This window comes from Streptomyces sp. NBC_00457 (assembly GCF_036014015.1).
Taxonomy (GTDB): domain Bacteria; phylum Actinomycetota; class Actinomycetes; order Streptomycetales; family Streptomycetaceae; genus Streptomyces.
In genome coordinates this window covers 6,866,372-6,981,714 of the sequence record NZ_CP107905.1, presented here as the reverse complement: position 1 = coordinate 6,981,714, position 115,343 = coordinate 6,866,372, and the positions used below count along the sequence as shown (strand labels likewise).

General features: G+C 70.5%; 98 protein-coding genes and 1 pseudogene (2 of these 99 running past the window's edge). 49 read left to right on the top strand and 50 right to left on the bottom strand.

The genetic code is table 11. The features are described from left to right. The 6 genes from OG828_RS31850 to OG828_RS31825 all read right to left on the bottom strand — a co-directional run. On the bottom strand, positions 1-147 hold the start of the coding sequence (locus OG828_RS31850) for an ABC transporter ATP-binding protein (protein WP_328503083.1). The gene continues 843 nt to the left of window position 1, outside the view; the window shows 147 of its 990 coding nt (coding positions 1-147); it begins with the start codon at positions 145-147; the stop codon falls past the left edge of the window. Next, complete coding sequence (locus tag OG828_RS31845) at positions 140-1,144, bottom strand: ABC transporter ATP-binding protein (protein ID WP_328503082.1); 1,005 nt, start codon at positions 1,142-1,144, stop codon at positions 140-142. Before OG828_RS31845 ends, OG828_RS31850 begins: the two co-directional genes overlap by 8 nt. 5 nt (positions 1,145-1,149) lie before the next feature. Further along, the gene (locus tag OG828_RS31840) at positions 1,150-2,049 is read right to left on the bottom strand and encodes an ABC transporter permease (protein ID WP_328364277.1); all 900 of its coding nucleotides are present in this window, start codon (positions 2,047-2,049) and stop codon (positions 1,150-1,152) included. Beyond that, a complete protein-coding gene (locus OG828_RS31835; protein WP_328440528.1) occupies positions 2,042-2,965 on the bottom strand; it encodes an ABC transporter permease in 924 nt (307 codons plus the stop codon). The genes OG828_RS31840 and OG828_RS31835 overlap by 8 nt, the downstream gene beginning before the upstream one ends. Further along, positions 2,962-4,410 carry a M14 family zinc carboxypeptidase gene (locus OG828_RS31830; RefSeq protein WP_328503081.1) on the bottom strand — a complete coding sequence of 483 codons (1,449 nt, stop codon included), beginning with the start codon at positions 4,408-4,410 and terminating at the stop codon, positions 2,962-2,964. Before OG828_RS31830 ends, OG828_RS31835 begins: the two co-directional genes overlap by 4 nt. Positions 4,411-4,476: 66 nt before the next feature. Continuing rightward, positions 4,477-6,078 (bottom strand): peptide ABC transporter substrate-binding protein, encoded by a 1,602-nt coding sequence (locus OG828_RS31825; RefSeq protein WP_328503080.1) that lies wholly within the window; start codon positions 6,076-6,078, stop codon positions 4,477-4,479. 174 nt (positions 6,079-6,252) lie between these two features. Here OG828_RS31825 and OG828_RS31820 point away from each other — a divergent pair, with 174 nt between their 5' ends. Further along, entirely contained in the window at positions 6,253-7,236 is a 984-nt protein-coding gene (locus OG828_RS31820; RefSeq protein WP_328503079.1) for a transposase, read from the top strand. A 30-nt stretch (positions 7,237-7,266) separates the two neighbouring features. Here OG828_RS31820 and OG828_RS31815 read toward each other — a convergent pair whose 3' ends face one another. Beyond that, entirely contained in the window at positions 7,267-8,694 is a 1,428-nt protein-coding gene (locus OG828_RS31815) for a cellulose binding domain-containing protein (RefSeq protein ID WP_328503078.1), read from the bottom strand. A 56-nt stretch (positions 8,695-8,750) separates the two neighbouring features. After that, the gene (locus OG828_RS31810) at positions 8,751-10,265 is read right to left on the bottom strand and encodes a beta-N-acetylhexosaminidase (protein WP_328503077.1); all 1,515 of its coding nucleotides are present in this window, start codon (positions 10,263-10,265) and stop codon (positions 8,751-8,753) included. A 261-nt stretch (positions 10,266-10,526) separates the two neighbouring features. Between OG828_RS31810 and OG828_RS31805 the strand changes: the two genes are divergently transcribed. After that, positions 10,527-11,369: a GntR family transcriptional regulator gene (locus OG828_RS31805; RefSeq protein WP_328503076.1), complete on the top strand. Its 843-nt coding sequence runs from the start codon at positions 10,527-10,529 to the stop codon at positions 11,367-11,369. 238 nt (positions 11,370-11,607) lie between these two features. Continuing rightward, a pseudogene (gene grpE / locus OG828_RS31800) lies at positions 11,608-12,030 on the top strand (nucleotide exchange factor GrpE); the annotation flags it as partial. Between the two features lie 153 nt (positions 12,031-12,183). Here grpE and OG828_RS31795 read toward each other — a convergent pair. The 4 genes from OG828_RS31795 to OG828_RS31780 form a co-directional block, all read right to left on the bottom strand. Further along, on the bottom strand, positions 12,184-12,603 hold the full coding sequence (locus tag OG828_RS31795) for a CBS domain-containing protein (protein ID WP_328364261.1): 420 nt from the start codon (positions 12,601-12,603) through the stop codon (positions 12,184-12,186). A gap of 134 nt (positions 12,604-12,737) precedes the next feature. Continuing rightward, on the bottom strand, positions 12,738-13,169 hold the full coding sequence (locus OG828_RS31790) for a DUF2267 domain-containing protein (RefSeq protein ID WP_328364259.1): 432 nt from the start codon (positions 13,167-13,169) through the stop codon (positions 12,738-12,740). Between the two features lie 82 nt (positions 13,170-13,251). After that, positions 13,252-15,009 carry a DNA polymerase/3'-5' exonuclease PolX gene (gene polX / locus OG828_RS31785; RefSeq protein WP_328503075.1) on the bottom strand — a complete coding sequence of 586 codons (1,758 nt, stop codon included), beginning with the start codon at positions 15,007-15,009 and terminating at the stop codon, positions 13,252-13,254. A gap of 29 nt (positions 15,010-15,038) precedes the next feature. Beyond that, entirely contained in the window at positions 15,039-15,827 is a 789-nt protein-coding gene (locus OG828_RS31780) for a VOC family protein (protein ID WP_328442478.1), read from the bottom strand. Positions 15,828-16,134: 307 nt separating this feature from the next. On the opposite strand from OG828_RS31780, the gene OG828_RS31775 reads away from it, so the two are divergent. From OG828_RS31775 to OG828_RS31765, 3 genes are all read left to right on the top strand, one after another. After that, a complete protein-coding gene (locus tag OG828_RS31775; RefSeq protein WP_328503074.1) occupies positions 16,135-16,431 on the top strand; it encodes a DUF5133 domain-containing protein in 297 nt (98 codons plus the stop codon). A 51-nt stretch (positions 16,432-16,482) separates the two neighbouring features. Further along, positions 16,483-16,695 (top strand): hypothetical protein, encoded by a 213-nt coding sequence (locus OG828_RS31770; protein ID WP_328364255.1) that lies wholly within the window; start codon positions 16,483-16,485, stop codon positions 16,693-16,695. Between the two features lie 147 nt (positions 16,696-16,842). Continuing rightward, the gene (locus OG828_RS31765) at positions 16,843-17,802 is read left to right on the top strand and encodes a D-2-hydroxyacid dehydrogenase family protein (protein WP_328503073.1); all 960 of its coding nucleotides are present in this window, start codon (positions 16,843-16,845) and stop codon (positions 17,800-17,802) included. A gap of 27 nt (positions 17,803-17,829) precedes the next feature. On the opposite strand, the gene OG828_RS31760 is transcribed toward OG828_RS31765, so the two are convergent. The 3 genes from OG828_RS31760 to OG828_RS31750 are packed head-to-tail and all read right to left on the bottom strand — an operon-like array spanning position 17,830 to position 19,715. Continuing rightward, positions 17,830-18,426, bottom strand: coding sequence for a DUF2087 domain-containing protein (locus tag OG828_RS31760; protein WP_328503072.1), 597 nt, complete (start codon positions 18,424-18,426; stop codon positions 17,830-17,832). Between the two features lie 55 nt (positions 18,427-18,481). Beyond that, the gene (locus OG828_RS31755; protein ID WP_328503071.1) at positions 18,482-19,342 is read right to left on the bottom strand and encodes a tyrosinase family protein; all 861 of its coding nucleotides are present in this window, start codon (positions 19,340-19,342) and stop codon (positions 18,482-18,484) included. Continuing rightward, positions 19,326-19,715: a tyrosinase family oxidase copper chaperone gene (locus OG828_RS31750; RefSeq protein WP_328503070.1), complete on the bottom strand. Its 390-nt coding sequence runs from the start codon at positions 19,713-19,715 to the stop codon at positions 19,326-19,328. Before OG828_RS31750 ends, OG828_RS31755 begins: the two co-directional genes overlap by 17 nt. 289 nt (positions 19,716-20,004) lie before the next feature. Here OG828_RS31750 and OG828_RS31745 point away from each other — a divergent pair, with 289 nt between their 5' ends. The 4 genes from OG828_RS31745 (at position 20,005) to OG828_RS31730 (ending at position 21,797) form a co-directional block, all read left to right on the top strand. After that, on the top strand, positions 20,005-20,391 hold the full coding sequence (locus OG828_RS31745) for a hypothetical protein (RefSeq protein WP_246885747.1): 387 nt from the start codon (positions 20,005-20,007) through the stop codon (positions 20,389-20,391). A 324-nt stretch (positions 20,392-20,715) separates the two neighbouring features. Next, positions 20,716-21,042, top strand: coding sequence for a hypothetical protein (locus OG828_RS31740; RefSeq protein WP_210576652.1), 327 nt, complete (start codon positions 20,716-20,718; stop codon positions 21,040-21,042). 58 nt (positions 21,043-21,100) lie between these two features. Continuing rightward, complete coding sequence (locus tag OG828_RS31735; RefSeq protein ID WP_328364242.1) at positions 21,101-21,418, top strand: hypothetical protein; 318 nt, start codon at positions 21,101-21,103, stop codon at positions 21,416-21,418. Between the two features lie 58 nt (positions 21,419-21,476). Further along, on the top strand, positions 21,477-21,797 hold the full coding sequence (locus OG828_RS31730; protein WP_328364240.1) for a hypothetical protein: 321 nt from the start codon (positions 21,477-21,479) through the stop codon (positions 21,795-21,797). A 333-nt stretch (positions 21,798-22,130) separates the two neighbouring features. Here the strand turns inward: OG828_RS31730 and OG828_RS31725 are convergent, their stop codons facing one another. After that, the gene (locus OG828_RS31725) at positions 22,131-22,463 is read right to left on the bottom strand and encodes a hypothetical protein (RefSeq protein WP_443060206.1); all 333 of its coding nucleotides are present in this window, start codon (positions 22,461-22,463) and stop codon (positions 22,131-22,133) included. Between the two features lie 218 nt (positions 22,464-22,681). Between OG828_RS31725 and OG828_RS31720 the strand changes: the two genes are divergently transcribed. From OG828_RS31720 to OG828_RS31665, 12 genes are all read left to right on the top strand, one after another. Then, positions 22,682-23,866 carry a glycosyltransferase family 4 protein gene (locus tag OG828_RS31720; RefSeq protein ID WP_328503069.1) on the top strand — a complete coding sequence of 395 codons (1,185 nt, stop codon included), beginning with the start codon at positions 22,682-22,684 and terminating at the stop codon, positions 23,864-23,866. Between the two features lie 35 nt (positions 23,867-23,901). Continuing rightward, positions 23,902-25,017 (top strand): glycoside hydrolase family 16 protein, encoded by a 1,116-nt coding sequence (locus tag OG828_RS31715; protein ID WP_328503068.1) that lies wholly within the window; start codon positions 23,902-23,904, stop codon positions 25,015-25,017. Between the two features lie 112 nt (positions 25,018-25,129). Then, a complete protein-coding gene (locus OG828_RS31710) occupies positions 25,130-26,467 on the top strand; it encodes an O-antigen ligase family protein (protein ID WP_328503067.1) in 1,338 nt (445 codons plus the stop codon). Then, entirely contained in the window at positions 26,464-28,155 is a 1,692-nt protein-coding gene (gene murJ / locus OG828_RS31705; RefSeq protein ID WP_328503066.1) for a murein biosynthesis integral membrane protein MurJ, read from the top strand. Before OG828_RS31710 ends, murJ begins: the two co-directional genes overlap by 4 nt. Continuing rightward, entirely contained in the window at positions 28,145-28,927 is a 783-nt protein-coding gene (locus tag OG828_RS31700) for a polysaccharide deacetylase family protein (RefSeq protein WP_328503065.1), read from the top strand. The genes murJ and OG828_RS31700 overlap by 11 nt, the downstream gene beginning before the upstream one ends. After that, positions 28,924-30,072, top strand: coding sequence for a glycosyltransferase (locus tag OG828_RS31695; protein WP_328503064.1), 1,149 nt, complete (start codon positions 28,924-28,926; stop codon positions 30,070-30,072). The genes OG828_RS31700 and OG828_RS31695 overlap by 4 nt, the downstream gene beginning before the upstream one ends. Beyond that, positions 30,069-30,743 carry a lipopolysaccharide biosynthesis protein gene (locus OG828_RS31690; RefSeq protein ID WP_328503063.1) on the top strand — a complete coding sequence of 225 codons (675 nt, stop codon included), beginning with the start codon at positions 30,069-30,071 and terminating at the stop codon, positions 30,741-30,743. Before OG828_RS31695 ends, OG828_RS31690 begins: the two co-directional genes overlap by 4 nt. After that, positions 30,740-31,882, top strand: coding sequence for a GNAT family N-acetyltransferase (locus tag OG828_RS31685; RefSeq protein WP_328503062.1), 1,143 nt, complete (start codon positions 30,740-30,742; stop codon positions 31,880-31,882). The genes OG828_RS31690 and OG828_RS31685 overlap by 4 nt, the downstream gene beginning before the upstream one ends. 235 nt (positions 31,883-32,117) lie before the next feature. Further along, positions 32,118-33,581, top strand: coding sequence for a UDP-glucose dehydrogenase family protein (locus OG828_RS31680; RefSeq protein WP_328503061.1), 1,464 nt, complete (start codon positions 32,118-32,120; stop codon positions 33,579-33,581). Further along, positions 33,574-34,503: an NAD-dependent epimerase/dehydratase family protein gene (locus OG828_RS31675; RefSeq protein ID WP_328503060.1), complete on the top strand. Its 930-nt coding sequence runs from the start codon at positions 33,574-33,576 to the stop codon at positions 34,501-34,503. Before OG828_RS31680 ends, OG828_RS31675 begins: the two co-directional genes overlap by 8 nt. Positions 34,504-34,572: 69 nt before the next feature. After that, on the top strand, positions 34,573-35,250 hold the full coding sequence (locus OG828_RS31670; RefSeq protein ID WP_328503059.1) for a sugar transferase: 678 nt from the start codon (positions 34,573-34,575) through the stop codon (positions 35,248-35,250). Next, positions 35,240-36,286: a glycosyltransferase family 4 protein gene (locus OG828_RS31665; RefSeq protein WP_328503058.1), complete on the top strand. Its 1,047-nt coding sequence runs from the start codon at positions 35,240-35,242 to the stop codon at positions 36,284-36,286. The genes OG828_RS31670 and OG828_RS31665 overlap by 11 nt, the downstream gene beginning before the upstream one ends. Before the next feature lie 25 nt (positions 36,287-36,311). Here OG828_RS31665 and OG828_RS31660 read toward each other — a convergent pair whose 3' ends face one another. Further along, the gene (locus OG828_RS31660; protein ID WP_328364215.1) at positions 36,312-37,379 is read right to left on the bottom strand and encodes a glycoside hydrolase family 26 protein; all 1,068 of its coding nucleotides are present in this window, start codon (positions 37,377-37,379) and stop codon (positions 36,312-36,314) included. Positions 37,380-37,589: 210 nt separating this feature from the next. Here OG828_RS31660 and galE point away from each other — a divergent pair, with 210 nt between their 5' ends. Next, positions 37,590-38,552, top strand: coding sequence for a UDP-glucose 4-epimerase GalE (galE, locus tag OG828_RS31655; protein ID WP_328440504.1), 963 nt, complete (start codon positions 37,590-37,592; stop codon positions 38,550-38,552). Positions 38,553-38,656: 104 nt separating this feature from the next. Here the strand turns inward: galE and OG828_RS31650 are convergent, their stop codons facing one another. Together OG828_RS31650 and OG828_RS31645 are read right to left on the bottom strand one after the other, a co-directional pair. Next, positions 38,657-39,367, bottom strand: a complete 711-nt coding sequence (locus OG828_RS31650; protein WP_328503057.1) for an LPXTG cell wall anchor domain-containing protein — start codon at positions 39,365-39,367, stop codon at positions 38,657-38,659. A gap of 170 nt (positions 39,368-39,537) precedes the next feature. Next, positions 39,538-41,457 carry an AMP-dependent synthetase/ligase gene (locus OG828_RS31645; protein WP_328503056.1) on the bottom strand — a complete coding sequence of 640 codons (1,920 nt, stop codon included), beginning with the start codon at positions 41,455-41,457 and terminating at the stop codon, positions 39,538-39,540. A 138-nt stretch (positions 41,458-41,595) separates the two neighbouring features. On the opposite strand from OG828_RS31645, the gene OG828_RS31640 reads away from it, so the two are divergent. Further along, positions 41,596-42,213, top strand: a complete 618-nt coding sequence (locus OG828_RS31640) for a chorismate mutase (RefSeq protein ID WP_328440501.1) — start codon at positions 41,596-41,598, stop codon at positions 42,211-42,213. On the opposite strand, the gene OG828_RS31635 is transcribed toward OG828_RS31640, so the two are convergent. The 3 genes from OG828_RS31635 to OG828_RS31625 all read right to left on the bottom strand — a co-directional run bounded on the left by OG828_RS31635 (position 42,204) and on the right by OG828_RS31625 (position 47,416). Next, positions 42,204-43,721 carry a vWA domain-containing protein gene (locus OG828_RS31635; RefSeq protein ID WP_328503055.1) on the bottom strand — a complete coding sequence of 506 codons (1,518 nt, stop codon included), beginning with the start codon at positions 43,719-43,721 and terminating at the stop codon, positions 42,204-42,206. The genes OG828_RS31640 and OG828_RS31635 overlap by 10 nt on opposite strands. A 138-nt stretch (positions 43,722-43,859) precedes the next feature. Then, positions 43,860-44,774, bottom strand: a complete 915-nt coding sequence (locus tag OG828_RS31630) for an ABC transporter permease (protein WP_328364203.1) — start codon at positions 44,772-44,774, stop codon at positions 43,860-43,862. Next, positions 44,771-47,416 carry a CocE/NonD family hydrolase gene (locus OG828_RS31625; protein ID WP_328503054.1) on the bottom strand — a complete coding sequence of 882 codons (2,646 nt, stop codon included), beginning with the start codon at positions 47,414-47,416 and terminating at the stop codon, positions 44,771-44,773. Before OG828_RS31625 ends, OG828_RS31630 begins: the two co-directional genes overlap by 4 nt. A 238-nt stretch (positions 47,417-47,654) precedes the next feature. Here OG828_RS31625 and OG828_RS31620 point away from each other — a divergent pair, with 238 nt between their 5' ends. Both OG828_RS31620 and OG828_RS31615 read left to right on the top strand, forming a co-directional pair. Next, positions 47,655-49,037: a condensation domain-containing protein gene (locus OG828_RS31620; protein ID WP_328503053.1), complete on the top strand. Its 1,383-nt coding sequence runs from the start codon at positions 47,655-47,657 to the stop codon at positions 49,035-49,037. An 84-nt stretch (positions 49,038-49,121) separates the two neighbouring features. After that, positions 49,122-49,967: a hypothetical protein gene (locus OG828_RS31615; protein WP_328503052.1), complete on the top strand. Its 846-nt coding sequence runs from the start codon at positions 49,122-49,124 to the stop codon at positions 49,965-49,967. A 47-nt stretch (positions 49,968-50,014) separates the two neighbouring features. Here the strand turns inward: OG828_RS31615 and mmsA are convergent, their stop codons facing one another. The 5 genes from mmsA to iolC are packed head-to-tail and all read right to left on the bottom strand — an operon-like array spanning position 50,015 to position 56,067. Next, positions 50,015-51,517, bottom strand: coding sequence for a CoA-acylating methylmalonate-semialdehyde dehydrogenase (gene mmsA / locus OG828_RS31610; RefSeq protein ID WP_328364197.1), 1,503 nt, complete (start codon positions 51,515-51,517; stop codon positions 50,015-50,017). Between the two features lie 21 nt (positions 51,518-51,538). Beyond that, positions 51,539-53,422, bottom strand: coding sequence for a 3D-(3,5/4)-trihydroxycyclohexane-1,2-dione acylhydrolase (decyclizing) (gene iolD / locus OG828_RS31605; protein ID WP_328364196.1), 1,884 nt, complete (start codon positions 53,420-53,422; stop codon positions 51,539-51,541). Further along, positions 53,419-54,231 (bottom strand): 5-deoxy-glucuronate isomerase, encoded by an 813-nt coding sequence (gene iolB / locus OG828_RS31600; protein ID WP_328364195.1) that lies wholly within the window; start codon positions 54,229-54,231, stop codon positions 53,419-53,421. Before iolB ends, iolD begins: the two co-directional genes overlap by 4 nt. A gap of 7 nt (positions 54,232-54,238) precedes the next feature. Then, positions 54,239-55,120, bottom strand: a complete 882-nt coding sequence (locus OG828_RS31595) for a Cgl0159 family (beta/alpha)8-fold protein (RefSeq protein ID WP_328503051.1) — start codon at positions 55,118-55,120, stop codon at positions 54,239-54,241. Beyond that, entirely contained in the window at positions 55,117-56,067 is a 951-nt protein-coding gene (iolC, locus tag OG828_RS31590; RefSeq protein ID WP_210576677.1) for a 5-dehydro-2-deoxygluconokinase, read from the bottom strand. The genes OG828_RS31595 and iolC overlap by 4 nt, the downstream gene beginning before the upstream one ends. 125 nt (positions 56,068-56,192) lie before the next feature. On the opposite strand from iolC, the gene OG828_RS31585 reads away from it, so the two are divergent. Continuing rightward, a complete protein-coding gene (locus OG828_RS31585) occupies positions 56,193-57,110 on the top strand; it encodes a sugar phosphate isomerase/epimerase family protein (protein WP_328503050.1) in 918 nt (305 codons plus the stop codon). Between the two features lie 360 nt (positions 57,111-57,470). Further along, complete coding sequence (locus tag OG828_RS31580) at positions 57,471-57,671, top strand: helix-turn-helix transcriptional regulator (protein ID WP_210576679.1); 201 nt, start codon at positions 57,471-57,473, stop codon at positions 57,669-57,671. A gap of 68 nt (positions 57,672-57,739) precedes the next feature. Here OG828_RS31580 and OG828_RS31575 read toward each other — a convergent pair whose 3' ends face one another. After that, positions 57,740-58,786 carry a zinc-dependent alcohol dehydrogenase family protein gene (locus tag OG828_RS31575; protein ID WP_328503049.1) on the bottom strand — a complete coding sequence of 349 codons (1,047 nt, stop codon included), beginning with the start codon at positions 58,784-58,786 and terminating at the stop codon, positions 57,740-57,742. Next, entirely contained in the window at positions 58,734-61,070 is a 2,337-nt protein-coding gene (locus OG828_RS31570) for an MMPL family transporter (protein WP_328503048.1), read from the bottom strand. Before OG828_RS31570 ends, OG828_RS31575 begins: the two co-directional genes overlap by 53 nt. Before the next feature lie 128 nt (positions 61,071-61,198). On the opposite strand from OG828_RS31570, the gene OG828_RS31565 reads away from it, so the two are divergent. The 3 genes from OG828_RS31565 (at position 61,199) to OG828_RS31555 (ending at position 64,423) form a co-directional block, all read left to right on the top strand. Beyond that, entirely contained in the window at positions 61,199-61,870 is a 672-nt protein-coding gene (locus OG828_RS31565) for a TetR/AcrR family transcriptional regulator (protein WP_328440490.1), read from the top strand. A gap of 73 nt (positions 61,871-61,943) precedes the next feature. Then, positions 61,944-62,159: a heavy-metal-associated domain-containing protein gene (locus OG828_RS31560; protein WP_328503047.1), complete on the top strand. Its 216-nt coding sequence runs from the start codon at positions 61,944-61,946 to the stop codon at positions 62,157-62,159. Between the two features lie 20 nt (positions 62,160-62,179). Continuing rightward, complete coding sequence (locus OG828_RS31555; protein WP_328503046.1) at positions 62,180-64,423, top strand: heavy metal translocating P-type ATPase; 2,244 nt, start codon at positions 62,180-62,182, stop codon at positions 64,421-64,423. A gap of 702 nt (positions 64,424-65,125) precedes the next feature. On the opposite strand, the gene OG828_RS31550 is transcribed toward OG828_RS31555, so the two are convergent. Next, the gene (locus OG828_RS31550) at positions 65,126-66,415 is read right to left on the bottom strand and encodes a citrate synthase (RefSeq protein WP_328364177.1); all 1,290 of its coding nucleotides are present in this window, start codon (positions 66,413-66,415) and stop codon (positions 65,126-65,128) included. A 231-nt stretch (positions 66,416-66,646) separates the two neighbouring features. Then, positions 66,647-68,908: an SF1B family DNA helicase RecD2 gene (gene recD2 / locus OG828_RS31545; protein WP_328503045.1), complete on the bottom strand. Its 2,262-nt coding sequence runs from the start codon at positions 68,906-68,908 to the stop codon at positions 66,647-66,649. A gap of 125 nt (positions 68,909-69,033) precedes the next feature. Between recD2 and OG828_RS31540 the strand changes: the two genes are divergently transcribed. Continuing rightward, a complete protein-coding gene (locus tag OG828_RS31540) occupies positions 69,034-69,936 on the top strand; it encodes a ribokinase (RefSeq protein WP_328503044.1) in 903 nt (300 codons plus the stop codon). A 267-nt stretch (positions 69,937-70,203) separates the two neighbouring features. Beyond that, entirely contained in the window at positions 70,204-71,166 is a 963-nt protein-coding gene (locus OG828_RS31535) for a helix-turn-helix domain-containing protein (protein WP_328364171.1), read from the top strand. Positions 71,167-71,377: 211 nt separating this feature from the next. Here the strand turns inward: OG828_RS31535 and OG828_RS31530 are convergent, their stop codons facing one another. From OG828_RS31530 to OG828_RS31520, 3 genes are read right to left on the bottom strand one after another with little or no spacing between them, the layout of a single operon-like run. Continuing rightward, positions 71,378-72,211 (bottom strand): sugar phosphate isomerase/epimerase family protein, encoded by an 834-nt coding sequence (locus OG828_RS31530; protein ID WP_328503043.1) that lies wholly within the window; start codon positions 72,209-72,211, stop codon positions 71,378-71,380. Then, a complete protein-coding gene (locus tag OG828_RS31525) occupies positions 72,208-73,377 on the bottom strand; it encodes a dihydrodipicolinate synthase family protein (protein WP_328503042.1) in 1,170 nt (389 codons plus the stop codon). Before OG828_RS31525 ends, OG828_RS31530 begins: the two co-directional genes overlap by 4 nt. Beyond that, positions 73,374-74,531: a Gfo/Idh/MocA family protein gene (locus OG828_RS31520; protein WP_328503041.1), complete on the bottom strand. Its 1,158-nt coding sequence runs from the start codon at positions 74,529-74,531 to the stop codon at positions 73,374-73,376. Before OG828_RS31520 ends, OG828_RS31525 begins: the two co-directional genes overlap by 4 nt. Positions 74,532-74,837: 306 nt before the next feature. Here OG828_RS31520 and OG828_RS31515 point away from each other — a divergent pair, with 306 nt between their 5' ends. Continuing rightward, positions 74,838-75,884: a LacI family DNA-binding transcriptional regulator gene (locus OG828_RS31515; RefSeq protein ID WP_328504975.1), complete on the top strand. Its 1,047-nt coding sequence runs from the start codon at positions 74,838-74,840 to the stop codon at positions 75,882-75,884. Positions 75,885-76,767: 883 nt separating this feature from the next. Here OG828_RS31515 and OG828_RS31510 read toward each other — a convergent pair. Then, positions 76,768-77,427, bottom strand: a complete 660-nt coding sequence (locus OG828_RS31510; RefSeq protein WP_328503040.1) for a hypothetical protein — start codon at positions 77,425-77,427, stop codon at positions 76,768-76,770. Positions 77,428-77,599: 172 nt separating this feature from the next. Here OG828_RS31510 and OG828_RS31505 point away from each other — a divergent pair, with 172 nt between their 5' ends. Together OG828_RS31505 and OG828_RS31500 are read left to right on the top strand one after the other, a co-directional pair. Next, entirely contained in the window at positions 77,600-78,538 is a 939-nt protein-coding gene (locus tag OG828_RS31505; protein WP_328503039.1) for a bifunctional helix-turn-helix transcriptional regulator/GNAT family N-acetyltransferase, read from the top strand. An 11-nt stretch (positions 78,539-78,549) separates the two neighbouring features. After that, a complete protein-coding gene (locus OG828_RS31500) occupies positions 78,550-79,350 on the top strand; it encodes a sugar phosphate isomerase/epimerase family protein (protein ID WP_328504974.1) in 801 nt (266 codons plus the stop codon). Positions 79,351-79,473: 123 nt separating this feature from the next. Here the strand turns inward: OG828_RS31500 and OG828_RS31495 are convergent, their stop codons facing one another. Continuing rightward, positions 79,474-80,100 (bottom strand): GNAT family N-acetyltransferase, encoded by a 627-nt coding sequence (locus tag OG828_RS31495; RefSeq protein WP_328504973.1) that lies wholly within the window; start codon positions 80,098-80,100, stop codon positions 79,474-79,476. A 246-nt stretch (positions 80,101-80,346) separates the two neighbouring features. Between OG828_RS31495 and OG828_RS31490 the strand changes: the two genes are divergently transcribed. Further along, positions 80,347-83,106: an AAA family ATPase gene (locus OG828_RS31490; protein WP_328503038.1), complete on the top strand. Its 2,760-nt coding sequence runs from the start codon at positions 80,347-80,349 to the stop codon at positions 83,104-83,106. A gap of 4 nt (positions 83,107-83,110) precedes the next feature. Here the strand turns inward: OG828_RS31490 and OG828_RS31485 are convergent, their stop codons facing one another. Together OG828_RS31485 and aroA are read right to left on the bottom strand one after the other, a co-directional pair. Next, on the bottom strand, positions 83,111-83,509 hold the full coding sequence (locus tag OG828_RS31485; RefSeq protein WP_328440481.1) for a hypothetical protein: 399 nt from the start codon (positions 83,507-83,509) through the stop codon (positions 83,111-83,113). Positions 83,510-83,585: 76 nt separating this feature from the next. Then, positions 83,586-84,851, bottom strand: coding sequence for a 3-phosphoshikimate 1-carboxyvinyltransferase (gene aroA, locus OG828_RS31480; RefSeq protein WP_328503037.1), 1,266 nt, complete (start codon positions 84,849-84,851; stop codon positions 83,586-83,588). A gap of 453 nt (positions 84,852-85,304) precedes the next feature. On the opposite strand from aroA, the gene OG828_RS31475 reads away from it, so the two are divergent. Then, positions 85,305-87,095 carry a glycoside hydrolase family 3 protein gene (locus OG828_RS31475; RefSeq protein WP_328503036.1) on the top strand — a complete coding sequence of 597 codons (1,791 nt, stop codon included), beginning with the start codon at positions 85,305-85,307 and terminating at the stop codon, positions 87,093-87,095. 65 nt (positions 87,096-87,160) lie between these two features. On the opposite strand, the gene OG828_RS31470 is transcribed toward OG828_RS31475, so the two are convergent. From OG828_RS31470 to OG828_RS31450, 5 genes are all read right to left on the bottom strand, one after another. Beyond that, entirely contained in the window at positions 87,161-88,594 is a 1,434-nt protein-coding gene (locus tag OG828_RS31470; protein ID WP_328503035.1) for a S28 family serine protease, read from the bottom strand. Between the two features lie 123 nt (positions 88,595-88,717). Next, complete coding sequence (locus OG828_RS31465) at positions 88,718-89,113, bottom strand: hypothetical protein (RefSeq protein WP_443060205.1); 396 nt, start codon at positions 89,111-89,113, stop codon at positions 88,718-88,720. Positions 89,114-89,340: 227 nt separating this feature from the next. Continuing rightward, a complete protein-coding gene (locus tag OG828_RS31460; RefSeq protein WP_328503034.1) occupies positions 89,341-93,063 on the bottom strand; it encodes an ABC transporter ATP-binding protein in 3,723 nt (1,240 codons plus the stop codon). 124 nt (positions 93,064-93,187) lie between these two features. Continuing rightward, on the bottom strand, positions 93,188-94,213 hold the full coding sequence (locus tag OG828_RS31455) for an esterase-like activity of phytase family protein (protein ID WP_328503033.1): 1,026 nt from the start codon (positions 94,211-94,213) through the stop codon (positions 93,188-93,190). A 75-nt stretch (positions 94,214-94,288) separates the two neighbouring features. Further along, the gene (locus OG828_RS31450) at positions 94,289-94,939 is read right to left on the bottom strand and encodes a helix-turn-helix transcriptional regulator (protein WP_328503032.1); all 651 of its coding nucleotides are present in this window, start codon (positions 94,937-94,939) and stop codon (positions 94,289-94,291) included. A gap of 247 nt (positions 94,940-95,186) precedes the next feature. Between OG828_RS31450 and OG828_RS31445 the strand changes: the two genes are divergently transcribed. After that, positions 95,187-96,110 carry a DMT family transporter gene (locus tag OG828_RS31445; RefSeq protein WP_328503031.1) on the top strand — a complete coding sequence of 308 codons (924 nt, stop codon included), beginning with the start codon at positions 95,187-95,189 and terminating at the stop codon, positions 96,108-96,110. Between the two features lie 213 nt (positions 96,111-96,323). Next, positions 96,324-97,127 carry an endonuclease I family protein gene (locus tag OG828_RS31440; protein WP_328503030.1) on the top strand — a complete coding sequence of 268 codons (804 nt, stop codon included), beginning with the start codon at positions 96,324-96,326 and terminating at the stop codon, positions 97,125-97,127. A 30-nt stretch (positions 97,128-97,157) separates the two neighbouring features. On the opposite strand, the gene OG828_RS31435 is transcribed toward OG828_RS31440, so the two are convergent. The 3 genes from OG828_RS31435 to OG828_RS31425 are packed head-to-tail and all read right to left on the bottom strand — an operon-like array spanning position 97,158 to position 101,316. Then, the gene (locus tag OG828_RS31435) at positions 97,158-98,840 is read right to left on the bottom strand and encodes a thiamine pyrophosphate-binding protein (RefSeq protein ID WP_328503029.1); all 1,683 of its coding nucleotides are present in this window, start codon (positions 98,838-98,840) and stop codon (positions 97,158-97,160) included. After that, positions 98,837-99,805, bottom strand: a complete 969-nt coding sequence (gene speB / locus OG828_RS31430) for an agmatinase (protein WP_328364140.1) — start codon at positions 99,803-99,805, stop codon at positions 98,837-98,839. The genes OG828_RS31435 and speB overlap by 4 nt, the downstream gene beginning before the upstream one ends. A 56-nt stretch (positions 99,806-99,861) precedes the next feature. Next, complete coding sequence (locus OG828_RS31425; RefSeq protein ID WP_328503028.1) at positions 99,862-101,316, bottom strand: sodium:solute symporter; 1,455 nt, start codon at positions 101,314-101,316, stop codon at positions 99,862-99,864. Positions 101,317-101,438: 122 nt separating this feature from the next. On the opposite strand from OG828_RS31425, the gene OG828_RS31420 reads away from it, so the two are divergent. Together OG828_RS31420 and OG828_RS31415 are read left to right on the top strand one after the other, a co-directional pair. Further along, positions 101,439-103,097 (top strand): PucR family transcriptional regulator, encoded by a 1,659-nt coding sequence (locus OG828_RS31420; protein ID WP_328503027.1) that lies wholly within the window; start codon positions 101,439-101,441, stop codon positions 103,095-103,097. A gap of 66 nt (positions 103,098-103,163) precedes the next feature. Then, positions 103,164-103,952, top strand: a complete 789-nt coding sequence (locus tag OG828_RS31415) for a phosphatase (protein ID WP_328364134.1) — start codon at positions 103,164-103,166, stop codon at positions 103,950-103,952. Positions 103,953-103,961: 9 nt separating this feature from the next. Here OG828_RS31415 and OG828_RS31410 read toward each other — a convergent pair whose 3' ends face one another. The 3 genes from OG828_RS31410 to OG828_RS31400 all read right to left on the bottom strand — a co-directional run bounded on the left by OG828_RS31410 (position 103,962) and on the right by OG828_RS31400 (position 107,059). Beyond that, complete coding sequence (locus tag OG828_RS31410) at positions 103,962-104,840, bottom strand: acyl-CoA thioesterase (protein WP_328503026.1); 879 nt, start codon at positions 104,838-104,840, stop codon at positions 103,962-103,964. 35 nt (positions 104,841-104,875) lie between these two features. Beyond that, on the bottom strand, positions 104,876-106,033 hold the full coding sequence (locus OG828_RS31405) for an acyl-CoA dehydrogenase family protein (protein WP_210576800.1): 1,158 nt from the start codon (positions 106,031-106,033) through the stop codon (positions 104,876-104,878). A gap of 195 nt (positions 106,034-106,228) precedes the next feature. Then, positions 106,229-107,059 carry a hypothetical protein gene (locus OG828_RS31400; RefSeq protein WP_328503025.1) on the bottom strand — a complete coding sequence of 277 codons (831 nt, stop codon included), beginning with the start codon at positions 107,057-107,059 and terminating at the stop codon, positions 106,229-106,231. Between the two features lie 322 nt (positions 107,060-107,381). On the opposite strand from OG828_RS31400, the gene OG828_RS31395 reads away from it, so the two are divergent. Then, positions 107,382-107,558: a hypothetical protein gene (locus OG828_RS31395; protein WP_328503024.1), complete on the top strand. Its 177-nt coding sequence runs from the start codon at positions 107,382-107,384 to the stop codon at positions 107,556-107,558. A 31-nt stretch (positions 107,559-107,589) separates the two neighbouring features. Here the strand turns inward: OG828_RS31395 and OG828_RS31390 are convergent, their stop codons facing one another. Then, the gene (locus OG828_RS31390) at positions 107,590-108,189 is read right to left on the bottom strand and encodes an SACE_7040 family transcriptional regulator (protein WP_328503023.1); all 600 of its coding nucleotides are present in this window, start codon (positions 108,187-108,189) and stop codon (positions 107,590-107,592) included. Between the two features lie 86 nt (positions 108,190-108,275). On the opposite strand from OG828_RS31390, the gene OG828_RS31385 reads away from it, so the two are divergent. The 6 genes from OG828_RS31385 to OG828_RS31360 all read left to right on the top strand — a co-directional run. Beyond that, positions 108,276-109,892 (top strand): carboxyl transferase domain-containing protein, encoded by a 1,617-nt coding sequence (locus OG828_RS31385; RefSeq protein ID WP_328503022.1) that lies wholly within the window; start codon positions 108,276-108,278, stop codon positions 109,890-109,892. A 29-nt stretch (positions 109,893-109,921) separates the two neighbouring features. Continuing rightward, on the top strand, positions 109,922-111,919 hold the full coding sequence (locus OG828_RS31380) for an acetyl/propionyl/methylcrotonyl-CoA carboxylase subunit alpha (RefSeq protein ID WP_328504972.1): 1,998 nt from the start codon (positions 109,922-109,924) through the stop codon (positions 111,917-111,919). Further along, positions 111,916-112,872 (top strand): hydroxymethylglutaryl-CoA lyase, encoded by a 957-nt coding sequence (locus OG828_RS31375; protein ID WP_328503021.1) that lies wholly within the window; start codon positions 111,916-111,918, stop codon positions 112,870-112,872. Before OG828_RS31380 ends, OG828_RS31375 begins: the two co-directional genes overlap by 4 nt. A gap of 6 nt (positions 112,873-112,878) precedes the next feature. Beyond that, positions 112,879-114,039 (top strand): acyl-CoA dehydrogenase family protein, encoded by a 1,161-nt coding sequence (locus tag OG828_RS31370; protein WP_328503020.1) that lies wholly within the window; start codon positions 112,879-112,881, stop codon positions 114,037-114,039. A gap of 133 nt (positions 114,040-114,172) precedes the next feature. After that, complete coding sequence (locus tag OG828_RS31365; protein ID WP_328503019.1) at positions 114,173-115,219, top strand: ABC transporter substrate-binding protein; 1,047 nt, start codon at positions 114,173-114,175, stop codon at positions 115,217-115,219. 115 nt (positions 115,220-115,334) lie between these two features. Further along, a protein-coding gene (locus OG828_RS31360; RefSeq protein ID WP_328503018.1) for a siderophore-interacting protein crosses the window boundary here: on the top strand, positions 115,335-115,343 show its beginning. Its footprint extends 837 nt past the window's final position; the window shows 9 of its 846 coding nt (coding positions 1-9); the start codon lies at positions 115,335-115,337; the stop codon falls past the right edge of the window.

Sequence of the window (115,343 nt, the reverse complement as noted above, 5' to 3'; positions counted from 1 at the left end):
CACGAGACCGAGGGTCGAGCCCTGTTTCAGGATCAGGTCGACGCCGTCGACGGCCTTGACCGGCGCCCGGCGCCGACCAGCGAAGGCGCCGACCTTGTAATGCTTGACCAGGCTGCGGGCTTCCAGCAGCGGGGGGTCGTCAGGCACCGGAGACCTCCAGCGGATGCGGATAGTGGCAGGCGACGAGCCGTGCCGGTGGGGCCGGGAGCAGGGCGGGTGCTTCCGTCGCGCAGCGGCTTTGGGCGTCGGAGCAGCGGACGTGGAACGGGCAGCCGGAGGGCAGCAGTCCGGGGCCGGGCGGGCTGCCCGGGACGGGGGTGAGGTCGGTGACGTCCCCGTCGAGGCGGGGTACGGCGGCGAGCAGCCCTCGGGTGTAGGGGTGGGCGGGACGGTCGTAGAGCTCCTCGACCGGTGCCTGCTCCAGGATGCGCCCGGCGTACATGATGGCGACCCGGTCGGCGGTGCCCGCGGCGAGTCCCAGGTCGTGGGTGATCAGCAGCAGCGCGGAGCCGGTCTCCTCGCGGAGTTCGGCGAGCAGTTCCATGATCTGCGCCTGCACGGTGACGTCCAGGGCGGTCGTGGGTTCGTCGGCGATGAGGACGTCGGGGCTGAGTGCCACCGCCATCGCGATCATGATCCGCTGACGCATGCCGCCGGAGAACTGGTGCGGATGGTCGCGGCAGCGGCGGGCCGGGTCGGGGATGCGGACCCGGGCCATCAGCTCGACGGCCCGGGCGTGGGCCTGGCGGCGGCTGACCTGCTCGTGGGCCCGTATGGTCTCGGCGATCTGGTAGCCCACGGTGAGGGTGGGATTGAGGGCGGACAGGGCGTCCTGGAAGATCATCGCGATCTTTTTGCCGCGCCGCGCACGGAGCTGGTCGGCGGGCAGTGTCAGCAGGTCGGTGCCCAGGTGGCGGGCGCTGCCGCCGACGCGGGCGGTGGTGGCCGGGAGCAGCCCCATGACAGCCATCGCGGAGATGCTCTTGCCGGAGCCGGACTCGCCGATGAGCGCGAGCGTCTCCTCCTTGTGGAGGGTGAACGAGACGCCGTGGACGACTCGTTGGGCGACGCCGGCGCGGGACAGCACGTCGACGGTGAGGTCCTGGACGTCCAGCAGGGGCGCGTCCCCGGGCGTGTGGACCATGACGGTCACCGACCTCTCGGGTCCAGGGCGTCACGCACGGTGTCGCCGAAGGTGATGAGCAGGAAGACGGTGAGGCACAGGAACAGCCCGGGAAAGATCAGCAGGTGCGGGTGGGTCTGGAAGGAGTTCTGGGCCCCGGCGAGCTGAAGTCCCCAGGAGATGGAGGGCGGTTGCAGCCCGACGCCGAGGAAGGTCAGCGCGGACTCGGCGACGATCACGCCGCCGACGGTGATGGTGGCGAGGACGAGGACCGGCGTGAGGGCGTTGGGCAGGACATGCCTGATGACGATGTGCCACTGGCTCGCGCCGAGGCTGCGGGCCATCACCACGTAGTCGGCCTCGCGCACGGAGCGGACCGACGCCCGGACCACCCGGGTCATGGCCGGCCAGCCGAACAGCGCCAGGACCCCGGCGACCGTCGGTACGTCGCGGGTGGTGACGCTGTTGAGGACGACGATCGCGCCGAGCAGGAACGGGAAGCCGAGGAAGACATCGGTGACCCGGGCGATCACGCTGTCCACGATCCGCCCCGCCATCCCGGCCAGGCACCCGAGGACCAGCGCGACGGCGAGACCGCCCCCGGTGGCGAGCAGACCGACACCGAGCGAGGCACCGGCCCCGTGGATGACGTTGGCGTACAGGTCGCAGCCCTGGACGTCGTATCCGAAGGGGTGGCCGGCGCTCGGCCCCTCGGCGCTGTGGCCGAGCTCGCAGACGGTCGGGTCCCCATGCCCGAACCAGCCCGCGAAGAGCCCCGGCGCCACGGCAAGGAGCAGCAGCAGGAGGACGCCGCCGCCGGTGAGGAGGAAGACCGGCCTGCGGCGGAGCGTGCGCCAGCCCGCGTCGGAGGGGGCGTCGAAGGCCGGGCCTGTGGCGGAGACCGGTGCGGTCGCGGTGTCAGTCATGGCGGATCCTCGGGTCGAGGAGGCTGTTGAGGAGGTCGACCAGGACGCTCGCGGCCAGGAAGATCAGGATGAGGGCGGTGGACACTCCCACCACCGTCGGCCCGGCGTGGGCGCGGATGGACTGGAAGAGCAGCTGGCCGATGCCGGGGAGGTTGAAGACGCCCTCGATGATCACGGTGCCGCCGAGCAGGTAGCCGAGGTCGATGGCGAGGTAGGTGACGGCGGGGATGAGGGAGTTGCGCAGGACGTGGATGCCGACCACCCGGCGCCGGCTGAGTCCCTTGGCGACGGCAGTGCGGGCGTAGTCGGCCCGCAGGTTCTCGATGACTTCGGCTCTGACCAGCCGGGACACCGACGCGAGACCGAAGGCCGCGACGCACAGGGCCGGCAGCAGATAACTGGTCGGCCAGCCGTCGGTGTTCCCGGCGACCGGGAACCATCCCAGCTTCACCCCGAGGACGACCTGCGCGGTGTACGCGAGGACGAACACCGGCACCGAGGTGGCCCCGATGGTGAAGGCGAGAACCGTGCGGTCCGTCCAGGTGCCCCGGCGCAGCCCGGCGAGCACGCCGAGCCCGATGCCGACGACCGCCTCGATCCCCCAGGCGGTGAGGGCCAGTTGCAGGGTGACCGGCCAGCGGTCGGCCATCTGCTCGGCGACGGAACGCCCGCTGAAGTCGGTGCCGAGGTCGCCGTGCAGCAGTCCGGCCAGGTAGTGGCCGTACTGGGACAGCAACGGCTCGTCGAGGTGGTGCTGTTCGCGCAGCGCCCGCTCCACGCTCGGGGCGAGTGGCCGGTCGCCCGCGAGTGCGGCGATGGGGTCGCCGGGCAGGACGTACGTCATCGCGTAGATGACCAGGCTGATGCCGAAGAAGACGACCAGCGCCTCCAGAAGCCGGCGTATCAGGTACTTCATCCGGGGTCCCCCGTGCTGTCACGGGCGGCGCGGGCGTGGTCGGCGGCGGCCAGCAGCGCCCCGTACTGGATCCCGGCCAGCGTCGAGATCGGGATCGGGTCGCCCGTGGCCGGTTCGGCCTCGCGCTCCCAGGTCTCGTACGTCTCCAGCAACTCCCGTTGGCAGCGTCGCACTTCGGGGGTTGCGGTGCCCGCGACCACCTCCGCGTTCAGGGCGCGCAGCAGCATGCCCCCGAAGCGGACCCGGAGGCTGTGTGCACCGGCCTCGCAGTCGAAGCGTTCGGACACCGTCGCGGCCCGGTCCGGCAGTCCGTCGGCACGGGCCGATTCCATCGTGGCGAGTTCGGCCAGCGAGGGGACGAAGTCGCGGACCGCCCGCAGGAAGGGGGACGGGATCGTCAGGTGCGGGTGCGCCGCGTCGAGGATGCCGCACAGGAACGTCCCGGCCTCGCCGAGCGCCCGCGCCCGGCCCCTGACCACATCGGCGTACCGCTCCTCGGTGGGTGTGTCGTCGCCGGCGTCCGGATGGCTCCAGTGCGGGACCTCGGTGACGAAGTAGAAGGTGCCGTAGCGCTCGGCGTACGCGGCGCTCGACGAGCCCGCGATCTTGGCGGCGGCGTCGACGCCGAGCCCTTCGAGGTAGTCGTACGCGTCCTTCATGTCGATGCAGCCGTAGACCGCCGGGGCGTAGACCGGGGCGTGCGCGGCCTCGGGCTCGCCGGTCGCCAGCGGCATGCCGAGGGAGGCCGGGATCTCGGCCAGGACCGCGTACAGCTCGGGAGCCGGGCGGTTCATGTAGTAGTAGACGCCGCCCGCCTCGCAGTTGTGCAGGGTGGTCAGAAAGCGCGGCCGGGTGGCGTCCAACAGGCGCATCAGCGCGAGGGTTTCGGGCAGTACGCGGTCGAACCACGCCTTCTTGTAGGCGAACGGGAAGGTCCACTCGACCTGTTCGTCGCCGGCGGGCCGGTAGAAGTGGCGTCCATAGTTCCGCTTGTCGGCCGGGGTGGCGAACCAGCCCTCGTTGAGCCGGGCCCCGTCCGGGTCGATGCAGGGCACGATGTGCCAGGCGCCGCCGAAGTGCGCACGCAGGTCCGGGTCTTGGCACAGCGCGGTGGCCAGGTGCAGGGCGGCCACCGCGCCGACGGGCTCGTTGGGGTGCACCCCGCCGACGACGACGTATCCACCGCCCTCGTCGCTGCCATCGGTCGCGAGGCTCGCGGGGCCGTCGCCCACCGTGAAGCAGTACAGGGGTTCGCCGAGGGTGGAGGTGCCGATCCGGCTCTCGGCCACCAGACCGGGATGAGCGTCGGCCAACCCCCTGAAGGAGACGAGGAGTTCGTCGACGGCCGGGTAGGCATGGGTCTCGGGGACGGTCGCCGCGTGCCGTACCCAGTCTCCGGGGGACGGTACGGCGGGGGCGGACTGCTCGGATGTCGTGGCTGTCATGCGGGTGCGGGTCTCCGGAGTGTGGGGGCGAGAGGGTGCGGACGTGCGGGTGCGCGTACGCGACGGTCAGCCGACGACGGAGATCGAACTGAGGTCGACGTCGGCCGGGCCCACGGTCACCCCGGTGACCTGGTCGGTGCTGGCGTAGATGTAGCTGCCGTAGAAGAGCGGGATCACCGGGAAGTCCTGGAGGATCCGCTTCTGGGCGTCGTTGTAGAGCCGCTGCGCCGCGGCGGCGTCGGTCGCGCTGTCGGCCTGCTGGAGCAGCTTGTCGACCTCGGCGTCGCTGTAGTGGCTGCACACCTGGCAGCCGCCGGCCTCGGTGAAGATGCCGCGCAGGGTGGCCTGCATGCTGGGGTAGAGGGCGCCCCAGTGCGCGTGGTTGAGCCCGGTGATCTTGTCGGCGAACGCCTTCTCGCTGAACTCCGCCCAGTCCGCGGTGGGCTCGGCCCTGACGTCGGCGATGCCCAGATTCTGCCTGATCTGGTTGGCGACCGCCTTGTAGAGCTCGTCGAGGCCGAGCCCTCCCGGGTAGGTGATCGTCAGCTCGCCGGACCAGCCGCCCGCCTCGGCGAGCAGCTTCTTCGCGGCGGCCGGGTCGTACGCGCAGGCGTCGCAGACGTCGGTCTCGGCGCCGACCTCCGAGGGCGGAGTGAGGGAGGTGGCCGGGGTGTAGAGGCCGCCGTAGATGGCCTTGTTGACCGCGTTCCTGTCGATGGCCATGGACAGCGCCTTGCGCAGCCGGACGTCCTCGAACCGCTTTCCGGACAGGGGCAGGCCCATGAACTCCAGCGACGGGGCCTCGTAGGTGTGCAGCCGGTCCCCGAAGTCGGCCTTGGCCTGGCCGTACTTGCTGACCGGGACACCGATGACATCGGTGTTGCCCGCCAGCGCGTCGGTGTAGGCGGTGTTGAGGTCGGTGTAGCTCTTGAAGGTGATGGCGGAGGACTTCGGCTTGGTGCCCTTGTATGCCGCGTAGGTGCTGACGGTGGTGCCCTGGTCGGCCGTCCAGGCGGTGGACATCTTGAAGGGGCCGTTGCCGATCGGCTTCTTGTCGTAGGCCTCGGGGTCCGTGAACGCCGCCTTCGGCATCGGGTAGAAGCCGGTCTGACTGGGGGTGAGCTGCAGCGGGAACTGGCTGTCCGGCCTGGAGAGGGTGACCTTCAGCGTCGTGGTGTCGACGACCTTCACACCGGAGAGAGTCTTGGTCTTCGGTGTGCCCTTGGCCGGATTGAGCGCCGCGTACCCCTCGATCCCGGCGAGCTGGCCATTGGCCGCCCAGGCGTTCGGGCCGTAGGCGGTCGCGTTCCAGGCGTCGGCGTAGCTCTGGGCGGTCACCGCCTCCCCGTTGTGGAACGTCCAGCCCGAACGGAGCTTGATGGTCCAGTGCCGGGCGTCGGTGGAGGTCACCGACTCCGCCTGGACGTAACTGACCTCGCCCTTCTGGTCGACCTTCACCAGGGGGGCGAACAGGACGCGCAGTTGGTCCCAGCCGACGGTGCTGCGGCCCGGAGTGAGATGGTCGGGCTCCCCGACGGCGACCGAGAATCCGGCCTTCGCCGCATCGCCTCCGCTCTGGGTGGAGCCGGAGCAACCGGCGAGGGCGAGGCTGAGGACAAGGGCCAGAGATAGGCTCGCCGGGGCTGTGGACAGGGGTGATCTGGGCACGACGACTCCAGGGGAGAGCAGGGCGCGCGCCACCGTCCGGCCCGGGGAAGGGGGCTGGGCGGCCAGGTGCTCACCGGGGGCGCGTAACCGGGATACTGGTCGTCACTGAGATGCCATGTCAATGCAAAGCTGCGAAACGTTTAGCATGAGATGAAAGTTTACGTGGAGGAATCAATGTCCGGCGACGCTCCGGCCAGCACCGCACGCGGCCCACACAGCACCACCGCGCCTCATGGCAGTGGCGGCGGCTGGAGCCGGGAGTCGTTCGTCGAGGAGGTCGGGCTGGTATGGGAAGCGGCGGGCAGCAGCCGGATGGACGGCCGCATCATCGCCTACCTGCTCATCACGGATGTCCCGTACGTCTCCTCGGCGGAACTGGCCCGTGCCCTCCAGGTCAGCGCCGGCTCCGTCTCACTGGCGACCCGGCGGCTGGTCGAGGCGGGGTTCATCAGGCGGCACGCCGTGCCGGGCGAGCGCAGCCACTACTTCCGCGTCGACGACGACGTGTGGGGCAGCTTCCTGGCCGGTGAGCGCCGCTATCTGGACCGGCAGGAGCAGCTCGCCGAACAGGCCATCGCGCTGCTCGGCCCGGACGAGGAAGCGCCCCGCCGCCGCCTGGTCAACATGCGCGACTACATGCGCTGGGTCCGCAACAGCCACCACGACCTGCTCGCGCAGTGGCGGAACTACCGGTCCGGGGGCGCCGACGAGGCGACGGACCAGCGGGCCGCGGGGCCCGAGGAAGCGGGCGGTACGGCAGCCGTGGAGCCGACGGCGCCGAAGCCGGCCGACGACGAGGAGATGCGCAACCGCCTCTCCGTCACCGTGAGCCCGGTCCTGGCACGGCATCTCGTGCCGGACGCCCTGTGGGCCGCCGCGGAACCCCTCCTGCCCTCGCGTACCGCGAACGAACGAGCGGCGTTCACCGCCGTCGTCTACGTCCTCACCTCCGGCTGCGGCTGGCAGCAGCTCCCGGCCCAGTTCGGGATCTCGCACTCCACCGCGCACAGGCGCTTCACGGCCTGGAGCAAGGCGGACCTCTGGCAGCGCTGGCTCGACGCCGTGACCGAGGCGCCCGGCGACGCCACGGACATCGCGTGGTGCTCGGCCATCGTCCAGGCCGCCGCGAGCCGTCAGCCCGGCGCCGGGGCCCGCTGATCGACAGGACCCCGGCGCCGGGTACGGGGATCAGCTGCTGGGAACGGTGTCCTGGAACACGGTGCCCGCGCCGCGGTACGCCGTCACCTTCGCGGCGACCTGAGCGGGCGTGAGGACCTGGTCCTTGACGTGAAGGACGTAGTCGACCTGCTGGTCGTACGCCCGCGCGGTGGTGCCCGTCTGGCCCGCGAGGTCGATCAGCCACTGGTTGAAGTTGATCGACATGGGCCGCTCCGGCAGATACGCGGCGTCGTGCGTGCCGAAGAGCTGTCCGTCGACGTAGTACTTGATGGTGCTGTTGTCGATGGTCAGCACCAGGTCGTGCCAGCCGGCGTAGCTCTGGCGGCTCTCGGTGTGCTGGTTGACCGCCACCCACGGGTCGGCCTGGTAGGTCTCCCAGGACGTCGTGTAGAGGATGTTCGCCGGCTCGCCCCAGCCGCCGTTGGGCAGGTACTCGAAGTCGTACTCGGCGTAGTCGTCGGCCAGCGGTGCCTTGAGGTCGTTGATGGTGAAGAACGTCTGGACGAGACGGTCGCCGTCCGGCCCGTACTTGGGCGCGTCGCTGAACTTGACCCGGGCCGCGTAGGTGCCGTTCTTGAACTTCATGGCCCGGGTGAGGATCTCGGTGTGCTCGGTGCTTCCCGCGGTGCCGGCGGTGGAGGTCTCCAGGTTCATGATGGAGTTGCCGCCCGTGGTGGCGAAGGTGACGTTCTCGGGCGCCCAGGTGGCGCCGGGCACGCCGGGGCCGCCGGAGTTGGCGCGCACGCTCCAGCCGTTGGCCGAGATCTTCGGGTCGGTGTGGCTGCTGTAGTTGAAGTCGTCGAACAGCGCGGCACCGTCGGCCGGAGGATCGGTCGGCGGGTCGGTGGGCGGGTCCGTCGGCTCGTTGCCCGCGGGGGCCGTGCCCCACACGGTGGTGCCGGACAGTTGCGCCGTGACTTTGGACCAGTCGCCGTACGACGTCCGGGCGGCGCCGAAGGAGTAGTCGTCGCTCTGGTTCAGCGGCGCCCACGTCGACTGGTGGAAGCGCAGCTGCATGTCACCCGTGTCGGCGCCCGGAGCGAGCGAACCGGCACCGGAGGTGAAGCCGATCTCCAGGTAACGGTCGGCGGTGGCGGTCGGGTTGGCGAGCGTGCCGAAGGTGCCCGTGACGTTGGCGCAGCCCTTGACGGCCCAGGAACAGGCAAAACGGTAACTCGCGCTCGCCGAGTCGGCCTTGAAGTAGTAGCGGATCTTGACGCCGCTCAACTGCACGCTCGCGGTACCGGTGTTCGTCACCTTGAACCAGGGCTCGGCCTGGTCGGCACTGGCTCCGGTGGCGCTCGTACGGTACTGGACGCTCAGCCCGTCGGCGGCCGCGCTCGCGGTGGTGGGGAGTGCGGTGAGCGCGGCGGCACCCATGGCCGCCGCTACGGCGGTGACCGCGGTGGTGCGCAGCCGGTTCTTCGCGAATCTCATCCTTGTTCCTCTCCAGAACGGTGGGGGCTTCCCGGAATTCCCGGAACGGGACGGGGTCAGGGGTGGTACCGGACGCCGAGCGCGTCGAGCCGTGCCGTGTGCTCGTCGAGGCGGGAACGGAAGTCGGCCCAGTCGCTCGCGCCGCTCCAGCCGCGGTCGGCGAGGGCGCACAGCCGCGGATAGGTGAGGTACTCGATGTGGGCGGGCGTCGTGACGAACTCCGTCCACAGCTGGGCCTGGGTGCCGAGCACCCGCCCGGCCGCGTCGGCGTCGGCGGCCTCGGGTACGGGGTCGTGGGCATGAACGGCCCGCAGATCTACGACGGTTCCGGGCTGGGCCGGCGGTTCGAGGGGGTCCTCGGACTGGGCGTAGTCGAGGTAGGTGGCCCGGTGATACGCGCTGACGACGGCGTGGCCGCGACGGGCCGCCGTCAAGGTGTGGGACGAGTCCCGCCACGTCAACACGGTGAAGTCCAGGGGCAGTTCGGCACCGGTCTCGGCCCAGCCGACCGGGCGGCGCCCGCGCCGGAGGAGGAAGTCGCCGATCTGTCCGAGGAACCAGCCGTGCAGGGCCTCGGGGTTGGGCAGCCCCTCCGCCGTCGCTCGTTCGCGGGCGGCGGCGCTGTGCGTCCACTCGGTGGTGGGGCACTCCTCGCCGCCGACGTGGATGTACAGCGAGGGGAAGACGTCCATCACCTCGTCGAGGACGGTGCGGCAGAAGTCGAGGACCTCGTCGTGGACGCCGAGCACGGTGTCGCACACGCCCCAGCGGGTCCAGACGTCGAGGGTGCGCTCGGGGTGGTTGCCCAGGTGGGGATAGGCGGCGAGGGCGGCTCGTACATGTCCGGGCATCTCGATCTCGGGCATGACGGTGACACCGCGAGCGGCCGCGTACCGGACAAGGTCGCTGAGTTCGGCCCGCGTGTACGCCCCGCCGTGCGGGACGCCGTCGTACGTGGCGCTGCCGGCCGGGCCCTGCTGCGACTCGGCGCGGTGGCCGCCGATCTCGGTGAGCTTGGGGTAGGCGGCGACCGGCATGCGCCAGCCCTGGTCGTCGGTGAGATGCAGATGGAAGACGCTGATCTTGTGCAGGGCCAGGACATCTACGTACCGGCGCAGATAGGAGACGGGCTGGAAGTGGCGTGCCACGTCCAGCATCGCGCCGCGCCAGGGGTGCCGCGGGACATCGGTGATGTCGGCGCACGGCAACAGCCACGGCGTCCCGCGCTGCGGGGTCGCCGACAGGGCCCGTGGGGGCAGGAGTTGACGGATCGTCTGGATACCGCGCAGCAGGCCGGTGGGGTGCGCGGCGCGCAGTGACACGGCGTGCGGGTCGATGGTGAGGACGTAGCCCTCTTCTCCCAGGTGGCCGAGGCCGGAGTCGAGCGTCAGGGTGAACTGGCCGTCCGGGGACGGTCGTAGAGGCAGTCCGGTGGCGGGGGCGAGCAGGGTGCGCAGCAGGTCCGCGGCCGGTTCGGCGCCTGGGCCGAGGTGCAGTTCGGTGTCGTCGTCGAGGGCGAAGTGGCCGGGCCGGAGCGTGGCCTCGGTGGGACGAGGTACGAGTGCGGGCATGGCTCGCCTCCGGAACGGGTCGTGTGAGGGTTCACCCCTGGAGGACCTGACCACTTGACCAGTGAGGTCCACTGGACAGCTCATCTGTCGATGTGGGGATGAAGGTGGCATAGACCAATCGCGGCGTCAACCCCTTGCGTCTGCAAGGGATTTGGTCGGCGGCAGTTAGACTTTCCTGACCAAGGAACCGGCCAAGGAACCGACCACGGGCACCAACTGGTCAACTGGTCAACCGGGGATCCGCGCATCAGGGAGGGCGAGATGAAGGCCGACGAACCAGGAGCGGTGCTCAAACGGGAGCGAGTGCGCGACTTCGTCCTCGACCTCGTCGAGTCGCACCGCCCGGGCGACGCGATCCCCTCCGAGCGCTCCCTGTGCGCCCAGCTGGGCGTGTCCCGCCCGACCCTGCGCGCTGCGGTCGACGAACTGGTCGCCGCGGGACTTCTCGTGCGGGAACACGGCCGTGGCATGTTCGTGGCCCCCGAGAAGATCACCCAGGAACTCGTCTCCGCCCAGCAGGCCATGACGGTGCCTCAGGCCTCCGGGACCTGGTCGAGCCGCCTGCTGGAGTTCACCACCATCCCGGCAGGCGCGCGCGTGGGCCGCAAGCTGCGCCTCTCACCCGCCGCCGAGATCGTGTACGTGGCACGGCTGCGCCTGGTCGACGGCGCCCCGATGGCCATCGAGCACCTGCACATCAGGGCCGACCTGGTCCCCACCCTGTCCGCCGGGGAACTGGAAGCCGGCGACCTGTACGAGCACCTGCGCGAACAGCACGGCGTGCACGTCCAGGAGGCCGTACAGGCGATCGAGCCGACCGTCGTCACCCGTGCCGAGGCCGAACTGCTCGACGTGCCCGAGCTGTCCCCCGCGCTGCTCTTCGAGCGGCTCACCTCGGACACCACGGGTCAGGCCGTCGAATACGTCCACTCGGTCTACCGCGGCGACCGCTACCGCATCGTCTCCCGCCTCACCCTCGGCCCCTCGGCAGCGGCAGCGCCCCCGACCGGCCTCGGCCACCACCCCGGCATCCCCCCGGGCGACTTCGCCCACAGCGACACCATCGCCTCCTCCACACGCGGGGACATCCAGTCGGCACCGTGAACCGCGTTCGACGCATCCCCGTGAGAGCTACGGGAGTTGTCCATGCGCGGGTGATTCGCCGACGTCGGCCGATTCCTGGCGTGGCCATCAGGTCGCCGCAGGTGCGACCACTACCGGACCACCATGGGCACGGCCCGGCACGCAGCACGACACAGGACTGGCCCCGGACAACGGCCCAGGCGCCCGCGGAGGGCGCGGCGGGCGTTTCGGCCGGATCGCGCGCTCTCCGCTCGGCTGGATGGCGGCGGGCATCGTCGGCGTCGGCCTGGTCTCGGCCCTGACGCCGACCGGCCCCGGCCCCGACGCTCCACCTCGGTACGGCGCTGTACGAGAAGTCGCGCGCGGAAGGCACCACGACGACGGGAACCGCCTCCGCCTCGGCCGACGGGACCGGCTCCGAGGGACGGACCCCACGCAGCTGCAGCGTCGGCTTCAGGAGCGCACGGCCGACCTGCAGCGAGTGAAGGCCGAGTACGACAACTACCGCAAGCGGGTACGCCGGGACCGTATGGCCGTACGCGAGATCGCCGTGGCCAACGTCCTGCGCTCCCTCTTGCCCGTCCTGGACGCCGTCGACCGCACCTGCGCCCACGAGCCCATGACCCCGGGCCTGAAGGACATCACCGACACCCTCCGGACCCAGCTGGGGGCGCTGGGTCTGGAGGCGTTCGGCCAGGAGGGCGACCCTTTCGACCCCGCCTGCCACGAGGCAGTGGCGATCGCTCCGCTGTGTCGGGTGCCCCACCGCTCACACAGCAGCGCGACCTGGCGACGGATGCTGCCGTCGCCAGGTCGGTCACGCGGCCGAAGGCGTTCAGGCGGTGGCGTACACCCGCTCGGCGAACTCGGCGATCTGATGCTCGCTGAGATGCCGGGCGATGTCCCGCTCGCTGATCATGCCGACCAGCGTCTTGTTCTCGACCACCGGCAGGCGCCTGATCTGGTGCCGCTCCATCGTGGCGAGCACCTCGCTGACGTCGGCGTTGACGTCGATCCACTGCGGGGTGCCCTGGCACAGCTCCGAGCACTCGGTCCCGGCGGGGTCACGCCCCTCGGCGACGCACCTCACCACGATGTCGCGGTCGGTGATGATGCCGCACATCCTGCCGTCGTCCTCACAGACCGGCAGCGCGCCGACCTCCAGTCGTTTCATCAACTCGGCGGCGCGCGCGAGGTTTTCCGTCTTGTTGATGCACTCTGCGCCTCGGTGCATGATCTGCCCGGCAACCGGCATGGAGTCCTCCTGTGTGGAAAGCGTCCGACTCCCCCCTCGTCCTGGTACGGCACTTTCACGCTATGCGCGAGCACTCCACGACCCCGTGCCGTAGTACGCCACTCGGGTGACGGGCCTTGTTGAACGATGCTCGGTCAGGCAGCCGGCTGAAGGAGGAGTTCACGGATGTCGTGCGGAAGCTGGTCCACTGCCGCCTCCAGTTGCCCGGGCGAGACGTGGTCGCGTACGACGCCGGTGACAGCCGAAGCGATCCGGGGCACGTCGTCGGCATCGACCTTCGCTTCCTGGACGAAGCGGTCCACGTACCCTTCGCGGCCGTACTTGACCGGTACGGCGCTGGGGTCCCAGCCGTCGTAATAGGCGCCCCGCAGCAGGTCGGGAAGTTGCGCGGCGAAGTGGGCGGCCACGTCGACGGTGACCCGGTCGCGCAGCGTGTGCAGCCAGGTGCGCAGCACCCGGTGGGCGAAGTGGCGGTCCTCGGTGCCCAGGGCTTCCGCCACCGCTTTCAGCCAGATGTTGGCGGTGTGGATGGCGTGCTCGAAGTCGGGTGGATGTGTGGGAGGCATCGATCTTGCCCTTCCGGTCTCTGGGTCTTCTGGGTCTTCTGTGGCGCCCTGCGAGTTTCCAGGCCAAGGCGGACAAAACTGGTCAGGAACGGGATCTACGACCGGTCCTGCCCTTGCGCAGGAAGCGCCGCAACCGTGCCTCCGGCCAGGTGTTGATCACGTCGTCCTTGGTGAGCCAGCCGCGCTGTGCCGTGCCCACGCCGTAGCGCATGGTGGCCAGGTGGAGGGTGGCGTGGGCGTCGCTGTCGACGGCGAACTTCACGCCGTGCCGCCTGGCCCGCAGGATGTCCTCGTCGTGCAGATCCAGCCGGTCGGGGTGCGCGTTGATCTCCAGCGCCGTACCGGTGCGCGCGCACGCGGCGAAGACCGCGTCGAGGTCGGCATCGATGGGCGGCCGCTTGCCGATGATCCGGGTGGTGGGGTGGCCGATGATGTTGACGTACGGGTGCTCGCAGGCCCGGACCAGCCGCCGGGTCAGGGCCTCGCGCGACTGGTTGAAGTGCGAGTGCACGGAGGCCACGCACAGGTCGAAGCCGGCCAGGAACTCCTCCGGCCAGTCGACGTCCCCGTCCGGGTCGATGTTCAGCTCCACGCCGTGCAGCAGCCGCATGCCCCTGCCGCCCTTGCCGCCATGAGCGCCGTCGAGCTCCCGCACGCGTTCGCGCTGGGCCAGGATGCGTTCGTCGGTCATCCGCTGCATGTACAGGTTGGGCCCGTGGTCGGTGACGGCGTAGTAGGCGTAGCCGCGCTCGGCGGCCGCGGTGACCATCTCCTCCAGCGGGGCGAGACCGTCGGTGAGGTCGGTGTGGGTGTGCAGGTCGCCCCGGATGTCCTGCTCCTGGATCAGGTCGGGCAGTCCGTCGTGCAGCCCGGCCTCGATCTCGCCGCGGTCCTCACGCAGGGTGGGCGGGATCCAGGGCAGGCCGAGGCGGGCGTACACGTCCTCCTCGGTCTCGGAGACGATCTTCTTGCCGCTCTCGGCGTCGAAGAGGCCGTACTCGGAGAGCTTGAGCTTCTGGTGGACGGCGATCTCCCGGGTGCGGATGTTGTGCGCCTTGGACCCGGTGAAGTACTGAAGTGCCGCGCCCCAGGAGTCCGGCGGGACGACGCGCAGGTCGACGGCCAGGCCCTTGGTGGTGCGGATGGACGTCTTCTTCTCGCCGTGCGCGATGACCTCCGAGACGTACGGCAGCTCGGTGAACGCCCGCATGACCGGCTCCGCCTTCCGCGCCGCGACGAGGATGTCGATGTCGCCGATGGTCTCGCGGACGCGGCGCAGTGATCCGGCGTAGGTGCACCGCTCGCAGCCGGTCACCTGCGACAGCTCGGTGACGATGTCGTCGGCGAGGTCCATGGCGACGTCGAGCAGGACCCGCTCTCCGGAGGACCGCAGGAGTTCGATGCCGTGGAGGATGTTCTCCTCCGTCTTCGGCCCGAAGCCCTTCAGGTCGCGCAGCCGCTCCTCGTGGATGGCGTCGGCCAGTTCCTCGACGGAGGCGATGCCCAGCTCCTCGTACAGGACGCAGGCCTTCTTCGGGCCGAGCGTGGGGATGGCGGTCAGCCGCCGGACCCCGGCGGGGATCTTCGCCCGCAGCTCCTCGACCGCGGACACGCTGCCGCCGCGGAAGTACTCGAGGATCTTCTCGGCGATGGACTTGCCGACGTTGGGGATCTCCTGGAGGCCCTTGATGTCGAGGGTGGAGACGTCGGCGTGGTAGCCGCCGATCGAGCGCGCGGCCTTCTCGTAGGTGCGCGTCCGGAACGCGTCTCCTCCGGTGATCGAGATCAGGTCCGCGTATTCGTGGAACAGCGCGGCCACCTCGTCGTTGGACCGAGCCATGACTTACGAGTAGGCAGACAACGCCCGTTTCATGCGTGCCGGCCGCGTCCTGTGACGGTGAACTGGGCGCCGTCGGGGTCACGCAGCACGGCCTCCTGCTCACCCTCCTCCAGAACACGGCCACCATGCCGCTCCGCGGCCCGGGCACACGCACCCGCATCGTCCACGGCGAAGTGCACCTGCCAGTACGCCCGGACGGAAGGGTCAGGCGGCGTCTCCACCGAGCCCGCCTCGATACGGGCCACGATCTCGCCCCGGCTGCGCAGCAACACCTTGTCGCCCGCGTACTCGACCTCGCAGCAACCGGGCAGGCCCGAGGCCCAGCCGAGGATCTCCCCGTAGAAGATGGCCGCGTCGAAGGCGTCCCGGGTGTGCAGGACGATGAACGTGGATGCCGCCTGCCGCCACGCCTCCCACTCGGTGACGAGTTTCCCCTCCCATATCCCGAAGGCGGCCCCGTCACGGTCGGCCACCAGCGCCGCCCGCCCGGGAGGGAAGGAGAGCGGCCCTACGGCCACGGTCCCGCCGCGCTCCCGCACGCGGGCCACGGTCTCGTTCGCGTCCGCCACGGCGAAGTACGGCGTCCACGCCGAGCCCATCTGCCACATGCCGGCCACCCCCGCGATCCCCGCGACGGGCACCCCGTCCGCCAGCGCGGTCCGGAAACGGTCGCCCAGCCTCGCGTCACGCCACCGCCAGCCCAGTACGGCCCCGTAGAAGGCCTGCGTGGCCTCGAGGTCGCGGCTGGCCAGACTCACCCAGCACGGAGCGCCGAACACGGAACGGGTGAAGACGACATCCGCCGCGTCGTGATTCATGGCCATCGCGCCCTGGTCTCGTTACGCCCAGCAATCGCTGCTCTTCACCACAGTGTCCAACCCAGGTTCCGGTCCTGCACATCGCCTGGGCGTCGGTGCTCGCAGTACGCGAAGTTGCGGGTTGCGGCTGCGGCGAGTCCAGGCGCGCATGGGTGTTTTCGCTGATGAGGACGGTGTGAACGGGCGACGATCCACGGCCCGGTCGCCCGGCGCGGCGGAAACGCGCACCATGGAGGTGCCCCCTTTGGCCTACTCGCGCTCACCGAGTCCTGATCCCGACCCGGTGCCGGCGGGTGTGGAGACGAAGATGCTGAAACCCCACGTCAGAACCGTCGCCGCAGCACTTCACGCCTACCGGTCCGCATGGGCCGGTCTGCTGCGCGACCCGGCGAGCCCGCACAGCTACCGTCGGCTCGACGACGCCGCCTACACGCTCTGCGTCCTCATGGGACAACGCAACGCGGCCGACGCCGCGGCAAAGGCAGAGCGCTTCCTCGCCCGGGCCTCGGCGGAGAGGACAGAGCGGAGGGCAAGGGTCGATGCCGAGCCCGCGGCCGACGGCTCGGTTGCCGCGACGCCGTCGCAGACCGAGGTCTCCGCGTGAGGCGGTGGCTTTATGGTGGTCGTGAGGGACCCTCTGGGGGCGGTGAGCGCCATGCGAGTCGAACTGATTCAACGGGCCGCCAGCGTGCTCTTCGACGTGCCGGACGAGACGCACGAGGAGATCATCACGCTCATCGACGCGGTCACCCAGGACGCGGTGATCCAGGACGCGGACCTGGCGGCAGCGTTCGGCGAGTGGTGCTGGCTCGTCTACACGGTCCACGGCGACGTGATCGAAGTACTGGATGTCGGCTGCGCACGCTGAGGCAGACTCGGCCAGCCGGCAGCGAAGTCGCCATGTCCGCCAAGTAGTTGCCGACAGAACCCCGCACCACGCCCTGACACCGCCTCGGCCAGGTCACGTGGGTAGGGTGCGTCAGATACTGGGCCCCGGCCACGGAAAGGAGCCGCCGTGCGGCTGCGCTGTGCTGTGCTCGACGACTTTCAGCGGGTGGCGACGGAGGTCGCCGACTGGTCGCCGCTCGCGGACGATGTAGAGGTCGTCCCCTTCTCCACCCACTTCTCCGACGAGGACGCCCTCGCCGAAGCGCTCGCCGGGTTCGACATCGTGGTCACCCTCAGGGAACGCGTCCCCTTCCCCGCCTCCCTGTTCGCCCGGCTCCCCCGGCTGCGGCTGCTGATCGCCTCCGGCATGCGCAACACGGTCATCGACTACGCCGCCGCCGAGGCACACGGCGTCACCGTCTGCGGCACCGGCAGCTCCTCCACCCCGCCCGTCGAACTGACCTGGGCGCTGCTGCTGGGCCTCGCCCGCGGCATCGTGGAGGAGGCGGGCGCCCTGCGTTCCGGGGGCCCGTGGCAGTCCACCGTCGGCGCCGATCTGCACGGCCGCCGCCTCGGGCTGCTCGGCCTCGGGAAGATCGGCAGCCGCGTGGCGCAGGTCGCTCTCGCCTTCGGCATGCGGGTCGGCGCCTGGAGCCAGAACCTCACCAAGGAACGCGCCGACGAGTGCGGCGCGCAACTGGCCGCCTCCAAGGAGGAGTTGCTCGCCGAGAGCGACTTCGTCTCGATCCACCTCGCCCTGAGCGACCGCACCCGCGGCCTCCTCGGCCCCGCCGAACTCGCCCTGCTCAAACCGACGGCGTACCTGATCAACACCTCGCGCGCGGCGATCGTCGACCAGGACGCCCTGCTCACCGCCCTGCACGAGGGACGGATCGCCGGCGCCGGCATCGACGTCTTCGACATCGAGCCCCTCCCCGCCGACCACCCCATGCGCACCGCCCCACGCCTCCTCGCCACACCTCACCTGGGCTATGTCTCGCAGGCGAACTACGCGACGTACTACGGCCAGGCGGTGGAGGACATCCAGGCCTTCCTGGCGGGTTCTCCGGTACGACAGCTGCCCTGAAGTCGGCGGTCGAGCGATGCCGGCGCGTCAGGCGATGTCGGCGGCCCCGGCCTGCGCGGTGTCGACCGGCCGCCGGTAGATGCCCTCGCTCCGGTGCAGATGGTGCAGGTCCACCAGATGGCGCCGGAGCGTCACATGGTCGATGTCGTCGCTGTCCTGGCACCAAGCGCGCAGCTTGTCGTTGACGGCCCGCTCCGGGTACTCGACGCCCGGCTCGAAGGTCTGCTCGGCGATGTGCCGCAGCACCAGCTTCTTGCGGGTCCACTGCGCGGGAAGCCGGACCAGCCGCCCGTCCCGGACGAAGGTCCGCAGGACGAGGCCGGTCCGATCGCTGCCGGAGGCGGGGCGCTCGGCGGCTTCGGAGTCCTTCGCCCGCTGCGCCGCCGCTCGCGCATGCTCCTTGAACAGGCCGTACGCGACGCCCAGTTCACCGCCGTCCCCCGCCGTGACGACCCCCTGCTCCCGCAGCCGCCGCAGCGCCACGGCCGTCTCCTTCGGTGACAGACCCGCCGCCCGGGCGACCTGCTCGGCGCTCCCGGCGCCCAGCGCCACGGCGGCGAAGGCGCGCACCCGCCTCTCCTCGGCGAACAGTCGGACCAGTTGCTCCGTCGCATCGGTTGCCATGCGCGGAGGCTAGTGGACGTAGGCCGCGGGACCGAGCCATTTTTCTACCGGTACGTCATGCGTACCGGTAGATGTGGGACACGTCCTCCAACTCGTCCGGAGTGACATCCCACGGCGGCAGCCGCTGGTGCCGGGCGACGATACGGCCGTACTGGGGACTGCCCCGGCCGGGCGGCCGGTCCGGCAGATAGCGGTGGTTGCGGTGACGCTGCTGCCAGCGCTGCCACTGCAGGTCCACGAAGGCGTGGACCAGCCAGAAGACCGGGTCGTTGACGGACGCGCCGCCGAGCATGGCGCCCCCGACCCAGCGGTGGACCCGGTTGTGGTTGCGCCATGGGTTGCTGCCGCTCCCCCACCCCTCCAGCTGGTTGCGGAACCCCCTGGTCACCGTCGAGTCCCACGGGGAGACGTCGTAGACGGGATCGTCCAGCGCCCGGTTCAGATCGTCCTCGGTCGGCAGGGCGATCGGCCTCCGTGGGCGGCCCAGGTCCCGGGTGAGGAACTCGTCGTCGGTGACGCCCACCCGGATGGTCCAGTGGCCGGCCGCATAGGCGAACGGCCCGGTCATCACCTGCCGGTCGAACCGCCGCCCGTTGCCGCCGAGCAGATCGTCCGTCCACGGCACCGAGGTGGTCGTACGGTCCCGGGTCCAGTCCCAGTACGGCACCGTCACCTGGGAGTCGACTCGGCGCAGGGCGCTCTCCAGGTCCAGCAGGAACCGGCGGTGCCAGGGCAGGAAGGAGGGCGTCATATGGGCGGCGCGCAGACCGCGGTGGCCGTCCCCGACGAAGTGCGCGACATGGAGCCGTACGAACTCGTCGTACTCGCCACTCCGTTTGAGCTCCAGCAACGCCTCCACGAACCGCCGCCGCTCGATCCGCGTCAGCCTGCTGACGTCCTTACGCACGTACGTCATGCTCTCCCCCCTGATGCGAATGCCCGCCGCCCAACGCTCCGGGCCCGAGTTCGTCGACGGCCGCACGGGTCGCCTCCAACGGCGTCCGGAACCAGCCGTAGTGGTCGAGCATGCTCACCCAGCTGCCGTCGGCCCGCCGCATGAGGTGCAGCGGATGCCCGTCCACGGTGACGTGCCAAGCGACATCAAGGCCGCCGAGGGGCACCAGAACGCCTTGGATACGGCGGCCCCGGTAGACCTCGTCGAAGGCTGCACCGGCCCCCTCCTCCGGCCCGTCCGCGGACCACGGACGCCGGGATGCGGTGACGAACGGGGCGACGGCGGAGGCGAGCAGCCCCCGCGCCACCTCCCGCCGCGGCGTACCCATCGTCATCGCTCACTCCTCGTACGGTTCGGCTGTCCGTACGAGCAACCGCCCAGCTCTCCCCACGGTCACCGAATTCCTCATTCCTTTCAGCAATTCAGCCGGACCGCACCGGACGAACCATACGATCAATCGATTCGCCGATCACATTCCAATCCCTCCGCGGCGCCTTGCGCATTACATTCTTCACTCCCGCGACTTTCATACGTATGGAGCAACGCGTCGCTTTTACAGAGGCCATGGACTGCTATGTTCTCCAACCGTCGGATCAGAGGTAACTTTTCAAGCGAGGTGAATCATGAAGAAGGCAGTTTTCACCACAGCGGCGCTGGCCATCGGTGCGGGTCTTGTGGGCGGCTCCGCCGCCGCGGCATCGGCCGCCGGAGGTTCGGGTACGACCCCGGCTCCGCTCGGTCTCATGTCTCCGACCAAGGTGTCTCCGGCTGTCGTGCCGGCGGCCGACACTGTGACGCAGTTGGTCCGTGAGGGCGGGATCGGAAAGGGCAGCGCGTTCGACAAGAACAACTCGGGCGGAATGTCCGGCATTTATCTGGACGGAATGGACCCGGACGCCGCCAAGAAGCCCACGATTCCAGTGAAGAACCCGGCCGGAAAGGGTTCCGTGCAGGTCCGCCCGCTGCAGGCGCCGACCGCCGCGGGGCTCGGCACCATGCTGAGCAAGTGAAAGCGTGCGAGTTCTGAGACTCTGATCCGGTTCTCGGCAGCCGGAGACCGACAGCAGGCTCACCTCCGCATACGGCGGGCCCCGAGCCCACTGGCACCCGCGAACCATCTGTCCGGCCCACCGGCCCTCACCCTGCCGGTGGGCCGGACGCACGTCGGCATCCATGCATTTCCCGGAACACCGCGCGGATTCCACGCTGCCCGTGGTTGCGCCATCCGATGGAATCTGCCCGCGTTTGAATGTTCCCACCGTGACTTATGCACAGTTATATGGGTTTCCTGGTACGTAAGCGTGCGCAACCGTGAATTCAGGAAGGAAATCGAGTTGTCCAAGAAGTTCGCGGTCATCACGGCCCTCGCCCTCAGCACCGTTGTCGGCAGCGCCGGCATTGCCGCCGCTGACGGTGGCGGCAACAACACCACCGTCAAGGGCGGTGGCGGCTTCTCGACGTCCCCGGTCGTCGTGAACGCGCCTCAGCAAGGCGTTCTCGTCGTCAACGGCACGGTCGTCGACGGCCGCTGCATTGCCCCGTGGTCCAACGGAGCCGTCCTCGGCGGCGTCGTCCCACCGAACTCGCACTACGCCGCCTGCAACACGGCGCCGGTCGACCAGTCGCAGAACGCCCCCTACAAGGGCGGCCTGCTGTTCTGACCCCTGCTCCGAGCAATTCAGAGCAGGTACACCCACGCAGCCCGGAAAGGCGCAACTCATGCGTAACAAGGTTACGGCCATTTCCGCCCTCGCGGCAGGCATCGTCCTCGCGGCCGGCGGCACCGCCGCGGCCTGCAACTGTACGGAGGTCGAAGGTGGTGACGGCTTCTCGACGTCCCCGGTCGTCGTGAACGCCCCTCAGCAAGGCGTTGCCGTCGTCAACGGCACCGTCGTCGACCTCCGCTGCGTCGCCCCGTGGTCGAACGGGGCCGTCCTCGGCGGCGTTGTCGCACCGAACTCGCACTACGCCGCCTGCAACACGGCGCCGGTCGACCAGTCGCAGAACGCCCTCTACAAGGGCGGCCTGCTGTTCTGACCCCTGCTCCGAGCCATTCGGAGCAGGTAAACCCACGCAGCCCGGAAAGGCGCAACTCATGCGTAAGAAGGTTACGGCCATTTCGGCCCTCGCGGCAGGCCTCGTCCTCGCGGCCGGCGGCACCGCCGCTGCCGACGGCGACACCACCACGGTCAAGGGTGGTGACGGCTTCTCGTCGGCCCCGGTCGTCGTGAACGCCCCTCAGCAGGGTCTTGCCGTCGTCAACGGCGCCGTCATCGACGGCCGATGCATCGCCCCGTGGTCCAACGGAGCCGTCCTCGGCGGTGTCGCGGCGCCGAACTCGCACTACGCCGCCTGCAACACGGCCCCGATCAACCAGTCGCAGAACGCCCCCTACTTCGGCGGCTTCCTGTTCTGAGCAGTACTTCACACCCGAGTGCGGTCCGCCGGAAATCCGGTGGACCGCACTCGGCTTTTATGACGATGGTGAGTTACGGCGAGGGGGAGTGCCGCATCAAGCCCAAGCCCGTGGGCCCTGTCTGCGTCAGTACACAGACAGGGCCCACGGTCACGAGAGAACGCCAACAAGGAGGAAAGGGCGCCCATTCACCAGGTGCAACGGAGTTGTGCCGCCCGCGGTCACCCTGAATCGTCCGTTTGGCCCAACGGGCAAAGGGTCATGGCAGCCCCCCATACATGCCGAAGGGCCGGCTCCGGTAAGTGCGGAGCCGGCCCGGCGCGGGATGAATCGCTACTTGGTGGCCGGCTTGGCCGCCGTCTTGCCGACCGGAAGGCCGTTGAGCAGCTTGCCGTCGAGCGGGTTGGGCAGGGTGCCGCCGAAGACGGGGGTCTTCACCATGCCCGACTCCTGCACGCCCTGCTTCACACCCTCTGCCGTGCGCTTCACCTTGCCGCCCACCATGCCCGTCGGCGCCTTGGCGGCATCGGGGAGATTGCGGGCGACCGTCTTCCCGTTGTCGACCAGGCCGTTCCCCGGCTTGTCCGCCGCGACCGCGGGCGCAGTGACGCCGGCGAGGGCGAGGGAGCCGACCACGACGGCAACAGCCTTCAGGTTCTTCATCATGCGCCTTTCTTGGCAAATCTTCTCGGTTCTCCTGGGCTAACGAGAGCGGACCTTCCGGGAAACCCCGCGGCCGACAAGTCCCGCGAACTCATACGAGAAGACCCCCCGCCGATCGGGTGGTCAGAGCGAGGAAACACATGGATAAGCGGCTCATGTCGCTCATCCCATGATCAAAATAAGCCGATTGAAACTCTTTCTTCGGAAGGGCAGCCTCGGTCATGCGTATTTCCCCGGGTCCCGTCCCGTGTCGTGCGACGCCGTCCGTGGTATATGCGCCACACATCCTGCATGTGACTCAGCCCGTCGAGGGCGACATCGCGCGGGCCGTGACGGCCCTGGTGGCGGCGCAGCTCGCCGCGGGGCTGCGGGTGACCGTGGCGTGCCCGGAGGGCGGCACACTGGCGGAGGGGCTGCGCGCGCTGGACTGCACGGTGGTGCGCTGGGACGCGACCCGCTCGCCGGGGCACCGACTCCCGGACGAGGTACGGCGGTTGACGCTGCTGCTGCGCGAGGTACGGCCGGATCTGGTGCACGCGCACAGCGTGAAAGCGGGGGTCGCGGCCCGGCTCGCGGTGCACGGCCGTATGCCGACGGTCTTTCAGCCGCACACCTGGTCGTTCGCGGGGGCGGACGAGGTCGTCGCCCAACTGGCGGTGGGCTGGGAGCGGTTCGGGGCGCGATGGGCCACGCGTGTGCTGTGTGTCAGCGAGGCGGAGCGGCGGGCCGGGGAGCGGTACGGCATCACCGCGCGGTGGCGGGTGATCCCCACCGGTGTCGACACCGACCGGTTCCGGCCGGAGGGAGAGCGGGCGCGGTCAGGGGAGGGTCCGGTCGTCGTGTGCGTGGGGCGGCTGTGCCGGCAGAAGGGGCAGGATGTGCTTCTGCAGGCGTGGCCCGAGGTGGTGCGGCAGGTGCCCGGCGCACGGCTGGTGCTGGTCGGCGACGGTCCGGACGCGCAGCGGCTGCGCGCCGGTGCGCCCGCGTCGGTGGAGTTCGCCGGCGCGCCCGCCGACACCGCCGCCTGGTACCGGGCCGCCGACGTCGTGGTCCTGCCGTCGCGCTTGCCGGGCATCGGGCTCGCCCCGCTGGAGGCCATGGCGTGTGCCCGACCGGTGGTCGTCACGAACGTGGACGGAGCGCGCGAGACCCTTCCGCCCGGCCATCTGCCGTCCTGCCTGGTGCCGCCGGAGGACCCCGGCGCACTGGCCAGGGCCGTGACGGCGCTGCTGCGGGACGAGCCGCTGCGCACCGCGCTGGGCGCACAGGCCCGCGCGCATGTGCTCGTCGCTCACGACCTGCGGCATGCCACGGATGCGGTGATCGATGTGTACCGCGAGCTGCTCGGCACGGTCACCACGTCGTGCGTCGTCCCCAGTCAGAGCAGGGAGTCCGTCACTTCCTGACGGCGTGGCCGTCACCTACGAAGGGGCTCCGGCCGATGAAGAGGGCGAGCCGTGTCGCGGCGCTGATGATGGCCGGGATGGTGTCCTTGGCGTGTCACGTCCATGCGACGGCGCCGCACGGGAGGAGCGTTCCCGAAGGCGTGAGTGTCGTCCAGGACGGTCTCACTCCGTCAGGCGCCCATCCCGGCAAGGCAGTTGCCGCAACGGTGAAGTTGCGCGCGTCCGAATGCGTCACTGTGCGGAGAGTGGGCGTGGCCGTACGGGACGGGCTGGAGAAGCCGCTCGATTATCCCGGTGCGGCCATGAACGCGCGGATCTGCCCCGGCGGTTTCACCTTCACCACCAAGCCCCGCACCTTCCGCGCGGGCACGTACACCCAGTACGCCTATTACGACGACGAGACCGGTCACCATCCGCTCGCGAAGACCAAGTTGCGGGTCGTCTCCAAGGGGCGGAGCGTGGATCCGTCCGCGGGGAGAAAGCTCGTCTGGGCGGAAGACTTCAACTCGCCTTTCGTGTGGGGTCGCCGCTGGACCCGCGACGCCAGTTCGGCCTATGAATACGGGACTCACAATCCGAGGTACTTCAAGCTCGACTGGCTGAATCCCCACAACGTGCGTATCGCCGGCGGAAAGGCTGTTTTCACCGCTCGGCCCGGTCGGCAGACCCTGGAGAACGGCCTGCAGGCCTGGGAGACGGGGCTGATCACGACGGAACGTTCCCGAGAGGGGTTCCGGCTGCGGCCCGGCCACTACCTCGAGGTCCGGGTGAAGCTGCCCACCGCGGTCGGAGCATGGCCATCGGTGTGGACCTGGATCGGTGACGGCCACGAAATCGACGTACTCGAATACCATCCCGATGCTCCGGACCTGCTGGAAATGGTGAACCATGTGCGGGAAGCAGCCAATTATCATGTGATCAATCCCCTGGGCAAAGGGAATTGGGTGCGGGTCGGGGTGCTGCTGGGCACGCGTTCCGCCGACTGGTACGTCGACGGTGCTCTGGTCTACCAGGACGGACGCGGAGTGGACCCGAAGTGGTCCGCCTATCTGAACGTGAATCTCTCGATTTCCTCGGGCACGCACCACCCCGTTCCGCAGACGAAGGACCCCATCACTTTCAGCGCCGACTATGTGCGCGTATTCCGATGAGGAGGGTGCTCCATTCGAGGTGTCGGGTGCGTCCGTTCCGACACTGTTGACGAGTTCTCAGATAAATACAGGTGCTGGTTCAAAATCCCCCATGCAGGGAGACCGACCCCACATGACTACAGCCGCGTCACCGTGGGCGCTGCCCCTGCCCCTGCCGGCGCTGCGCCGGGCCGCTCCCGTTCTGCCTGTCGTGGCGCTGATCGCGCTGATCGGGCTGCCACCCATGTCGTACGGGGTCACTCCGGCCGACGCCGCCTCCGGGCTGGTGGTGCTCTGGGCCGTCGTACACACCGCGCGTCAGGCCCGGCGTCCGCTGACGCGCACGGGCGCCGTGGTCCTCGGGCTCCCGGTGATCGGCTTCTCGGTCGCCGCGACGGTCGCGCCCAGTGCGGGTGAGGGGCTGATGGGGCTGGCTCGCAGCGTCCAGGTGTTCGTGCTCGTCCCGGTCGCGGTGCTGCTGTTGTTGCGCGACCGCCGTGATCTGCGGCTGGTGGCCTGGGCGGTGATCGGTCTCGCGGTGTGGCAGGGCGGGGTCGGGGTGCACCAGTATCTGACCGGTACGGGTGCCTCGTACGACGGGGAATTCGTGCGGGCGGTGGGCACGTTCGGGCCGACCGAAGTGATGGGGATGGCGACGGTCGTCGCGTCCGGGATCGTGGCCGCCACGGGTCTGGCGCTCGAGGCCCCGGCGCGGCGGCAGCGGGTCGTGGCCACGGTGTGTGCGCTGATGCTGCTCGTTCCTCTCGTTCTGTCCTTCAGCCGGGGTGCCTGGATCGCCACGGCCGTGGCCTGCGGGGCACAGCTGCTGCTGGCCGGAGTGCGGCGGGCGGTCAAGGTGTTCGTGGCGGCGGTCGCCGCAGGGGTGGTGCTGGTCGGCGGGTTCGGCGTGGGTACGTCGATGCTGCAGGAGCGGCTGGACAGCATCACGCAGGTCGCCGCCGCTCCGGACCAGTCGGTCCTGGACCGGTACGCGCTGTGGTCGGCCGCGCTGGGCATGTGGAGCGACCAGCCGGTGACCGGTGTGGGGCTGAAGGCCTTCCCGGAGTACCGGGACGGCCATGCGCCGCTCGCGCTGGAGTCGGCGGCCGACACGGACGGCGCCGGCCACGACTTCTACCGCCAGCCCTTCTTCTCGCCGCACAACATGTACCTGACGGTCCTCAGCGAGCAGGGCCTGGTCGGTGTGGTGACGGTGGCGGGCAGCTGGCTGGCCCTGCTGGTGTGCGGGCTGCGCAGACTGCTGCGTACCCGTGCGGGACGGCATGACCGGGACTGCGCGCTCATCTGCTGCGGCCTGCTCCTGTGGCAGCTCGTGGACTTCACCTACGCCGACATTGGCGGAGGCTCCGCCACCCTGGTGGCCCTGGACTTCGGACTCGCGGCCTGGTGGGCGCTGGGCGGCGGCGCGGCGTCGGCCACGACCGCGGTGTCGGAAGAGGGCCCGCGATGAGGCCCACGCCGGCCGGTTCCGTCCCGGCCGGCCCTCCCGACGCCGAGCAGGACGACGCCCCGGGGCGGAGCCGGGCCACCGCCCGTGCCGCGGACACGGCGCCCGCGTCGGCCCCCTCGGGCCGCTTCCTGGCGAAGGCCACCCTGCTCACCACCGTGCTGTCCATGTTCGGGTCGCTGCTCGGGCTGGCCAGGGACCAGTCGCTGGCGCACTTCTTCGGGGCGAGCGGGGAGACCGACGCGCTGCTGGTGGCCTGGACCCTGCCGGAGTTGGCCGGGTCGTTGCTGATCGAGGACGGGATGGTGATCGTGCTGGTCCCGGCGTTCAGCGTGGCACTGGCCCAGCGGGCGCGCGGCGTCACCTCGCCCGACCCGGTGCGGGCGCTGATCGCCGCGTCGTTGCCACGGCTGGGCCTCGCCTTCGCCGGCATGGCGGCGCTGTTCATCGTGGCGGCGCCGCTGCTGGTCTCCGTCCTCGCGCCGGGCCTGCCCGATCCGTCCCTCGCCGTGGACTGCACCCGTCTGACGGCGACGTGCGTGCTGACCTTCGGGCTGGCCGGGTACTGCAGCGCGGCGCTGCGGGCGCACCGCTCGTACCTCGCGCCCGCGACGATCTCCCTCGCGTCCAACTCCGCGATCATCGTCACGATGTTCGCCCTCGGCGGGCACTGGGGCGTACGGTCCGCCGCGTTCGGCGTCGCACTCGGCGGGTGCCTCATGGTCACCGTCCAGGGGATCGCCCTGTGGCGCAGGATCTCCGACGGGCCCCGGCAGCCCTCGTCCGCGGAGGCCGAGGAGGACGGCCGGCCGCTCACGCTCGCCCTCGTCGGCGCGGTCCTCGTCTTCGCGCTGTGCCGCCACTCGCAGGTCCTCGTCGAGCGCTACTTCGGGTCCGAGCTGCCCAGCGGTTCCATCTCCCACCTCAACTACGCCCAGAAGGTCGGGCAGTATCCGATGCTGCTGGCGCTGACGCTGGCGATCGTGACGTATCCCGTGGTGGCGCAGGCCATCGCCCAGGGGGATCTGCGGCGGGCCCGGGAGCGTATCGAGCAGGACCTGGTCCTGGTGGCCTCCATCGCGTTGATGGGCGCCGCCGCGATCGTGGCCTGTGCGCCGCAGATCGTCCAGGTCCTCTTCGAGCGTGGCGCCTTCACCGCCGAGGACACCGCGGCGACCGTCGGCATCCTGCGGGTGTACACGCTCGGGCTGCTCGGCCAGGCGCTGGTGGGGACGCTGCTGCGGTCGTACTTCTCGGCGGGGCGCGCCACTTGGTACCCGGCCGGGGCGATGGCCGTGGGCCTGGTCGCCACCGCCGGTATCGACGCATGGAGCGCGAGCCACTGGGACGCGCGCGGCATCGCCCTCGGCAACGCGGCCGGCATCACTCTCACCGGGCTGATCCTGTTGCACGGGCTGGGCTCGCACAGCGTGCCCGTGCGCGTTCGCGGGCTCGTCGTCGAACTGGCCAAGGCAGTCGGCGCCGCCGCGTGCGCGGCCGGAGCGGGGTTCTTCTGTGCAGGGGCTTTCGCCTCGCCTCCGGCCGCGGTCGTCGCGGGGGGCGTGAGTGTGACCGTCGTCTTCCTGCTGCTGGCGTGGGTCCTCGACGCGGCGGATGCCCGGCACCTGACGCGTGTCGCCGCAGTCGCCGTCCGACGCTTCCTCACCCGAAAGGCACGCCATGGTCGTTGACGGCTCCGCATCCCGCGACGCGATCGCGCCGCCGGCACGAGGACGTGTCCGGCGCGGCCCCAGCGCCTGGGTGGCCATGTACCACTCCGTCTCCGACTGCCCGGAGGACCCGCACCACATCACCGTCTCGCCCGACCGCCTCGACCGCCAGCTCGCCTGGCTGTGCGGGCGCGGTCTGCGCGGGGTGAGCATGCGCGAGCTGCTCGCGGCGCGGGCCCGGGGGAAGGAGCGCGGCCTGGTCGGGCTCACCTTCGACGACGGGTACGCCGACTTCCTCACCACCGCGCTGCCCGTACTGCGCCGCCGGGGGTGCAGTGCCACCGTGTTCCTGGTCGCCGGGCGGCTCGGCGGCGGGAACGACTGGGAGTCGTACGGACCGCGCAAGCCGCTGCTCGACGCCGACGGCGTCCGCCGGATCGCGGCGGCCGGCATGGAGATCGCCTCGCACGGCCTCACCCACACCGACCTCATCGCCCTCCCGGACGACCTGCTGCACGCCGAGCTCCACGAGAGCCGCGCCCTCCTCGCCCGGATCACCGGCGGTGACGTCGAGGGCTTCTGCTACCCCTACGGCACGATCGACGCGCGCGTGAGAGCCGCCGTGCGCGGCGCGGGATACCGGTACGCCTGCGCCATCGCCCCCGGCCGGGAAGCCGCCGGCGATCTCGCGCTGCCCCGCATCAACATCAGGCAGGCCGACACGGCGGTGCATCTGGAACTGAAACGACGGCTGGCCCGTGTCTGGGGCCGCGCATTGGAGACGAGCGCATGAGAGTTCTGCACATCATCACCGCCCTCAGGGCCGGCGGCGCCGAGCAGCAGTTGCGCCAGCTCCTGCGCCATCTGCCGCCGGAGGTGGAGTGCGACGTGGTCACGCTGACCCGGCCCGGCCTGGTGGCCGACGGGCTGCGGGCCGACGGGATCCCCGTCCTGCATCTCGGCATGGGCGGCAACCGCGATCTGCGCGCCCTGCCCCGTCTCGTCAGGCTGATCCGGACCGGCGGCTACGACATCGTCCACACCCATCTGTACCGGGCGTGCCTGTACGGCCGGATCGCCGCGCGCCTCGCGCGAGTACGGGCGGTGGTGGCCAGCGAACACAGCCTGTCCGGCACGGAGTTGGAGGGCCGACGGCTGACCGCCGGGGTGCGCGCGCTGTATCTGCTCGGCGAGCGCCTCGGCCGCGTCACGATCGCCGTGTCGCCGACGGGCGCCGAGGACCTGCGGGCGTGGGGGGTGCCCGCATCACGCATCCGCGTCATCCCGGTCGGCTTCGACCCGTCCCTGTTCCGGTTCGACGACGTGCGCCGCAAGAAGGCCCGGATGCACTACGGGCTGCCGGAGGACGCGTATGTCGTCGGCGGCGTCGGCCGGCTGATTCCCGGCAAGCACTTCGAGGTGCTCGTGGGCGCGCTGCCGCAGCTGCCCGCCGACGTACGGCTGCTGCTGGTCGGCGACGGCCCGGAGAAGGCGGCGCTGTGGCACACCGCCAGGGCACTGGGGGTCGCGGACCGGGTGGTGATGACGGGCGAGCGGCCGTACGTACCGGACCCGGGGGACGACGCGCCCGGCATGCCCGACCTGCTGTCCGCGATGGACGTGCTGGCCGCCCCGTCGACCTCCGAGACGTACGGCATGGCCGTGATGGAGGCACTCGCGACCGGGCTCCCGGTGCTGTACACGTCCGCGCCGGCCGTCTCGGACCTGCCCCCCGACGCGGTACCGACCGCCCGGCAAGTCCCGTGCGGTGTCGAGGAGTACGCGCGGGAGGTGCTGCGGCTGTACGCGGCGCGTCCCGGTGAGCGAACCGTCCCGGATGTCGTCCAGCGCAACAGCATCCAGAACATCGCCCGGCAGACGGTGGATCTGTACTCGGCAGTCCTGTCCGACGCACCCCTGGAAGTGAGGCCCCGATGACGACCGACACCTCCCCTCAGCCCGCACGACGTGCCCTGAGGGCTCTCGCGCGCGCCACGCGGCTGCCGGCGCGGTGGCTGCTGCCGGCCGGCGTACTGCTCGGCGCCGCGGCCGGCGGCCTGTACGGCACGGCGCAGACCCCGCAGTACACGGCCACCAGCTATGTCATGGCCGTACCGGTCAAACAGAGTTACGTCGACTCGCAGGCGGCGCTGGGCTTCGCTCAGGCGTACGGCCGTGTCGCCACGCAGCTCGCGGTGCTCGGGTACGCGCAGATGTGGGCCGACGTTCCGGTCGGGACGTTGCGCAGGAGCGTGCGGGCCCAGACCTCGCCCGACGCGCCGATGGTCTCGATCTCGGCGACCTCCACGCGCCCCACGCAGGCCGCCGACATGGCCAACGCCGTGACCCGCTCGCTGACCGAGCATGCCGGCCACGCCGCCGGTACTACCGGCATCAAGCTGGTGAGCTTCTCCCGCGCCTTGAAGCCCGCCCAGCCGTCGTCCGCGTCCCCCGCTCTGACCACGCTCGTGGGCGCCAGCGCGGGAGGTCTGCTGGGTGGCCTGGCGCTGCTGGTCCGGCCTCGGCCGAGCGCGGAACACGGGGATTCCACCCACGCGCCGGTGCCGGCTCCGGCCCACGCCGGTGATGCGCAGGAGCAGGTCGGATGACCGCGTCCGGCAGCCCCTTGTCGGTGGAGATCTGCACCGACGAGCGCGTGTTCGCCGGGCTGGCCGAGGAGTGGGCGCGCCTGCACAGGGCGTCTCCGGCGGCGACGCCGTTCCAGAGCCACGCCTGGGTGCACTCATGGTGGCTGTCGTACGGCAGGCCGGGCCGCCTGCGGCTCGTGCTGGTGCGCAGACGCGGCACGTTGGTGGCCGCCGCGCCGCTGATGCGCGTGCACTACCCGTTGCCCGCGCTGGTGCCGATCGGCGGCGCCATCACCGACTTCTGCGATGTGCTCCTCGATGAGCAGGCGGTCGTACAGGGCACACTCGCGCTGGCGGACGCCCTGCACGAAGAGGCCCGTACCGCGCTGATCGACTTCCGCGAGGTGCGGCCGGGCGCCGCGGTGGAGCGGATCTACCGCATCTGGGGCGGCCCGCGCCGGCGGCTGCGCGACTCCGAGTGCCTGGAACTGCCCGCCGCTCCCATGAACGATCTGCTCGGGCGGCTGCCGAAGACACGGTCCCAGCGGATCCGCAACAAGCTGAACAAGCTCACCAGGCTCGGCGTCGAGTCGCGTGTCGTGGGCCCCGACGAGACGGCGTCATCGCTGCGGCGCATGCTGGAGCTGCATCAACTGCAGTGGCAGGGCAGGGGCGTGACGCCGGAGCATCTGCGGCCGCGCTTTCTCGACCATCTCGTCCGGTCGACCGTGCCCATGGCCCGCTCCGGCGAGGCGCTGGTGCGGGAGTACCGGCTGGAGGACGAGGTCGTGGCCGTCGATCTGACGCTGCTGTCCCGCCAGTTGGCGGGCGTCTATCTGTACGGCGTCCATCCGACGCTGCGGGAGCGCAAGGCGGACGTGGCGACGATGGTGGTGTGCGCGTCGGCCGAGTACCTGGCGTCCCGTGAGCACCGGGTACTGAGTCTGCTGCGCGGCAACGAGCCGTACAAGTACCGCTGGCACCCCGAGTCCGTCGTCAACCAGCGTCTCCTGCTGGCCCGTCGCCGCACCGCGCCGCTGCTGGCGGCCGCCGCCGGCGAGGCCGCCGCGCGCGGCCGGGCCAAGCTGATCCTGCGCAGTCGGGCGTGGTGCCGGAGCGGCGCCGACAACGAGAACCACCGTGGCGCCGACGGAACATGACGGTGCGTCGGATCTCTGACAACAGCTGAGCATTTCTTGGCAGGCCGTCCGGGCGTGGGCCGGACGGCCTTTTGGATGACAATATGCGTCGGTGCCGCGTCAGGCCACCTGGACAGACTCCATTTCCGTGTATATATGAATTCGCCGCCCGCCCCGAATTTCCTGACCCAGTTAGCGGCGGTCCGTTCAATGCCGGTCATCCCAGCAGAGATCAGGAAATGGAGCATCCCTCACGATGTCCGCTGACACCCCACGCCCACGGCTCTCGTTCATCGGCACCGGATATCTCGGCGCGACCTACGCCGCCTGTTTCGCCGACCTCGGATACGACGTGATCGGCTACGACAACGACGTCGCGAAGGCCGCGCGGCTCGCCTCCGGCGTCCTGCCGTTCCATGAACCGGGACTGGATACGCTGCTACGCCGCAATCTCGGGGCCGGCCGCCTCTCCTTCACCGCCGACATCGACGAGACAGCCCACTTCGCGGACATCCATTTCATCTGCGTCGGCACCCCCCAAAGACCCGACGGCCTCGGAGCCGACCTCGGTCACGTCGAGACCGCGGTGACCGCACTCGCCCGCCGTCTGCGCCGGGACGCGCTCATCGTCGGCAAGTCGACGGTCCCCGTGGGCACCGCCGAGCACGTCGAGCGGCTGGCCCGGGAACACGCCCCCGAAGGCATCGCGGTCGACGTGTCCTGGAGCCCGGAGTTCCTGCAGGAGGGACGTGCCGTGGAGGACGTCCTGCGTCCCAGCCGGATCGTGTTCGGCGTACGCGACGAGAGCGTACTGGCGCGGCTGCACGCCGCCCATGAGGCCCTCTACCGGCTCGCCGAGCACGAAGGACGCGAACTGCCGCTGCTCATCACGGACTTCGCCACCGCCGAGCTGGTGAAAGTGGCGGCCAACTCCTTCCTCGCCACCAAGATCTCGTTCATCAACGCCATGGCCGAGGTGTGCGACACGGCGGGCGCCGACGTCACCGAACTCGCCGAGGCCCTGGGCCACGACCCGCGGATCGGCCCGGCCTTCCTGCGTGCGGGGGTCGGATTCGGCGGCGGCTGTCTGGGCAAGGACATCCGGGCCTTCCAGCACCGGGCGGGCGAACTCGGTGCCGTGGGCGCACCGCGCCTGCTGCACGAGGTCGACATGATCAACCAGCGCAGCCGGGCCAGGACCGTCGAGCTCGCCGCCACCATGCTCGGCGGCACCCCCGCAGACCCGCACCCCGATCTGACCGGCCACACCGTCGCCGTACTCGGCGCCACCTTCAAACCGGACTCCGACGACGTCCGTGACTCGCCCGCCCTCGCCGTCGCCTCGGCACTCCACGCGGCCGGGGCGCGCGTGCGTGTCTACGACCCCATGGGCACGGACAACGCCAGGCGCGCGGAACCCCTGCTCGACTACGCGGACGACCTCGAGGCCGCCGGTGCCGGGGCCGACCTGGTCTGTGTCCTCACGGAGTGGGCCGAGTTCCGGGACGCGGACCCCGCGGTCCTGGGCAAGGTCGTCTCCGTCCCCCGGGTGCTCGACGGGCGGAACTGCCTCGACCCCGCCGCCTGGCGGCAGGCCGGCTGGACCTACCGGGCCATCGGCCGCGGCATCGGACACCGCCGCCGCACCGGCACCGTCCACGCGCCCGCCGGCGAGCCCCGTCTGGAGTCCGCCCGCCACGAGGAGATGGCCCATGTCTGACGACCGCGACGGCCTCACCCTCGTCACCGGAGGCGCCGGCTTCATCGGCAGCCATCTGATCCGGAAGCTCCTGACCAAGGCGCCCGGCACCCGCATCGTCTCCGTCGACAACTACTTCACCGGCAGCCGCCACAACCACGTCCAGGACGACCGCGTCCGGTACCTGGAAGGCTGCACCACCGACATCGCCAAGATCTGGGCCGCACACGGCCTCGGCCGCATCGGCACGGTCCACCACCTCGGCGAGTACTCACGCATCCCCCAGTCCTTCGACGAGCCCGACCGGGTCTGGGAGTTCAACCTCCTCGGCACCAAGGAAGTGGTGTCGCTGTGCCAGGAGCACGAGGCCCGCCTGGTCTACGCGGGCTCCAGCTCCAAGTTCGGCAACGGCGGACGCGACGAGCACCTCAACCCGTACGCCTGGACCAAGGCGAAGAACGTCGAGTACCTGCGCAATTACGGTGACTGGTTCGGGCTCGACTACGTCATCACGTACTTCTACAACGTCTACGGCCCGGGCCAGATCTCGACCGGCACCTACGCCACGGTCATCGGCATCTTCGAGGAGCAGTACCGCCTCGGGCGCCCCCTCACCGTGGTCGAACCCGGCACGCAGAGCCGGGACTTCACGCACGTCGACGACATCGTCGAGGGCATTCTCATCTGCGCGGCCAAGGGGTCCGGCGACGGATATCTGCTGGGCCGGGGCGAGGAGCACCGGGTGATCGACGTGGCCCGGATGTTCGGAGCGCCGGTCGAGTTCGTACCCGCACGCCGTGGTGAACGGACCCGGGGCCGGGCCGACAACTCCCGGGCACGGGCGCTGGGCTGGGAGCCCAGGATCGCCCTGCGCGACTACATCGCGGAGTTCCGCGCGGGCACGAGCGCTCACGCGAGCGTGGATCAACTCGCCTCTGTGTGACGCGGGTCCACTTCGAATCTCACCCTTTCCTGTCTCGGGAGGAGTAATGCCTTGGAAGGAGTAGCCCCCGTGCTGAACGAGGTGGAGAGCTCGGCGGCGACGCCGCGGCCACCACTCATCGGCACACCCCGTCCGCGCTGCGCCGGCTCCCGCGCCAAGCGCATGCTCGACATCGTGCTCTCCGCGGTTCTGCTGATCGTCTTTCTGCCGCTCATGCTGGTCATCGGCCTCGCCGTGGCCCTGAGCAGCACCGGACCCGTCGTCTTCCGGCAGACCCGGGTCGGTCTCGGTGAACGGCCGTTCACGATGCTGAAGTTCCGCACCATGCACCACAACACGTCCGTGGGCCTGGTGGACCTGCTGCAGGCCGACGGCCACCAGCTGGCCCTGCGCACCAAGCCCCGGCACGATCCCCGGATCACGGCGGTCGGCCGCTTCCTGCGCAAGGGCTCGCTGGACGAACTCCCCCAGTTGGTCAATGTGCTGCGAGGCGACATGTCGCTGGTGGGCCCGCGCCCCTGCGAACACGTCGAGCACACGACGCTGAGCCCGGAGGACAGGGTCAAGCGGGTGTCCGTCAAGCCGGGGATGACGGGACTGTGGCAGGTCTCGGGCCGCTCGACCGTCACGGCCGAGAAGGCGATCCAGCTCGACCTGCAATACGTAGACGACTGGCGCCTGCGGCTGGACCTGCTGATCCTCCTGCGCACGCTGCCCGCCGTCCTCAGGACACGCCATGCCTGGTGACTCGGACGGGCGGCCGACGGTCCTGCACGTCGCCGAGGCATGGCAGGGCGGTGTGCAGGCGATCGTCTACGACTATGTACGGGCCGTTCCTGAGGCGCGGCACCTGCTGCTGAAGGGGGACAGGGAGGGCTACCAGGTCGCCGACGAGGAGACGGCCTTCGCCGGGGTCTGGCGGATGCCGCCCGGCCACCTGGCACGGGTCCGCGAGGTGGGGCGGCTGTACCGGGAGCTGCGGCCGGACGTCGTCCACGCCCACTCCTCGATGGCCGGAGGGTATGTGCGCCTCGCCGCCTCCGTGCCGACGCGGCGCATCGTCTACACCCCGCACGGCTTCGCGATGGAGCGCAGCGACCTCTCCTGGTACGCGTCGGCGGCGGTGTGGACGGCCGAGCGGGTGCTGTCCCGGCGTACGGGCATCGCGGCGGGCTCCAGCCCCCGGGAGACCGAACTCGCCCGGCTGCTGCGCAAGCGGCAGCGAACCGTCTACGTGCCCAACGTGGTGCGCCCCCGGACAGGCCCGGGCACGAGCGACGCCGGCCTGCCATCGCCGACCGTCGCCGCGGTCGGAAGACTGTGCACACAGAAGGACCCCGCGTTCTTCGCCGACGCGGCGGCCGAGGGCAGACGGCTGATGCCGTCGAGCAACTGGTACTGGCTCGGCGGCGGCGAACCCGCCCACCGGGAGCGGCTGGAAAGGGCCGGCGTCACGGTCACCGGGTGGCTCGACCACCACGACCTGCAACGACTGCTCGCCCAGGCCGACGTGTACGCGCACACCGCACTCTGGGAAGGAGCGCCGATGACGCTCCTGGAAGCGGTCGGACTGGGGCGGCCCGTGGTGGCACGGCGTATCCCGGCACTGGAGTCCCTGGGCCTGCCCGGCCTGGTCGACACACCGGCAGAACTGGCCGCCGAGGCCGTCGCCCTGCTGAAGGACGGTCCCAGCAAGGGTGCCGAGGAGAGGATGGCCGAGCTGTTCGTCGAGCACAGTCCGGAGCGGCAGCGGACGATGTTGCGGCACGTGTACGGCCATTGACGCATTCCCCGGTCCGACGCCCCCGTCATGCATCCGGCGGGGGCGTCGGCCATGTGACGACGGGCGAGCCCTGCCTCGGGTCGATCCGGGAGGCCAGCCACACGCGGACCAGGGCGGCCGAATAGGGGTTGTCGGGGCACTGCCACATACCGTGCGGGCATTTGTCGAAGAACGTGGCGTACAGCGGTTTGTGCTGGTCCATCCACGCGAGCATCCGCAGCGTGTACGTCGCGTTGTCACCGTTGCGGTACAGACCCCACTCGGGATACGAGATCTCCTTCCCGTGAGCCTTCGCGAAATCCACCTGATGCTGCAGGCCGTAGGGCTCCGAGATCTCCTCGTCGAACGACATCCCCTCCGGCTGGTCGTAGGAGTCCATGCCGATGATGTCCACGAAATTGTCGCCGGGATAGCAAGCGGTCCATGGAATGTCGTCCATTCCCCGGTTCGGGGTGAAGTCGAATCTGAATTTCTGCCCCGGCACGGAACGCATCGCGGTCACGATCCGCCGCCAGTACAGCTTCCAGCTCACCGGATCAGGACCGCAGCGATGGGTGTACGAGATGCCGTTCATCTCCCAGCCCGGTACCAGAATCGTGTCCGGCGCCCCCAGTTCGACCAGCCGGGTCGCCAGGACCTTGAAGTGCTTGTCGAACTCGCCGGCCGCGCCGCGCCGCAGAAGCTCTCTGACCTCGGCGTCGGAGAGCCCCTCCTCATTGCGCTCCTGCATCGGCACATTGAGCACGAAGAGCCGGTCGTCCTTGGCCCGGCGCCACTCGGCCCACTTGTCCAGGAATCCATGGGCGCCCTCGATATTGCTCCACAAGTCCCCCGGCAGATACGTGCGCGCGACACGCAGCTCGTAGCCGTTCAGCCACTTGCTGAGGCCGTTCATCAGCGGCACCGCGGTGGCGCCGTCGTAGTGGACGTATGCGCCGTACGCGGGAGCGCTGGAGGCCTTCCCCGGCGGCGCGTGCTGCGTCTCCACAGGTGGCGGCGAGGTCGACAACGCGACTGATGCGACCGCCGCGGCCGTTCCCGCCGCGATGACCATCAGCCACCGGCCGACGGCCCGGGGGCGCTCAAGGGCCATACTCACTCCTCATGCTCCGCCGCCCCCTTATCACCTGACATTCAGTCATATGCGGGTAATGTACTGCGGATTCATGAGAGGTGCGCCCCACCACGCGCTAGCCCGCGCGAGTGAGGAATTCCCAGGGAATTCGCGGCACGCGTGCAAAGCACGCCCTCGCTGGATGCACTGTTCGACGACGAATCGTCGGCGACGAAAGGGAGCGAATCCATGAGCGGGAAGTGTCTTGTCACCGGTGGAGCGGGCTATGTCGGTGGTGTCGTCGCGCAGCATCTGCTGGAGGCCGGGCACGAGGTCACCGTCCTGGACAATCTCTCGACCGGCTTCCGTGAAGGCATCCCGAGTGGCGTCACCTTCATCGAGGGCGACATCAAGGACGCCGCCAAGTGGCTCGACTCGTCGTACGACGTGGTGTTGCACTTCGCCGCGTGCGCGCTGGTCGGCGAGTCGGTCGTACTGCCCGAGAAGTACTGGGACAACAACGTCGCCGGCAGCATGGCGCTGTTGGAGGCGATGCGTTCGGCGGGCGTGCGCAAGCTGGTCTTCTCTTCGACCGCGGCCACTTATGGCGAACCCGAGCAGGTCCCGATCGTGGAGACCGCGCCGACCCGGCCGACCAACCCCTACGGCGCCTCGAAGCTCGCCGTCGACCACATGATCACCGGCGAGGCGGCGGCCCACGGCCTGGCCGCGGTCTCCCTACGCTATTTTAACGTGGCGGGCGCATACGGCGCCCAGGGCGAGCGGCACGATCCCGAGTCGCACATCATCCCGCTGGCGCTCCAGGTCGCCCTGGGGAAGCGGGACGCCGTCTCCATCCACGGCGACGACTACCCGACGCCGGACGGCACCTGCGTGCGCGACTACATCCACGTCGCCGATCTGGCCGAGGCCCATCTGCTGGCGGTGAAGGCAGCGCGCCCCGGTGAACACCTGATCTGCAACCTCGGCAACGGCAACGGCTTCTCCGTCCGTGAGGTCATCGAGACCGTCCGGCAGGTCACCGGGCACCCGGTCCCTGAGGTCGTCACGGCTCGACGCGGGGGCGATCCGGCGGTGCTGGTGGCGTCCGCCGGGGCGGCCCGGGACAGGCTCGGGTGGAGTCCGTCCCGGGCGGATCTTGCGGAGATCGTTGCCGATGCATGGAAGTTCACGCAGAACACGACGCGCTGAGCGTGGTTGCGTAGTTCGCTTGCTGCGGGGCGGTGGGGGCTGGTCGCGCCCACGCGGCGGTAGCCGCAAATCGACACAGCCCCGCGCCCCTTACCGGCGCTGTACTACCGGTGAGTCCCTGCCCTGCCCCGCCGGTACAGGACGGTTCCGGCTGCCAGGAGTGCTCCGCCTGCGGCCGTCGCCGCGATGATGCCCTCAGCGCCGGTTTCGGGCATCTGTGGATGGTGGGGCTTTACCGGCGGTGTCTTCGACGGGGTGGGCGTCGGCTTGTGGGAGGGCGGTGGCGTGACCGTCTTGGTCGGGGTGGGTGTGGGGGTGGGGGTGGGGGTGGGCGTAGGTGTGGGTGTGGGGGTCGGCTCGGGGTGGTGGCTGTGGCACTCGCAGGTCGGCTTCTCGCTCGGCTCCTCGCGGCCGTAACTGGGCGGCTCTTCCGGGCCGTACCCGGAAGGCTCCTCGCTGCCGTATCCGGACGGGACCTCACTGCCGTATCCGGACGGGACGGACGGCTGCTCGGAGTGGTGGCCGGACGTGTCCTCGGTGTCGGTGTCGGTGTCGGTGTCGTAGCCGAAGGTGCCGTTTTCGAACCACGGCTGCGGGACTCGCAGTTGGTCCAGCCGCTCGTCCAGGTTGGTCAGCTTGTCGTCCAGGCCGTTCAGGCCGTCCGGTCCGTCCGTGTTGCCGGACAGTACGGCCGGGGACTGGGCCGCGGTCCCGAGCTTGCCGGGTGTCGCGAAGGCCCAGGTGCCGTACAGGGACAGGGCGCTTGTCGTGGCGGCGACGGCCACGATCAATCCCTTGCTGAGGGTCTGTCGCACTCTCGTTGTCTTCCTCTCAGGGGCGAAGCCGGTCGTCGCGGGGACCGCGCTGACGCGCGTGCGTATATGCCACGACCTGCCAACTGTGAACGAGATGTGGAGACCCAAAGAAACCGATATGTGTAACTTGCCGGGTAATTCACCCGGTTGCCCGTCCGTGCCCGGTGGGCTCACCCGCCGTACAGCGCCTCGATCTCGTTCGCGTACGCCGCCGTCACCGCATGCCGTTTCACCTTCAGGGACGGGGTGAGCATGCCGTTGTCCTCGGTGAACTCGCCCTCGACCAGGACGAAGGCGCGGATCGACTCGGCGCGGGAGACGGCCTCGTTGGCGTAGTCCACGGCCTTCTGGACCTGCGCGCGCATCCGCGGGTCCTGGACGACCTCGGACAGCGGGGTGTCGGCGGGCAGTTTGCGGACCGCCAGCCAGTGGGCGACCGCGTCGGGGTCGAGGGTGATCAGAGCGGCCACGAAGGGGCGGTTGTCGCCGACGACGAGGCACTGGCCGACGGGCGGGCGGCTGCGCAGCCGGTCCTCCAGAACGGCCGGGGAGACGTTCTTGCCGCCGGAGGTGACGATGATGTCCTTCTTGCGGCCGGTGATGGTGAGATAGCCGTCCTCGTCGAGGGCGCCCAGGTCGCCGGTGGCGAACCAGTCGTCGGTGAGTACGGCGTCGGTGGCGGCCGGGTTGTTCCAGTACGACCCGAAGACGATCCCGCCCTTGATGAGCACCTCGCCGTCGTCGGCGATACGGATGGCCGTGCCGGGGACCGGGAGGCCGACCGTGCCGGGGCGGGGCTTGAGGGGCGGGACGATGGTGGCGGCTGCGGTGGTCTCGGTCAGGCCGTAGCCCTCGTAGACGATGATTCCGGCGGCGTAGAAGAACAGGTTGAGGTTGCGGTCGAGCGGGGAGCCACCGCTGATGGCGTACCGCATCCGGCCGCCGAGTTCCTTGCGGACCCGGCGGTAGACCAGCAGGTCGTACAGGGCCCAGGCGGCATAGAGGGCGGGGCCCGGGCCCTTGCCGGTGCCGAGGAACTTGTTCAGGTATGCCTCGCCGAAGCGGACGCCGATGCGGTCGGCGCGGTCGAAGGAGGCGCCGCGGCCGATCTTCTCGGCGGTGGCGCGGCCGGTGTCGTGGATCTTCTCGAAGAGATACGGGACGCCGACGAGGAAGGTGGGCCGGAACTCCTTGAGTGCGGGGCGGAGTTCGTCGGGCTTGATGCTCGGGCAGTGGCCGATCTCGATACGGGCCATGAGACAGGCGATCTGGAGCGTGCGGCCGAGGATGTGGGCGAGGGGGAGGAAGAGGAGGGTGGAGGCTGTTTGGCGGGTGACCTCCTTGAAGAGGGGGTGGAGCAGTTCGACCGTGTTGGCGGCCTCGGCATGGAGGTTCGCGTGGGTGAGGACGCAGCCTTTCGGCTTTCCGGTGGTGCCGGAGGTGTAGCAGACCGTGGCGACCGTGTCGGGGGTCAGGGCCGTACGGCGCTTGGTGACCTCCTCGTCGGGGATGTCCCGGCCGAGGGTGGTGAGTTGGGTGAGTGCGTCTGCGTCGAGCTGCCAGATGCGCGGGGGTTCGGGGTGGCGGGCCGTGCCCGTCGTCACCGTCTCGGTGTTCTCCGCCGTCTCCGTGACGACGAAACGGGTGCCCGAGTCGCGGACGATCCACTCGACCTGCTCGGCCGAGGAGGTGGCGTAGATCGGGACGGTCTTACCGCCGGCCGTCCAGATCGCGAAGTCCAGGACCGTCCATTCGTAGCGGGTGCGGGACATCAGGGCGACCCGGCCGCCCGGTTCGAGGCCGGCGGCGATCAACCCCTTGGCGACGGCGGTGACTTCGGCGGCGAAAGCGGCGGCCGTGACGGGCTGCCAGGTGCCGTGCCGCTCGCGGCGCAGGACCACGGCGTCGGGAGCCTCCGCGGCGTTGGTGAACGGCAGATCGGCCGTGCTGCCGGTGGTGACGCGCGGCGCGAGCGGCGCGGTACGGGCCTCGCGCACCGCGCCCGACCCGTCCCTGATCAGCTCGACCTCGGTGCGTGCGGCCAGGTCGGTGCGCTGCTTCGCCCGCTTGAGGTCCCTGCGTACGCCCATGTCGGCTCCCGGTGCCAGTCGGACTTACCGCGGAGTCAACTTACTCGCGCGTAACGAAAGGTCAATGGGTCGGGGAGTAGTGATGGTGTGTGCGTCTGTACGTTGCTGTACGACCGCCCCCCCACGGAAGGAACTCCCGTGCACTCCCGACGTCTCCGGTCCGCCCTGGTGGCCGTCTGCGCCGCCACCGCCCTGTCCCTCTCCGGCGCCGCATCGGCCGCCGCACAGCCCTCGGCTCCCCCGCGGGCGGCCTCCGTCGCCCCCGGACTCGTCCCGCTGACCGACCTGTTCGCCGAGCGGCTGCTGCTCGCCGACAAGGTGGCGGCCGCCAAGTACGGCACCGACAAGCCGATCGACGACCCGGTGCGCGAGCAGCAGATCCTGGACGACGTCGCCGCCCGGGCGACCGGGCTCGGGCTGGACCCGGCGGCCGTCCAGGCCGTGTTCCGGGACCAGATCGAGGCGAACAAGCTGGTGCAGCGCGGGCTGTACGGACGCTGGGACGCGCATCCCGAGGAGCGGCCCACCGAGCGCCCCGACCTGGTCACGGAGGTGCGGCCGCAACTCGACCGCATCACCACCGAGTTGCTGACCGCGCTCAAGGACACGCAGCGGCTGCGGACGTCGCCGTCGTGCGAGCCGAGGCTCCTTCTGGCAGCCAGTTGGTCGGCGTACCGCCATGAGCTGGACGTCCTGCATCTGAAAGGGCTTCAGCGGGCCGTGCCCTCCGTGTGCGGGGGCGAGTCTCAGTCCTGACCGGTGAGGTCGCTCGCCCGGTCGATGGTGTCGGCGAGGCGGCGGACCTCCTCGTCCTCGGTGCAGTCCGCCAACTCGGCGGAGTAGTCGGCCAGTCCGGCGAGGGTCGGGGCGCCCGGAAGGGAGTCGTCGCCGTCGAGGGCGTCGGCGAAGTAGGCGGCCGTCGCGGTGACCTGGAAGCGCGGCGCGGCTTCGCTCAGGGAGTCATCGAGGGAACCGGTCTCCAGTTGGCCGGACTCCTCGTGCGGGTCGCGGGATTCGGGGTCGAGCCAGCGGACGCTCGCCGTGGCGAGGTGGCCCTCGGCGCCGGGCTTGACGCGGACGGCGTAGAGGGCGGTGACGGTGTGGCCGGGGCCGACCTCGCCGCCGTCGACGCTGTCGTCCCGGAAGTCCTCGTCGGCGACCTCGCGGTTGTCGTAGCCGACCAGGCGGTACTCGGCGACCGTCTCGGGGTCGAAGGCGACCTGGGCCTTGGCGTCGCGGGCGGTGAGGTCGATGTTCTGCGGGAGCTGCTGCACGAACACCTTGCGGGCTTCCTCGTCGTCCGAGACGTAGACCGTGTGGCCGTCGCCGTTGTCGGCGAGCTGTTCCATCAGGGCGTCGCCGTAGTCGCTGCCCACGCCGACGCCGAAGAGGGTGATGCCGTGCTCGCGGCGTTCGCTCGCGATGCGTTCGAGGATGGTCTCCGCGTCGGTGTCGCCGGTGTTGGCGAGGGCGTCGGAGATGAGGACGACGCGGTTGGTGGCGCCCTCGCGCAGGCCTTCCTCCGCGGTCTCGTAGCCGGTGTCGACGCCCGCGCCGAGGTTGGTCGAGTCGGTGGGCTCCAGGCTGTCGATGGCGTCGTGGACCTCGTCGCGATCGTCGTCGAGGCGGGTCATCGGCAGCACCTCCTCGGCCTCGTCGCTGAAGGTGACGATCGCGACCGAGTCGTCGTCGCGGAGCTGGTCCGTCATCACGCCGAGGGAGTCCTTGGCGAGGTCGAGCCGGCCGGGCTCGGCCATGGAGCCGGAGATGTCGATGACGAAGGTGAGGGCGGCGGGCGGCCGTTCGCCCTCGTCCTCGGCGGACCGGGTGGCGAGGCCGACCCGGACCAGGGACCAGTCGTCCGCGGCGGTGCGGGCGCCGTCGACGGTCACGGAGAAGCCGTCGCCGTCGGGGCGGTCGTAGTCCTGGCGGAAGCTGTTGACGAATTCCTCCGGGCGGACCGTCGACGGGTCGGGCAGCCGGCCCTCGGCGAGGGTGCGGCGGGCGTAGCCGTAGGAGGCGGTGTCGACGTCCAGGGCGAAGGTGGAGAGGTGGTCGGGGGCCGGGGCGAACTCCCGGGATTCGTCGGTTCCCTGGCTTCCTTCGGGCTCGGGTATCGCGGGTGCCGGGAAGCCGGTTTCCCGTGCCGAGTCCGAGGTCTTGCTACTGTCCGAGTCCTCACCCCCACCGCAGGCCGTGAGCAGCAGGCCGCTCGCCGCGGTGAGCGTGAGCAGCAGCCGTCGTGTGCCGTACCGCTTCAACATCCGTGCCCCCTTTGTCGTTCGACGTCTGTGACTGTGACGGCGAAGGAGGCCGGAACGTGCGTGACGGGGCGTTGCGGAAGAGTCTCGATGAGGGCACGGAGCAGGTCTGTCGAGACCGGTGGGTGACCCTCCGTTGACCTACGACACGATGTCCTTGCGCGCGAAACCGCGGAAGGCCAGCGCGAACAGCACGAGCGCGTACGTTACGGAAATCGCGCTGCCCTGGATCATGCTGGACCACTCGGGGTTCGGCTGGACGGCGTCGGCCCAGGCGTAGTTCCAGTGCGCGGGCAGGAAGTGCCGCCAGTCGCCGAGGGCGGTCACCTGGTCGAGGACGTTGCCGACGATGGTCAGGCCGACCGCGCCGCCGACCGCGCCGAGGGGCGCGTCCGTCTTGGTGGACAGCCAGAACGCGAGCCCCGCGGTGACCAGTTGGGAGACGAAGATGAACCCGACGACCACCACGAGCTGCTGCGCCGCCGTGCCCGCGTCCACCGCGCCGCCGGTCGGCAGCTGCAGCGGACCCCACCCGTAGGCGGCGACGCCGACGGCCAGCGCGACCAGCGGCAGCACGATCATCGCGGCCAGGCTGAGGCCGAGGCCGACGACGAGCTTGGACCACAGCAGCCGGGCGCGTGGCACGGGTGCGGCGAGCAGATAGCGCAGGGAGGACCAGCCGGCCTCCGAGGCGACCGTGTCCCCGCAGAACAGGGCGACGGGGATCACCAGCAGGAAGCCCGCGGACACGAACAGGTTCACCGCGGCGAAGTTGGCGGCGGACTGCGTGGCCGTGTCCAGCAGCGTGATCCGCTCGCCACCGCCGCTGTCGGGCTCGCCGCCGATCGCGAAGGCGACGACGAGCACGAACGGCAGGGCGGCGAGGATCGCGAACATGACCAGCGTGCGGCGCCGCTTGAGCTGGCGGAGCAGCTCGACGCGGAGCGGCAGGGTGCGGCCCGGGCGATAGCCGGACGCCGTTTCGGCGCGCTCGACGAGCGGCTCGGGGCGGCCGGTCTCTTCGGAGCGGCCGGTTCCCTCGGTGAGCGTGCTCATGCGGAGCCTCCGATCAGGGTGAGGAAGGCGTCTTCGAGGCGGCGGTGCGGGCCGACCGACTGGACGGGGATGTCGAGGCGGACGAGTTCGGCGACCAGGCGCTGTGGTGTGCCGTCACCGTCGAGCCTGATCAGCAGGCCGTCGTCGGTGGACACGGCCGAGCTGATGCCGGGCAGCGCCGCGACCTTCTCCACGACGGGTCCCTCCACCGGCGTACCGGTGCCGACGAGGAGGGTGTCGCCGGAGCCGATGATCTCTCCGACCTGGCCCGCCTGTACGAGTCGGCCCCGGTCCATCACCACGAGGTGGGTACAGGACTGCTCGACCTCCGCCAGCAAGTGGCTGGAGACGATCACCGTGCGTCCGGCGGCGGCGTACCGGATCAGCACCTCGCGCATCTCGCGGATCTGCGGCGGGTCGAGGCCGTTGGTCGGTTCGTCGAGGATGAGCAGGTCCGGCAGGCCGAGCATGGCCTGGGCGATGGCGAGGCGCTGGCGCATGCCCTGCGAGTACGTGCGCACCGCGCGGGCGAGGGCGTCGCCGAGGCCCGCGATCTCCAGGGCCTCCTCGATGTGCGCGTCCCCGGCGGGGCGGCCGGTCGCGGCCCAGTACAGCTCCAGGTTCTCCCGGCCGGACAGATGCGGCAGGAAGCCCGCGCCCTCGACGAAGGCGCCGACCCGGGACAGCACCGGGGAGCCCGGCCGGATGGCGTGGCCGAAGACCCGGATCTCGCCGCCGTCCGGGGTGATCAGGCCCATCAGCATGCGCAGGGTCGTGGTCTTGCCCGCGCCGTTCGGTCCGAGGAGGCCCAGCACCTGGCCCTTCTCGACGCGGAAGGACAGGTCCTTGACCGCGTAACGGTCGGACGACTTCGAGTATCGCTTGCTCAAGTCCGTGATCTGGAGCGGAACTTCGGCGAGTGCGGGGTCCGGGGGCGCGGACGCGGTGCGGCGGCGGGCGGTCAGCAGCAGGGCAAGCGCGATGCCGGCGCCCGCGAGCGGCAGCCACCACACCCAGGACGGCAGCGGAGCCGCCGCCGTGCTCACGCCGGAGGCCGTGGGCACCGACAGGTCGCCCTTCAGGGAGACGGTGTACGTCGCCGGGGCCGCCGGCGAGGCGTAGCCGAGGTCCGTGGAGGAGAGGACCAGGCGCAGCCGGTGGCCCTTGTCGACGTTGTGGTCGATGGCGGGCAGCGTGATCGTGACATCCTTGCCGGCCTTGGCGTCCGTCACCCTCAGGGGCGTCACCAGCTGGGACGGCAGCACCTGCTGGGCGCCGTCGGGGCCGACGTCGTACACCTTGCCGAAGAGGACGGCGTCGTCGCTGGTGGACTTGACGTGGACGGTGGCCGTCGGCGATCCGGTGATGCGCAGGTCGTCGCCGACGGGGGCCGACTCGAAGGCGGCGTACTGGCCGGGGAAGTCCAGCGAGATACCGACGCCGAGCGAGGAGAGCTGGGCGAGTCCGCCGCCGCCGAGGCCGGGCAGGGCGGAGATGGCCGGCGGGTTGGCGCCGGCCGGGTTGTCGAAGGTCTGCTCGCGGCCGGTCAGGGCGACGGACTTCTGGCCGCTCTCCAGGCCCGGGTAGGTGTCGCCGCTCGCACCGCGCAGCGTGGCCTCGCCGTCGGTGGAGTCGACGCCGCCGGTGCGGGTGATGCGGAAGGCGGGGCCGGTGTCGGCGCTCTTGTCGTCCTTGAGGTAGCGGTCGAACCAGGAGTCCACGCGCGCGTTGAGCCGGCTCGCCTCCAGATCGCCGCCGTCATGCCCGCCGGAGATCCAGTCGACGTCGACGGGGGCTCCGTTGGCGCGGATCGCCTTCGCCGCCGCGTCGGCCTGGCCGAGCGGGAAGAGGGAGTCCGTCTGGCCCTGCATCAGCAGGGTGGGCACCTTGATGCGGTCGCCGACGGCCGACGGTGAGCGCTCCTCCAAGAGCTGCCGTGCCTCGGCGTCCGGGGTGCCGGACTCAGCGACGCGGTCGTACATCTCGCAGAGCCGCGTCTCGAACTTGTCGCAGCCGCCCGCCGTGTTGAAGAAGACGCCCGCCCACAGCTTCTTGAAGACGCCGTTCGGGAACAGGGCGTCCGCGAGGTTCCAGTAGGTGATCGCCGGGGCGATGGCGTCCACCCGGTCGTCGTACCCGGCGCCGAGGAGGGAGATCGCGCCGCCGTACGAGGCTCCGGCCATGCCCACGCGCGGGTCGCCGGTCTTGTCGAGCTGGACCTGGGGCTGCTCGGCCAGCCAGTCGATCAGCCGGGAGACGTCGGCGACCTCGGCCTTCGGGTCGTTCAGGCCGACCTTGCCGGTCGACTTGCCGAAGCCGCGGGCCGACCAGGTCAGCACCGCGTAGCCGTCGGCGGCGAGGTCCTCGGCCTGCTCGCGTACGTCGTCCTTGCTGCCGCCGAAGCCGTGCGCCAGCAGGACGGCGGGGCGGCGGCCGTCCGCGCCGGAGGTGAAGTACGAGGTGTCGACGCGCACCCCGTCACCCACGGCCATCACCCGGTCGGCGCGGTGCACCGCGGGCGCGTCGTCGGAGGCGACGGCCGTCCACGTACCGGCGCCGGCGAGGACGACAAGGGCGGCCGCGGCGGTAAGAAGCCGCCGCGGCCGCCCTGGCCCACGCAGTCCGGGCAGTCGAAGATCCATGCGTCAACGGTACGCGGCCAACCTGTCGGCCCCCGACAGCTTCTGGGCGGAACCCTCTGACCTCCCAGGGGCGTACACGCACCGTCCCGTATACCGCGCCCGTGGTACGCGCACTGCCGTACAAGAACCGCTGTTCGAAGCGCCACTCGATCCATTGAAAGATCACGACACGGCGGGTTTCCGGGGGCGCCCCGGCAGATCCTTGAAGGTCTGCCCCCTTCGCGAACGGAGACGCCCTGTGCGCATCACTGACATCCAGCGCTGCGAGGTCCGGCCCGGACGGCTCGTCGAGTGGACGCTCAGCCCGGCGACCGTGGAGGCGGCGGCGGGCCTGCCGGATGACACCCGGCCACCGGCGTACATCCAGGAGTCGCACATCAAAACGGCGCGAAGTGTGCGGGAGGACGGCCTGTTCGTGCCGACCTGGCTCGGTACGGCCTTCGACATCCCGGGCCGGGTCGACCTGGACGCGCTGCAGGACGCGCTGCGGGGCTGGACCCTGAGGCACGAGACGCTGCGCAGCGGCTTCCGGCCGGACGGCGACGCGCTACGGCGCTTCACTCTTGCCCCGGGTGCCGTGTCCCTGCACCGCGAGGACGTCGGCGACTTCCCCGACGCCGCCGAACTGGTCCAGCACCTCCAGGACCGCTTCGACACGACGGCGGACGCGCTGCGCTGGCCGAACCTCATGTACGCGGCGGTCGTCCGCTCCGACTCCACCAGCGTGTACATGGCCTTCGACCACAGCAACGTCGACTCCTACTCGATCCAGCGCATCCCCGCCGAGATCCACGAGCTGTACACGACCGGCGTCGAGGGCGGTCCGGCTCCGCGGGACCCGGTCAGCAGCTATGTCGACTTCTGCGAGATCGAGCGGGCGGACGCCGACCGGATCGACGAGAGCCACGAAATCGTCGCCCGCTGGCGGGAGTTCATCCGCCGCTGCGACGGCAGGCTGCCGAACTTCCCCGTCGACCTCGGCCTGGATCCCGACGCCGGGCTGCCCACCCAGAAGCTGATGCGGGAGACGCTGGTGGACGCGGACGACGCCGCCGCCTTCGAGGCGTACTGCCGGCCCTACGGCGGCAGCCTCGTCGGCGTCCTGGCCGCCACCGGCCTCATCGTCCGGGAGCTCGGCGGGCAGTCCGTCTACCGCACGGTCGTGCCCTTCCACACCCGGATGAAGTCCCACTGGTCGGACACCGTGGGCTGGTTCGTGGGCGGCGCCCCGATCGAGGTTCCCCTGGCGCCGGGCCTCGACTTCCCGGCCGCCCTGAAGGCCGTACGCGCCGAGATGCACGCCAACCGGTCGCTGGCCCGCATGCCCATCGCCCGGGTGCTGCGGCTGCTCGGCTCCGACTTCCGTCCGACCTCGCCCGACCTGTACTCCATCGTCTCCTTCGTCGACGGACGGGACCTGCCCCGCTCCGCGGACTGGTCCGAGCTGGCGGCGTACGGACTGCTGCGGGTGTCCTACGGCGACCAGGTGTGCGTATGGATCAACCGGCTCCACGAGGGCCTGTGGTTCGCGAGCCGCTATCCGGACACCGACGTCGCGCACAAGAACATGCGGTTGTACGTCGAGCGGCTGCGGGACCTGATCCGGTCGGTGCCGCGGTGACGATCACGCTGCTGTCGACGCTGGTGTCAGTGGGGCTCGCTAGAGTTCCGGGCACAGTAGATTCACAGCTACGGGTGGGGACAGATGAAGCAGAAGCACACCGCTGCCTGGGTGGGGTTCACGGCGGCGGCGTTGGTGGCGACGGCCGGGTGCGGCGCGGAGGCCACGAAGGAGACCGCGGAGCAGGCGGCCAAGGCGGTCGGCAACGTCGAGCAGATCAAGGCGGTGCTCTCGCGGGCGGCGGACCGGACCGAGGAGCTCGGGTCGGCCGAGGTGAAGATGAGCACCACGATGAACGGCGGCGCCCCCATAGCCATGGAGGGCACGTACTCCTGGGGTGACGGGTACGAGTACGACGTCGAGATGGACACCAAGGCCGCCCAGATGCAGACGCTGACGGACGCCCCGACGATCCGCGTGCTCTTCGTGGACGGCGCCTATTACTACGACGTCGACCCGCAGCCCTCCGGCCCGCTCGCCGGCAAGGAGTGGATGAAGGTCGACGGCTCGGCGGTCTTCGGCGAGAAGGGTGCCGACGCGCTCAGCGGAAGCAGCGGCGGCAGCCCGTCGGCCACGATGAAGGGCCTGAAGTACGCGGACGACGTCGAGAACCTCGGCAAGCAGACGGTCAACGGGCAGAGCACGACCCACTACCGGGCCGTGATCGACCAGGCGAACATGGGCAAGCTCCAGGAGGCCTACAGCGACGAGGGCAACCTCTTCAACTCGCTGACCGGCGGCGGCGACTCGATCACCATGGACGTCTGGGTGGGCGCCAAGGACCTGCCGGTCCGCATATCGCAGGAGTTCGGCACCATGTCGGTCACCATGGACTTCGAGAAGTTCGGCGCCACGGCCGACATCGCGGCGCCGCCCGCCGCGCAGACCGGTGACCTCACCGAGGCGCTCAAGGAAGCCAACGGCCAGTGACATGACGGAGCCCGGGCACGTGCGGTGCCCGGGCTCAGCTGTGTCGCTCAGTGGTTGCGCGGGAAGCCCAGGTCGACGCCGGCCGGGGCGTCGGCCGGGTCGGGCCAGCGGGTGGTGACGACCTTGCCGCGGGTGTAGAAGTGCGTGCCGTCGTTGCCGTAGATGTGGTGGTCGCCGAAGAGGGAGTCCTTCCAGCCGCCGAAGCTGTGATAGCCGACGGGGACCGGGATCGGGACGTTCACGCCGACCATGCCGGCCTCGATCTCCAGCTGGAAGCGGCGGGCGGCGCCGCCGTCCCGGGTGAAGATCGCGGTGCCGTTGCCGTAGGGCGAGTTGTTGATCAGCTCCACGCCCTGCTCGTAGGTCTCCACGCGCAGGACGCACAGCACCGGGCCGAAGATCTCGTCCCGGTACGCGTCCGAGCCCGGCGGCACCTTGTCGAGCAGCGAGATGCCGATCCAGTGACCGTCCTCATAGCCCTCGACCGTGAAGTCGGTGCCGTCGAGCACGACCTTCGCGTACTGCGCCGGGGCGCCCTTCACATACGACGCCACCTTGTCGCGGTGGGCCTTCGTGATCAGCGGGCCCATCTCGGACGTGGGGTCGTTGCCGGGACCGATCTTGATCTTCTCGGCGCGCTCGCGGATCTTCTCGACCAGTTCGTCACCGATCGCGCCGACGGCCACGACCGCGGAGATCGCCATGCAGCGCTCGCCCGCGGAGCCGTAGGCGGCGGAGACCGCGGCGTCCGCTGCCGCGTCCAGGTCGGCGTCCGGGAGGACCAGCATGTGGTTCTTGGCGCCGCCCAGCGCCTGGACGCGCTTGTGGTTGGCGGAGGCGGTGGTGTGGATGTAGCGGGCGATGGGGGTCGAGCCGACGAACGACACCGCCTTGACGTCGGGGTGCTCCAGCAGGCGGTCCACGGCCACCTTGTCGCCGTGGACGACGTTGAAGACGCCGTCGGGCAGCCCGGCTTCCGCCAGCAACTCGGCGAGCTTCATCGACGCCGACGGGTCCTTCTCGCTCGGCTTCAGCACGAAGGTGTTGCCGCACGCGATGGCCATCGGGAACATCCACATCGGGACCATCGCCGGGAAGTTGAACGGCGTGATGCCCGCGACGACGCCCAGCGGCTGGCGGATGGAGGCGACGTCCACGCGGCTGGCGACCTGCGTCGACAGCTCGCCCTTCAGCTGCACGTTGATGCCGCACGCCAGGTCGACGATCTCCAGGCCGCGCGCCACCTCGCCGAGCGCGTCGGAGTGCACCTTGCCGTGCTCGGCGGTGATCAGCTCGGCGATCGCGTCCCGGTTGGCGTCCAGCAGCGCCCGGAACTTGAACAGGATGTTGGTGCGCTGGGCCAGCGAGGACTGGCCCCAGGTCACGTAGGCCTCCTTGGCGGCCTGCACCGCCGCGTCCACCTCGTCGACCGAGGCGAACGCGACCTTCGTGGTGACCGCGCCGGTGGCAGGGTCGGTGACCGGCCCGTACGTACCCGACGCGCCTTCGACGGTCTTGCCGCCGATCCAGTGGTTGACGATCTTCGTCATGGCTGAGCTCCAGTCATTCCTTCACAGAGGGCGGCGTCGGGCGCTGACGTGCCGGTCGTACTCCTCGCGGGCCTTCACCGCCGACGAACGGGTCGCGGTTTCGGCCACAGGTACATCCCACCAGGCCTGCGCCGGAGGCGGGCCCGACACTGTGTATGCCGTTTCGGTCTCGACGTAGACACATGTGGGAGTGTCGGCGGCGCGCGCCTCGGCGAGCGCCTCGTGCAGGTCGGCGACGGTCTTCGCACGCAGCACGCGCATGCCGAGGCTGGCGGCATTGGCGGCGAGATCCACCGGCAGCGGGGCGCCGGAGAACGTCCCGTCGCCGGCGCGGAAGCGGTAGGCGGTGCCGAACCGCTCGGCGCCGGTCTCCTCCGACAGGCCGCCGATGGACGCGTACCCGTGGTTCTGCACGAGCAGCATCTTGATCGCGACGCCCTCCTGCACGGCCGTGACGATCTCCGTCGGCATCATCAGGTAGGTGCCGTCGCCGACCAGCGCCCATACGGGACGGTCGGGCGCCGCGAGCTTCACACCGATCGCGGCCGGGATCTCGTAGCCCATGCAGGAGTAGCCGTACTCCAGGTGGTACTGGTCCGCCGAGCGCGCCCGCCACAGCTTGTGCAGATCGCCCGGGAGCGAGCCGGCCGCGTTGATGATGATGTCCGACTCGTCGACGATGGCGTCCAGCGCGCCGATGACCTGCGGCTGCGTCGGGCGTACATCGGGCTCGTCGGCCTCGAAGCAGGCGTCGACGCGCTGCTCCCAGCGCTCCTTGTCCTCGCTGTACTCGGTGACGTACGCGTCGGGGACCCGGTGGCCGTGCATGCCCAGGGACTGGGTGAGTTCCTGGAGGCCGCTGCGGGCGTCCGCGATCAGCGGCAGACCGGAGAGCTTGTGGCCGTCGTACGGGGCGATGTTGAGGTTGAGGAAGCGGACGTTCTCGCCGGTGAAGAGGGTGCCGGAGGCCGTGGTGAAGTCGGTGTAGCGGGTGCCGACGCCGATCACCAGGTCGGCGGTGCGGGCGAGTTCGTCGGCGGTGGCGGTGCCGGTGTGGCCGACGGCGCCGACGTCCTGCGGGTGGTCGAAGCGCAGGGAGCCCTTGCCCGCCTGGGTGGAGGCGACCGGGATGCCGGTGGTGCGGGCGAACTCCTCCAGCGCCTCCTCGGCACGGCTGTGGTGGACGCCGCCGCCCGCGACGACGAGCGGGCGCCGGGCGGCGCGGATCGCGTTCACGGCCTCGGCGAGCTCGGTCGGGTCCGCTCCCGGCCGTCGTACGACCCAGGTCCGCTCGGCGAAGAACTCGTCCGGCCAGTCATAGGCCTCGGCCTGGACGTCCTGGGGCATCGCGAGGGTCACCGCGCCGGTCTCCACCGGGTCGGTGAGTACGCGCATCGCCTGCAGGGCCGCCGGGATCAGGGCCTCGGGGCGGTGGATCCGGTCGAAGTACCTCGACACCGGGCGGAGGCTGTCGTTGACCGAGATGTCGCCCGCGTACGGCACTTCGAGCTGCTGGAGCACCGGGTCGGCGGGGCGGGTGGCGAAGATGTCGCCGGGGAGGAGCAGCACCGGAAGGTGGTTGATGGTGGCGAGGGCGGCGCCCGTGACCAGGTTGGTCGCGCCCGGGCCGATGGAGGTCGTCACCGCGTGCGTGGAGAGGCGGTTGGACTGGCGGGCGTAACCGATCGCCGCGTGCACCATGGACTGCTCGTTGCGGCCCTGGTGGTAGGGCATGTCATCGGCGTACTCGAGCAGCGCCTGGCCGAGCCCGGCGACGTTGCCGTGGCCGAAGATGCCCCAGGTGGCGTCGATGAGCCGGTGCCGTATGCCGTCCCGCTCCGTGTACTGGACGGACAGGAAGCGCACCAGCGCCTGCGCGACCGTCAGCCTCGTCGTTGAGGTCATCGGTAACCCTCCGTGTGGTCCGGGTGGAAGCAGATCCGCCACTCCCGAGTCTCGCCGGGCCCCGCCATGACGTTCAGGTAGTACATGTCGTGGCCGGGCTGGGCGATCGACGGGCCGTGCCATCCGTCGGGGACGAGGACGGCGTCTCCGGAGCGGACCTCCGCGAGGACGTCCGATCCGCCCTCACGGGAGGGGAATACGCGCTGATAGCCGAAGCCGTTCGGGCCGTCGATCTCGAAGTAGTAGATCTCCTCGAGCTCCGCTTCCTCGCCGGGCCGGTGCTCGTCGTGCTTGTGCGGCGGATACGAGGACCAGTTGCCGCCGGGTGTGATCACCTCGACCGCGATGAGCTTGTCGCATTCGAACGCGTCGGCGGAGGCGAAGTTGCGCACATGGCGTGTGCGGTTGCCGCTGCCGCGCTGCTCGACGGGAACCTCCGGCGCGGGGCCGTAGCGGGCGGGGAGTCGTCGCTCGCACTTCGCTCCTGCCAGGGCGAAGCGGCCTCCCGCGCCGGAGGCGATCTGTACCCGGGCGTCTCGGGGCGCGTACGCGAAGTCGGTGACCGACGCGAACACGCTCTCCCTGCCCAGGAGTTGGAATACCTCGTCCTCCACTTGCACCGTACAACCACCGCTCAGCGGCACCACGATCCACTCGCTGTCACCGGTGGTGAAGGTGTGCGAACCACCCGCCTCCAGCTCGACGATCCGCAGACTGGAGTGGGTCCACCCGGCCAGCTTGGGGTCGATGTCGAGCGCGTAGTGCGGGTCGGCGGTGGCGCCCTTCGGGACGTACAACTCGTTGCTCATGCGGCCCTCACAGCAGTCCTACGGCGGTGTCCACGGCGGCGGCCACATCGCCGTCCGCCGGATACAGCAGCGAACGGCCGACCACCAGGCCCTGGACGGTGGGCAGTTGGAGGGCGCCGCGCCATTTCTCGTACGCGCCGTCCTGATCGTCCCCGACATCGCCGCCCAGCAGCACGGCGGGCAGGGTGGAGGTCTCCATGACCCGGGCCATGTCGTCCGGGTTGTCGGTGACGGGGACCTTCAGCCAGGTGTACGCCGAGGTGCCGCCCAGGCCGGAGGCGATGGCGATCGACTTGGTGACGGCGTCGGCGGAGAGATCGTTGCGGAGCTTTCCCTCGGGCGTCCGACGGCTGATGAACGGCTCGACGAACACGGGGAGCCCGCGGGCCGCCATGTCGTCGATCGCGCGGGCCGTGGACTCCAGGGTGGTGAGGGAGCCCGGGTCGTCGAAGTCGATCCGCAGCAGCAGCTTGCCCGCGTCGAAGCCGAGGCGCTCGATGTCCTGGGGTCGGTGGCCGGTGAAGCGGTCGTCGAGTTCGAAGGAGGCGCCCTGGAGGCCGCCGCGGTTCATCGAGCCCATGACGACCTTGCCGTCCAGGGCGCCGAGCAGCAGCAGGTCGTCCAGGATGTCGGCGGTGGCGAGGACGCCGTCGACGCCGGGCCTGGCGAGGGCCAGGCAGAGGCGTTCCAGCAGGTCGACGCGGTTGGCCATGGCGAACTTGCGGTCGCCGACGCTGAGCGCGCCGCGGGCGGGGTGGTCGGCGGCGACGATCATCAGTCGGCCCGAGTCGCCCATCAGCGGCCGTCGGATGCGGCGGGCGGCCGCCTCGGTGATGGCCTCGGGGTGGCGGCTGCGGGTGCGGACCAGCGCCTCGATGTCGACGGTCACAGAACGGCTCCCGCGGTGAGGGCGGCTTCCACTTCGGCGGGGGTCGGCATGGCGGACGAGCACTCCAGTCGGGAGGCGACGATGGCACCGGCGGCGTTGGCGTGCCGCATGATCTTCTCCAGGTCCCAGCCTTCGAGGAGGCCGTGGCAGAGGGACCCGCCGAAGGCGTCACCGGCGCCGAGGCCGTTGAGGACGGTCACGGGGAGGGGCGGGACTTCGGCGCTTTCGCCCTTGCTGTTGACGGCGAGGACGCCCTTGGGGCCCTGCTTGACGACGGCCAGTTCGACGCCGGCGTCGAGGAGTGCGCGGGCGGCGGCGTGCGGTTCGCGGACACCGGTGGCGACCTCCACCTCGTCGAGGTTGCCGACCGCGACGGTGGTGTGGCGCAGGGCCTCGGTGTAGAAGGGGCGGGCTTCGGCCGGGTCGGCCCAGAACATGGGGCGCCAGTCGAGGTCGAAGACCGTCGTACCGGCCTTGGCGCGGTGGGCGAGGGCCGCGAGGGTCGCCGTACGGCTCGGCTCCTCGCTCAGGCCCGTGCCGGTCACCCAGAAGACACTCGCGTCGCGGATCGCGTCGAGGTCCAGCTCATGGGCGTCGATCTCCAGGTCCGGGGCCTTGGGACGGCGGTAGAAGTACAGCGGGAAGTCGTCCGGCGGGAAGACCTCGCAGAAGGTGACGGGGGTGGGCAGTCCGGCGACCGGGGTGACCCAGCGGTCGTCGACGCCGAAGTCCCGCAGCGCCTCGTGGAGGTAGGTGCCGAACGGGTCGTCGCCGGTACGTGTGATCACGGCGGTACGGCGGCCGAGGCGGGCCGCGGCGACCGCGACGTTCGTCGCCGAGCCGCCGAGGAACTTGCCGAAGGACGTCACCTGCGGCAGCGGGACACCCGTCTGCAGCGGATAGAGGTCCACGCCGATCCGCCCCATGGTGATCAGGTCGTACGCCATCGCGTTCCCTTCGTATCGGCTCTCTCCGGCTTTCTAGACCCCGATGGCGAGCCCTGTCAATGTTTTGTCCAGACATTCGGACCAGACCTTGACAGGCCCCGCTGTGCGACCGGAAGCTGGCCGCCATGACTTCGTTGTCACCACAGTCCTCACTGTCCCGCATCCGGGTCGGGTCGGCGCCCGACTCCTGGGGTGTGTGGTTCCCCGACGACCCTCAGCAGGTTCCCTGGCAGCGCTTCCTGGACGAGGTCGCGCAGTCCGGCTACGAGTGGATCGAGCTCGGCCCGTACGGCTATCTGCCGACCGACCCCGCCGTGCTCACCGAGGAGACCGCGCGGCGTGGCCTCAAGGTGTCGGCCGGGACGGTCTTCACGGGGCTGCACCACGGGGAGGCCGTGTGGGAGAAGACGTGGGCGCATGTCGCGGACAACGCGGTGCTCGCGCAGGCCATGGGGGCGAAACATCTGGTCGTCATCCCGTCCTTCTGGCGGGACGACAAGACCGGTGAGGTGCTGGAGCCGAGTTCTCTGACGGCCGAACAGTGGCGGAACCTCGCCTCGCTGACCGAGCAGCTGGGGCGTCGGGTGCGGGAGGAATACGGCCTGCAGATCGTCGTCCATCCGCACGCCGACACGCACATCGACTCCGAGGAGAACGTCGTCCGGTTCCTCGACGCGACCGACTCCGATCTGGTGTCGCTGTGCCTGGACACCGGGCACTACGCGTACTGCGGTGGGGACAGCGTCAAGCTCATCGAGACGTACGGTTCACGGATCGGGTATCTGCATCTCAAGCAGGTGGATCCGGAGATCCTGGCGGAGGTACGGGCGGAGGGGACGCCGTTCGGGCCTGCGGTGGCGCGGGGTGTGATGTGCGAACCGCCCTCCGGGGTGCCGGCGTTGGGGCCTGTGCTGGAGGCTGCGCAGCGGCTGGATGTGGATCTGTTCGCGATCGTGGAGCAGGACATGTATCCGTGTGCGGCGGATGTGCCGTTGCCTATTGCGGTGCGGACGCGGGCGTTTTTGAGGTCTTGCGGGGCGTAGGGGCGCCTACTGGGCTGGTGGGTTGCGGGAGGGGCCGGCGGGTGCGGGTTGTGGGGGTTGTTCGCGCAGTTCCCCGCGCCCCTTACGGGGCGCTGTACTGCAACCCCCTTAGGGGCGCGGGGAACTGCGCGACCAGCCCCCACCGGCCCGCAGCAAGCAACCCTCGTGTCACAAATAACTCCCTCGTGTCACACATGTCGCATGTTCGCGAGTCATCCGTCACACCCCGTGCACAGACCTGACCCGCGCTCACTCTGCGTCGTTCACCAGACACAGGCTTTGTGATCGCCAGCGCAGCGCCCGGTACCCCCGACGGCCGTTCCCGGCTGCCGCCGCGGTGCGCGCAGGGAGGTGCACCTCATGACCGACCGACGGCTCTGGTCCTACAAGGAGATCGCGGCGCACATCCGGGTGCAGCCGGACACCGTGCGGTCCTATCGCAAGCACGGGCTGCTGCCGCCACCCGACCATGTGGAGGGCGGCAAACCCTACTGGTACGCGGACACCGTCCGGGCATGGGTCGCTTCCCGCCCGGGGAACCGCGCCCGTAGAGAGGACTGAACCGCCCGTCGACAGGGCTGGATGTCCTGTGCCTGCCCGGGAAGCGCGGCCGGGCAGGCGCGGCTCGTTCAGCTCCACGGCTCGATGACCGTCACCCCCGCTCCCGGTGCCGTGCCCATCGCGGCGAGGGCCGACGGTGCCGCGTCCAGCGTGATGGTGGAGGTGACCAGGAGGTCGGGGCGCAGGGCGCCGGTCCGGACCAGCTCCAGCATGGGCGGGTAGGTGTGAGCCGCCATGCCGTGACTGCCGAGGAGTTCCAGTTCCAGGGCGATCACGCGGGCCATCGGGACGGGGGTGGTGCCCGTGGGCGAGGGCAGCAGACCGACCTGGACATGCCGGCCCCGGCGACGCAGGCCGTTCACGGAGGCGGCGCAGGTCGCGGGTGCGCCGAGGGCGTCCAGGGAGAGGTGGGCGCCGCCGCCCGTGAGGTCGCGGATCGCCGCCGCCGTGTCCGGCGTCCCCGTCCCGTCCACGCACTCCGCCGCCCCGAACTTCCTTGCCAGGTCCAGGGCCCCGGCGGATACGTCGACGGCGATCACCCTCGCCCCGGACGCCGCCGCGATCATCACCGCCGACAGGCCCACGCCCCCGCAGCCGTGCACGGCGACCCACTCCCCCGCCGCGACCCTGCCCTGCTGCACCACCGCCCGGAACGCCGTCGCGAACCGGCAGCCCAGCGAGGCCGCCGTCGCGAACGACATGCCGTCGGGCACGGCGACGAGGTTGACGTCGGCGTGGTCCAGCGCGACGTACTCGGCGAACGAGCCCCAGTGGGTGAAGCCGGGCTGGGTCTGGCGCTCGCACACCTGCTGGTCGCCCGCCGCGCAGGATGCGCAGGTGCCGCAGGCGCAGACGAAGGGGACGGTGACTCTGTCGCCGGGGCGCCATGCGGTCACTCGGTCGCCCACCGACTCGACGACACCGGCGAGTTCATGGCCCGGGACGTGCGGGAGCGTGATGTCCTCGTCGTGGCCTTGCCAGCCGTGCCAGTCGCTGCGGCAGAGGCCGGTTGCTTCGACCCTTACGGTCACTCCGTGGGGGGCGGGGGTGGGGTCGGGGGCGTCATTTCTGACCTCGGGCGGTTGCCCGTACCGCTCGAACATCACTGCGCGCATGTGCCTTGGCCTCCGGGGTGAGTGCCTCGATATGCCGGTTGTCGTCTGCTGCGCCATCGTGGCTGGTCGCGCAGTTCCCCGCGCCCCTTTGGGGCGCGCTGTTCAACCGTGGGCTGTCACCTTGTCCCTCGCTCCAGCCGAACCGCTGATGCAGGCGGCGCAACGGACCCGGTGCCCACCAAGTCGCCTTGCCTGTGAGGCGCATCACCGCTGGGACCAGGAGGCTGCGGATGATCATGGCGTCCATGAGGACCGCCAGGGCGATGCCCAGGCCGAGCATCTTGGTGTTGGTTACTCGGGAGGTGCCTATGGCGACCATCACCACGGCCAGGATGACGGCGGCGGCGGTGATCAGGCCGCCGGTGCGCTGCAGGCCGTGCCGGACTGCCTGCTCGTGGTCGCCGGTGTGGTCGTACTCCTCCTTGATGCGGGAGAGCAGGAACACGCCGTAGTCCATGGAGAGTCCGAAGGCCACGCAGAACATCAGGACCGGGAGGGTGGTCTCGATGGAGCCGGGGCTGGTGAAGCCGAGCAGGCCGGAGAGGTGGCCGTCCTGGAAGATCCAGACCACCGCGCCGAACATCGCCGTCAGGCTGAGCGCGTTGAGTGCCACCGCCTGGATGGGGATGAGCACGCTGCCGGTGAGGAGGAAGACCAGGAGCAGGGTGACTATGGCGATGAAGGCCGCCGCCCAGGGCAGTTGCTCGGCGATGGCGTCCTTGGAGTCGACCAGGACGGCCGCGGTGCCGGTCACCTTGGTGTCGAAGGGGGCGTCCGTTTCCCGTAGTTCGCCGACGAGTCGCTGGGCCGGGTCGTCGACCGGCTCGCCCTCGGGCTGCACGGTGAAGTAGGCCGAGTCGCCCTTCACCAGCGGGCCCTCGACCCGCAGCACGTCGGGGAGGGCGGCGATCCGCTGCTTGTAGGCGGCGTACTGCGCCTCGGTCGCCCGTCCCTCGGCCAGCACCTCCAAGCCGCCGCCGGGGCTGCCCGGGAAGCCCTCCCGGATGTGCTGCTGCACGACGTGGGACTCGGCGCCGGCCGGCAGCTGGCGGTCGTCCGCCGTGCCGAACTTCACGCCCAGGAAGGGCAGGCCCAGAAGGACCAGCACGGCGGTGGTGCCCAGGGCGAAGAACGGGGCGCGGCGCATCACGAGGGACGCGGTGCGCGCCCAGCCCGAGGTGTCGGCGACGACCGTCGCCTTGGACGGCCTCCCGCGCCGGAACAGCTTCCGCAGATCCAGTGCGTTCACCCGGTGGCCCAGTAGGACCAGCGCCGCGGGGAGCAGGATCAGCGCCGCCGCCGCGGCCAGCAGCACCACGGCGATGCCGGCGTAGGCGAAGGACCGCAGGAAGTACTGCGGGAAGAGCAGCATCGCCGCCAGCGACACCGCGACCGTGAGGGCGGAGAAGAGGACGGTGCGGCCCGCAGTGCGCAGGGTGGTGCCGACCGCCGTCAACGGCTCGGCTCCCGTGGAGAGTTCTTCGCGGTAGCGGCGGACGATGAACAGGGCGTAGTCGACGGCCAGCCCCAGGCCCAGCGCCGTGGTCAGGTTGATCGCGAAGATGGAGACGTCGGTGAACTCGGTGAGGCCGCGCAGGATCGCGTTCGTCCCCAGGATCGCGACGATGCCGATGCCGAGCGGCAGCAGCGCCGCGACCGCGCTGCCGAAGACCATCACCAGCAGGACGAGGGTCACCGGCAGGGCGATCACCTCGGCGCGGGTCAGGTCCTCCTGGATGATCGCCTGCATCTCGTGCCGCACGGCGACCATGCCGCCGACCTTCACCTCCACCGGGCCGTGCGTGCCGCGGAACGAGGGCAGGATGCGGTCCAGGGTCTCGCCCATCGCCGTCTCGTCGCCGGTGAGGCGGGCGGCGATCAGCGCTTCGTGTCCGTCCTCGGCGCGCAGGGCGGCAGCCGCCGAGGGCTCGGCCTGCCAGTAGGAGCCGACACCTATGACGCCCTTCTCCCTTGCCAGCCGCTCGGCGAGACGCTCTGCCTCGGCGGCGACCGCCGGATCGTCGACCGAGGCGCTGCCCGCGTCCACGAGCAGCAGGAAGTTGGGCTGGGAGTCGGGGAATTCACGCTCCAGTGCCCTGGTCGCATACGTCGACTCGGCAGCCGGGTCCTCCCAGCCGCCGCTCCCCAGCCGGTCGGCCACACCGCTGCCGGCCAGCACGGCGAGGGCCGTCAGCACCAGGGCCGCGAGCAGCGACAACCGGGGTCGTGCGGTGACGAAGCGGGTCCAGGCTCCGACCCGAGGTGGGCTGTTGACTTCGGTCATGGTGCGGTGTCCCCTCCACCGTGGAAACCATAGACTGGAAAACACGAGACGTCGCTCGCGTTCCGACTCCAGAATGCGAGCGGTCACTCGTGTTTGTCAATGATGTTCGAAGAGCTGGGGATAACCGCGTGCCCGACAACCAGGAGCAGCAGGAGAAGAAGGACCAGCCGCGCCGGCGCCAGGCCCGCGGCGAGCGCCGCATCGCCCAACTGCTGGAGGCCGCGGCCAACGTCTTCTGCACGACCGGCTACACGGCGGCCAGCACCAACGCCATCGCCCGCGAGGCGGGTGTCTCGCCGGGCACGCTGTACCAGTTCTTCCCGAACAAGGAAGCGATCGCGATCGAGCTGGGCGACCGGCTCATGCGGGAGATGCGGGAGGCGTACGGCGAGGCGCTCGCGCCGGTCGACCCCGCGACCCCGCTGGAGGAGGCCGTCGGCGCGGCCGTCGACCGCTTCATCGCCTTCAACTGCGAACACCCCGTCTTCTTCGCGCTGATGCACGGTCCCGACGTCCCCGGCCGGATCGCCGAGGACCACGACGCGCTGCACGCGACCCTGCTCTCCCGGGTGGAGGACCTGCTCGCCTCACTCCTGCCGGACACCCCGGCCACCGGCGTCACCCGCATCGCGCAAGTCGTCCTGGGGATGTACATGGCCGGCCTGGAGCTGGTACTCGCCCACGAGGGCGCCGAACGCGACGCGTACATACAGGAATTGAAGAACGTCCTGATCCGCTACCTGGACCCGATGGTCGGCGACCGGCTCGGTCGGTCCCCCTCTTGGACTAATACCCCCTAGGGGTATACTCTGTGGGTATGGGGCTCCCCCCTGGGCCCCCTCAGCCCCACACGCCTCCACGAGGAGTTACGACATGAGCATCACCGCCACGTACAAGGTCAGCGGGATGAGCTGCGGACACTGCGAGGGCGCCGTCTCCGGCGAGATCTCCGAACTCCCCGGCGTCAGCTCGGTGAAGGCCGTCGCCTCGACCGGCGAGGTCACCGTCACCTCGGAGGCCGCACTGGACGAAGAGGCCGTGCGCACCGCCGTCGACGAGGCCGGCTTCGAGCTCATCGGCACGGTCTGAGAACACCCCGAGAGCCCCGCATGACCGGCGTCACTGTCACCACCACCGCCTCCACCGCTCCCACGCCGACAGCCGCGACCTCCGAGGTCGAGCTGCTCATCGGCGGGATGACCTGCGCCGCCTGCGCGGCCCGCGTCGAGAAGAAGCTCAACCGCATGGACGGTGTGACGGCCACGGTGAACTTCGCGACGGAGAAGGCCAAGGTCAGCTACCCCGCCGGCCTCGAGGTCGCCGACCTGGTCGCCACGGTCGTCAAGACCGGCTATACGGCCGAGGAACCGGCGCCCGTCAGCGAGGCGACGCCGCCCGAGGACCCCGAACTCACGTCCTACCGGCACCGCTTCACCGTCTCCGCGCTGCTCGCGATCCCGGTCGTTCTGCTGTCGATGGTCCCGCCCCTCCAGTTCGACTACTGGCAGTGGCTCGCGCTCACCCTCGCCGCGCCCGCCGTCGTCTGGGGCGGCTGGCCCTTCCACAAGGCCGCCTGGACGAACCTCAGGCACGGCGCCGCCACCATGGACACGCTGGTGTCGCTCGGCACGCTGGCGGCGTTCGGCTGGTCCCTGTGGGCGCTGCACTTCGGCGACGCGGGCATGCCGGGCATGCGGGACAGCTTCCGGCTGACGGTCGGCGGCATGGACGGCGCGTCGACGATCTACCTCGAAGTGGCGTCCGGAGTCGTCGCGTTCATCCTGCTGGGCCGCTATCTGGAGGCCCGCTCCAAGCGCCAGGCGGGTGCCGCTCTGCGGGCGCTCATGGAGATGGGCGCGAAGGACGTCGCCGTACTCCGTGACGGTCGGGAAGTGCGGATTCCGGTGGCCCGGCTGGCCGTCGGTGACCGGTTCGTCGTACGGACCGGCGAGAAGGTCGCCACCGACGGGACGGTGGTGGAGGGCTCCTCCGCCGTCGACGCCTCCATGCTGACCGGCGAGTCCGTGCCGGTGGATGTGACGGTCGGGGACGCGGTCACGGGCGCCACGGTCAACGCGGGCGGACGGCTGGTCGTCGAGGCCGTCCAGGTCGGCGCCGGCACCCGACTCGCCCGGATGGCGAAGCTGGTGGAGGACGCGCAGAACGGCAAGGCCGAGGTGCAGCGGCTCGCCGACCGGATCTCCGGGGTCTTCGTGCCGGTCGTCATCCTCATCGCGGTGGCCACGTTCGGCGCCTGGCTCGGCCTCACCGGCGACACCGTGGCCGCGTTCACCGCGGCCGTCGCGGTCCTGATCATCGCCTGCCCGTGCGCGCTGGGCCTGGCCACCCCGACCGCCCTCATGGTCGGCACCGGCCGCGGCGCCCAGCTCGGCATCCTCATCAAGGGCCCCGAGGTCCTGGAGTCCACCCGCCGCGTCGACACGGTCGTCCTGGACAAGACCGGAACGGTCACCACCGGCCGGATGACCCTCCAGAAGGTGTACGTCGCCGAAGGCGTCGACGAGCGGGAGCTGCTGCGTCTCGCCGGCGCCCTGGAACACGCCTCCGAACATCCCGTCGCGCGTGCGGTCGCCGTGGGCGCCGAGGAGCGCGTCGGGCCACTGCCGCAGGCCGAGGGGTTCGAGAACGTACCCGGGAGGGGTGTGCGAGGGCGCGTGGAGGGCCGTGAGGTGGCCGTGGGGCGCCTCTACGACGCCCTCCCAGAGGAGTTGGCCCGGGCGAAGGAACAGGCCGAGAGCAGCGGTCGTACGGCCGTCGTCGTCGGCTGGGACGGCGTGGCACGCGGTGTCGTCGCCGTCGCGGACGCCGTCAAGGAGACCAGCGCTCAGGCGGTGCGCGAACTGCGCGCGCTGGGGCTGACGCCGGTGCTGCTGACCGGCGACAACCGGGCGGTCGCTCAGGCGGTCGCGCGGGCCGTCGGGATCGACGAGGTGATCGCCGAGGTGCTGTCCGAGGACAAGGTCGAGGTCGTACGGCGGCTGCGGCGCGAGGGACGTACGGTCGCCATGGTCGGTGACGGCGTCAACGACGCGGCGGCGCTTGCCACCGCCGATCTCGGGCTGGCGATGGGCACGGGGACGGACGCGGCGATCGAGGCGAGCGATCTGACGCTGGTGCGCGGGGATCTGCGGGTGGCCGCGGACGCGATCCGGCTGTCCCGGAAGACGCTGTCCACGATCAGGGGAAATCTTGTGTGGGCGTTCGGATACAACGTGGCCGCGCTGCCGCTGGCCGCGGCGGGACTGCTGAACCCGATGATCGCCGGGGCGGCGATGGCCTTCTCGTCCGTGTTCGTGGTGACGAACAGCCTTCGGCTGCGGACGTTCCGCTGAAGTTACCGCTGGTTACGCGCAAGTAGAGGTGAGAGACCCTCTGGAGTCCACGACGAGCCTCACATAAGCTCTTCACAAGGCTCGCGCATCTTCCTTACGATAGGGCCCCGATCACCGAATCGGGGCTCTTGCGCATCTAACGGACATATGCAAGAGACGCAGATCACAGTGATGCGAAGGTAACCATCGAAGGGGTTCGAAGGTCTAAGTTGACGATGTCGGGAAGCGTCTTGGGGGGCGCCGACTGACATCTGAGGATGTCTTGGGGGACTTCCTCGGAGCTGCGTTGCCGGGGCACGTACAGACGGGAAGCTTTGAGCGGCCCTCCCGATCGTGCGCTGTCCCGGCAGACCGCACACCCCAGGAGTACGACGAGTTCGCTCGTTTTACTCAAAGGCTGCCTCGGCAGTTTGCTCGACAGCGATTTCAGGCGCTGGTTTCTCACAGACGCCCGGCCGGATCCCGTGGGGGGAATCCGCACCGGGACATGGGAAGGCGCCCTGATCGTCGGCCCGTGGGGGGACCGGCGCAGGGCGCCTTCCTTCTTTTTTGGGGCTCGGTTCGCCTCCGGGGCGCCAAAGTCTGTGTCGAGAAGCCGAGCGCCTCCGCGCGCTCGACTTCTCGACACAGACGCGCCCCTTCGGCTCACTCGCCGGGCCAGCTGCAGTGAACGAACGGCCAGCGAGCCCGGCTATGACAAGCTCAGCGAGCCTCGACCGGCACGAAGTCGCGTTCGACCACGCCCGTGTAGATCTGGCGCGGGCGGCCGATTCGGGAGCCGGGTTCCTTGATCATTTCGTGCCACTGGGCGATCCAGCCCGGGAGGCGGCCGAGGGCGAAGAGGACCGTGAACATCTCGGTCGGGAAGCCCATGGCGCGGTAGATCAGGCCGGTGTAGAAGTCGACGTTCGGGTAGAGGCTGCGCGAGACGAAGTAGTCGTCGGAGAGCGCGTGCTCCTCCAGCTTCAGCGCGATGTCCAGCAGCTCGTCGGACTTGCCGAGGGCCGAGAGGACATCGTGCGCCGCCGCCTTGATGATCTTCGCGCGCGGGTCGAAGTTCTTGTAGACCCGGTGGCCGAAGCCCATCAGCCGGACGCCGTCCTCCTTGTTCTTCACCTTGCGGATGAAGGAGTCGACGTCGCCACCCGAGGCCTGGATGCCCTCGAGCATCTCCAGGACGGACTGGTTGGCACCGCCGTGCAGCGGACCCCACAGCGCGGAGATGCCGGCGGAGATCGAGGCGAACATGTTCGCCTGCGAGGAGCCGACCAGACGCACCGTGGAGGTCGAGCAGTTCTGCTCGTGGTCCGCGTGCAGGATCAGCAGCTTGTCGAGGGCGGCGACCACGACCGGGTCGAGGTCGTACTCCTGAGCCGGCACCGAGAAGGTCATGCGCAGGAAGTTCTCGACGTACCCGAGGTCGTTGCGCGGGTAGACGAAGGGGTGGCCGATCGACTTCTTGTACGCGTACGCCGCGATCGTCGGGAGCTTCGCGAGCAGACGGATCGTCGAGAGGTTGCGCTGCGTCTCGTCGAACGGGTTGTGGCTGTCCTGGTAGAAGGTCGACAGCGCCGAGACGACCGACGACAGCATCGCCATCGGGTGGGCGTCGCGCGGGAAGCCCTTGTAGAAGTTCTTGACGTCCTCGTGCAGCAGGGTGTGCTGCGTGATGTCGTTCTTGAACGCGGTGAGCTGGTCGACGGTCGGCAGCTCGCCGTTGATCAGCAGGTAGGCGACCTCCAGGAAGGTGGAGCGCTCGGCCAGCTGCTCGATCGGGTAGCCGCGGTACCGCAGAATGCCCGCTTCGCCGTCCAGATAGGTAATGGCGGATTTGTACGCGGCGGTGTTGCCGTACCCGCTGTCCAGCGTCACCAGACCGGTCTGGGCGCGGAGCTTGCCGATGTCGAAGCCCTTGTCACCGACGGTGCTGTCGATCACCGGGTAGGTGTACTCGCCGTCGCCGTACCGCAGTACTACAGAGTTGTCGCTCACGTCTTCCCTCACCGACGTTGTGCCTCATCTTCGAGGTTGCCCTGACTGTCTCTACCATCCCCCATTTGGCGCAGGTGAGTGCACTCGGGGTCGACCATTGGGCCTATTGGCGGCACTGAGTGCCGCCAACTGTTCATCCTGCCCCTTCTTGTTCCCCGTCTGCTAGTGCTGTGTGACCCAAACGACTCATTTGATCGATCATTTTTGCTGCGACCCCCATCAGGCCTCTCGTCAGCCGCTCAGAGGCCGCGGCGAGAGCCTGAAGTCGAGTGCCGTGCAGCGGCGTCCCGCCGACACCGTGCGCACCGCCTGTCCGATCGCCTTGCGCGAACCGACGAGGACGACCAGCTGCTTGGCCCGGGTCACCGCGGTGTACAGCAGATTCCGCTGGAGCATCATCCACGCCCCGGTGGTGACGGGGATCACCACCGCCGGATATTCACTCCCCTGCGAGCGGTGAATCGTCACCGCGTAGGCATGGGCAAGTTCGTCCAGCTCGTCGAATTCGTACGGCACCTCCTCGTCCTCGTCCGTCAGTACCGTCAGGCGCTGGTCGACCGGGTCGAGCGCGGTGACCACGCCCACGGTGCCGTTGAAGACACCGTTCTTGCCCTTCTCGTAATTGTTGCGAATCTGCGTGACCTTGTCGCCGACCCGGAAGACACGGCCGCCGAACCGCTTCTCGGACAGGTCGGGGCGGCCGGGGGTGATCGCCTGCTGGAGCAGGCCGTTGAGGTTGCCGGCGCCCGCGGGCCCCCGGTGCATGGGGGCGAGCACCTGGACGTCACGGCGTGGGTCGAGCCCGAACTTGGCCGGAATACGCCGTGCCGCCACGTCCACCGTGAGCCGGCCGGCCTCCTCCGTGTCGTCCTCGACGAAGAGGAAGAAGTCCTTCATGCCGTCGGTGACCGGATGCTGACCGGAGTTGATCCGGTGCGCGTTCGTCACCACGCCCGACTGCTGGGCCTGGCGGAACACGCGCGTGAGGCGGACGGCGGGGATCGGGCTGCCCTCGGCCAGCAGATCGCGCAGCACCTCGCCGGCGCCGACGCTGGGCAGCTGGTCGACGTCCCCGACGAACAGCAGATGCGCTCCCGGAGGCACCGCCTTCACCAGTTTGTTGGCGAGCAGGAGGTCCAGCATGGAGGCCTCGTCCACCACCACCAGGTCGGCGTCCAGCGGCCGGTCCTTGTCGTACGCGGCGTCCCCGCCGGGCTTCAGCTCCAGCAGCCGGTGGACGGTGGAGGCCTCGGCGCCGGTGAGTTCGGCGAGGCGTTTGGCGGCGCGGCCGGTGGGGGCGGCGAGGACGACCTTCGCCTTCTTGGCTCGGGCCAGTTCGACGATCGAGCGGACCGTGAAGGACTTGCCGCAACCGGGCCCGCCGGTGAGCACCGCGACCTTCTTCGTCAGCGCCAGCTTGACGGCGGCCTCCTGCTCGGGGGCGAGCTCGGCGCCCGTACGCCCCTTCAGCCAGCCGAGCGCCTTGTCCCAGGCCACGTCATGGAAGCCGGGCATCCGGTCCTGGTCGGTGCGCAGGAGGCGCAACAGCTGGGCGGAGAGGGAGAGTTCGGCGCGGTGGAAGGGGACGAGGTACACGGCGGTGACGGCTCCACCGTCCGAGCCCGGCACCTTCTCCCGTACGACGCCGGGCTCGCCGGATTCCTCGTCCGGCTGGGCCAGCTCGGCCAGGCACTCGATGACCAGGCCGGTGTCGACCTGCAGCAGCTTCACCGCGTCGGCGATCAGCTGCTCCTCGGGGAGGTAGCAGTTGCCCTGGTCGGTGCCCTGCGACAGCGCGTACTGCAGGCCCGCCTTGACCCGCTCCGGGCTGTCGTGCGGGATGCCGACGGACTGGGCGATCTTGTCGGCGGTGAGGAAGCCGATGCCCCAGACGTCGGAGGCGAGGCGATAGGGCTGGTTCTTCACCACGGAGATGGAGGCGTCGCCGTACTTCTTGTAGATGCGGACGGCGATGGACGTGGACACCTCCACCGTCTGCAGAAAGAGCATGACCTCCTTGATCGCCTTCTGCTCCTCCCAGGCGTCGGCGATCTTCTTGGTCCGCTTGGGACCGAGCCCGGGGACCTCGATGAGCCGCTTGGGCTCCTCCTCGATGATCTGCAGGGTGTCCAGGCCGAAGTGCTGGGTGATCCGGTCGGCGAAGACGGGCCCGATGCCCTTGACCAACCCGGAGCCGAGATAGCGGCGGATGCCCTGGACGGTGGCCGGGAGGACCGTCGTGTAGTTCTCGACGGTGAACTGCTTGCCGTACTGCGGATGCGAGCCCCAGCGGCCCTCCAGCCGCAGCGACTCCCCGACCTGGGCCCCGAGCAGCGCACCGACGACGGTCAGCAGATCCCCGCCGCCGCGGCCGGTGTCGACCCGGGCGACCGTGTAGCCGTTCTCCTCGTTGGCATACGTGATCCGCTCCAGGACGCCTTCAAGTACGGCGAGATGCCGCTCGCCCGTAGGACTCCCCGCCTGACTGGCCATGATCCGACGGTACCGGCAGGCACCGACAGGCCGCAGTGACGAGCACCGCGGCCTGCGGGACTCCCTACGATGCGAGCGACCATGTTCGAGATGATGTGGTGCTGGGCGAACCGGGGAGACATTCCATGTACGACTACGACCTCCTGGTCGTGGGTTCCGCCAACGCCGACCTGGTGATCGGCGTCGAACGCAGGCCCGCCGCCGGGGAGACGGTGCTCGGCTCCGACCTGACCGTCCACCCCGGCGGCAAGGGCGCCAACCAGGCGGTCGCGGCCGCCCGGCTCGGGGCGCGTACGGTGCTGCTGGCCCGGGTCGGCGACGACGCCCACGGCCGGCTGCTGCTCGACTCGCAGCGGGCGGCCGGCGTCGACACGGTGGGCGTCCTGGTCGGCGGGGCGCCGACCGGGGTGGCGCTGATCACCGTGGACCCGTCCGGGGACAACAGCATCGTGGTCTCGCCGGGTGCCAACGCGCGTCTGACACCACCGGACGTACGGGTCGCGGCCAGTCTCTTCCAGGCGTCCCGGGTGGTCTCGGCGCAGCTGGAGATTCCGCTGGAGACGGTCGTGGAGGTGGCGAGGAACGTCGCGGACGGCAGCCGCTTCGTACTGAACCCGTCACCGCCGCGCCCCCTGCCCTCCGAACTCCTCGCCGCCTGCGATCCGTTGATCGTGAACGAGCACGAGGCGAAGGTGATCCTGGGCGCGGCCGCCGTAGGGGATTCCCCCGAGGACTGGGCGCGGATCCTGCTCGCGAAGGGACCGCGGTCGGTCGTCGTGACCCTGGGCGCGGACGGTGCCCTGGTGGCCTCCAACGAGGGTGTCACCCGGGTCCCGTCCGTGAAGGTGAACGCCGTGGACACGACGGGCGCGGGTGACGCGTTCACCGGCGCGCTGGCCTGGAAGCTGAGCGCGGGCGCGTCCCTGGTCGAGGCGGCGGCGTACGCGGCCCGGGTCGGAGCGACGGCCGTCACGAAGCCGGGCGCGCAGGAGTCGTTTCCCACGGCGGCTGAGGTGGACGCCCTATGACGAGGAAACAGAATTGAAGAGGAACCAGAATTGAAGGGGCCCGGTCATCAACCGGGCCCCCTCAGGTTTCCCCTCCGCATCAGAACCCCCGCGATCCCCCCAGATCTCCCCCCAGAAGTCCTGATGCCAAGTACGACCCGCGGACTGCCGGAAGGGTTGCACGGTCTCTCCACAATTTTTCGGACCGTCTTCGCGCCGGGTCCCTACGATGGCCCGAAGGACGATGGCCCGGAGGTTCCCGTGCGGTGCGGGTGGGGGTGCACGCCGATGCTGATGCAGGAGCTCACGACCGAGGTGGTGCCTGCCGCCGAGCGCTTCGACCTGTGGCAGGACATCAGCGCACGCACGTACATGCCCCATCTGCTGCGCACCGACTGCCGGGACGACTTCCGCGCCACACTGCGCACGCTGCCGCTCGGTGATGTGCGGATCTCCTCGGTGGCCTTCGAGCATCTGGTGTCCGTCCGCACGACCCGGCTCATCCGGCGCTTCGATCCCGAGGTCTACCTGTTCAACTGCCAGCTCCACGGCAAGGGGGTCGTCGCACAGGACGGGCACGAACGGGCCTTCCACGCCGGGGACCTGCTGCTCATCGACAGCAGCCTGCCGTACGAGTCCTGGCACTGCATGTCGTCTCAGACCGCGTCGACGGTGATCGTCGCGATGCCGCGCGCGGTGCTGCCGCTGCCGCCGCGGACGGTACGGCGGCTGCTGGCCCAGCCGATTCCGCTGGACCGGGGCCTGGGCGGGGTGCTGTACCGCTGGCTGACCGACATCGCGGCCCGCGCCGACGAGTTCACCGAGGCAGATGTGCCGACGCTCGCCTCGGTGACCACGGATCTGCTCGCGTCCGTGTTCGGCGACTGTCTGGACGCCGAGGACGCGCTGACGCCCGAGGCCCGCCGCCGCGCCCTGCACACCCGGATCCGGGACTTCATCGACCAGAACCTCGGTGATCCCTCGCTCTCCCCGGCGGGAGTCGCGGCAGCCCACGGCATCTCGGTGCGCCACCTCCACCAACTGTTCGCCGAGGAAGGCGCGACGCCGGCCGCCTGGATCCGCCACCGCCGCCTGGAACGCTGCCGCCGCGACCTCGCCGACCCCCGCCTGCGCGCCCGCTCCATCCAGACGGTGGCGGCCCGTTGGGGCTTCACCGACCCGGCGGCGTTCAGCCGGGTCTTTAGGCGGGAGTACGGAATGGCGCCCCGGGACTACCGCCACCACACCTGACCGACCCGCCGCTCATCGCACAGAAGCGTGCAGGAATCGCCAAGATTCGTGCACGTCCGGCCAAGGATCCGGGCGCTCCGCTTTGACATCCTGTTGCCCGGGGGAGAACCCGTCGCACCGCGGGGGAAGCACGGGTTACGGGGGTGCGGGGGTACGGCTGCTCACTGCCGGAGTCGGCGCGGCAGTGAGCACCGTACACAGCACCCGCCTGTCAACCGGCCGTGTGCTCCACGAACCGCGCCGCCGTCTCCGCCAGCACCTCCTGCCCGTCCCGGGCCCACAGCGCGTCGTTGAACAACTCGACCTCGATGGACCCGGTGTACCCGGCCGCCTCGACGTACCCCTGCCACTCCCGCATGTCGATCGCACCGTCCCCGATCTGACCGCGGCCGTTGAGCACGCCCTCCGGCAACGGGGTGGTCCAGTCGGCCAGTTGGAAGGTGTGGATACGGCCGCCGGCGCCCGCGCGGGCGATCTGCGCGGGCGCGTTGTCGTCCCACCAGATGTGGTACGTGTCCACCGTGACGCCGACCTGGTGCGCGGGGAAGCGTTCCGCGAGGTCGAGGGCCTGGGTGAGGGTGGAGACCACGCAGCGGTCCGCCGCGTACATCGGGTGCAGCGGCTCGATGGCCAGCCGTACGCCGTGGGATTCGGCGTACGGCCCCAGCTCGCCCAGCGCGTCGGCGATCCGCTCCCGCGCGCCGTGCAGGTCCTTCGAACCGGCCGGAAGGCCGCCGGAGACCAGGACCAGCGTGTCCGTGCCGAGCGTGGCCGCCTCGTCGATCGCCCGTCGGTTGTCGTCGAGGGCCTTGGCCCGCTCCCCCGGGTCGATCGCCGTGAAGAAGCCGCCGCGGCACAGGGTCGTCACCGTCAGGCCCGCCTCGCGGACCAGCTTGGCCGTCGCCTCCAGGCCGTACGACTGGACCGGCTCACGCCAGAGGCCGACGTTGCGGATGCCCAACCGGCCGCAGGCGTCGGCCAGTTCGGGCATGCTCAGCTGCTTCACCGTCATCTGGTTGATGCTGAAGCGTTCGAGGCCGGTCACTGGTTCACTCCGTACAGGCTCAGCAGGTTCTTCATCCGCTCCTCCGCCAGCTTCGGGTCGGGGAACAGGCCCAGTTGGTCGGCGAGTTCGTAGGCGCGGGCGAAGTGCGGGAGGGAACGGGCCGACTGCAGGCCGCCGACCATCGTGAAGTGGGCCTGGTGGCCGGCGAGCCAGGCCAGGAAGACCACGCCCGTCTTGTAGAAGCGGGTCGGGGTCTGGAAGAGATGGCGGGACAGCTCGACAGTGGGGTCGAGCAGCGCCCGGAAGCCGGCCACGTCCCCGGTGTCCAGCACCCGTACCGCCTCGGCCGCCAGCGGCCCCAGCGGGTCGAAGATGCCGAGCAGGGCGTGGCTGAAGCCCTGCTCGTCGCCCGCGATCAGCTCGGGGTAGTTGAAGTCGTCGCCGGTGTAGCAGCGGACGCCGTCGGGAAGCTTGCGGCGCACGTCGATCTCGCGCTCGGCGTCCAGCAGGGAGATCTTGACGCCGTCGACCTTGTCGGGGTGAGCGGCGATGACCTCCAGGAAGGTGGCCGTCGCCGCGTCCAGGCCGGTCGAGCCCCAGTAGCCCTCCAATGCCGGGTCGAACATCGGGCCGAGCCAGTGCAGGATCACCGGCTCGGAGGCCTGACGCAGCAGGTCCCCGTAGACCTCCAGGTAGTCCTCGGGGCTCTTGGCGACGGCGGCCATGGCCCGGGACGCCATCAGAATGGCCTGAGCGCCGGCCTCCTCGACGACCGCGAGCTGCTCCTCGTACGCGGTCCGGATCTCGTCCAGGTTGTACGGGTAGCCGATCTCGGTGACAGGGAGCTGGTCGGTGCCCACGCCGCAGGCGATGAGGCCGCCGACCGCCTTCGCCTCGGCGGCGCTGCGCCGGATCAGCTCCTCCGCCTCCGCCCAGCCCAGCCCCATCCCCCGCTGAGCGGTGTCCATCGCCTCGGCGACACCGAGCCCGTGGGACCACAGGTGGCGGCGGAAGGCGAGGGTGGCGTCCCAGTCGACGGCGGCGGGCGAGTCGGGGGTGACGTCGGCGAACGGGTCGGCGACGACATGGGCCGCCGAGAAGACCGTACGAGAGGTGAAGGGGGCACCGGGGGTGACGGCGAGGGGTTCGGGGCGGGGCTCGTACGCCCTCAACCCGCCTTCGGTGTCCGGGAGTCGGATGGTCACAGTGCGATCTCCGGTACGTCGAGACGGACGCCCTCGGCCGAGGACTTCAGGCCCAGTTCGGCGAGCTGGACGCCGCGGGCGCCGGCGAGGAGGTCCCAGTGGTAGGGGGCGTCGGCGTAGACGTGCCTGAGGAAGAGCTCCCACTGCGCCTTGAAGCCGTTGTCGAACTCGGCGTTGTCGGGGACCTCCTGCCACTGGTCGCGGAAGACCTCGGTGGCGGGGATGTCAGGGTTCCACACGGGCTTGGGGGTGGCGGACCGGTGCTGGACGCGGCAGTTGCGCAGACCGGCGACCGCCGAGCCCTCCGTGCCGTCGACCTGGAACTCCACCAGCTCGTCGCGGTTGACGCGGACGGCCCACGAGGAGTTGATCTGGGCGATCGCGCCGCCCTCCAGCTCGAAGATGCCGTAGGCGGCGTCGTCGGCGGTGGCGTCGTAGGGCTTGCCGTTCTCGTCCCAGCGCTGCGGGATGTGGGTGGTGGCGATGGCCTGGACGGACTTCACGCGGCCGAACAGCTCGTGCAGGACGTACTCCCAGTGCGGGAACATGTCGACGACGATGCCGCCGCCGTCCTCCGCACGGTAGTTCCAGGAGGGGCGCTGGGCGGCCTGCCAGTCGCCCTCGAAGACCCAGTAGCCGAACTCGCCGCGGATGGAGAGGATCCGGCCGAAGAAGCCGCCGTCGATGAGCCGCTTCAGCTTGAGCAGGCCGGGGAGGAAGAGCTTGTCCTGGACGACGCCGTGCTTGATGCCGGCGTCGGCGGCGAGTTTGGCCAACTCCAGGGCGCCTTCCAGCCCGGTGGCGGTCGGCTTCTCGGTGTAGATGTGCTTGCCCGCGGCGATGGCCTTCTTGAGCGCCTCCTCGCGGGCGGAGGTCACCTGGGCGTCGAAGTAGATGTCGACGGCCGGGTCGGCGAGGACCGTGTCGACGTCGGTCGAGATGGATTCCGGATCCAGGCCGTGCTGCTCGGCGAGCGCCCTGAGCGCGTGCTCGCGGCGGCCGACCAGGATCGGCTCCGGCCACAGCACGGTGCCGTCGCCGAGGTCGAGGCCGCCCTGTTCACGGAGGGCCAGGATCGAGCGGACCAGGTGCTGGCGGTAACCCATGCGCCCGGTCACGCCGTTCATGGCGATACGCACCGTCTTGCGTGTCACGTCATTCCCTTCGTGGGCCTTGTACGCGGTGGTGCGCCGCGTACGCCCCTCGCGTCACAGGCGAGCGAGGTGAGCCGTACAGCAAGCGCTTTCTATATAGGGAGAAGCTAGCCTCTGACCAGGGGTCTGGACAAGACCGTAACGAGGTCGAGTTGTTCGAGGGGGCGAACAACAGGGGTCGATGGCCTTAAGGTCTGCTCGGCATGTGGGGAACCGTGGCCCCGGTCGGCCTGTCTACGACGACGTATGCCGAAGCCTGACGAGTACGAAGAGGTACGACGAGATGCGCGACCGGAGGACGACGAGATGACGGTGACCCTGGCGGACGTGGCGGCCCGCGCGCAGGTCTCGCCCGCGACGGTGTCGCGCGTGCTGAACGGGAACTATCCCGTGGCGGCCTCCACCCGTGAGCGGGTGCTGCGGGCCGTGGACGAGCTGGACTACGTGCTGAACGGCCCGGCGAGCGCGCTGGCGGCGGCGACATCGGACCTGGTGGGGATTCTCGTCAACGACATCGCCGACCCCTTCTTCGGGATCATGGCGGGCGCGATCCAGTCGGAGATCGGAGGGCCGGGGGGACGCGCCGGGGGTGAGCGGCTCGCCGTCGTCTGCAACACCGGGGGTTCGCCGGAGCGCGAGCTGACCTATCTGACCCTGCTGCAGCGGCAGCGGGCGGCGGCCGTGGTGCTGACCGGCGGTGCCATGGAGAACCAGCCGCACGCGGCGGCGGTGGCCGCGAAGCTGCGGAGGCTGGGCGACGCGGGGACGCGGGTCGTCCTGTGCGGCCGGCCGCCGGCGCCGGACACCGAGGCGATCGCGCTGACCTTCGACAACCGTGGCGGCGGGCGGGAGTTGACCGAGCACTTGATCGGCCTCGGACACCGGCGGCTTGGCTATATCGCGGGACCCGAGGAACGTACGACGACCCGGCACCGTCTCGAGGGCCACCGTGAGGCGCTGGCCGCGCACGACATCGAGGAGGACCCGCGCTGGACGGTGCACGGCCGCTACGACCGCCGGTCGGGCTACGAGGCGACGCTGGAACTGCTCCGCCGGGACCCGTCACTGACAGCCGTGGTCGCCGCCAACGACTCCGTCGCCCTGGGCGCGTGCGCGGCTCTCCGCGACTCCGGCCTACGAATCCCGGACGACGTGTCCGTCGCCGGCTTCGACGACCTGCCGTTCAGCATCGACGCGGTGCCTGCCTTGACGACGGTCCGGCTGCCGCTCGCGGAGGCCGGGGCGCGGGCAGGACGCATCGCCATGGGACGCGAGGAGCCGCCGCCCGGGGGGATCTCGACGGTTCGGGGGGAGCTGATGGTGCGGGGGTCTTCTGGGGTGCCGCGGGGCTGAGGGGGCGGCGGCTTCGGGGGTGACGGGCTGCGCTGGGGCCAGGTTTCCGAACGGCAAGCTCCGGGATGCGGCGCATTCGGGGGTAACCGGCTGCGCGGAGGGCGGGGTTTCCCGCGAGGCTGAGGCTGCGGCTTTGGGGGTGACGGGCTGCGCTGGGGCCAGGTTTCCGAACGGCAAGCTCCGGGATGCGGCGCATTCGGGGGTGACCGGCTGGGCTGAGGGCAGGGTTTCCCGCGAGGCTGAGGCTGCGGCGGCTTCGGGGGTGACCGGCGGCGCTGGGGCCAGGTTTCCGAACGGCAAGCTCCGGGATGCGGCGCATTCGGGGGTGACCGGCTGGGCTGAGGGCAGGGTTTCCCGCGAGGCTGAGGCTGCGGCGGCTTCGGGGGTGACCGGCGGCGCTGGGGCCAGGTTTCCGAACGGCAAGCTCCGGGATGCGGCGCATTCGGGGGTAACCGGCTGCGCGGAGGGCAGGGTTTCCCGCGAGGCTGAGGCTGCGGCGGCTTCGGGGGTGACCGGCGGCGCTGGGGCCAGGTTTCCGAACGGCAAGCTCCGGGATGCGGCGCATTCGGGGGTGACCGGCTGCGCGGAGGGCAGGGTTTCCCGCGAGGCTGAGGCTGCGGTGCCTTCGCGGGTGACCGGCGGCGCTGGGTGCCGGGATCCCGAATGGCAAGCTCCGAGGGTGCGGCGTCTCCGCGGTGACCGGCTGCGCTGGGGCCGGGCTCCCGAACGGGAAGTTCCGAGGGTGCGGCGTCTCCACGGGTGACCGGCTCCGAAGGATGCGGTGCCTTCGCGGTGACCGGCTCCGAGAGTGCGGCGTCTCCGTGGGTGGCCGGCCGCGCTGGGGCCGGGTTTCCGAACGGCGTGACCAGCGGAGCGCACGGCGTCAGGCGGCCAGGTGGCTGATCGGGTCGCGGGGTGCCAGCCATACTCCGACCCCCGGTGCGAGCCGGGCCGCGCGAGGGTGGCGGAATCCGAGGGGGCGCAACTGGTCCATGTGGCGCGGGGAGATCGTGGCCGCGACGGCGCCGACGCCCTCGCCGTCGACGGCGCGCAGGCCGGGGGCCAGCAGCTCGGCGACCACGCTGCGGTCCCAGGCCTCTGTGTCGTCCGGCGCACAGGCCGCGACCACCGTCCAGTAGGGCCCGTCGAGGCCCGCCGCCTGCAGTGCCGGTGCCGCCGGCAGGACCGCCTCTTTCGGCTTTTCCGGAACGCAGGTGTCGAGTTCGCGGGCGAGGAGGCTGCCGAAGCGGGTGTGGTGAGGTTCGGTCCCGGTGCCGGGCGGCAGCCACACCGCGGCCGCGAGGAGGTGGCCGTCCGCGCGCTCGGCCACCCACACCTCACCCTCTTCGAGGGCGTAGTGGGCCAGCATCAGACGCATGGCGCGCTGCGCCTGCTCCCAGTCCACGGCGGAACCTTCCGGCACCGGGAGCGCAGGACGGGACGCGGTCGCGGCCGGGGCGAGCAGGCGCACCACGGCGGGTACGTCCACCAGTCCGGCCGCGCGTACGACGGTGCTCCGGGGCTTCAGCTGAAGGATCGTCATGCCGGCATTCCATCTCTTCCGTCGATACGAAACGGTTTCGTACAGATAAGCTACGGCGGCCTCGATCGAAACGCAAGCGTTTCTTTACTTCCACTGGACTGGCGGCACCCCGCGTCCTAGGCTCGCCCCGACGGTATCTCTGACTGAGTCAACCATCCGGGGGTCGACGACCATGACCGTCCAGGACATCCGCGCCTTCAACCGCTTCTACACGAACGTGATCGGCGCCCTCGACTACAGCCGCCACCTCTACGCGCCGTACACCCTCACGGAGTCCCGCGTCCTGTACGAACTCGCACACTCCCCCCGTACGGACGCGGCCGATCTCCGGACCGAACTCTCCCTGGACGCGGGCTACTTGAGCCGCATCCTCAACAAGTTCGAGCAGGACGGCCTGATCGAGCGCACCCCCTCCCGGCGCGACCCGCGCCGCCGCAACGTCACCCTCACCGCCCGCGGCCGGGAGACCGCCGCGCTGCTCGCCGAGCGGGCGGACGAATCCGTAGGCGCCCTGCTGTCCACCGTCCCGCCCACGGACCGCCCCCGCCTCGCAGAGGCGATGCGGACGGTCCGTACGATCCTCTCCACCGCCCGCCCACCCCGCGCCGAGGACGTCGTCCTGCGCGACCCCGGCCCCGGCGACCTCGGCTGGATCGTGCAGCGCAACGCCGCGCTGTACGCCGCCGAGTACGGCTGGAACGCCGACTACGAGGGCCTGGTGGCACGTATCGTCGCCGACTTCGCGGAGGATCACGACCCCCACCTGGAGCGGGTATGGATCGCGGAGCTGGACGGCCGCCCGGTGGGCTGTGTGATGTGCGTACGGGACGACGCGCCGGCCACGGCCCGCCTGCGCCTGCTGCTGGTCGAGCCCGACACCCGCGGCCTCGGCATCGGCGACCGTCTCGTCCGCGCCGTGATCGACTTCGCCCGCGGCGTCGGCTACCGGGAACTCGTCCTGTGGACCAACGACGTCCTGTCCGCCGCCCGCCGCATCTACCAGCGGCACGGCTTCGTCCTCGTCGCCGAGAAGCCCCACCGCTCCTTCGGCAAGGATCTCGTCGGCCAGGACTGGCGCCTGGATCTGCACGGGACGGGTAGTGACGAGTAGGGTCGATGACCATGAAGCTGGCGTTCTCCACCCTCGGCGTCCCTGGCCTCCCCATCACGGACGTGCTGCGCCTCGCGGCCACGCACGGCTATCACGGCGTCGAGTTGCGCGCACATCCTGAGGAGCCGGTGCACCCCGGCATCGGGCTCGCCGAACGGGCCGACGTGGTGGCCGAGTTCAAGGCGGCGGGGGTGGAGGTCCTGGGCGTGGCGGGCTACGCGCGCGTGGCCGCACCGGGCCCCGACGAGCCGGTGATCGAGGAGATCCACCGCCTCCTGGACCTCGCCCGCGACCTGGGCGCCGGCTTCATCCGGGTCTTCCCCGGCGCCGGCACCGACCAGTCCGCCGAGGAGGCCGACGCGACGGCCGCGCGACGCCTGGGCACGGCCGCGGAGTACGCGGGCGACCTAGGCGTACGCATCCTCCTCGAGACGCACGACTCCCACCGCACCGGCGCCGCCGCGATCCGCGTCCTCGGCCTGGTCGGCCACCGCCAGGTCGGCTCCCTCTGGGACGTCATGCACACCTGGCTCGGCGGCGAACAGCCTCACGAGACCTACGCCGCCCTCTCCCCCTACCTCGGCTACGTCCAGGTCAAGGACATCACCTCCGCCACCGACACCACCCCCCTCCCCCTCGGCACGGGCGTCCTCCCCCTCACCGAATGCGTCGAGGTCCTCTCCCGCCACGGCTGGGACGGCTGGCTCTGCTGGGAGTACGAGAAGCGCTGGTACGAGGGCGCCGCACCGCTTCCGGAACTGCTGGGGGCGGGCCGCGAGCACCTGGCCCGGCTGCTCAACGAGTCGGCGTAGGCCAGGCAAAAATCCTTACCGGCGGCTCCAGGCACCACTCCAGCACGGCGGGCCAGGAGCGGTAACCCGCGTCGGCACGCGGTGTGACCGTCGGGGCCGCCCGCGGTAACCGCTCAACTCCGTTCAGCGGGCCAACGCCTTGGCCAGCCGACCCTCCAACCGTGCCTTGCACTCCGGCCACTCCTCCGCCGTGATCGAGTAGATCGCGGAGTCGCGCAAGCGGCCATCCTCACCCGGCGCCCATGAGCGGGACCAGTTGCGCAGGACGCCCTCGAAGTGGGCGCCGGTCGCAGCGATCGCGGCGCGGGAGCGGCTGTTGCGGGCGTCGGTTTTCAGGTCCAGCCGGGACACGTTCCACTCCTCGAAGGCATGCCGGAAGAGGAGGAACTTGGCCTCCGTGTTCACGCCCGTGCCCTGGGCCGACGCCGCCAGCCAGGTGAAGCCGACCTCGATGGCGTCCAGGCGGTCGTCGGAGAGCCAGGAGCGTGGCTCCCAGTACGACGTCGTACCGAGCGCGCGTCCCGAGGTGACCGACACCTGGGCGTACGGTGCCAGGAGGCCCGTCGCCGCTCGGGCCAGCTGCGCGTCGATGTACGCGCCGACCTCGTCCGCCCTCGGCACCCACGTGAAATCGTACGAACCCCGGTCCTCCTCCGCCGCCACCGCCAAGTCGGCCGCGTGGCCGTGGTCCAGCGGTTCCAGGCGCACGTGGGCACCCTCCAGGACCGGCCCCTCCAGCTTGAAGCCCAACTCCCCACGCTCCTTCGCGAATCCGCCAACGGTCATTGAAGATCTAGGGGAAGTCTCCCGTGCGCAACCAAATCCGTCGAAGGAGTTTCCCGGCGGAACCGGGTGACGTACGCCTGCTGCCCGACCCTGTCCTCCATGTCCCGGTACATCGGATTGGTCCAGGTGGCCCCTATCGCAGTGCTCCCCCGTGCGCGAGGGTGACAGGGGCGACGGGGCCCGCGGGGGGAAGTGGGGGGAGTGGGCGGTATGGGGGATCAGGGCGAGCCGTTCGTCGGGCGGGGCAGTCATCTCCTGGCTCTGGACGGGCAGTTGGCGCATGTCGTCGCCGGGGCGTCCCGGATCGTGTTGGTCGACGGGCCCGCCGGGATCGGGAAGACCGCGCTGATCGGGCGCTTCGTCGCCGGGCATCCGGACGCCGCGGTGCTGAAGGCATGCGGGGAGGAGAACGAGACCGGGCTTCCGCTCGGGCTGCTCGACCAGTTGCTCTCCCCTGCCGCGCACGACGAGCACGGCGAGCAGGTTCTCCCCCGGGCGCCGGCTGCCGACGCGCCGACCGCCGGCGCGCGGCTGCTCGACGTACTCGGTGAACTCCAGACCCGTACCGCCAGGCCGTTGATTCTCGTCGTGGACGATGCGCACTGGGCGGACTTCTCGTCGCTCCAGGCGCTGGCCTTCGCCCTGCGCCGGCTGCGCGCGGACCGAGTCCTCACGGTCGTCGTCGTGCGGGAGGCCGATGATCCGGCGCTGCCCGAGGGGCTGCGGCGGCTGCTCGCCGGGGAGGGGACGCTGCGGCTGTCGCTGACCGGGCTGAGCGCGGGTGAGGTCGGTGAGCTCGCGGCTGCCCGCAGCGGTGCGCTGCCGCCGACCGCCGTCGTACGGCTGCTGGACCACACCGACGGCAACCCGCTGCACGTGAAGGCGCTGCTCGAACAGGTGCCCCCGGCCCGCCTGATGTCGACGGCCTTCCCGCTGCCCGCGCCGCTGGAGTACGCCCGGCTGATCGAGCAGCGGCTGGTGGACTGCACCGCCGAGGCACAGGCCCTGGCCGCCGCCGCGAGCGTGCTCGGCATGTCCTGCCCGCTGCACCGGGCCGCCCGGCTCGCGGAGCTGAAGGATCCGCTGCCCGCCCTCGAGGAGGCGGTCGGTGCCGGGCTGCTCGACGAGACGCCGGAGCCGGGCGGCCCCCGCGTGTCCTTTCCCCATCCCATGCTGCGCGCCACCGTCTACCGGAGGCTCGGACCCGTACTGCGGCACGCGCTGCACCGGGCCGCCGCCGGGCAGGCGGACTCGGCGTACGGCCGTCTCCAGCACCTGGTGCATGCCGCGCAGGGCCCGGACGACACCTTGGCCGGACAGCTCGCGGACGCCGCCCACACCGAGGCCGCCGCCCGGCGCTGGGGCAGCGCCGCCCCGCTGCTGCGCGACGCCGCCCGGCTGGCCCGTACGGAGCGGGACCGTGAGCGGTACGGCGTCGAGGCGATCGAGGCGCTGCTGTGGGAGGGCCTGCGGGACGAGGCGCAGGCCGTGTTCGACGAGTTGCCGGGGGACACCGCCTCGACAGCGCACCGGTACGCGCGGGCCATGCTGCTGCCGTTCGACGGCGATCTCAAGCAGGGCGAGCCCTTGCTGCGTGAGGCCTGGAACAACTGCGACCCCACGGCTGACCCGGAGCTGGCCTCGTACATCGCCGGAATGCTCAGCTTCATGACGCTGTCCCTCAACCAGGGTCTGGACGCCGCCGAATGGGCCGGACGGTCCCTGCGGCTGTCCGCGCGGCGGGCCTCCAGCACCATGCTGCGCTACGTCCGGATGACCGGTTACGGCCTCAGCGGTGACATCGAGCGCGGGCTCGCCGTGGCCGAGGAGCTGCCGGACCCCTCGCTCGTCACCGCCGCCGACGTGGATCTGCTCTGCGGACGCGGTCTGCTGCGGCTGTGGTCGGGCGAACTGGCGGACGCAGAAAGGGACTTACGGGAAGCGGTGTTCATCTGCCGGGACGGGCCGATGATGCTGCGGATCATCGCGATGTTCCAGCTGGGCCTCACGCAGTACGCGCTGGGCGCCTGGGAGGAAGCCGTACGGCTCCTGGACTCCGCCGCGTCCCTCACCGACGACACCGGCAACGAGCTGCACCCGACGGTGCACTCGGCGGCCGCGTGGGTGCTCGCCGCCCACGGGGATTACGACCGCGCCGAGTGGCATCTGAGTCAGGTGCCCGGCATCCCGGTCGTGCCGGGGACCGTCATGACCGAGTCCCGGCGCGCACGCGCCGTTCTCGCACTCCTGCGGGGCCGGCCGGACACCGCCGCGGCCGAACTGCTGCCGCTCCTGGAAGCGGGCGCCGCCGAGGGACTGTGCGAGCCGATGTCCACACCGTGGCGCGATCTGCTGGCCGAGGCGCTCATCGGGCTCGGACGTCTCGACGAGGCGGACCACGCGCTGACCGTCTTCGAGGCGCTGGCCACCGCTCGTGGACACGCGGCAGCCCTGGCCACCGGCTGCCGGATCCGGGGCGAGCTGTTCGCGGCCCGGCACGAGCCCGGGGCCGCCGAGGAGATGTTCGGTACCGGGCTCGCGCACGCCGCCCGGGGCACCGCACCCTACGAACGGGCCCGGCTCAAGCTCGCGTTGGGCGAACTGCTGCGCCGTACCGGTCGTAGGACCGCCGCCGCGCACGCGTTACAGGCCGCGCACGAGACCCTGACAGGACTGGGCGCGCTTCCCCTCCTGGAGCGCTGCGCCCGCGAACTCGCCGCCTGCGGATCGGCCCGCGCGGCCGGGTGTCCCCCGTCGTCACCCGACCGCGGCCCTGTACTGACCCCGCAGGAACTGGCCGTCGCCCGGCTCGCCGCCTCCGGTCTCACCAACCGCCAAGTCGCCCGGGAACTGCTGCTCAGCGTGAAGACGGTCGAGTACCACCTGGGCCATGCCTACACGAAGCTCGGCATCTCCTCCCGGGTCGGGCTGGTGACGAGACTCCCGCCCGGCCCGGTCGGCACCCGATGACGCGTCAGCGCTGGATGAGGAAGCGCGGGCTGGTCGCGAAGCTCGCGTCCGGGTCCTGCAGCCCCATGTACACGGAGGCGTAGACCTCGCACTGGTGCCCCTTGTGCTTGTTCAGCTCGGCGGCGGTGATGCCGAACACGAACACGCTCTGCTGCTTGTCCCAGGGGGCCTGGCTGAGCAGCCCGCTGACGTTGGCCGTCGTCGTCGGGATGTTCGTGCCGCTGACGAGGTCCTTGACGGTGACCTCGACCTCGTAGGGCGCCCCGATCCGGAAGATGGCGTCCCCCGCCTCGACCTCCACCGCGACCTCGGCCGTCTCCTTGGGGTTCAGGGTCGGGTCGGCGCTCGGGCTGGTCGTGTTCCGGGCGAACACCCGGACGATCTCAACGTCGTTCGGTCCCACAGTGACCATCTCCCTCATGGGGAAGCGTGCCGCCCGGCCCCCTGCCAGGCTTGCTCCGCATCCCTCGCCGGAGACATTAGGGACGGTACGGACCACCGCGCCTCGGGGTACGCCTCGGGGAGAACCCCAGGGCAAACGCCTCGTGGAACCCGGGGAACGTCTTCCGTACACACCCAGGGTCGTCGAACGCGATCCCCGGCACCCGCAACCCCGTCACCGCGAAGGACATGACGATGCGGTGGTCGCCGTACGACTTGATCTCCGCGCCCGACATATCCGGCCCCGGCTGAATCCCGATCCAGTCCGGCCCCGTCTCGACCTCCACCCCCAACCGCCGCAGATTCTCCGCGCAGGCCTCCAGCCGGTCGCACTCCTTCACCCGCGTGTTCGCCACGTCCTCGATCCGCACCGGACCGGAGGCGAACGGGGCGATCGCCGCCAAGGTCGGCATGGTGTCCGAGATGTCCCGCATGTTGACCGTCAGGCCCCGGAGTTCGCCGGTCCCCCTGACCGTCGTGCTCTCCGCACCGACCGTCACCTGTGCGCCCATCCGGCCCAGTACGTCCACGAAGTCGAGGTCGCCCTGGAGGGCCCCGGCGCCCAGCCCGGGGACCGTCACCTCGCCGCCCGTGACGGCCGCCGCAGCGAAGAAGTAGCTCGCGGTCGAGGCGTCCGGTTCGATCGCGTAGGTCGTGGCCCGGTAGCCGCCCGGCGGGACCACGAAGACGTCGCCGTCCCGCCCGACCTCCACGCCGAACGCCCGCATCATCGCGAGGGTGATCTCCACGTACGGCGCCGAGACCAGGTCCGTGACCTTGATCCGCAGGCCCTTGCGGGTGAGCGGGCCGAGCAGCAGCAAGGCCGTCAGGTACTGCGAGGACTGGCCGGCGTCCAACGTCACGTCGCCGCCCTCGACTCCCGACGCCCGGACGGTCAGAGGGTGATGGCCCTCCGTCTCCTCGTGCCGGAGGTCGACGCCCAGGTCGCGCAGGGCGCGGGACAGGGGCAGCAGGGGGCGGCGGCGCATCTGTGCGGAGGCGTCGAAGCGGTAGGTCCCGCGCCCGGTCGCCGCCAGGGTCGGCAGAAAGCGGGCCGTCGTCGCGCCGTCGCGGCAGTACACGTCCGCCGCGGTCACGGAAGGTCCCTCGGGGCGGCCGTCGATCTGCCAGGTGTCCGGGGTCCGGCCCACGCGGTAGCCGAGGCGGGCCAGGCCCTCGGCGAAGCCTTCGGTGTCGTCGGAGCGGAGCGGGCGGACGAGGGTGGTGACCCCGTCGGCGGCCGCCGCCAGGAAGAGGGCGCGGGCGGTGATGGACTTGGAACCGGGGATGTCGACAACAGCCATGCCCCATGGTCCCCCGGCCCCCGCCTCCCCTGTCGTCACGTCCACGGGATGGACCACGGAACGTCGCCCGGTGGTCACCGGGAACCCGGCCACACCCCCGCTCGTCCAACCCGCAAGCTGTCGGAGAGTCACCGTGGTGCGGTGTCGGCCTCGCTGCTGGCTGCGAACGCTGACGTCCCCTCTCCGCCGTGCCGCGGCCGGCAGCATGCCGCCGTCGGCGCGCCCCCCTCCCATAGCGCCGATGGCGGCGCCACCGCTTCGCTGGATAGGCAGATCATTTGTCCGCGGGCCCGGTGGGGGCTGGTCGCGCCCGCGCGGCGGAGCCGCATATCGATACGGCCCCGCGCCCCTATGGGGCGCTTAGCGTGCGGTCCCTTGACTGGCAATAACTTCCCGGATATTGGTGACTCCTCGGAAGTTTCCTTCAGCGGATCACCTCCGGAAGGAGCGCACGTGCCCTCCAGACGCACCGTTCTGGCCGCCACCGCAGGCGTCGCCGCCACTCTCGCGGTGGGCGGACCCGCCTACGCGGACGACAAGAAGCTCCGCTCTCTCATCTCCCGTATGACGCTGCCCGAGAAGGTCGGGCAGCTCTTCGTCATGCGGGTCTACGGCCACTCCGCCACCGCCCCCGACCAGGCCGACATCGACGCCAACATCAAGGAGATCGGCGTCCGCAACGCCGCCGAGCTCATCGCCGAGTACCGCGTCGGCGGCATCATCTACTTCACCTGGGCCCACAACACACGTGATCCCCAGCAGATCGCCGACCTGTCCAACGGCATCCAGCGCGCCTCGCTGCGGCAGCCGCGCGGGCTGCCCGTCCTCGTCTCCACCGACCAGGAGCACGGGATAGTGTGCCGAGTCGGCGAGCCCGCCACCCTCTTCCCGGGCGCCATGGCCATCGGCGCGGGCGGGTCGCGCACCGACGCACGGTCCCTCGGCCGTATCGCCGGGCAGGAGCTGCGCGCCATCGGCATCCGGCAGAACTACTCCCCCGTCGCCGACGTCAACGTCAACCCCGCCAACCCGGTCATCGGCGTCCGCTCCTTCGGTTCCGAACCCGACGCGGTGGCCGGTCTGGTGGCCGCCGAGCTCACCGGGTACCAGCGGTCGGGCGTCGCGGCGACCGCCAAGCACTTCCCGGGGCACGGGGACACCACCGTCGACAGCCACACCGGCTTCCCCGTCATCACGCACAGCCGGGAGGAATGGGAAGAGCTGGACGCCGGGCCTTTCCGGGCCGCGATCCGCGCGGGCATCGACTCGATCATGACCGCGCACATCCAGTTCCCGGCCCTCGACGACTCCGGCGACCCGGCCACCCTCTCCCGCCCGATCCTCACCGGCATCCTGCGGGAGGAACTCGGCTATGACGGGGTCGTGGTGACCGACTCCCTCGGGATGGAAGGGGTGCGCACCAAGTACGGCGACGACCGCGTGCCGGTGCTCGCGCTCAAGGCCGGTGTGGACCAGCTCCTCAACCCGCCGAAGCTGGACGTCGCGTGGAACGCCGTCATCCAGGCCGTGGAGGACGGGGAACTCACCGAGGCACGGCTCGACGAGTCGGTGCTGCGCATCCTGCGGCTGAAGGCGAAGCTCGGACTGTTCGACGCGCCCTACGCCAGCCCGGGCGGCGTCGACCGGAACGTCGGCACCCCGGCCCATCTCGCCGCCGCCGACCGCATCGCCGAGCGGACGACCACCCTCCTCGTCAACGAGGGCGGGCTGCTGCCGCTGTCCGCCGGCGAGCACCCCAGGCTCCTCGTCGTCGGCGCCGACCCCGCCTCCCCGTCCGGCACCACCGGACCGCCCACCGCCGTCCTCGCCGCCGCCCTCACCGAACTCGGCTTCACGGCCACGAGGTTGTCGACCGGTACGGCGCCCACCTCGGCGGCCATAAGCGCCGCCGTCGCCGCGGCGGGCGAGGCGGACGCCGTCGTGGTCGGGACGTACAACGTGACGGCGAGCAGCACCCAGAAGACCCTGGTCCAGGAGCTGCTGGCGACCGGGAAGCCGGTGGTTGCGGTCGCCACCCGCAATCCCTACGACGTGGCCCAACTCCCCGACATCCAGGCCTGCTTGGCGTCGTACTCCTGGACGGACGTCGAGCTGCGCGCCGCGGCCCGGGTGATCGCCGGGCGGGTGCGGCCGCGCGGGAAGCTGCCGGTGCCGGTGCAGCGGGCCGACGATCCGGCGCGGGTGCTGTATCCGGTCGGGCATGGGCTGTCGTACCGGACGTAGCACACATACGTCATGCGCCCGGCCGCTGAGTCAACGGCCGGGCGCATCTCCGCGTTCCTCGTGCGTTACGGATGCAAGGCCGGCTCGCGCTCGATGTCGCGCTTGTCCAGCTTGCGGTCGAACTTGGCCAGCGGCTTGGCGACCTCGGGGTTCGACTGGACGGCGCTGGACGCGACGCCCGCCCACTGCAGGATCCGTGCCGTCGCCAGGGACTTCTCGTCGGGGACGAGGCCCGCGACGTTGGCGCCGTGGTTGAGGCCCGGCGCGGTGAAGACGTAACTGTCACGCGCCTTCTTGCCGAGGTGGAACGGCTCGGCGCCCCACGGGTCGTTCTCGCCGTAGACGAAGAGCATCTGCCGCGCGTTGTGGCGGACCCAGCTGTCGACGTCCTTCATGACGTACGGCTGGAACTTCATCGGGATCGACCGCGGCACGAAGTTGCGCGGCGGCAGGTAGCCGTAGCGGATGTACTTCTTCTCGATGTGCGGGAAGACGATCGTCGGAGCGCCCAGCTGGGTGCCCGCCTGGTAGAAGTACGGCGTGTACGGCTCCAGGCCCTGGTCCGTGTAGAAGGAGAACCCGGCGATGGTGTCGAGCGTGTTCCAGATGGCGTCGTCGCTGGCGTTCTTGGCGTCCGCCGGGATGGTGTCGCAGTCGGACAGCAGGCTGTACTGCCAGAAGCCCCAGACGTAGTCGAGGACGGTGGCCTCGTAGGCCTTGTCGAGGCTGCCGATGGTGTTGAAGGTGTAGCCGTTGTCGGCCGCGTAGGCCTCGTACCGCTTCTCCATCGGCTCCCGGCGTACCAGCGCCTCGCGCTGCACGCCGTTCAGCCGGTCGCGGCACTCCTTGGTACCGACGGTGGCGAAGAACTCGTCGTAGGCGGAGTCCTCCTTGTTCACCACATCGTTGGGGGCGACGTAGGCGACGACGCCGTCCATGTCGCGCGGGTAGAAGCGCTCGTAGTACGTGGCGGTCATGCCGCCCTTTGAGCCGCCCGTGGAGAGCCACTTCCGGTCGTAGATCGGCTTGAGCGCCTTGAAGATGCGGTGCTGGTCGCTGGCGGCCTGCCAGATGTCCAGCTTGGTCCAGTCGGCCGGGTCGGGCCGGGACGGGGTGAAGAAGCGGTACTCCATGGAGATCTGGTTGCCGTCCACGATCTGGGTCGGCTCGCTGCGGCGGGGCGTGGTGGAGACGTTGTAGCCGCTGGTGAAGAAGACCGTCGGGCGGGCCTCGTCCTTGTGCAGCACGGTGATGCGCTGCTGGAACGTGCCCTTGGACGGGCGCCGGTGGTCGACCGGCTGGGTGTAGTTGAGGACGAAGAAGCGATAGCCGGTGTACGGCTTCTCCTCGACCAGGCTCATGCCCGGAACCGAGAGCAGCTTCTCCTTGATGTCAGTGGTGGCGGTGGCCTCCGGCTCGGCGGCGGTGGCCGCTCCCGCCGTACTCAGCGTGCCTATGAGCACGGTGAGCGCCAGCAACCATCTGAGCGCCTTGCGCATGCACCCTCCCGGTGAATACAGATGTGCGCCGGAAGCTAGCGGAGCAAGTCACCTGAGCACCAGGGGAGATGACGGACGATCGGGAAAACCCTGTAGAAAACCTGTGGATCGGCAACCTGTGGATCAGTACCGGATCCAGCCGGTGCCGACCGAGCCCCCGCCGACCGCGCCCTTCACGCGCACGGTGCGGTGGCCCATGTAGACCAGCGGCGTGCTGATACGGCGGACGCGCTTGTCCGTGAAGGCGACCGGGCGATGACCGCGCACCTGCACGCTGACTTTCATCGTCCGCACGGGGCCGGGGTTCTTGGCGAGCGTGACGGCACAGATCTCACGGCCCTGCTTGTAGACGCGCACGATGCCGGTCGAGAACGTGAGTGTCCTGACCTTGCGGCCGGCGCAGGGCTTGGCGGCCGCGTGCGCCTCGGCGGGTGCCGCCAGCCCGAGCAGCCCGGAGGTGGTGAGCACGGCAATGCCGAGCGCCAGCCCCCGGCGTATCGCACCACGGTCCACAGTCATCCCTCCCGTACCCCGTCCAAGAGCGTACGGGTGTACGGACGCAGGACGTACGTCGGATGGTTGCGCGGCCCTCAGCGCGACGCGCCGACCGGCTCTGAACCTCCCGACGTCGCCCTCGCACCGCTCGGCCCTGGCGGGCCTCCCGGGCTTCGGACGACTGGCCGGACTCCGTCCGGCGGCTGACGTGACCGTCGACCGACGGCCCCGCTCGGCAGGCCGACGACCCGTCAGGCCACCACGGCCGTGTCCTCCCCCACGAACGTCCGCCACAGCTCCGCGTACTGCCCACCCCTTGCGAGGAGTTCCTCGTGGGTGCCGTCCTCGGCGACGCGGCCGTCGGACATGACGACCACGCGGTCCGCGCGGGCCGCGGTGGTCAGGCGGTGGGCGACGACGAGGGTGGTACGGCGGCCTGCCAAGCGGTCGGTGGCCTGGTTCACCAGGGCCTCGGAGGCCAGGTCCAGGGCGGCCGTCGCCTCGTCGAGGAGGAGGATGTCCGGGTCGACCAGCTCGGCGCGGGCCAGCGCGATCAGCTGCCGTTGGCCCGCGGAGAGGTTGCGGCCGCGCTCGGCGACCTCGTGGAGGTAGCCGCCCTCCAGCGTGGCGATCATGTCGTGCGCGCCGACCGCCCGGGCCGCCGCCTCCACTTCGGCGTCGGTGGCGTCGGGGCGGCCGTAGGCGATGGCGTCGCGGACGGTGCCCTGGAAGAGGTACGCCTCCTGCGGGACGACGCCCAGCCGGTGCCGGTACGACGTGAGGTCGAGGGCGCGCAGGTCGGTGCCGTCGACGGTGACGCGGCCACCGGTGGGGTCGTAGAAGCGGGCCACCAGCTTGACGAGGGTCGACTTGCCGGCGCCGGTCTCGCCGACGAAGGCGACGGTCTGCCCGGCGGGGATGGCGAGGTTGATCCCGGTGAGGGCCTCCTCCTCGCCGCCGTAGGCGAAGTGCACGTCCTCGAAGGCGACTTCGCCGCGCAGCGAGAGCACGTCGAGCGGCTCGTCGGCGCTCTTCGTCGACGTCGGCTCCTGGAGCAGCTCCTGGATGCGGCCCAGCGAGACCGTCGCCTGCTGGTAGCCGTCGAAGACCTGGGAAAGCTGCTGGACAGGGGCGAAGAACAGGTCGATGTAGAGGAGGTACGCCACCAGCGCGCCCGTGGTGAGCGTGCCGTTGTCGACCCGCCCGGCACCCACGATCAGCACGGCGGCCGCGGCGACCGACGACAGCAGCTGCACGCCGGGGAAGTACACCGAGATCAGCCACTGACCCCGGATACGGGCCTGACGGTAACTGTCGCTCCGCTCCGCGAAGCGCCGCCCGCCGTCCCGCTCACGCCGGAACGCCTGCACGATCCGCAGCCCGGACACCGACTCCTGGAGGTCGCCGTTGACCACCGACACGCGTTCCCGGGCCAGTTCGTACGCCTTCACGCTCGCCCGGCGGAAGAAGACCGTGGCGAGGATCAGCGGCGGGAGGGTGGCGAAGACGAGCAGCGCCAGCTGTACGTCGATCACCAGCAGGGCGACCATGATGCCGAAGAACGTGACGACCGAGACGAACGCCGTGACCAGGCCGGTCTGGAGGAACGTCGACAAGGCGTCGACGTCCGTCGTCATCCTCGTCATGATCCGGCCGGTCAACTCACGCTCGTAGTAGTCGAGTCCGAGCCGCTGGAGCTGGGCGAAGATCTTCAGGCGCAGGGAGTACAGCACGCGCTCGCCGGTGCGCCCGGTCATCCGGGTCTCGCCGACCTGCGCCGCCCACTGGATCACGACGGTGAGCAGCCCGAGCAGCGCGGCCGCCCAGACCGCGCCGAGGGCCATCTCCGAGACACCGCTGTCGATGCCGTGCCGGATCAGGACGGGCAGGAGGAGCCCCATACCCGCGTCCACGGCGACGAGGGAGAGGCTGACGAGGAGGGGCAGGCCGAAGCCGCGCAGCAGCCTGCGCAGTCCGTAGCTCTCCTCGGCTCGCACGGCGCGTGCCTCGTCGATCTCCGGGGTGTCGGTCGCCGGGGGCAACGCGTCCACCTGGGCGAGGAGTTCGGGGGTGGCCGGGGTGCCGTCCATCGCGAGGTCGCGCGGGGTGCGCTCGCCCGCCCACAGCCGGGGCGTGATGCCGCGCTCGGCATCGAACTCGGCGTCCAGCTCGTCCCGTACGGAGGTGTCCTCCTGCGGACAGGCGGGCTGGGCGTGGCCGGGCGAGACGCCGCCGAGTTCGTCCGGGTCGGTGAGGAGCCGGCGGTAGAGAGCCGACCGCTGCTGGAGTTCGTCATGGGTGCCGATGTCGGCAAGGCGCCCGTTCTCGAGGACGGCGATGCGGTCGGCGAGGTTGAGGGTGGAGCGGCGGTGGGCGATGAGGAGGGTGGTCCGGCCCTCCATGACGTGCTTCAGGGCCTCGTGGATCTCGTGCTCGACGCGGGCGTCCACGGCGGAGGTGGCGTCGTCGAGGACGAGCAGCCGCGGGTCGGTGAGGATCGCGCGGGCGAGGGCGACGCGCTGGCGCTGGCCGCCGGAGAGGGTGAGGCCGTGCTCGCCGACCTTGGTGTCGTAGCCGTCGGGGAGGTCCCTGATGAAGCGGTCCGCCTGGGCGGCGCGGGCGGCGGCCTCGATCTCGTAGTCCGTCGCGTCGGGACGGCCGTACGCGATGTTGCTGCGGACCGTGTCCGAGAAGAGGAAGGAGTCCTCGGGGACCAGCCCGATCGCGGCCCTCAGCGAGTCGAGGGTCAGCTCGCGGACATCGTGGCCGCCGATGAGGACGGCGCCGTGGGTGACGTCGTAGAACCGGGGCAGCAGCAGCGAGACCGTCGACTTGCCGGAGCCGGAGGAGCCGACGACGGCGAGGGTCTCGCCGGGGTGGATCTCGAAGCTCAGCCCGTCGAGAACAGGAGTGGTTTTGCCCAGGGCACCCTCGTAGCCGAAGGAGACGTCGTCGAACTCGACGGTGGCGGGCGCGTCGGCGGGCAGCGTCTTGTGGCCGTCCTCGAGCGCCGGCTCGGTGTCGATCAGTTCCAGGACGCGTTCCGTGCCGGCGCGGGCCTGCTGGCCGACGGTGAGGACCATGGCGAGCATGCGGACCGGGCCGACGAGCTGGGCGAGGTAGGTGGAGAAGGCGACGAACGTGCCGAGCGTGATGTGCCCGCGGACCGCGAGCCAGCCGCCGAGCGCGAGCATCGCGACCTGGCCGAGGGCGGGGACGGCCTGGAGGGCGGGGGTGTACTTCGAGTTGAACCGGATCGTGCGCAGCCGCCCCGCGAAGAGCCTGCGGCCGACCTCCCGCAGCTTCCCGGTCTCCTGGTCCTCCTGCCCGAACCCCTTCACCACGCGTACGCCGCTGACGGCGCCGTCGACGACGCCCGCGACGGCCGCCGCCTGGGCCTGGGCGTACCAGGTCGCAGGGTGCAGCTTGGTGCGGCTGCGCTTGGCGATGAACCAGATCGCGGGCGCGACCGCGAGGGCGACCAGCGTGAGCGGGAGCGACAGCCACGCCATGATGACCAGGGAGATCAGGAAGAGCATGAAGTTCCCGATGGTCATCGGGAGCATGAAGAGCAGGCCCTGGATCAGCTGGAGGTCGCTGGTCGCCCGGCCGACGACCTGACCGGTGGACAGCTCGTCCTGCCGGCGGCCGTCGAGGCGGGTGATCGTGCCGTACATCTCGGTCCGCAGGTCGTGCTGGACGTCGAGGGCGAGACGGCCGCCGTAGTAGCGGCGGATGTAGGTGAGGACGTAGACGAGGAGTGCGGCGCCGATGAGGGCGCCCGCCCAGACCGCCATGGACCGGCTGTGACCGACGATCACGTCATCGATGATCACCTTGGTGATCAGCGGGGCCAGCGCCATGACGGCCATGCCGACGAGCGAGGCGCCGAGGGCCAGGACGACGTCCTTGGGGTAACGCCAGGCGTACGCCCACAGCCTTCGCGCCCAGCCTTGCCCCTGCCGCGCTGCCACGTCGGTGCCTCCCCGTTCTGTTGGATCTACGGAAGGCACCAACGCCGCGGCGAGCGGATTTCATCCCTCCGGTGTGGCTTCGGGTGCGGCGCCGTGGGGGCTGAGCGCGCAGTTCCCCGCGCCCCTAACGGGGCGCTGTGCTTACCCGGAGATCGTAGAAGCGCGTCGTCTGTGTCGCGTTCTGGTTGTCGTCGCTGGCCAGCAGTACCTTCAGGCGGCCCTTGGTCCAGCCGGTGATCGTCATGGACTCGATGTTGTCGAGGAGGGGGTTGGGCTGGGGCTGCTTGGCGGTCGCGCCGAGTGTCGGGCAGTTCACGAGGTCGGCGAGGAGGGTCTTCTTGACCAGCCGTACGCCGTCCTGGCCGGTCAGCGTGTCGATGCCGCCGGTGTCGGTCGCGCGGCGCGGGTCGGCGAGGTAGAGGCGGACGGTGTTGCCGACGCCGGAGGTGAAGCCGCGCTCCAGGACGAGGAACCGGCCGTCGGGCAGCGCGGTGACCTCGGGGACGCCGAGGCCGGTGTCGGCCCGGTAGGCGTACTGGGCGCCGAGCCCGAAGGTGCCGTGGTGCCGCTTCCAGGTCTGCCAGCGGACGATGCCGGCGGTGTCGCCGGACAGCGCGTACTCCATCGACGCGAGCAGGGTGCGCCCGCCGGGGAGCATGGTCAGGCCCTCGAAGGTGCCGTTGGTGACGGCCCGCCCGGCCGGGGCGACCTGGAGAGAGGCCGGTACCGGCAGACGGTCGAGGATCTTGCCGTCGCGGGAGTAGCGGCGTACGGACGGCTCGGTCTCGGAGCTGATGAGCCGGGTGCCGTCCCGCTCCACGACCAGGCCCTCGGAGTCCAGCGCGGTGCCGTTCTCGTCGGCGAGCTGGACGACGGACTTCGGCTGGAGGGTCCTGCGGTCCAGCGTGAACAGCGACGAGCGGTCGCTGAGCGCGGCGAGGTCGCCGTTCCGGTCCACGGCGAGCGCGGAGAAGTTGCCGACATAGGTGCCCTGGTACGTCGTCTTGTCCAGGGCGTCGGAGAAGCCCTGGATGGCGACGGAGGGCGAACAGGCGTGATTCTCGCCCGCGTTGGCGGGCCCTGCGGCGGTGAGGCAGGTGGCCGCCGCCAGGCCGGCGGTGGCGGTCGCGAGTACGGTTCTCAGACGCATGGGCGCCACCGTAGGGCGGGCCGGTGACGGAGGGGAGACCGGCTCATGAAGCGTCGGCTCGCGACCAGGGCACCGTCATCGGCTCTCCTCGCCGCTGCGGCACTCGTTGAGATCCGCGTAGACCGCCGAGCGGGACACCCCGAGCCGTTCGGCGATCCGCGGCACCGCGTTGCGCACCGTGAAGACACCGCGCCGGTCCAGGACGTGGAGGAGGGCCAGCCGCTCCACCCGGGTCAGACTGCTCACCGGCTTGCCGCGTGACACCTCCTCGGCCCGGATCAGCGCGTCGACCACGTCGTCGAAGTCGTTGCTGAACGTGGTGTCCGTGACCTGCACGGGCGGCGTCCCCGCCAGCGCCGTCAGCAGGTCGCCGGCCTGCCGCAGAGCCGTGACGTCGACATTGACGCACAGCGCCCCGAACACATGGCCCGCACCGTCGCGCAACGGCATGGTCGACGACTTGATGATCCGCCCGTCCCCCGTGCGCGTCACGTAGTTGATGTCGTTCGTCGCCGCGCCCCCCTGCGCCAGCACGGCCAGCCCGATCTCGCTCAGCGCGCCGCCGACCTTGCGGCCGGTCACCGCACCGGAGACCGCCGCGACCGACTGCTCACCCCGCCGGTAGTCGTGCAACACGACCTCGCACGTCGGCCCGAACGTCTCCGCCAGCCCATCGATGACCGGCAGCAACGCCGCCAGGATCGCGTCCGCGCTGTCGTCGGCCATCGCACCGCCCCTCAGTCACTCCCAACCCGGAACACCAACTATAGTAAACGTCCAGCGCATGGACGTAAAGTCCAGACCGTACTACGAGATACGATCCCCGAGTGAATACCTACTGGCACGCCGTCACGCCCCCTCCCTGCGCCTGACCGGGCGCAGACGCTGAGGGTTTGATTCCTGATTCCCCGGCCCCGTCGTGCGCCCGTTTCGGACCCAGTCCCAGACGCATCGACGACGGAAGACCACGACCGTGCCGAACCGCACCACCACTCTGCTTCCCGCGCGCCCTGACGCGCGCCTTCTCACCGGCCCCGCGCCCATCCTCATATCGGCCGTGCTGTGGGGCACGACCGGCACCGCCTCCTCCCTGGCCCCGGCCGGCGCCCCGGCGGCGGCGATCGGCTCCGCCGGGCTCACACTCGGCGGCATCCTGCTGTTCCTCACCTCCCGCGGCGCCCGCTCCCTGCCCGCCGTCTGCACCCGCCGTGAGCGGTGGCTGCTGGTGCTGGGCGCGCTGGCGGTGGCCGGATATCCGGTCACCTTCTATCCGGCGGTGGCCCGCACCGGCGTCGCGGTGACGACGGTGATCGCGCTCGGCAGCGCACCGGTCTTCGCCGGACTGCTGTCCTGGATGACCGGGCAGTCCCGGCCCACCGCACGTTGGACGCTCGCCACGGCGGCGGCCGTCCTGGGCTGCGCGCTCCTGGTACTGGGCCCCGAACTCACCGGTCAAGCCACGCCGATGGACGTGACGGGCGTCGCGCTCGCCGCGGGGGCCGGACTGTCGTACGCCGTCTACTCGCTGATCGGCGGTCGGCTCATCACCCGCGGCCATGCGTCCGACGCGGTGATGGGCGTGCTGTTCGGCGCGGCCGGGCTGCTCGTCCTGCCGCTCGTGCTGCTGGTGGACACGCAGTGGCTGACCACGGCACGCGGCGCGGCGGTGGCCGGCCACCTCGCCCTGTTCACCGTCGCGCTTGCCTACCGGCTCTTCGGATACGGGCTGCGCCACACCCCCGCCTCGACGGCCACGTCACTGACCCTGGCCGAGCCCGCCGTCGCCGCGGTCCTGGGCGTCACCGTCCTCGGCGAACGCCTGCCGACCGCCTCCTGGTGCGGGTTGGCCGTCCTCGGGCTGGGGCTGGTGTTCGTCAGCGGTGATCGTCAGCGATGACACCGGCCGATTGAGGAACGGCTGACGATCCGGCCCAACGGCCCCCGACTTTCCGGTCAGGGGCCGCTTCCGCGTGTCAACTCGCGTAGACAAGGGTCGATTTGCCGCTTCAGGTCACCGAATGGACACGCAGCGTCCATTTACACCGCCACATGTCCATGTCACTCTCCCACTTGCCGCCTCCATTCAACCCGCGTAGATGGGACCCCCCTCATGCTGGCGACACGCACCCGGCACTGGAAGCCCGTGGCTCTGGCCACCGCGGCCGTCCTGGTCGGCCTCACCGCCTCGACGCTGACCGCGACCCCCGCCGCGGCCACGACCACGGCGTACGACGACACGTACTACGCCGACGCGATCGGCAAGACCGGTACGGCGCTGAAGAGCTCGCTCCACACGATCATCAGCGACCAGACGAAGCTGTCGTACTCGGCGGTCTGGAACGCGCTGAAGGTGACGGACCAGGACCCGAACAACAGCGGCAACGTGATCCTGCTGTACTCGGGCATCTCCCGCAGCAAGTCGCTGAACGGAGGCAGCACCGGCAACTGGAACCGCGAGCACACGTGGGCGCAGTCCCACGGCGACTTCGGCACCTCGGCCGGCCCTGGCACGGACCTGCACCACCTGCGCCCCGAGGACGTCCAGGTCAACAGCATCCGCGGCAACAAGGACTTCGACAACGGCGGCAGCAGCTTCACCAACTCCGGCGGCAGCCTCACCGACTCGAACTCCTTCGAGCCCCGCGACGCCGTCAAGGGCGACGTCGCCCGCATGATCCTCTACATGGCCGTCCGCTACGAGGGCGACGACAGCTGGGCCGACCTGGAGCCCAACGACGCCGTCACCAACGGCAGCACCCGGTTCCACGGCCGCCTCTCCGTCCTGAAGCAGTGGAACGACGAGGACCCGCCGAGCACCTTCGAGGAAAACCGCAACGAGGTCATCTACGACACCTACCAGGGCAACCGCAACCCGTTCATCGACCACCCGGAGTGGGTCGAGTCGATCTGGTGAGCGCCCTCGCGACCAGCGGGACTTGCGGGACTAGAGGTGCGTAGGCGCGAACATCCGCAGCACAGCCGGCAGAACGACCACCGACGGCCCCGGCGCTGCCAGCGCCTTCGCCAGGTCCGTCTCCAGGGTCTCGGGGGACGTACGAACCCCCGGGACCCCGAAGGACTCCGCCAGCGCCACATAGTCCGGCCGGGTCAGTTCCGTCGCCGTCGCCTCCCCGAAGGCGTCGTTCATGTACTCGCGCAGGATGCCGTAGCCGCCGTCGTCGACGATGAGCCAGGTGACCGGCAGGTCGTACTGCTTGGCCGTGGCCAGCTCGGCGATGGAGTAGAGCGCGCCTCCGTCGCCCGACACCGCCAGCACCGGACGCGAAGGGTCCGCCGCCGCGGCGCCCAGCGCCGCCGGGAAGCCGTAGCCGAGGCCGCCGGCGCCCTGGGCGGAGTGCAGGAGGTTGGGGCCCTTGGCGTCGAAGGCGGACCAGGCCCAATAGGCCAGGATCGTCATGTCCCAGAAGGACGGGGAGTCAGCGGGGAGCGCCGCCCGCACCGACGCCAACACCTGCTGTTCCAGGGTGAGTTCCTGGGCGGCGATGCGCTCGGAGACCTTCGCCAGGACCGCCCGCACCCGCTCCGGCGCCGACGGGTCCGGCCGCTCCTCCACCGTCTCCAGCAGCGCCTGCAACGCCAGTCGCGCGTCCGCGTGGATGCCCAGTGCCGGGTGGTTGGACTCCAGCTTGCCGAGGTCGGCCTCGATCTGGACGACCCGGGCGCGCGGCTTGAACGTGTGGTAGTTGGACGACACTTCGCCCAGACCCGAGCCGACCACCAGCAGGACGTCCGCGTCCTCCAGGAAGTCCGTGGTGTGCCGGTCCTCGATCCACGACTGGAGCGACAGCGGGTGCTTCCAGGGGAACGCGCCCTTGCCGCCGGGCGTGGTGACCACCGGGGCCTGGAGCATCTCCGCGAGCTGCCTCAGCTTGCCGCTCGCGTCCGCCCGTACCACTCCCCCGCCCGCGATGATCGCCGGGCGGGCCGCCTTCGACAGCAAGTCGGCTGCCACCGCCGTCAGTTCGGGGCGCGGCGGCAGCTCGTCGGGGAAGGCGTCGCCGCCCGTCACCACCGGGATCGAGGTCTGTGCCAGCAGCACGTCCTGCGGGATCTCCACCCACACCGGGCCGTGCGGGGCCGTCAGCGCCGACTTCCAGGCCGCCTCGATCGCGGACGGGATCTGTGACTGCGTACGGACGGTGTGGACGGACTTCACCACGCCCCTGAACGAGGCCGCCTGGTCCGGGAGTTCATGCAGATAGCCGTGGCGACCGCCGCCCAGCCCCGCCGTCGGGATCTGGCTGCTGATCGCGAGGACTGGCGCCGAAGCCGCCGCCGCCTCCTGGAGCGCCGCCAGTGACGTCAGCGCGCCCGGTCCCGTCGACAGCAGCAGCGGTGCCGCCTCGCCCGTGATCCGGCCGTACGCGTCGGCCGCGAACCCGGCGTTGTTCTCCACCCGCAGCCCGATGTACCGCAGGTCGGACCGCCGCAGCGCGTCGAACATGCCGAGCGCGTGCTGGCCGGGCAGCCCGAACACCGTCGTCGTGCCGAGCGCCGCCAGCGTCTCCACGACCAGGTCTCCGCCGTTGCGGCCGGGGGGAGGATTCAGCGCGGCCGAGATCTGCGCCTCGGTCGGACGGAGCACCAGGTCGTGGTCGTGAGTCACTGTGCGCGGGCCTCTGCAATCTGGCGGGACATGATCGTGGTCAGTTCGTACGCCGTGTGGGACGCGGCCACCGACGTGATCTCGGCGTGATCGTACGCGGGCGCCACCTCGACGACATCCGCCGAGACCAGGTTGCAGCCGGCCAGACCCCGCAGGATCTCCAACAGCTCCCTCGACGTCATGCCGCCCGCCTCGGGCGTCCCCGTGCCGGGCGCGTGCGCCGGGTCCAGGCAGTCGATGTCGATGGAGATGTACAGCGGGCGGTCGCCGATGCGCTGACGCAGCTGGTCGGCGACCTCGTCGACACCGCGCCGCATGACATCCGCGGACGTCACGATGCCGAAGCCGAGCTTGGCGTCGTCATCCAGGTCCTGCTTGCCGTAGAGGGGGCCGCGAATACCGACGTGGGAGAGGGCCGAGGTGTCCAGGATCCCCTCCTCCACCGCCCGCCGGAACGGCGTCCCGTGCGTGTACTCGGCGCCGAAGTACGTGTCCCAGGTGTCGAGGTGCGCGTCGAAGTGCAGCAGCGCCACCGGGCCGTGCTGCTTGGCCACGGAACGGAGCAGCGGGAGCGCGATGGTGTGGTCGCCGCCGAGGGTCATCAGCCTGGCCCCCGTCCCCAGCAGCTCGTCCGCCGCCGCCTCGACCGTCTCCACGGCCTCGTTGATGTTGAACGGGTTCACCGCGATGTCCCCGCCGTCCGCGACCTGCGCCAGCGCGAAGGGGGACGCGTCCTGCGCCGGGTTGTACGGGCGCAGCAGCCGGGACGCCTCACGGATCGCGTTGCCGCCGAAGCGGGCGCCCGGCCGGTACGAGACGCCCGAGTCGAACGGCACGCCGACCACGGCGACATCGGCACGGCCGACCTCGTCGAGCCGCGGCAGCCGGGCGAAGGTCGCGGGTCCGGCGTACCGCGGGATGCGGGAGGAGTCGACGGGGCCGCGGGGCGTCTCGGTGCTGCTCATCGGGAAATGCCTTCTTTCTCACGCTTCATCGCGTATGTACTACTTGCCATACGACTTTACTGGTGCGCCGGGACCGGCTCCGACCGGGGTTCGGGCGCCCGCCCGGCGAGCCGCTCACGCCAGGCCGCGAGTACGGCCGCGTCGGTCGCCGGAGTCGCCAGGGATACGACGACGTAAGTGGCCAGCGACGACAGCAGCCCGTAGTAGATGGGCTCGTTGGCGAGGATGCCGTACGTCGCCATCAGGCCGATGACGGCGAGACCGCCGACGGCGACGGAGGCGAGCGCGCCCTGGGCGGTGCCCCGCTTCCACAGCAGCCCGCCGAGGATCGGCACGAGGAGTCCGCCGACGAGCAGGTTGTACGCCACCGTCAGCGCCTCGACGACGTTGTTCAGCGCGATGGCCGTACCGATCACCGCGAGGCCCATGATGAGGATGAAGGCGCGGTTGTCCTTGACCTCGTCGCGGTCACCGCCCGTGATCTTCCCCCGCAGCCGCGACCAGATGTCGTTGTTGGCGACGGTGGCACAGGCGATCAGCGCGCCGGAGGACGTCGACATGACAGCCGCGAGCGCGGCGGCCAGCACCAACCCCCGTACACCCACCGGGAGTTCGTCCTTCACGATGGTCGCGAAGGCGTCGTCCGCGCTCCCCAGCTTCGGGTACAGCACCTTGGCCGCCGTACCGATGACGGCGCCCGCGAGGGCGTACGCGAGGCAGTACGTCCCCGCGACCGTGCCGCCCCATTTCGCCGTCTTGTCGCTGCGCGCGGTGAACACGCGCTGCCAGATGTCCTGACCGATGAGCATGCCGAAGGTGTAGATCAGCACGTAGGTGAAGATCGTCTCGCCGCCGATGCCCAGCGGGTCGAAGTACTCGGTGGGCAGCTGCGCCTTCATCTCGCTGAAGCCGCCCGCCTTGACGACGGCGATGGGCAGCAGGAGCAGCAGCACGCCGATCGTCTTCACCACGAACTGCACCATGTCCGTCAGCGTGATCGACCACATGCCGCCGAGCGTGGAGTACGCGACGACGATCGAGCCGCCGAGGACGATCGCGACGGTGCGGTTCATGTCGAAGAGGACGTCGAAGATCGTGGCGTACGCGATCGTCGAGGTGACCGCGAGCATGAGGGTGTACGCCCACATGACGACACCCGAGACGACGCCCGCGCGGCCGCCGTAGCGCAGGTCGAGCATCTCGGAGACGGTGTAGACCTTGAGGCGGGCGATGCGGGCGGAGAAGAAGACGGAGAGGGCGAGGAGTCCGAGGCCGATGGTGAAGACCATCCAGGCGCCGGACAGCCCGTACTGGTAACCCAGCCCGACGCCCCCGATGGTGGACGCGCCGCCGAGGACGATCGCGGCCATGGTGCCGGAGTACATGGTCGGGCCCAGGCGACGGCCCGCGACCAGGAACTCGCTCTTGGACTTGGCGCGGCGCATGCCCCACCAGCCCATGGCCAGCATGCCGACCAGATAGACGACGATCACTGCGTAGTCGATGGCCACTAGGCCCTCCTTCGGTCGGTCTCGCCGGCGGGTGCTGACGACTGACCCTAGGTGGCCGGAAAGCGACTGCGAAGTGTACGTTTCATCCATTCGAGGTGCCCTGAGTGGAGGGATCGCACACCATGCCGGAACCCTCTGTTCCCCCCACCCCACCCGTGCCCCTCGCGTCCCTCCTGGCCCGCGAGGACCTCGCCCTGCGCCAGATCGCCGGGCCCACCGATCCGGACATCGTCATCCACTGGGCGCACACCTCGGAGATGGCGGACCCGTACCCGTATCTGCTGGGCGGCGAGCTGCTGCTGACGGCCGGCGTGCACATCCCGGACGCGGCGGGCTCGGGCACGTACTTCGACGACTATGTCTCCCGGATCGTCGCGGCGGGCGGCGCGGCCCTCGGCTTCGGGCTCGCCCCGGTGCACGACACGGTGCCGCGGGCGCTGGTCGCGGCCTGCGAGGCGTACGAGCTGCCACTCGTCGAGGTCCCGCCGCAGACCACCTTCTCCGGCGTCGCCCGCGCGGTCTGGCAGCTCATGGCCCAGGCCCGCCTCGCGGAGCTGCGCCGGGTGACGGAGGCCCAGCAGAGCCTGGCCGCCGCGGCCTCCCGCCCGGACCCGGTGCCGTCGGTGCTACGGCAACTGGCACAGCGGGTCGGCGGACGGACGGTGCTGTTCGGACCGGACGGCGGGGAGATCGCGGCGGCGGGGCGGGGGCCGGGGGGTGAGTTGCGGGAGGCGCTGGCGGATCTGGCGGGAGTCGTACGGCCGACGGACGCGGCGGCGAGGCGGGGCGGGCGCGGCGCGACGGCCGCCGCGGACCGCACGTCCGCAGGACACCCGGCCGGTGAGCCCGGCGGGGCGGCACCAGCCAACCGCCCACCCGCAGGCCCCTCCCACCCCACCTCCGCCGCCGTCCCCGGCCGGGCGGCACGAGCCGACCGCCCACCCGCCGCCCGACCGGCCCCGGTCGGCCCCGTCCGCCCCACCTCCGCCACCGACACCATCGCCGGCACCCACCTCGCCGCCTACGCTCTCGGCGCCGGCCAGGGCTTCGTGCTGGGCATCGCGGCCCCGCAGCGCGACCCCGGTGACCACACCATCGCCTCCGTCGCCGCTGTGCTGCTCACCCTCCTCACCGGCGAGCACCACAGCGGCGCGGGCGCGGCCCGGTCCTCCGCGCTGGTACGGCTGCTGCTGGGCGCCCCGCCCGAGGAGGTCGCGCCGCTGCTGGGCGCCGACCGGTGGCTGGTCGTGCACGCGAGGCCGGACGCGCCGCGTCCCGACGCCATGGCGGCCTCGGCGCTGGGCGCGGCGCTCGGTTCGCCGTTGGTGGACCTGGCGGAGGATGTCGTACGCGTGCTCCTGCCCCTTCGTGAGATCGAGCCGCAGCCGGGCTGGACGCTCGGGGTCAGTGCGCCCGCCGCGCCGCAGGAGTGGCCGTCGGCCGACACCCAGGCGGCCCGTGCCCTGGCACGCGCGCGTGCCACCCGCACCGCGCTGGTCCGGCACGGCGCCCGCCCGGGTCTCGCCGAACTCCTCCCGCCGGAAGAGGCGGAGGCGCACGCCCGCGCACTCCTCGCTCCCGTCGCCGCCGCTCCGGCCCTCACCGAGACCCTGCGCACCTGGCTTTCCCTGCACGGGAGTTGGGACCGTACGGCCGTCGCGCTGTCCGTGCATCGCAACACCGTGCGGCAGCGGATCGCCCGGTGCGGGGCGCTGCTGGGCGCCGACCTGGACGATCCGGACGTACGCATGGAGTTGTGGTTCGCGCTGCGGAAAGGGTGAGTGACGCGTGTCCCAGCGGGCGGGACGCCGGGTGTTCGCACTGCGGTCTGCCTCACAATGGTTCCCATGCCGATATCCGGGACCCCCAGCCGCGCCGAGCTCGTCGACCACCTCGTGAAGACCCGTATCGCGGGCGACGTGGCCACGCCTCGCGAGAACAACCTCTCCCACTACCGCAAGCTGGCCAACGGCGACCGGCACTACTGGCTCGGCCTCGAGCTCGGCGAGCGCTGGACGGACGAGCAGGACGTGCTCGCGGTGATGACCGAGCGGGTGGGTGTGCACGACGACCCGGAGTACCGGTACGGCCAGGACACCATCGACCCCGAGCTGACGGTCGACGCGCTGGAGCGGATGGCGGCCCGGCTGCGCAAGGCGGCCGACGGCGAGCAGCGGGTGCTGTTCGCCACCGGCCACCCCGGCGGACTGCTCGACGTACACCGCGCCACGGCCGCCGCGCTGCGCACGGCCGGCTGCGAGATCGTCGTCATCCCGGACGGCTTGCAGACGGACGAGGGATACGTCATGCAGTTCGCGGACGTGGCGATGCTGGAGCACGGCGCCACGCTGTGGCACACGCACTCCGGCGCCCCGATGCGCGCCATCCTCACCGCCCTGGAGCAGGAGGGCCGCCCGCTGCCCGACCTGGTCGTCGCCGACCACGGCTGGGCGGGATACGCCGCCCAGCACGGCGTGGACTCCGTGGGGTACGCGGACTGCAACGACCCGGCCCTCTTCCTCGCCGAGTCGGAAGGCACCCTCCAGGTGGCGGTCCCCCTCGACGACCACGTCCTCAGCCCGCGGTACTACGACCCGCTGACGGCGTATCTGCTGTCCGAGGCGGGGCTCACCTAGGCCGGAGCGCTAGGCCGTGGGGCTTGGCCGTGGGGCGCGCACCACGCCCTCCTGGATCACCGATATCGCGAGCTGCCCGTCCTGGGTGTAGATCCGGGCCTGTCCGAGACCCCGGCCGCCGTGCGCCGACGGGGACTCCTGGTCGTACAGGAGCCATTCGTCGGCGCGGAAGGGCCGGTGGAACCACATCGCGTGGTCCAGAGAGGCCCCGACGACGTCCCCGACCGCCCATCCCCCGCGCCCGTGCGCGAGGAGGACAGAGTCGAGGAGGGTCATGTCGGAGACGTAGGTGGCGAGGACCACGTGGAGCAGGGGGTCGTCGGCCAGTTTGCCGTTGGTGCGGAACCAGACCTGGGAGTGCGGCTCGCGGGGCTCGCCGTAGCGGCCGTACGGCGGGTCGTCGACGTAGCGCAGATCTACGGCGGCCCGCGCCTCCAGCATCTTCTCGACGACCTCGGGGGCGAGGTCGTACGCCGGCAGCCGTTCCTCGGCGGTGGGGAGGGTGACCGGGTCGGGGGCGGGCGGCATCGGGATCTGGTGGTCGAAGCCTTCCTCGTATTTCTGGAAGGAGGCGGAGAGCGCGAAGATCGGCTGGCCGTGCTGGATCGCGACCACGCGGCGCGTGGTGAAGGAACGGCCGTCGTTCATCCGGTCGACGTTGTAGACGATGGGTGCGCCCGCGTCGCCGATGCGCAGGAAGTACGCGTGGAGGGAGTGGGCGAGACGGTCCTCGGGGACCGTACGCCCGGCGGCGACGAGCGCCTGGGCCGCGACCTGTCCGCCGAAGACGCGTGGGACGACGGCGGAGCGGGACTGGCCGCGGAAGATGTTCTCCTCGATCTGCTCGATGTCGAGCAGATCGAGGAGACCCCGTAGTGCCTGGTTCATGGCACCTTTTCTACTGGCCGGTAATTTCGGGAACCTTACAGGCCCATGTCCTTCGCGATGATCGACTTCATGATCTCGCTGGTGCCGCCGTAGATGCGGTTCACACGGTTGTCCGCGTACAGGCGGGCGATCGGGTACTCGTTCATGAACCCGTAGCCGCCGTGCAGCTGGAGGCAGCGGTCGATCACGCGGTGCGCGACCTCGGTGCAGAACAGCTTGGCGCTGGCGGCCTCGGCCGGGGTCAGCTCACCGGCGTCGAGCGCCTCGAGGGCACGGTCGGCGACGGCCTCCGCCGCGTCCACCTCGGCCTGGCAGGCGGCCAGTTCGAACTTGGTGTTCTGGAAGGAGGCGACGGTCTTGCCGAAGACGGTGCGGTCCTGGACGTACTCCTTGGCGAACCGGACGGCCGCCTTGGCCTGGGCGTAGGCGCCGAAGGCGATGCCCCAGCGCTCGGAGGCCAGGTTGTGGCCGAGGTAGTAGAAGCCCTTGTTCTCCTCGCCGAGCAGGTCCTCGACGGGCACCTTGACGTCGACGAACGCCAGCTCGGCGGTGTCGGAGGTCTTCAGCCCGAGCTTGTCGAGCTTCCGGCCGACCGAGTAGCCCTCGGACTTGGTGTCCACGGCGAAGAGGGAGATACCGAAGCGGCGGTCCTCGGCGGTGGGCGCGGACGTGCGGGCGCAGACGATGACGCGGTCGGCGTGGACGCCACCCGTGATGAAGGTCTTGGCGCCGTTGAGGACGTAGTGCGTGCCGTCCTCGCTGAGCTTGGCGGTGGTCTTCATACCGGCGAGGTCGGACCCCGTCCCCGGCTCGGTCATCGCCAGCGCCCACATCTCCTCACCGGAGACGAACTTCGGCAGGAACCGCTTCTTCTGCTCGTCGGTGGCGAGCATCTTGATGTACGGCAGACCGAGCAGCACGTGCACACCGGAGCCGCCGAACTGCACACCCGCGCGGGCCGTCTCCTCGTACATCACGGCCTCGAACTTGTACGAGTCGATGCCGGCGCCGCCGAACTCCTCGTCCACGCGGATACCGAAGACGCCCAGCTCGGCCAGCTTGTAGTAGAAGTCGCGCGGCGCCTGACCAGCCGCGAACCACTCGTCGTAGACCGGCACGACCTCGGCCTCGATGAAGGCGCGAAGGGTCTCCCGGAACGCCTCGTGATCCTCGTTGAACACCGTACGGCGCACGCCGTCCTCCTCCACCCGGTACATGTCTAAGCGCTTGCTCATTCAAGGTACCGGCGAGTAGGACACGGCGTCCAGAGAGGGCTGGGGGTAACGCTCGTCACGCCGGGGGGCGGGGGGCGGTGCGTGCGGGGGCCTGTTCCGACTGGACTGAACAGGCCGCCGTACGGCTTTATCGGTGGCGGCGGGTGCGCCGATCTACTCGGCGACGAACAGTTCCGAGGCCCGGCTCACCTGCACGGCCCGCTGCGACCACACTTTGAGCTGCTCCAGATCAGTACACGCCTCCACGCGCTGGCGCACCGACTCGGGCACCTCGATGCCGCGCCAACGCAGAAGGTCCAGGACCATCTCGGCACGGTCTTCGACACGCCCTTCGTTGCGGCCTTGCTCCAGGCCTTGCTCGCGACCCTGCTCGCGGACCTCCTCGGCAAGCGGGTGCCGGAAGAAGTACTGCATCGCTGTCATCAAGTCCCTCCACAGCTGCTTGGCCTGGGGATCTGCCAGGCACGAGTCGACGAGTGCAGCGAAGGCCGCTGCTGTGTCCGGTTCCACTTCCTTCAGGGCGGTCGCCAGGGATTCCAGTATGGCGGGAGCCTTTCGACCGCGGCCGTGTGTCATGGCAGAAAGCACCGCAAGGGATGGCTTCCGCACGGCCTCCTGCGCATCCGCGATCAGCGGAACGTTGTCCGGACTCAGCACGAGAGGCTGAACGGTGAGCGAAGGACACCCCCGCACCCCGAGATGAATCGGCTGCGCCGCCCAGCGGGCCGTGGCGCTGCTCTGCGTGACGACGATGAGCACCGGCTGCCAGCTGTACTTCTCGTACAGATAGCTGAGGTAGTACGGCCAACTGCCGAGCTTCTTCTTGTCGGGCTTCCCCTGCGACTCCACGATCAGGAGGTACGTGCCCTCGTCGGTCTCCGCCCGCAGCAGCGTGTCCACCCGCCGCTCGACCGGCTCGATCTCAGTGAGGTCGACGTTCATGGCGGCGAAGTCGTGGGGCTTGGGGAAGGGGACGCGTAACACGTCCTGCAGAGCATCGGTGAGCAGTGCAGGGTCCTTCTGGAAGATCCGACCTGATGCTGCTGGCGCATGCCGCAGCGCCGAGCAATTGGCAGATCCGAACCAGAGGCAGGGCGTAAAACCGGAAGATCACTGGCCCGGATGTGCCAAGCAGTGTCCGTCGAGGGGATTTCCCTCAGGGTCTGACGGCCTGTCCAGGGGCGTGGACGGACACGTGCCGGCTCCGGTCTGTAGCCACTGGCCGGCCGCAAGGTCGGTGGCGTCGATCCATTCGCCCAGTTCCGGGACCCAGAAGGGGTGACCCTGGGTCGCGGTGCCCTCGGCGGTGACCGTCTGGACACTCGTCTCGCCGGTCTCCGGGTCGGTGGCCAGGACCCTGTCGCCGACCGGCGATATCAGCGGCACCGGTCTGGACGCCGCCCACCAGGACGGCACGGTGCTCGCCGGAACCGGCCCCAGGGCGGCTACTGGCTGGCCTTCGGCTGAGTCGAGGCGCCCGTAGCACGCCGATCGTCAAGCCTGTGCCCGGCGCCTCACTCCACCCCCACCTCCGCCGCCCCGAACGCCCCCCGCGCCATCCGGTGCAGCAGCTCCGCCGTGGCCGCGCGTCCCGGCAGGGACCCCGGCCGCCCCAGGTGCGGGGTCGAGTTCAGCAGGCCGAAGACGGAGTGGACCGCCGAGCGGGCCGTCGGTTCGGTCAGGCCGGGGTAGACCTTGCGCACCACATCCACCCACAGCTCGACGTACTGCCGCTGCAGCTGCCGTACGAGCTTGCGGTCGGTGTCGCGGAGGCGGTCCAGCTCGCGGTCGTGCAGGGTGATGAGGGGACGGTCGTCGAGGGCGAAGTCGATGTGGCCCTCGATGAGGGAGTCGAGGAGCGCGTCGGGGTTGCCGTCCGCCTCGGCGACCCTGCGCTTTCCGCCGGTCAGGAGCTGGCCGCTGATGCCGACGAGCAGCTCGGCGAGCATCGCGTCCTTGCCCGCGAAGTGCCGGTAGAGGCCGGGGCCGCTGATGCCCACCGCGGCGCCTATCTCGTCGACTCCGACCCCGTGGAAGCCGCGCTCGGCGAAGAGCCGGGCAGCCTCCTTGAGGATCTGCTCACGGCGGGTGGGGGCGTCGGTTCTGGTGGCCATGAAACCAATTCTAGACAGGGAGGTTAGCGGTCGTTAACCTGGAGGAAATGCGTTAACGCTCATTAACAAGGTGAGGGGACCGCAGGATGCAACAGGCACCGGAGCTCCACAGCGCGGCGGACCCCGCGTCGGAGGCCTGGCGGGCCAATGAGGCGGCACAGCTGGCGCTCGTCGAGGAGCTGCGCGGCAAGCTCGCCGCCGCCCGGCTCGGCGGCGGCGAGAAGGCCCGCGCACGACACCGCGCACGCGGCAAGCTGCTGCCCCGCGACCGGGTCGACACCCTCCTCGACCCCGGCTCACCCTTCCTGGACCTGGCCCCGCTCGCGGCCGACGGGATGTACGACGGACAGGCCCCGGCGGCCGGTGTGATCGCCGGGATCGGGCGGGTCGGCGGGCGCGAGTGCGTGATCGTCGCCAATGACGCCACGGTGAAGGGGGGCACGTACTACCCCATCACCGTGAAGAAGCATCTGCGGGCTCAGGAAGTCGCCCTGGAGAACCGGCTGCCCTGTCTCTATCTGGTGGACTCCGGCGGCGCCTTCCTCCCCATGCAGGACGAGGTCTTCCCCGACCGTGAGCACTTCGGGCGGATCTTCTACAACCAGGCCCGGATGTCCGCGGCGCGCATCCCGCAGATCGCGGCCGTGCTGGGGTCGTGCACGGCCGGTGGGGCTTACGTCCCCGCGATGAGCGACGAGGCCGTGATCGTGCGCAATCAGGGCACCATCTTTCTCGGCGGGCCCCCGCTCGTGAAGGCCGCCACCGGTGAGGTCGTGACGGCAGAGGAGCTCGGCGGCGGCGAGGTCCACGCGCGCGTGTCCGGCGTGACCGACCACCTCGCGGAGGACGACGCGCACGCACTGCGGATCGTGCGCAACATCGTCGCCACGCTGCCCGCGCGCGGTCCGCTGCCCTGGGATGTGGTGCCCGCCGTCGAGCCGAAGGTCGACCCGTACGGGCTGTACGGCGCCGTGCCGGCCGACCCCCGCACTCCGTACGACGTCCGCGAGATCATCGCGCGCGTCACCGACGGCTCCCGCTTCTCCGAGTTCAAGTCCGAGTTCGGGCAGACCCTGGTCACCGGCTTCGCCCGGATCCACGGCCACCCGGTCGGCATCGTCGCCAACAACGGCATCCTGTTCTCCGAGTCCGCCCAGAAGGGCGCCCACTTCATCGAGCTGTGCGACCAGCGCGGGATCCCGCTGGTGTTCCTGCAGAACATCTCCGGGTTCATGGTCGGCCGGGACTACGAGGCCGGGGGCATCGCCAAGCACGGCGCCAAGATGGTGACGGCGGTCGCCACCACGCGCGTGCCGAAGCTGACGGTCGTGGTGGGCGGGTCGTACGGCGCGGGCAACTACTCGATGTGCGGCCGGGCCTACTCCCCCCGCTTCCTGTGGATGTGGCCCGGCGCCAAGATCTCCGTCATGGGCGGCGAGCAGGCCGCCTCCGTCCTCGCCACCGTCAAGCGGGACCAGCTGGAGGCCCGCGGGGAGTCCTGGCCCGAGGGCGAGGAAGAGGACTTCAAGGCGCCGATCCGTGCGCAGTACGAGCGTCAGGGGAACGCTTACTACGCCACCGCCCGGCTCTGGGACGACGGCGTCATCGACCCGCTGGACACCCGTCAGGTGCTGGGCCTGGCCCTGACCGCGTGCGCCAATGCGCCCCTGGGTGATCCCCAGTTCGGCGTCTTCCGGATGTGAGGGACCTGACGACCATGTCCGACACGATCATGTTCGACACCGTGCTTGTGGCCAACCGGGGAGAGATCGCCGTCCGGGTCATCCGCACCCTGCGCACGCTGGGCGTCCGCTCGGTCGCCGTCTTCTCCGACGCGGACGCCGACGCCCGGCACGTCCGGGAGGCCGACACGGCGGTACGGATCGGTCCCGCGCCGGCGGCACAGAGCTATCTGTCCGTGGAGCGCATCCTGGAGGCCGCCGCCCGCACCGGCGCCCAGGCGGTCCATCCCGGGTACGGCTTCCTCGCCGAGAACACCGCGTTCGCGCGCGCGTGCGGCGAGGCGGGTCTGGCCTTCATCGGGCCGCCCGCCGAGGCGATCTCCCTCATGGGCGACAAGATCCGGGCGAAGGAGACGGTGCAGGCGGCCGGGGTGCCGGTGGTGCCCGGCGGACGTGACCCCGAAATCGTCGACGCCGCCCGCGAGTTGGGCGCCCCCGTGCTGCTGAAGCCCAGCGCCGGCGGTGGCGGAAAGGGCATGCGCCTGGTGCGCGACCTGGCCGTGCTGGACGAGGAGATCGCGGCGGCCCGGCGCGAGGCCGCGGCCTCCTTCGGCGACGACACGCTCCTCGTCGAGCGGTGGATCGACCGGCCCCGGCACATCGAGATCCAGGTCCTGGCGGACGCCCACGGGAATGTGATCCACCTGGGCGAGCGCGAGTGCTCCCTCCAGCGCCGCCACCAGAAGATCATCGAGGAGGCGCCTTCCGTCCTGCTGGACGAGGCCACGCGCGCGTCCATGGGCGAGGCGGCGGTCCAGGCGGCCCGTTCCTGCGGATACGTCGGCGCGGGCACGGTCGAGTTCATCGTCCCGGGCGTCGATCCGTCGTCGTACTACTTCATGGAGATGAACACCCGCCTCCAGGTGGAACACCCGGTGACCGAGCTGATCACAGGCCTGGATCTGGTGGAGTGGCAGCTGCGGGTGGCGGCGGGAGAGCGGCTGCCGTTCACGCAGGACGAGATCCGGCTGACCGGGCACGCCGTCGAGGCCCGCGTCTGCGCCGAAGATCCCGCGCGCGGGTTCCTCCCGTCCGGCGGCACGGTACTCAGCCTCCGTGAACCCCAGGGCAACGGCGTCCGCACCGACTCCGGGCTCAGCGAGGGCACCGAGGTCGGCAGTCTGTACGACCCGATGCTGTCCAAGGTGATCGCGTACGGCCCCGACCGCGCGACCGCGCTCAGGAAGCTCCGGGCCGCCCTCGGGGAGACGGTGACGCTGGGCGTGCAGACGAACGCGGGGTTCCTGCGGCGGCTGCTGGCCCATCCGGCCGTGGTCGAGGGCGAGTTGGACACGGGGCTGGTCGAGCGGGAGGTGGACGGGCTCGTACTCGACGAGGTGCCCGCGGAGGTCTACGCGGCGGCAGCGCTGCTGCGCCAGACGGCGCTCGCGCCCGCCGGCGGCACCGGCTGGGCCGACCCGTTCGGCGCCGCGGACGGCTGGCGGCTGGGGGGAGAGCGGGCCTGGACGGCACACCACCTGCGCGTGCCGGGCCACGAGCCGGTGACCGTGCGCGTACGCAGTACACCGGACGGCGGGACCGAGCTGCTGCTGGAAGATGCGGACGAACCTCTTCGGGGGTCCGCAGGCCCGCTTCCCGAGCCCGGAGGCCGGTTCACCTGCCGGCTCGACGGCATCGCCCACACCTTCGCCGCCCTGCCGGACGGCACCTGGATCGGCCGCGACGGCGACGCGTGGCACGTCCGGGACCACGACCCGGTCGCCGCGTCGCTCACCCGCGCCGCGCACTCCGGTGCCGATTCGCTCACCGCGCCGATGCCGGGGACGGTCACGGTCGTGAAGGTGGCCGTCGGTGACGAGGTGGCCGCCGGTCAGAGTCTGCTGGTCGTCGAGGCGATGAAGATGGAGCACGTCATCTCCGCCCCGCACGCCGGCACGGTCGCCGAACTGGATGTGGCGCCGGGCACGACGGTCGCCATGGACCAGGTACTGGCGGTCGTCGCACCGCACGAGGAGGCGGAGGAATGACGGTTCAGGGACTCCCCATGGTCGTACCGGCCCAGGGTCTGCCCGCCCGGGTGCGGATCCACGAGGTCGGCGCGCGCGACGGACTGCAGAACGAGAAGTCGACCGTGCCGACCGAGATCAAGGCGGAGTTCATCCGCCGGCTGGCCGACTCGGGCCTGACGACGATCGAGGCGACCAGCTTCGTCCACCCCAAGTGGGTGCCTCAACTCGCGGACGCGGAAGAGCTGTTCCCGGCCGTGAGCGACTTGCCGGTCGCACTCCCGGTGCTCGTGCCGAACGAACGCGGACTGGACCGGGCGCTGTCCCTCGGCGCCACCCGTGTCGCCGTCTTCGCCAGCGCCACGGAGACCTTCGCCAAGGCCAACCTCAACCGGACGCTCGACGAGGCGCTGGCCATGTTCGAGCCGGTGGTCGTGCGGGCGAAAGCCGAGCAGGTCCACGTGCGCGGTTATCTGTCGATGTGCTTCGGCGACCCGTGGGAGGGCCCGGTCCCCGTCCACCAGGTCGTGCACGTCGCCAGGGCCCTGCTGGACATGGGCTGCGACGAGCTGAGCCTCGGCGACACGATCGGCGTGGCGACCCCGGGCCACGTCCTCGAACTCCTCGCCGCACTCAAGGAACAGCACGTCCCGACCAGCGCGTTGGGCGTGCACTTCCACGACACGTACGGCCAGGCGCTGGCCAACACCCTGGTCGCGCTGCAACACGGCGTCACCACCGTCGACGCCTCGGCGGGCGGCCTCGGCGGCTGCCCGTACGCCAAGTCCGCCACCGGCAACCTCGCCACCGAAGACCTCGTGTGGATGCTCCAAGGACTCGGCATCGACACCGGAGTAGACCTCGGCCGTCTCGTCGCCACCAGCGTCTGGATGGCCGCCCACCTGGGCCGACCCAGCCCGTCCCGCGCCGTCCGCGCACTCGGTACCACACCACAGCCCCACAAGGAGCAGTGATCTGCCATGGACCACCGCCTGTCCCCCGAACTCGAAGAACTCCGGCGTACGGTCGAGCAGTTCGCGCACGACGTGGTCGCCCCCAAGATCGGCGAGTTCTACGAGCACCATGAATTCCCGTACGAGATCGTCCGCGAGATGGGCCGCATGGGCCTGTTCGGGCTGCCGTTCCCGGAGGAGTACGGCGGTATGGGCGGCGACTATCTGGCGCTGGGCATCGCCCTGGAGGAACTCGCCCGCGTGGACTCCTCGGTGGCCATCACCCTGGAGGCCGGCGTCTCGCTCGGCGCGATGCCGATCCACCTCTTCGGCACCGAGGAGCAGAAGCGCGAGTGGCTCCCCCGCCTGTGCGCCGGCGAGATCCTCGGCGCCTTCGGCCTGACCGAGCCGGACGGCGGCAGCGACGCGGGCGCGACGCGGACGACGGCCCGGCTGGACGCCGAGACGGACGAGTGGGTGATCAACGGCACGAAGTGCTTCATCACCAACTCCGGTACGGACATCACGGGCCTGGTGACCGTCACCGCGGTGACGGGCCGCAAGCCGGACGGCAGGCCGCTGATCTCCGCGATCATCGTCCCGGCGGGAACCCCGGGCTTCACCGTCGCCCCGCCCTATTCGAAGGTCGGCTGGAACGCCTCCGACACCCGCGAGCTGTCCTTCTCCGACGTCCGGGTCCCGGCCGCGAACCTGCTGGGCGAACAGGGCCGGGGCTACGCCCAGTTCCTGCACATCCTCGACGAGGGCCGTATCGCCATCGCGGCCCTGGCGACGGGCCTGGCCCAGGGCTGTGTGGACGAGTCGCTGAAGTACGCGAAGGAACGGCACGCCTTCGGCCGCCCGATCGGCGCCAACCAGGCGATCCAGTTCAAGCTCGCCGACATGGAGATGAAGGCCCACACCTCCCGCCTGGCCTGGCGTGACGCGGCCTCCCGCCTGGTCGCCGGGGAACCCTTCAAGAAGGAGGCGGCCCTGGCCAAGCTCTACTCGTCGACGATCGCGGTGGACAACGCCCGTGAGGCGACCCAGATCCACGGCGGCTACGGCTTCATGAACGAATACCCGGTGGCACGCATGTGGCGCGACTCGAAGATCCTGGAAATCGGTGAGGGCACCAGCGAGGTCCAACGGATGCTGATTGCACGGGAGTTGGGGCTGACGAGCTGAAACAGCAGGTCACAGGGTGCGTACAGGCTTCGGACCGGGGGGCGGCCCACCCCTGGACAAGTGGTGAGGTTAGGCTAACCTACGTTCGAACTTGTCCGGCGGGCGCTTCGCCCCGTTCGAAAGCAGTCACACCATGTCCAACGCCAGAGCCACCCACTTCACCCGCCGTGGCATCCTCGCCGCCGGTGGCGCCCTCGGCCTCGGTGCCGCGCTCGCAGCCTGCGGAGACGACGACGCGAAGAGCGGTGGCTCTGAGTCGACGGCCTCCGCGAAGGCTACCGGCCCCTGGTCGTTCAAGGACGACCGCGGTACGACCGTGAAGCTGGACGAAGTCCCCACGAAGATCGTCGCGTTCACCGGTGTCGCCGCCGCCCTCTACGACTACGGCATCGAGGTCAAGGGCGTCTTCGGCCCGACCAAGACCAAGTCCGGCAAGGCGGATGTGCAGGCCGGCGACATGGACGTCAGCAAGCTGACGGTCTTCGGCAACGTCTGGGACGCGTTCAACGTCGAGCAGTACGCCGCCTTCCAGCCCGACGTCCTCATCTCCACGACCTTCGACAGCGCCGGCACCCTCTGGTACGTCCCCGAGGCGTCCAAGGACAAGATCGCCAAGCTCGCGCCGAGCACCGCGATCTCCGTCTACGACCGGCAGATGACCAAGCCGCTGGGGCGCATGTGGGAGCTGGCCGAGTCGCTCGGCGCCGACATGACGGCCGACAAGGTCGTCCAGTCCAAGAAGAAGTTCGAGGACGCGGCCGCCCGGCTGCGCGCCGCGGCCAAGGCCAAGCCCGACATCAAGGTGCTGGCCGGCTCCGCGAGCGCGGACCTCTTCTACGTGTCCGGCACCAACTTCTCCATCGACCTGGAGTACTTCAAGGCTCTCGGCGTGAACTTCGTCGAGCCGCCGGAGAAGGCGAAGGAGGCGACCGGTGGTTGGTTCGAGAGCCTCAGCTGGGAGAACGTCGACAAGTACGGGGCGGACGTCATCATGATGGACGACCGGTCCTCGACGATTCAGCCGGCGGACATCGCTGAGGGCACGTGGAAGCAGTTGCCTGCGGTGAAGGCTGGGCAGGTGATTGCTCGGTCGCCGGAGCCGATTCTGTCGTATGACAAGTGCACGCCGCTTCTTGAGAACCTTGCGGAGGCTCTTGAGAAGGCGAAGAAGGTCAGCTGATCAACGGGGCTTGATGTTGTGGGTTAGCTGCGGGGCGGTGGGGGCTGGTCGCGCAGTTCCCCGCGCCCCTAAAAGACAGGCACGCTCCCCCGCCCCCCTTTCAGGAGCAACCCCTATGACCACC

Bases quoted from the DNA above. Each gene is read 5' to 3' on its own strand.
- OG828_RS31570 (WP_328503048.1), bottom strand. From the start codon at position 61,070: ATGACCGAAGTCAACAGCCCACCTCGGGTCGGAGCCTGGACCCGCTTC.
- OG828_RS31510 (WP_328503040.1), bottom strand. From the start codon at position 77,427: ATGACGATCCTTCAGCTGAAGCCCCGGAGCACCGTCGTACGCGCGGCC.
- OG828_RS31365 (WP_328503019.1), top strand. From the start codon at position 114,173: ATGTCCAACGCCAGAGCCACCCACTTCACCCGCCGTGGCATCCTCGCC.
- OG828_RS31805 (WP_328503076.1), top strand. From the start codon at position 10,527: ATGAAGGCCGACGAACCAGGAGCGGTGCTCAAACGGGAGCGAGTGCGC.
- OG828_RS31555 (WP_328503046.1), top strand. From the start codon at position 62,180: ATGACCGGCGTCACTGTCACCACCACCGCCTCCACCGCTCCCACGCCG.
- aroA (WP_328503037.1), bottom strand. From the start codon at position 84,851: ATGGCTGTTGTCGACATCCCCGGTTCCAAGTCCATCACCGCCCGCGCC.
- galE (WP_328440504.1), top strand. From the start codon at position 37,590: ATGAGCGGGAAGTGTCTTGTCACCGGTGGAGCGGGCTATGTCGGTGGT.
- OG828_RS31780 (WP_328442478.1), bottom strand. From the start codon at position 15,827: ATGAATCACGACGCGGCGGATGTCGTCTTCACCCGTTCCGTGTTCGGC.
- OG828_RS31815 (WP_328503078.1), bottom strand. From the start codon at position 8,694: ATGAGATTCGCGAAGAACCGGCTGCGCACCACCGCGGTCACCGCCGTA.
- murJ (WP_328503066.1), top strand. From the start codon at position 26,464: ATGAGGCCCACGCCGGCCGGTTCCGTCCCGGCCGGCCCTCCCGACGCC.
- OG828_RS31625 (WP_328503054.1), bottom strand. From the start codon at position 47,416: ATGGATCTTCGACTGCCCGGACTGCGTGGGCCAGGGCGGCCGCGGCGG.
- OG828_RS31745 (WP_246885747.1), top strand. From the start codon at position 20,005: ATGAAGAAGGCAGTTTTCACCACAGCGGCGCTGGCCATCGGTGCGGGT.
- OG828_RS31755 (WP_328503071.1), bottom strand. From the start codon at position 19,342: ATGACGTACGTGCGTAAGGACGTCAGCAGGCTGACGCGGATCGAGCGG.
- OG828_RS31385 (WP_328503022.1), top strand. From the start codon at position 108,276: ATGCAACAGGCACCGGAGCTCCACAGCGCGGCGGACCCCGCGTCGGAG.
- OG828_RS31450 (WP_328503032.1), bottom strand. From the start codon at position 94,939: ATGGCCGACGACAGCGCGGACGCGATCCTGGCGGCGTTGCTGCCGGTC.
- OG828_RS31560 (WP_328503047.1), top strand. From the start codon at position 61,944: ATGAGCATCACCGCCACGTACAAGGTCAGCGGGATGAGCTGCGGACAC.
- OG828_RS31490 (WP_328503038.1), top strand. From the start codon at position 80,347: ATGGGGGATCAGGGCGAGCCGTTCGTCGGGCGGGGCAGTCATCTCCTG.
- OG828_RS31750 (WP_328503070.1), bottom strand. From the start codon at position 19,715: ATGACGATGGGTACGCCGCGGCGGGAGGTGGCGCGGGGGCTGCTCGCC.
- mmsA (WP_328364197.1), bottom strand. From the start codon at position 51,517: ATGACGAAGATCGTCAACCACTGGATCGGCGGCAAGACCGTCGAAGGC.
- OG828_RS31665 (WP_328503058.1), top strand. From the start codon at position 35,240: ATGCCTGGTGACTCGGACGGGCGGCCGACGGTCCTGCACGTCGCCGAG.
- iolC (WP_210576677.1), bottom strand. From the start codon at position 56,067: ATGGCGTACGACCTGATCACCATGGGGCGGATCGGCGTGGACCTCTAT.
- OG828_RS31795 (WP_328364261.1), bottom strand. From the start codon at position 12,603: ATGCCGGTTGCCGGGCAGATCATGCACCGAGGCGCAGAGTGCATCAAC.
- OG828_RS31845 (WP_328503082.1), bottom strand. From the start codon at position 1,144: ATGGTCCACACGCCCGGGGACGCGCCCCTGCTGGACGTCCAGGACCTC.
- OG828_RS31630 (WP_328364203.1), bottom strand. From the start codon at position 44,774: ATGAGCACGCTCACCGAGGGAACCGGCCGCTCCGAAGAGACCGGCCGC.
- OG828_RS31615 (WP_328503052.1), top strand. From the start codon at position 49,122: ATGAAGCAGAAGCACACCGCTGCCTGGGTGGGGTTCACGGCGGCGGCG.
- OG828_RS31810 (WP_328503077.1), bottom strand. From the start codon at position 10,265: ATGCCCGCACTCGTACCTCGTCCCACCGAGGCCACGCTCCGGCCCGGC.
- OG828_RS31690 (WP_328503063.1), top strand. From the start codon at position 30,069: ATGACGACCGACACCTCCCCTCAGCCCGCACGACGTGCCCTGAGGGCT.
- OG828_RS31535 (WP_328364171.1), top strand. From the start codon at position 70,204: ATGCTGATGCAGGAGCTCACGACCGAGGTGGTGCCTGCCGCCGAGCGC.
- OG828_RS31455 (WP_328503033.1), bottom strand. From the start codon at position 94,213: ATGCGTCTGAGAACCGTACTCGCGACCGCCACCGCCGGCCTGGCGGCG.
- OG828_RS31580 (WP_210576679.1), top strand. From the start codon at position 57,471: ATGACCGACCGACGGCTCTGGTCCTACAAGGAGATCGCGGCGCACATC.
- OG828_RS31820 (WP_328503079.1), top strand. From the start codon at position 6,253: ATGTCCGGCGACGCTCCGGCCAGCACCGCACGCGGCCCACACAGCACC.
- OG828_RS31645 (WP_328503056.1), bottom strand. From the start codon at position 41,457: ATGGGCGTACGCAGGGACCTCAAGCGGGCGAAGCAGCGCACCGACCTG.
- OG828_RS31735 (WP_328364242.1), top strand. From the start codon at position 21,101: ATGCGTAACAAGGTTACGGCCATTTCCGCCCTCGCGGCAGGCATCGTC.
- OG828_RS31515 (WP_328504975.1), top strand. From the start codon at position 74,838: ATGACGGTGACCCTGGCGGACGTGGCGGCCCGCGCGCAGGTCTCGCCC.
- OG828_RS31700 (WP_328503065.1), top strand. From the start codon at position 28,145: ATGGTCGTTGACGGCTCCGCATCCCGCGACGCGATCGCGCCGCCGGCA.
- OG828_RS31660 (WP_328364215.1), bottom strand. From the start codon at position 37,379: ATGGCCCTTGAGCGCCCCCGGGCCGTCGGCCGGTGGCTGATGGTCATC.
- OG828_RS31680 (WP_328503061.1), top strand. From the start codon at position 32,118: ATGTCCGCTGACACCCCACGCCCACGGCTCTCGTTCATCGGCACCGGA.
- polX (WP_328503075.1), bottom strand. From the start codon at position 15,009: ATGGCTCGGTCCAACGACGAGGTGGCCGCGCTGTTCCACGAATACGCG.
- OG828_RS31375 (WP_328503021.1), top strand. From the start codon at position 111,916: ATGACGGTTCAGGGACTCCCCATGGTCGTACCGGCCCAGGGTCTGCCC.
- OG828_RS31415 (WP_328364134.1), top strand. From the start codon at position 103,164: ATGCCGATATCCGGGACCCCCAGCCGCGCCGAGCTCGTCGACCACCTC.
- OG828_RS31675 (WP_328503060.1), top strand. From the start codon at position 33,574: ATGTCTGACGACCGCGACGGCCTCACCCTCGTCACCGGAGGCGCCGGC.
- OG828_RS31505 (WP_328503039.1), top strand. From the start codon at position 77,600: ATGACCGTCCAGGACATCCGCGCCTTCAACCGCTTCTACACGAACGTG.
- recD2 (WP_328503045.1), bottom strand. From the start codon at position 68,908: ATGGCCAGTCAGGCGGGGAGTCCTACGGGCGAGCGGCATCTCGCCGTA.
- OG828_RS31575 (WP_328503049.1), bottom strand. From the start codon at position 58,786: ATGCGCGCAGTGATGTTCGAGCGGTACGGGCAACCGCCCGAGGTCAGA.
- iolD (WP_328364196.1), bottom strand. From the start codon at position 53,422: ATGACCTCAACGACGAGGCTGACGGTCGCGCAGGCGCTGGTGCGCTTC.
- OG828_RS31500 (WP_328504974.1), top strand. From the start codon at position 78,550: ATGAAGCTGGCGTTCTCCACCCTCGGCGTCCCTGGCCTCCCCATCACG.
- OG828_RS31635 (WP_328503055.1), bottom strand. From the start codon at position 43,721: ATGTTGAAGCGGTACGGCACACGACGGCTGCTGCTCACGCTCACCGCG.
- OG828_RS31390 (WP_328503023.1), bottom strand. From the start codon at position 108,189: ATGGCCACCAGAACCGACGCCCCCACCCGCCGTGAGCAGATCCTCAAG.
- OG828_RS31730 (WP_328364240.1), top strand. From the start codon at position 21,477: ATGCGTAAGAAGGTTACGGCCATTTCGGCCCTCGCGGCAGGCCTCGTC.
- OG828_RS31470 (WP_328503035.1), bottom strand. From the start codon at position 88,594: ATGCGCAAGGCGCTCAGATGGTTGCTGGCGCTCACCGTGCTCATAGGC.
- OG828_RS31710 (WP_328503067.1), top strand. From the start codon at position 25,130: ATGACTACAGCCGCGTCACCGTGGGCGCTGCCCCTGCCCCTGCCGGCG.
- OG828_RS31775 (WP_328503074.1), top strand. From the start codon at position 16,135: ATGCTGAAACCCCACGTCAGAACCGTCGCCGCAGCACTTCACGCCTAC.
- iolB (WP_328364195.1), bottom strand. From the start codon at position 54,231: ATGAGCAACGAGTTGTACGTCCCGAAGGGCGCCACCGCCGACCCGCAC.
- OG828_RS31760 (WP_328503072.1), bottom strand. From the start codon at position 18,426: ATGGCAACCGATGCGACGGAGCAACTGGTCCGACTGTTCGCCGAGGAG.
- OG828_RS31540 (WP_328503044.1), top strand. From the start codon at position 69,034: ATGTACGACTACGACCTCCTGGTCGTGGGTTCCGCCAACGCCGACCTG.
- OG828_RS31695 (WP_328503064.1), top strand. From the start codon at position 28,924: ATGAGAGTTCTGCACATCATCACCGCCCTCAGGGCCGGCGGCGCCGAG.
- OG828_RS31410 (WP_328503026.1), bottom strand. From the start codon at position 104,840: ATGAACCAGGCACTACGGGGTCTCCTCGATCTGCTCGACATCGAGCAG.
- OG828_RS31440 (WP_328503030.1), top strand. From the start codon at position 96,324: ATGCTGGCGACACGCACCCGGCACTGGAAGCCCGTGGCTCTGGCCACC.
- OG828_RS31790 (WP_328364259.1), bottom strand. From the start codon at position 13,169: ATGCCTCCCACACATCCACCCGACTTCGAGCACGCCATCCACACCGCC.
- OG828_RS31685 (WP_328503062.1), top strand. From the start codon at position 30,740: ATGACCGCGTCCGGCAGCCCCTTGTCGGTGGAGATCTGCACCGACGAG.
- OG828_RS31835 (WP_328440528.1), bottom strand. From the start codon at position 2,965: ATGAAGTACCTGATACGCCGGCTTCTGGAGGCGCTGGTCGTCTTCTTC.
- OG828_RS31720 (WP_328503069.1), top strand. From the start codon at position 22,682: ATGCGTATTTCCCCGGGTCCCGTCCCGTGTCGTGCGACGCCGTCCGTG.
- speB (WP_328364140.1), bottom strand. From the start codon at position 99,805: ATGAGCAGCACCGAGACGCCCCGCGGCCCCGTCGACTCCTCCCGCATC.
- OG828_RS31465 (WP_443060205.1), bottom strand. From the start codon at position 89,113: ATGACTGTGGACCGTGGTGCGATACGCCGGGGGCTGGCGCTCGGCATT.
- OG828_RS31770 (WP_328364255.1), top strand. From the start codon at position 16,483: ATGCGAGTCGAACTGATTCAACGGGCCGCCAGCGTGCTCTTCGACGTG.
- OG828_RS31830 (WP_328503081.1), bottom strand. From the start codon at position 4,410: ATGACAGCCACGACATCCGAGCAGTCCGCCCCCGCCGTACCGTCCCCC.
- OG828_RS31380 (WP_328504972.1), top strand. From the start codon at position 109,922: ATGTTCGACACCGTGCTTGTGGCCAACCGGGGAGAGATCGCCGTCCGG.
- OG828_RS31585 (WP_328503050.1), top strand. From the start codon at position 56,193: ATGACTTCGTTGTCACCACAGTCCTCACTGTCCCGCATCCGGGTCGGG.
- OG828_RS31715 (WP_328503068.1), top strand. From the start codon at position 23,902: ATGAAGAGGGCGAGCCGTGTCGCGGCGCTGATGATGGCCGGGATGGTG.
- OG828_RS31420 (WP_328503027.1), top strand. From the start codon at position 101,439: ATGCCGGAACCCTCTGTTCCCCCCACCCCACCCGTGCCCCTCGCGTCC.
- OG828_RS31725 (WP_443060206.1), bottom strand. From the start codon at position 22,463: ATGATGAAGAACCTGAAGGCTGTTGCCGTCGTGGTCGGCTCCCTCGCC.
- OG828_RS31370 (WP_328503020.1), top strand. From the start codon at position 112,879: ATGGACCACCGCCTGTCCCCCGAACTCGAAGAACTCCGGCGTACGGTC.
- OG828_RS31840 (WP_328364277.1), bottom strand. From the start codon at position 2,049: ATGACTGACACCGCGACCGCACCGGTCTCCGCCACAGGCCCGGCCTTC.